Annotated in this window: 101 protein-coding genes, 1 other RNA gene and 4 pseudogenes (2 of these 106 running past the window's edge); 44 read left to right on the top strand and 62 right to left on the bottom strand. The window is 64.9% G+C overall.

The features are described 5' to 3' along the window. Both ACVIN2_RS30735 and ACVIN2_RS30730 read right to left on the bottom strand, forming a co-directional pair. Positions 1-1685, bottom strand: the 5' portion of a protein-coding gene (locus ACVIN2_RS30735) for a TRAP transporter large permease (RefSeq protein WP_456768459.1). Its footprint begins 193 nt before the window's first position; 1685 of the gene's 1878 nt are visible here — the first part of the coding sequence; its start codon is at positions 1683-1685; its stop codon lies beyond the left edge, outside the window. 7 nt (positions 1686-1692) lie between these two features. After that, positions 1693-2724 carry a TRAP transporter substrate-binding protein gene (locus tag ACVIN2_RS30730; protein ID WP_456768458.1) on the bottom strand — a complete coding sequence of 344 codons (1032 nt, stop codon included), beginning with the start codon at positions 2722-2724 and terminating at the stop codon, positions 1693-1695. 430 nt (positions 2725-3154) lie between these two features. Between ACVIN2_RS30730 and ACVIN2_RS30725 the strand changes: the two genes are divergently transcribed. Further along, complete coding sequence (locus ACVIN2_RS30725; protein WP_456768457.1) at positions 3155-4642, top strand: caspase family protein; 1488 nt, start codon at positions 3155-3157, stop codon at positions 4640-4642. 139 nt (positions 4643-4781) lie between these two features. After that, complete coding sequence (locus ACVIN2_RS30720; RefSeq protein ID WP_456768456.1) at positions 4782-6449, top strand: SulP family inorganic anion transporter; 1668 nt, start codon at positions 4782-4784, stop codon at positions 6447-6449. Positions 6450-6650: 201 nt separating this feature from the next. Here ACVIN2_RS30720 and ACVIN2_RS30715 read toward each other — a convergent pair whose 3' ends face one another. Continuing rightward, positions 6651-7013 carry a hypothetical protein gene (locus ACVIN2_RS30715; protein WP_456768455.1) on the bottom strand — a complete coding sequence of 121 codons (363 nt, stop codon included), beginning with the start codon at positions 7011-7013 and terminating at the stop codon, positions 6651-6653. 50 nt (positions 7014-7063) lie between these two features. After that, positions 7064-8488 (bottom strand): FAD-binding oxidoreductase, encoded by a 1425-nt coding sequence (locus tag ACVIN2_RS30710; protein ID WP_456768454.1) that lies wholly within the window; start codon positions 8486-8488, stop codon positions 7064-7066. An 87-nt stretch (positions 8489-8575) separates the two neighbouring features. On the opposite strand from ACVIN2_RS30710, the gene ACVIN2_RS30705 reads away from it, so the two are divergent. Then, positions 8576-9082, top strand: coding sequence for a thioesterase family protein (locus ACVIN2_RS30705; protein WP_456768453.1), 507 nt, complete (start codon positions 8576-8578; stop codon positions 9080-9082). 5 nt (positions 9083-9087) lie between these two features. On the opposite strand, the gene ACVIN2_RS30700 is transcribed toward ACVIN2_RS30705, so the two are convergent. Next, the gene (locus tag ACVIN2_RS30700) at positions 9088-9261 is read right to left on the bottom strand and encodes a DUF1328 domain-containing protein (RefSeq protein ID WP_007600914.1); all 174 of its coding nucleotides are present in this window, start codon (positions 9259-9261) and stop codon (positions 9088-9090) included. 240 nt (positions 9262-9501) lie between these two features. Here ACVIN2_RS30700 and ACVIN2_RS30695 point away from each other — a divergent pair, with 240 nt between their 5' ends. The 9 genes from ACVIN2_RS30695 to ACVIN2_RS30655 all read left to right on the top strand — a co-directional run bounded on the left by ACVIN2_RS30695 (position 9502) and on the right by ACVIN2_RS30655 (position 17860). After that, positions 9502-12096: an ATP-dependent helicase gene (locus tag ACVIN2_RS30695; RefSeq protein ID WP_456768452.1), complete on the top strand. Its 2595-nt coding sequence runs from the start codon at positions 9502-9504 to the stop codon at positions 12094-12096. Between the two features lie 7 nt (positions 12097-12103). After that, positions 12104-12394 (top strand): type II toxin-antitoxin system HicB family antitoxin, encoded by a 291-nt coding sequence (locus tag ACVIN2_RS30690; RefSeq protein ID WP_456768451.1) that lies wholly within the window; start codon positions 12104-12106, stop codon positions 12392-12394. An 88-nt stretch (positions 12395-12482) separates the two neighbouring features. Further along, positions 12483-12899, top strand: a complete 417-nt coding sequence (locus ACVIN2_RS30685; protein WP_247403018.1) for a hypothetical protein — start codon at positions 12483-12485, stop codon at positions 12897-12899. Continuing rightward, a complete protein-coding gene (locus ACVIN2_RS30680) occupies positions 12899-13570 on the top strand; it encodes an OmpA family protein (protein ID WP_456768450.1) in 672 nt (223 codons plus the stop codon). The genes ACVIN2_RS30685 and ACVIN2_RS30680 overlap by 1 nt, the downstream gene beginning before the upstream one ends. A 154-nt stretch (positions 13571-13724) precedes the next feature. Further along, positions 13725-14261: an Mpo1 family 2-hydroxy fatty acid dioxygenase gene (locus ACVIN2_RS30675; protein ID WP_456768449.1), complete on the top strand. Its 537-nt coding sequence runs from the start codon at positions 13725-13727 to the stop codon at positions 14259-14261. 29 nt (positions 14262-14290) lie between these two features. After that, positions 14291-15322 (top strand): NAD-dependent epimerase/dehydratase family protein, encoded by a 1032-nt coding sequence (locus ACVIN2_RS30670; protein ID WP_456768448.1) that lies wholly within the window; start codon positions 14291-14293, stop codon positions 15320-15322. 30 nt (positions 15323-15352) lie between these two features. Continuing rightward, positions 15353-15979: a methyltransferase family protein gene (locus tag ACVIN2_RS30665; protein ID WP_354171185.1), complete on the top strand. Its 627-nt coding sequence runs from the start codon at positions 15353-15355 to the stop codon at positions 15977-15979. A 224-nt stretch (positions 15980-16203) separates the two neighbouring features. Further along, positions 16204-16413, top strand: coding sequence for a hypothetical protein (locus tag ACVIN2_RS30660; RefSeq protein WP_007613466.1), 210 nt, complete (start codon positions 16204-16206; stop codon positions 16411-16413). Between the two features lie 142 nt (positions 16414-16555). After that, positions 16556-17860: a PQQ-dependent sugar dehydrogenase gene (locus ACVIN2_RS30655; RefSeq protein WP_456768447.1), complete on the top strand. Its 1305-nt coding sequence runs from the start codon at positions 16556-16558 to the stop codon at positions 17858-17860. A 3-nt stretch (positions 17861-17863) separates the two neighbouring features. Here the strand turns inward: ACVIN2_RS30655 and ACVIN2_RS30650 are convergent, their stop codons facing one another. Both ACVIN2_RS30650 and ACVIN2_RS30645 read right to left on the bottom strand, forming a co-directional pair. Further along, positions 17864-18688, bottom strand: coding sequence for an aspartate dehydrogenase (locus tag ACVIN2_RS30650; RefSeq protein ID WP_456768446.1), 825 nt, complete (start codon positions 18686-18688; stop codon positions 17864-17866). 37 nt (positions 18689-18725) lie between these two features. Further along, a complete protein-coding gene (locus tag ACVIN2_RS30645; RefSeq protein ID WP_456768445.1) occupies positions 18726-19643 on the bottom strand; it encodes a LysR substrate-binding domain-containing protein in 918 nt (305 codons plus the stop codon). Between the two features lie 148 nt (positions 19644-19791). On the opposite strand from ACVIN2_RS30645, the gene ACVIN2_RS30640 reads away from it, so the two are divergent. From ACVIN2_RS30640 to ACVIN2_RS30615, 6 genes are all read left to right on the top strand, one after another. Next, a complete protein-coding gene (locus ACVIN2_RS30640) occupies positions 19792-21090 on the top strand; it encodes an MFS transporter (RefSeq protein ID WP_456768444.1) in 1299 nt (432 codons plus the stop codon). A gap of 19 nt (positions 21091-21109) precedes the next feature. Then, positions 21110-22183, top strand: a complete 1074-nt coding sequence (locus tag ACVIN2_RS30635; protein WP_456768443.1) for a tartrate dehydrogenase — start codon at positions 21110-21112, stop codon at positions 22181-22183. 232 nt (positions 22184-22415) lie between these two features. Further along, positions 22416-22871 (top strand): small heat shock protein HspD, encoded by a 456-nt coding sequence (gene hspD / locus ACVIN2_RS30630; protein WP_456768442.1) that lies wholly within the window; start codon positions 22416-22418, stop codon positions 22869-22871. Between the two features lie 115 nt (positions 22872-22986). Beyond that, the gene (locus ACVIN2_RS30625) at positions 22987-23304 is read left to right on the top strand and encodes a hypothetical protein (RefSeq protein ID WP_456768441.1); all 318 of its coding nucleotides are present in this window, start codon (positions 22987-22989) and stop codon (positions 23302-23304) included. A gap of 26 nt (positions 23305-23330) precedes the next feature. After that, positions 23331-23570, top strand: coding sequence for a hypothetical protein (locus ACVIN2_RS30620; RefSeq protein WP_247818426.1), 240 nt, complete (start codon positions 23331-23333; stop codon positions 23568-23570). A 5-nt stretch (positions 23571-23575) separates the two neighbouring features. Next, positions 23576-23806 carry a hypothetical protein gene (locus ACVIN2_RS30615; protein ID WP_456768440.1) on the top strand — a complete coding sequence of 77 codons (231 nt, stop codon included), beginning with the start codon at positions 23576-23578 and terminating at the stop codon, positions 23804-23806. 67 nt (positions 23807-23873) lie between these two features. On the opposite strand, the gene ACVIN2_RS30610 is transcribed toward ACVIN2_RS30615, so the two are convergent. Both ACVIN2_RS30610 and ACVIN2_RS30605 read right to left on the bottom strand, forming a co-directional pair. Continuing rightward, positions 23874-24806 carry a LysM peptidoglycan-binding domain-containing protein gene (locus ACVIN2_RS30610; protein WP_456768439.1) on the bottom strand — a complete coding sequence of 311 codons (933 nt, stop codon included), beginning with the start codon at positions 24804-24806 and terminating at the stop codon, positions 23874-23876. Positions 24807-24934: 128 nt separating this feature from the next. After that, positions 24935-25552, bottom strand: coding sequence for a CGNR zinc finger domain-containing protein (locus ACVIN2_RS30605; protein WP_456768438.1), 618 nt, complete (start codon positions 25550-25552; stop codon positions 24935-24937). A gap of 127 nt (positions 25553-25679) precedes the next feature. Here ACVIN2_RS30605 and ACVIN2_RS30600 point away from each other — a divergent pair. Continuing rightward, positions 25680-26530: pseudogene (locus ACVIN2_RS30600) on the top strand (alpha/beta fold hydrolase). A 22-nt stretch (positions 26531-26552) separates the two neighbouring features. On the opposite strand, the gene ACVIN2_RS30595 reads toward ACVIN2_RS30600, so the two are convergent. Continuing rightward, the gene (locus ACVIN2_RS30595; RefSeq protein WP_456768437.1) at positions 26553-27542 is read right to left on the bottom strand and encodes a zinc-binding metallopeptidase family protein; all 990 of its coding nucleotides are present in this window, start codon (positions 27540-27542) and stop codon (positions 26553-26555) included. Between the two features lie 402 nt (positions 27543-27944). Continuing rightward, a complete protein-coding gene (locus ACVIN2_RS30590) occupies positions 27945-28658 on the bottom strand; it encodes a hypothetical protein (RefSeq protein ID WP_456768436.1) in 714 nt (237 codons plus the stop codon). A 281-nt stretch (positions 28659-28939) separates the two neighbouring features. On the opposite strand from ACVIN2_RS30590, the gene ACVIN2_RS30585 reads away from it, so the two are divergent. Continuing rightward, positions 28940-29863, top strand: coding sequence for an ABC transporter ATP-binding protein (locus ACVIN2_RS30585; RefSeq protein WP_027570727.1), 924 nt, complete (start codon positions 28940-28942; stop codon positions 29861-29863). After that, on the top strand, positions 29860-30621 hold the full coding sequence (locus tag ACVIN2_RS30580) for an ABC transporter permease (protein ID WP_018454266.1): 762 nt from the start codon (positions 29860-29862) through the stop codon (positions 30619-30621). Before ACVIN2_RS30585 ends, ACVIN2_RS30580 begins: the two co-directional genes overlap by 4 nt. A 46-nt stretch (positions 30622-30667) precedes the next feature. Here ACVIN2_RS30580 and ACVIN2_RS30575 read toward each other — a convergent pair whose 3' ends face one another. After that, positions 30668-30991, bottom strand: a complete 324-nt coding sequence (locus tag ACVIN2_RS30575; protein ID WP_027519597.1) for a hypothetical protein — start codon at positions 30989-30991, stop codon at positions 30668-30670. Between the two features lie 331 nt (positions 30992-31322). On the opposite strand from ACVIN2_RS30575, the gene ACVIN2_RS30570 reads away from it, so the two are divergent. The 3 genes from ACVIN2_RS30570 (at position 31323) to ACVIN2_RS30560 (ending at position 34297) form a co-directional block, all read left to right on the top strand. Further along, a complete protein-coding gene (locus tag ACVIN2_RS30570) occupies positions 31323-32093 on the top strand; it encodes a L,D-transpeptidase (RefSeq protein ID WP_456768435.1) in 771 nt (256 codons plus the stop codon). A 224-nt stretch (positions 32094-32317) separates the two neighbouring features. Continuing rightward, on the top strand, positions 32318-32572 hold the full coding sequence (locus tag ACVIN2_RS30565) for an acyl carrier protein (RefSeq protein WP_456768434.1): 255 nt from the start codon (positions 32318-32320) through the stop codon (positions 32570-32572). 24 nt (positions 32573-32596) lie between these two features. Next, on the top strand, positions 32597-34297 hold the full coding sequence (locus ACVIN2_RS30560; RefSeq protein ID WP_456768433.1) for a fatty acyl-AMP ligase: 1701 nt from the start codon (positions 32597-32599) through the stop codon (positions 34295-34297). Positions 34298-34303: 6 nt separating this feature from the next. Here the strand turns inward: ACVIN2_RS30560 and ACVIN2_RS30555 are convergent, their stop codons facing one another. Genes ACVIN2_RS30555 through ACVIN2_RS30545 form a run of 3 tightly spaced genes read right to left on the bottom strand, consistent with a single transcriptional unit; the run spans position 34304 to position 37679 of the window. After that, positions 34304-35266 carry a hypothetical protein gene (locus ACVIN2_RS30555; RefSeq protein ID WP_456768432.1) on the bottom strand — a complete coding sequence of 321 codons (963 nt, stop codon included), beginning with the start codon at positions 35264-35266 and terminating at the stop codon, positions 34304-34306. A gap of 25 nt (positions 35267-35291) precedes the next feature. Beyond that, on the bottom strand, positions 35292-36674 hold the full coding sequence (locus ACVIN2_RS30550) for an MBOAT family O-acyltransferase (RefSeq protein WP_456768431.1): 1383 nt from the start codon (positions 36672-36674) through the stop codon (positions 35292-35294). Positions 36675-36719: 45 nt separating this feature from the next. Beyond that, positions 36720-37679, bottom strand: a complete 960-nt coding sequence (locus ACVIN2_RS30545) for an acyl-CoA desaturase (RefSeq protein ID WP_456768430.1) — start codon at positions 37677-37679, stop codon at positions 36720-36722. A 221-nt stretch (positions 37680-37900) separates the two neighbouring features. Here ACVIN2_RS30545 and ACVIN2_RS30540 point away from each other — a divergent pair, with 221 nt between their 5' ends. Further along, positions 37901-38848 (top strand): glycerophosphodiester phosphodiesterase, encoded by a 948-nt coding sequence (locus tag ACVIN2_RS30540; RefSeq protein ID WP_456768429.1) that lies wholly within the window; start codon positions 37901-37903, stop codon positions 38846-38848. Positions 38849-38857: 9 nt separating this feature from the next. On the opposite strand, the gene ACVIN2_RS30535 is transcribed toward ACVIN2_RS30540, so the two are convergent. Then, complete coding sequence (locus tag ACVIN2_RS30535) at positions 38858-41137, bottom strand: fused MFS/spermidine synthase (protein ID WP_456768428.1); 2280 nt, start codon at positions 41135-41137, stop codon at positions 38858-38860. A 176-nt stretch (positions 41138-41313) separates the two neighbouring features. On the opposite strand from ACVIN2_RS30535, the gene ACVIN2_RS30530 reads away from it, so the two are divergent. Beyond that, a complete protein-coding gene (locus tag ACVIN2_RS30530; protein WP_456769832.1) occupies positions 41314-42924 on the top strand; it encodes a phytoene desaturase family protein in 1611 nt (536 codons plus the stop codon). Positions 42925-43202: 278 nt separating this feature from the next. Here ACVIN2_RS30530 and ACVIN2_RS30525 read toward each other — a convergent pair whose 3' ends face one another. Continuing rightward, positions 43203-43358, bottom strand: a complete 156-nt coding sequence (locus tag ACVIN2_RS30525) for a Flp family type IVb pilin (protein WP_456769831.1) — start codon at positions 43356-43358, stop codon at positions 43203-43205. A 163-nt stretch (positions 43359-43521) separates the two neighbouring features. Here ACVIN2_RS30525 and ACVIN2_RS30520 point away from each other — a divergent pair, with 163 nt between their 5' ends. After that, the gene (locus ACVIN2_RS30520; RefSeq protein ID WP_456768427.1) at positions 43522-44409 is read left to right on the top strand and encodes a 50S ribosomal protein L11 methyltransferase; all 888 of its coding nucleotides are present in this window, start codon (positions 43522-43524) and stop codon (positions 44407-44409) included. A 24-nt stretch (positions 44410-44433) separates the two neighbouring features. Here ACVIN2_RS30520 and ACVIN2_RS30515 read toward each other — a convergent pair whose 3' ends face one another. Beyond that, positions 44434-44613 carry a hypothetical protein gene (locus ACVIN2_RS30515; protein ID WP_027519609.1) on the bottom strand — a complete coding sequence of 60 codons (180 nt, stop codon included), beginning with the start codon at positions 44611-44613 and terminating at the stop codon, positions 44434-44436. Between the two features lie 188 nt (positions 44614-44801). Here ACVIN2_RS30515 and ACVIN2_RS30510 point away from each other — a divergent pair, with 188 nt between their 5' ends. After that, on the top strand, positions 44802-46631 hold the full coding sequence (locus tag ACVIN2_RS30510; RefSeq protein WP_456768426.1) for an aminopeptidase P family protein: 1830 nt from the start codon (positions 44802-44804) through the stop codon (positions 46629-46631). 324 nt (positions 46632-46955) lie between these two features. After that, positions 46956-48231: pseudogene (locus ACVIN2_RS30505) on the top strand (multidrug effflux MFS transporter). 175 nt (positions 48232-48406) lie between these two features. On the opposite strand, the gene ligA reads toward ACVIN2_RS30505, so the two are convergent. Next, complete coding sequence (gene ligA / locus ACVIN2_RS30500) at positions 48407-50560, bottom strand: NAD-dependent DNA ligase LigA (RefSeq protein ID WP_456768425.1); 2154 nt, start codon at positions 50558-50560, stop codon at positions 48407-48409. Between the two features lie 120 nt (positions 50561-50680). On the opposite strand from ligA, the gene ACVIN2_RS30495 reads away from it, so the two are divergent. Beyond that, entirely contained in the window at positions 50681-50968 is a 288-nt protein-coding gene (locus ACVIN2_RS30495) for a GIY-YIG nuclease family protein (protein ID WP_007613521.1), read from the top strand. Positions 50969-51058: 90 nt separating this feature from the next. Here the strand turns inward: ACVIN2_RS30495 and recN are convergent, their stop codons facing one another. From recN to rsmH, 19 genes and pseudogenes are all read right to left on the bottom strand, one after another. Beyond that, complete coding sequence (gene recN, locus ACVIN2_RS30490; protein ID WP_456768424.1) at positions 51059-52732, bottom strand: DNA repair protein RecN; 1674 nt, start codon at positions 52730-52732, stop codon at positions 51059-51061. 13 nt (positions 52733-52745) lie between these two features. Beyond that, positions 52746-53636 (bottom strand): outer membrane protein assembly factor BamD, encoded by an 891-nt coding sequence (locus ACVIN2_RS30485; RefSeq protein WP_456768423.1) that lies wholly within the window; start codon positions 53634-53636, stop codon positions 52746-52748. Positions 53637-53929: 293 nt separating this feature from the next. Continuing rightward, positions 53930-54892 (bottom strand): UDP-3-O-acyl-N-acetylglucosamine deacetylase, encoded by a 963-nt coding sequence (lpxC, locus tag ACVIN2_RS30480; protein ID WP_456768422.1) that lies wholly within the window; start codon positions 54890-54892, stop codon positions 53930-53932. A gap of 361 nt (positions 54893-55253) precedes the next feature. After that, a pseudogene (ftsZ, locus tag ACVIN2_RS30475) lies at positions 55254-57051 on the bottom strand (cell division protein FtsZ). Positions 57052-57138: 87 nt separating this feature from the next. After that, positions 57139-58461 carry a cell division protein FtsA gene (gene ftsA / locus ACVIN2_RS30470; RefSeq protein ID WP_007613530.1) on the bottom strand — a complete coding sequence of 441 codons (1323 nt, stop codon included), beginning with the start codon at positions 58459-58461 and terminating at the stop codon, positions 57139-57141. Further along, positions 58458-59486 (bottom strand): cell division protein FtsQ/DivIB, encoded by a 1029-nt coding sequence (locus ACVIN2_RS30465; RefSeq protein WP_456768421.1) that lies wholly within the window; start codon positions 59484-59486, stop codon positions 58458-58460. Before ACVIN2_RS30465 ends, ftsA begins: the two co-directional genes overlap by 4 nt. A gap of 350 nt (positions 59487-59836) precedes the next feature. Next, positions 59837-60823, bottom strand: coding sequence for a D-alanine--D-alanine ligase family protein (locus ACVIN2_RS30460; RefSeq protein ID WP_456768420.1), 987 nt, complete (start codon positions 60821-60823; stop codon positions 59837-59839). A gap of 22 nt (positions 60824-60845) precedes the next feature. Next, positions 60846-61766, bottom strand: coding sequence for a UDP-N-acetylmuramate dehydrogenase (gene murB, locus ACVIN2_RS30455; RefSeq protein WP_456768419.1), 921 nt, complete (start codon positions 61764-61766; stop codon positions 60846-60848). A 4-nt stretch (positions 61767-61770) separates the two neighbouring features. Then, positions 61771-63174: a UDP-N-acetylmuramate--L-alanine ligase gene (gene murC, locus ACVIN2_RS30450; protein WP_456768418.1), complete on the bottom strand. Its 1404-nt coding sequence runs from the start codon at positions 63172-63174 to the stop codon at positions 61771-61773. A 137-nt stretch (positions 63175-63311) separates the two neighbouring features. After that, positions 63312-64412 (bottom strand): undecaprenyldiphospho-muramoylpentapeptide beta-N-acetylglucosaminyltransferase, encoded by a 1101-nt coding sequence (murG, locus tag ACVIN2_RS30445; protein WP_456768417.1) that lies wholly within the window; start codon positions 64410-64412, stop codon positions 63312-63314. 165 nt (positions 64413-64577) lie between these two features. Then, entirely contained in the window at positions 64578-65729 is a 1152-nt protein-coding gene (gene ftsW / locus ACVIN2_RS30440) for a putative lipid II flippase FtsW (protein WP_456768416.1), read from the bottom strand. 58 nt (positions 65730-65787) lie between these two features. Beyond that, a complete protein-coding gene (locus tag ACVIN2_RS30435; protein WP_456768415.1) occupies positions 65788-66339 on the bottom strand; it encodes a hypothetical protein in 552 nt (183 codons plus the stop codon). 126 nt (positions 66340-66465) lie between these two features. Next, positions 66466-67866 carry a UDP-N-acetylmuramoyl-L-alanine--D-glutamate ligase gene (gene murD, locus ACVIN2_RS30430; RefSeq protein ID WP_456768414.1) on the bottom strand — a complete coding sequence of 467 codons (1401 nt, stop codon included), beginning with the start codon at positions 67864-67866 and terminating at the stop codon, positions 66466-66468. A gap of 7 nt (positions 67867-67873) precedes the next feature. Continuing rightward, on the bottom strand, positions 67874-68977 hold the full coding sequence (mraY, locus tag ACVIN2_RS30425; protein WP_007600847.1) for a phospho-N-acetylmuramoyl-pentapeptide-transferase: 1104 nt from the start codon (positions 68975-68977) through the stop codon (positions 67874-67876). A gap of 164 nt (positions 68978-69141) precedes the next feature. Next, positions 69142-70521 carry a UDP-N-acetylmuramoyl-tripeptide--D-alanyl-D-alanine ligase gene (locus ACVIN2_RS30420; protein WP_456768413.1) on the bottom strand — a complete coding sequence of 460 codons (1380 nt, stop codon included), beginning with the start codon at positions 70519-70521 and terminating at the stop codon, positions 69142-69144. Then, entirely contained in the window at positions 70518-71990 is a 1473-nt protein-coding gene (locus tag ACVIN2_RS30415; RefSeq protein WP_456768412.1) for a UDP-N-acetylmuramoyl-L-alanyl-D-glutamate--2,6-diaminopimelate ligase, read from the bottom strand. The genes ACVIN2_RS30420 and ACVIN2_RS30415 overlap by 4 nt, the downstream gene beginning before the upstream one ends. Positions 71991-72074: 84 nt before the next feature. Then, positions 72075-73829, bottom strand: coding sequence for a peptidoglycan D,D-transpeptidase FtsI family protein (locus ACVIN2_RS30410; protein WP_456768411.1), 1755 nt, complete (start codon positions 73827-73829; stop codon positions 72075-72077). Continuing rightward, entirely contained in the window at positions 73826-74218 is a 393-nt protein-coding gene (gene ftsL / locus ACVIN2_RS30405) for a cell division protein FtsL (RefSeq protein ID WP_007600843.1), read from the bottom strand. Before ftsL ends, ACVIN2_RS30410 begins: the two co-directional genes overlap by 4 nt. Before the next feature lie 3 nt (positions 74219-74221). Then, complete coding sequence (rsmH, locus tag ACVIN2_RS30400; protein WP_456768410.1) at positions 74222-75211, bottom strand: 16S rRNA (cytosine(1402)-N(4))-methyltransferase RsmH; 990 nt, start codon at positions 75209-75211, stop codon at positions 74222-74224. A 523-nt stretch (positions 75212-75734) separates the two neighbouring features. On the opposite strand from rsmH, the gene ACVIN2_RS30395 reads away from it, so the two are divergent. Then, entirely contained in the window at positions 75735-76517 is a 783-nt protein-coding gene (locus ACVIN2_RS30395) for an N-acetylmuramoyl-L-alanine amidase (protein ID WP_456768409.1), read from the top strand. 121 nt (positions 76518-76638) lie between these two features. Here the strand turns inward: ACVIN2_RS30395 and ACVIN2_RS30390 are convergent, their stop codons facing one another. Together ACVIN2_RS30390 and ACVIN2_RS30385 are read right to left on the bottom strand one after the other, a co-directional pair. Continuing rightward, positions 76639-77871, bottom strand: coding sequence for an RNA polymerase sigma factor (locus tag ACVIN2_RS30390; protein ID WP_456768408.1), 1233 nt, complete (start codon positions 77869-77871; stop codon positions 76639-76641). Between the two features lie 22 nt (positions 77872-77893). Next, on the bottom strand, positions 77894-78247 hold the full coding sequence (locus ACVIN2_RS30385) for a YciI family protein (RefSeq protein ID WP_456768407.1): 354 nt from the start codon (positions 78245-78247) through the stop codon (positions 77894-77896). A gap of 149 nt (positions 78248-78396) precedes the next feature. Between ACVIN2_RS30385 and rnpB the strand changes: the two genes are divergently transcribed. Continuing rightward, positions 78397-78877, top strand: an RNA gene (gene rnpB, locus ACVIN2_RS30380) — RNase P RNA component class A. A gap of 114 nt (positions 78878-78991) precedes the next feature. On the opposite strand, the gene ACVIN2_RS30375 is transcribed toward rnpB, so the two are convergent. Next, a complete protein-coding gene (locus ACVIN2_RS30375; protein WP_456768406.1) occupies positions 78992-79705 on the bottom strand; it encodes an alpha/beta fold hydrolase in 714 nt (237 codons plus the stop codon). 72 nt (positions 79706-79777) lie between these two features. After that, the gene (locus ACVIN2_RS30370; protein ID WP_256464269.1) at positions 79778-80242 is read right to left on the bottom strand and encodes a DUF983 domain-containing protein; all 465 of its coding nucleotides are present in this window, start codon (positions 80240-80242) and stop codon (positions 79778-79780) included. A gap of 49 nt (positions 80243-80291) precedes the next feature. Here ACVIN2_RS30370 and ACVIN2_RS30365 point away from each other — a divergent pair, with 49 nt between their 5' ends. Further along, positions 80292-81662: an aminotransferase-like domain-containing protein gene (locus ACVIN2_RS30365; protein WP_456768405.1), complete on the top strand. Its 1371-nt coding sequence runs from the start codon at positions 80292-80294 to the stop codon at positions 81660-81662. Positions 81663-81669: 7 nt separating this feature from the next. Here the strand turns inward: ACVIN2_RS30365 and ACVIN2_RS30360 are convergent, their stop codons facing one another. Continuing rightward, the gene (locus tag ACVIN2_RS30360; RefSeq protein ID WP_456768404.1) at positions 81670-81930 is read right to left on the bottom strand and encodes a hypothetical protein; all 261 of its coding nucleotides are present in this window, start codon (positions 81928-81930) and stop codon (positions 81670-81672) included. Between the two features lie 230 nt (positions 81931-82160). Here ACVIN2_RS30360 and ACVIN2_RS30355 point away from each other — a divergent pair, with 230 nt between their 5' ends. Continuing rightward, positions 82161-82904 carry a sulfite exporter TauE/SafE family protein gene (locus ACVIN2_RS30355; RefSeq protein WP_456768403.1) on the top strand — a complete coding sequence of 248 codons (744 nt, stop codon included), beginning with the start codon at positions 82161-82163 and terminating at the stop codon, positions 82902-82904. Between the two features lie 72 nt (positions 82905-82976). Here the strand turns inward: ACVIN2_RS30355 and ACVIN2_RS30350 are convergent, their stop codons facing one another. From ACVIN2_RS30350 to ACVIN2_RS30335, 4 genes and pseudogenes are all read right to left on the bottom strand, one after another. Further along, complete coding sequence (locus ACVIN2_RS30350) at positions 82977-84383, bottom strand: MATE family efflux transporter (RefSeq protein WP_456768402.1); 1407 nt, start codon at positions 84381-84383, stop codon at positions 82977-82979. Positions 84384-84440: 57 nt separating this feature from the next. After that, a complete protein-coding gene (locus ACVIN2_RS30345) occupies positions 84441-86240 on the bottom strand; it encodes an ABC transporter ATP-binding protein (protein ID WP_456768401.1) in 1800 nt (599 codons plus the stop codon). Positions 86241-86727: 487 nt separating this feature from the next. After that, positions 86728-88314 carry a DHA2 family efflux MFS transporter permease subunit gene (locus ACVIN2_RS30340; protein WP_456768400.1) on the bottom strand — a complete coding sequence of 529 codons (1587 nt, stop codon included), beginning with the start codon at positions 88312-88314 and terminating at the stop codon, positions 86728-86730. A gap of 25 nt (positions 88315-88339) precedes the next feature. Beyond that, a pseudogene (locus tag ACVIN2_RS30335) lies at positions 88340-89660 on the bottom strand (efflux RND transporter periplasmic adaptor subunit). A gap of 195 nt (positions 89661-89855) precedes the next feature. Here ACVIN2_RS30335 and ACVIN2_RS30330 point away from each other — a divergent pair. Further along, positions 89856-90491, top strand: a complete 636-nt coding sequence (locus ACVIN2_RS30330; protein ID WP_456768399.1) for a TetR/AcrR family transcriptional regulator — start codon at positions 89856-89858, stop codon at positions 90489-90491. Between the two features lie 151 nt (positions 90492-90642). After that, on the top strand, positions 90643-90978 hold the full coding sequence (locus tag ACVIN2_RS30325; RefSeq protein WP_456768398.1) for a DUF6665 family protein: 336 nt from the start codon (positions 90643-90645) through the stop codon (positions 90976-90978). Between the two features lie 706 nt (positions 90979-91684). On the opposite strand, the gene ACVIN2_RS30320 is transcribed toward ACVIN2_RS30325, so the two are convergent. The 7 genes from ACVIN2_RS30320 to ACVIN2_RS30290 form a co-directional block, all read right to left on the bottom strand. After that, positions 91685-92212 carry a hypothetical protein gene (locus ACVIN2_RS30320; protein ID WP_456768397.1) on the bottom strand — a complete coding sequence of 176 codons (528 nt, stop codon included), beginning with the start codon at positions 92210-92212 and terminating at the stop codon, positions 91685-91687. 366 nt (positions 92213-92578) lie between these two features. Beyond that, positions 92579-93307 (bottom strand): Crp/Fnr family transcriptional regulator, encoded by a 729-nt coding sequence (locus ACVIN2_RS30315; protein ID WP_456768396.1) that lies wholly within the window; start codon positions 93305-93307, stop codon positions 92579-92581. Positions 93308-93354: 47 nt separating this feature from the next. Next, positions 93355-94734, bottom strand: coding sequence for an amidase family protein (locus tag ACVIN2_RS30310; RefSeq protein WP_456768395.1), 1380 nt, complete (start codon positions 94732-94734; stop codon positions 93355-93357). Positions 94735-94796: 62 nt separating this feature from the next. After that, positions 94797-95807, bottom strand: coding sequence for a taurine ABC transporter substrate-binding protein (locus ACVIN2_RS30305; RefSeq protein ID WP_456768394.1), 1011 nt, complete (start codon positions 95805-95807; stop codon positions 94797-94799). 29 nt (positions 95808-95836) lie between these two features. Next, positions 95837-96676 carry an ABC transporter permease gene (locus ACVIN2_RS30300; RefSeq protein ID WP_456768393.1) on the bottom strand — a complete coding sequence of 280 codons (840 nt, stop codon included), beginning with the start codon at positions 96674-96676 and terminating at the stop codon, positions 95837-95839. After that, positions 96673-97971, bottom strand: a complete 1299-nt coding sequence (locus tag ACVIN2_RS30295; RefSeq protein WP_456768392.1) for a M20 family metallopeptidase — start codon at positions 97969-97971, stop codon at positions 96673-96675. Before ACVIN2_RS30295 ends, ACVIN2_RS30300 begins: the two co-directional genes overlap by 4 nt. Before the next feature lie 316 nt (positions 97972-98287). After that, entirely contained in the window at positions 98288-99478 is a 1191-nt protein-coding gene (locus ACVIN2_RS30290) for an extensin-like domain-containing protein (RefSeq protein WP_247358615.1), read from the bottom strand. Positions 99479-99517: 39 nt separating this feature from the next. Between ACVIN2_RS30290 and ACVIN2_RS30285 the strand changes: the two genes are divergently transcribed. Further along, positions 99518-99754 (top strand): hypothetical protein, encoded by a 237-nt coding sequence (locus ACVIN2_RS30285; protein WP_456768391.1) that lies wholly within the window; start codon positions 99518-99520, stop codon positions 99752-99754. 31 nt (positions 99755-99785) lie between these two features. Here the strand turns inward: ACVIN2_RS30285 and ACVIN2_RS30280 are convergent, their stop codons facing one another. Then, positions 99786-100628: a DUF2147 domain-containing protein gene (locus ACVIN2_RS30280; RefSeq protein WP_456768390.1), complete on the bottom strand. Its 843-nt coding sequence runs from the start codon at positions 100626-100628 to the stop codon at positions 99786-99788. Between the two features lie 195 nt (positions 100629-100823). Here ACVIN2_RS30280 and ACVIN2_RS30275 point away from each other — a divergent pair, with 195 nt between their 5' ends. Both ACVIN2_RS30275 and ACVIN2_RS30270 read left to right on the top strand, forming a co-directional pair. Continuing rightward, positions 100824-101600 carry a DUF2147 domain-containing protein gene (locus ACVIN2_RS30275; protein WP_456768389.1) on the top strand — a complete coding sequence of 259 codons (777 nt, stop codon included), beginning with the start codon at positions 100824-100826 and terminating at the stop codon, positions 101598-101600. Between the two features lie 272 nt (positions 101601-101872). Further along, positions 101873-103324, top strand: a complete 1452-nt coding sequence (locus ACVIN2_RS30270) for a FecR domain-containing protein (RefSeq protein WP_456769830.1) — start codon at positions 101873-101875, stop codon at positions 103322-103324. Positions 103325-103516: 192 nt separating this feature from the next. Here ACVIN2_RS30270 and ACVIN2_RS30265 read toward each other — a convergent pair whose 3' ends face one another. Continuing rightward, entirely contained in the window at positions 103517-104080 is a 564-nt protein-coding gene (locus ACVIN2_RS30265; protein WP_456768388.1) for an NUDIX hydrolase, read from the bottom strand. 67 nt (positions 104081-104147) lie between these two features. After that, positions 104148-105011: an archaetidylserine decarboxylase gene (asd, locus tag ACVIN2_RS30260; RefSeq protein WP_456768387.1), complete on the bottom strand. Its 864-nt coding sequence runs from the start codon at positions 105009-105011 to the stop codon at positions 104148-104150. Between the two features lie 35 nt (positions 105012-105046). Here asd and ACVIN2_RS30255 point away from each other — a divergent pair, with 35 nt between their 5' ends. Further along, positions 105047-106711 (top strand): aminotransferase class III-fold pyridoxal phosphate-dependent enzyme, encoded by a 1665-nt coding sequence (locus ACVIN2_RS30255; RefSeq protein ID WP_456768386.1) that lies wholly within the window; start codon positions 105047-105049, stop codon positions 106709-106711. 293 nt (positions 106712-107004) lie between these two features. Here ACVIN2_RS30255 and ACVIN2_RS30250 read toward each other — a convergent pair whose 3' ends face one another. The 3 genes from ACVIN2_RS30250 to ACVIN2_RS30240 all read right to left on the bottom strand — a co-directional run bounded on the left by ACVIN2_RS30250 (position 107005) and on the right by ACVIN2_RS30240 (position 109561). Further along, a complete protein-coding gene (locus ACVIN2_RS30250; RefSeq protein ID WP_456768385.1) occupies positions 107005-107664 on the bottom strand; it encodes a hypothetical protein in 660 nt (219 codons plus the stop codon). Positions 107665-107788: 124 nt separating this feature from the next. Further along, the gene (locus ACVIN2_RS30245) at positions 107789-108478 is read right to left on the bottom strand and encodes a methyltransferase domain-containing protein (RefSeq protein WP_456768384.1); all 690 of its coding nucleotides are present in this window, start codon (positions 108476-108478) and stop codon (positions 107789-107791) included. A gap of 30 nt (positions 108479-108508) precedes the next feature. Further along, positions 108509-109561, bottom strand: coding sequence for a glycosyltransferase family 4 protein (locus ACVIN2_RS30240; protein ID WP_456768383.1), 1053 nt, complete (start codon positions 109559-109561; stop codon positions 108509-108511). 274 nt (positions 109562-109835) lie between these two features. On the opposite strand from ACVIN2_RS30240, the gene ACVIN2_RS30235 reads away from it, so the two are divergent. The 3 genes from ACVIN2_RS30235 to ACVIN2_RS30225 all read left to right on the top strand — a co-directional run bounded on the left by ACVIN2_RS30235 (position 109836) and on the right by ACVIN2_RS30225 (position 111619). Next, positions 109836-110540 (top strand): L,D-transpeptidase, encoded by a 705-nt coding sequence (locus ACVIN2_RS30235; RefSeq protein ID WP_456768382.1) that lies wholly within the window; start codon positions 109836-109838, stop codon positions 110538-110540. A 113-nt stretch (positions 110541-110653) separates the two neighbouring features. After that, a complete protein-coding gene (locus ACVIN2_RS30230; RefSeq protein WP_456768381.1) occupies positions 110654-111070 on the top strand; it encodes a c-type cytochrome in 417 nt (138 codons plus the stop codon). Positions 111071-111274: 204 nt separating this feature from the next. Next, the gene (locus ACVIN2_RS30225; RefSeq protein WP_456768380.1) at positions 111275-111619 is read left to right on the top strand and encodes a GIY-YIG nuclease family protein; all 345 of its coding nucleotides are present in this window, start codon (positions 111275-111277) and stop codon (positions 111617-111619) included. 129 nt (positions 111620-111748) lie between these two features. Here the strand turns inward: ACVIN2_RS30225 and ACVIN2_RS30220 are convergent, their stop codons facing one another. Further along, on the bottom strand, positions 111749-112021 hold the full coding sequence (locus ACVIN2_RS30220; protein ID WP_456768379.1) for a hypothetical protein: 273 nt from the start codon (positions 112019-112021) through the stop codon (positions 111749-111751). Next, positions 112014-112808: a DUF899 domain-containing protein gene (locus ACVIN2_RS30215; protein WP_456768378.1), complete on the bottom strand. Its 795-nt coding sequence runs from the start codon at positions 112806-112808 to the stop codon at positions 112014-112016. Before ACVIN2_RS30215 ends, ACVIN2_RS30220 begins: the two co-directional genes overlap by 8 nt. 147 nt (positions 112809-112955) lie before the next feature. Here ACVIN2_RS30215 and ACVIN2_RS30210 point away from each other — a divergent pair, with 147 nt between their 5' ends. Next, positions 112956-113484: the 5' portion of a helix-turn-helix domain-containing protein gene (locus ACVIN2_RS30210; RefSeq protein WP_456768377.1), read on the top strand. The gene runs 692 nt beyond the window's last position; the window shows 529 of its 1221 coding nt (coding positions 1-529); the start codon lies at positions 112956-112958; the stop codon falls past the right edge of the window.

Below are 113484 nucleotides of genomic sequence, written 5' to 3'. Positions count from 1 at the left end.
ATCACGAGCACCACGCCGAAATGCAGGGGATCGATGCCGAGCTGCACGGCCACCGGCAGCAGCAACGGACCGAAGATGATCAGCGCGGCCGCGCCCTCCAGCACCGAGCCCATCACGATCAGCACGGCGATCGCGAGCAGGATAAACAGCCAGGTACCGCTGGTCTTGGACAATCCCAGCATGAAATCGCCGACCGCATGCGGCACCTGCTGCAAGGTCAGCGTGAACGCCAGCGATTGCGCCGCCGCGACGATGAACAGCACGAGCCCCGCGCGCGTCGCGCCCTGCACGAAACTGTGCGCGGCCGATGTGAAGCTGAGCTCGCGGAACACCACGCTGCCGACGACGAGTGCATAAGCCACGGCAAAGGCCGAGATCTCCGTGGCGGTGGCAAAGCCGCTCTTGAAGCCGAAGAAGATCATGAAGATCAGGCCGAACGAGGCGATCGCGCCGCTCCACAGACCCGACACCGGCATCTGCGGCGCGATGTCCTCGGCATCAGATGGAGTCTCAGCTGGGGACTCAGTTGGAGTCTTGCCGAAGATGATGGAGACGGCGATCAAGGCCAGCGCCATCAGCGCTGCCGGCAACAGCCCTGCGACGAACAGGCCGCCGATCGACAAATTCGCGACGAAACCCAGGATGATCAAATTGATGCAGGGCGGAATGGTCTCCGCCATCACTGCAGAGGCCGCGAGCAGCGCCACCGCGCCGCCCGGATTCTGCTTCGAGCGGCGCGCGGCCGGAATCAGCACGGAGCCGACAGCGGCGACGTCAGCCATCTTCGAGCCCGAGATGCCGGAGAACAGCACCATCGAGGCCACCATCACGACGTTGAGGCCGCCGCGCATGCGGCCGACCCCGCGCTGCAACAGCTCGATCAGCCGCACCGACATGCCGTTGGCTTCCATGAGGTAGCCGACGAGAATGAAGAACGGAATCGCGAGCAGCACGAAATTGTCGATGCCGCGCGCCATCTGCTGCGCGAAGATCACGCCGGGCAGCGCGCCCTCGACCCAGATGAAGATCAGCGCGGCCAGCGCCAGCGCGAAGCCGATCGGCAAGCCGCCGACTAACGTCGCGAAGAAACCGATCAGCATCAGCGTGCCCGCCGACGGCACCGTGGCGGGCGACAGATAATCCCAGGCGAGATAGAGGCCGGTCACGACGGCAATCGCGACGAGGCCTCTGACGATATCGGGGAGCGGCCTGGCGCAGAGCTGGTCGATCGCAAACACCGTCATGAACAGCGCGCCGGCGCCCATCGGGTAGAAGGTCAGCTCCAGCGGCAAGCCGGATCCGGTGGTCTGGCCCGCCGTCAACGAGCCCAGCTTGATGGCGTTGTAGGCGACATAGGCCGAGATCAGCACCACCAGCAGCGCACTCGCGGCATCGACCAGCGCGCGCAGCCGTACCGGCGCCAGGTCGCGGAAGAAGGAGACGCCGACATTCTCGCCGCGCGCGAGCGCACTCGCCGCGCCGAAGAAGGCCGACCCGACCATCAGGCCGCGCGCGACGTCGTCGGACCATTCGACCGGCGCGTTGAAGCAGAAGCGCAGCAGCACGGAACCGCAGACGACGACGAGATCCGCGGCCAGCAGAATGGCCGCGATCGCGTCGCTGACGCGAAGCAGCAGGGCGATGCTCCCGTGGCGGCCGCCCGAGAGAGGTACGGCAGCTGTCATTGCCACGTCAGGCCTGCGTGGCGCGGATGATGTCGATGACGGCCTTGGAGTCCGGCCGCGCCTTGATGAAGTTCTCGATCTGCGGCGCGACGCGCTTTTTGAACGCCTCGCGGTCGCATTCGGCCACCGTCACGCTCTTTTCGGTCAAGGCCGACAGCGCCTCCTTCTCGACCGCGAGCCCGTGGGTCCGCGTGTCGGCCGCGGCCTTCTTCGCGGCATCGAGGAAACCGTCGCGCAGCTTCGGATCCATGCGATTGTAGGTCGCGTCGCTGAAATAAATCGCGAGCGGCGAGAAATTGTGCTGCGTCAGTGAATAGAATTTCGCCGTTTCGAAGAACTTGCTCGCCAGGATGGTCGGCGGATCATGCTCGAGCCCGTCCAGCACGCCGGCCTGCAATGCCGTGTAGATTTCGCCGAACGCCAGCGGCGTCGCCGCGGCGCCCATCAGGCGCAGGCATTCCGTAATGACGGGGTTCGGCAGGGTGCGGATCTTCAGGCCGGCGAGATCTTCCGGCGTCTTCACCGGCTTCCGCGCCAGTACGCTGCGTGAGCCGAAATTATACGCCCAGGCGATGATGCGGATGTTGCTGCCCTTGAGCAGCGCGTCCTCGATCGGCTTGGCGGCGCCCGAATCGAACGCTTTGGTCTGCTGCGGAAAGCTCGAGAACAGGAAGCCGAGATCGAAGGTCCCGACCAGCGGCACCAGATTGGCCGAGATCGACGAGCCCGAGACCATGAGATCGATGACGCCGAGCTTCACCGAGTTGATGACGTCGATTTCCTGACCCAATTGGTTGTCGGGAAAGAACGCGACCTCGACCTGCTCACCGAGGCCGTTCGCCTTCAGGTTCTTCACGAGATTGTCGTAATAGACGCGGCCGTTGGCGAATTTGGGATCGTTTGGCAGCGAGGAGGAGCATTTCAGCTTCAAGGTCGCGGCTTCGGCGCGGCCGATGAGTGCGGGGGAGAACACGAGGCCGGCGGCAAGTCCCGTCGACGACTTGATGAACGCGCGACGGTTCACGGGCACGATGGACATAATGCGGTTTCTCCCCAATTATTGTTTTTTTCGAGCTACGGTCGTTGCCGCAGCCCGTTGCGCGGACTGTATGGCCAAAGCGACGGCGCAGGCAAGGCTTGCAGCCGGCCGTTGCAAAGCGGCGCGTCGCGAGGATCGACGGCATCAGCGCGTGGCGAAACAGCCGTGTTTTTTGCGGGATTCTCGCTTAGACCGGCATCGGGCCCATTGTGCGAGAGGATGCTTTCGCGCGGCATCGGCAATCAATCTAATTGGCGCATGGATCAATGCGCAATTCACATGGATGGCGCCAGAACGATGCCGCACTGGCTCTGGCAGACCTCCTGCCCCATTTTGCCGCAGCTCAACGTGATCCAGTGCACAGACAGACGCATGGCGGCCACCTAGAAAAGGTGACATCATCGTGCGCATTGCCGATGGAGGTGACACCATGCGCCGTCCAGTTCTTAGCAATTTGTTTCTTGCATCCGGTCTTCTCGCGCTCACGCAATTGACGACGCCCACGGACGCGGCGGCCGAAGCGCGGCTCGCACTCGTGATCGGTCAATCGGCCTATCGTACCGTGCCGGAACTGCCCAACGCAGCCAACGACGCCAAGGGCATGACGGAGCTGCTCGGCAATGCCGGCTTCACGGTCACCACGGCATCCAATCTGGCGCAGAACGACATGCGTCAGGCGATCTCGGATTTCGCCGGCAAGGTCAGCGCCAGCGGCGCCGACACCGTCGCGCTGGTGTTCTATGCCGGCCACGGCCTCCAGATCGACGGCGAGAACTATCTCGTTCCCGTCGATCTCGACCCCAAGCGCGAGGCCGACATTCCGCTGCAAGGCGTACGACTGAACGATTTGCTCAACACGCTCGGCGCGGTGCCGACACGAGCCCGCATCTTCATGCTCGATGCCTGCCGCAACAACCCGTTCCCGGCGCTCAGCGGCGCCGGACACGGGCTCGCGATCGTCGACACCAAGGCCGGCGCGCCGGGCTCCTTCATTTCCTATTCAACCTCACCGGGCTCCGAAGCCGAGGATGGCTCCGGCATCGACAGCCCCTACACCACCGCGGCGCTGACCGTCGCCAAGCAGCCCAATCTGCCGATTGAGGAAGTGTTCAAGCGCATTCGCGTCGCCGTGGCGCAATCGACCGACGGACGCCAGATCCCCTGGGAGAGCTCGTCGCTGACGACCGACTTCAAGTTCTTCGGCGGCGACGGCAGCGGCGCTCAGCCTGCGCTTCCCGGCGCATCCTCCATGGCGCTTGCAAGCGGCACGCGCAGCCTCGAGGACTGGCGCAAGGATTTGCAGGGCAAGCCGGCCATGGTCGCCTATGAGATGGTGATCACCGACGACACCGTGCCGGCGTATCAGGCCTATATCGAGTTGTATGGTCAGGATACCCGTACCCCGCGCCTGCGCACGATTGTGGAGCGCCGGCGCCAGATGCTAGCGTGGGAGCGCGCCACCGCGATCAACACCCGCGCCTCGTTCGAGGCTTATCTGGCGAACTGGGACAACAGCGATCTGGCTGCGACCGCACGCAGGCTGCTGCTCCGCGTGCAGAACCGCAACTACGTCTTGCCTGCCGTGGTCGCGGCCGCTCCTGCCCCGGTCGCTGTCGCGATGGCGCCGACCTGCCCGTGCTCGACGCCCTCGGCACCGGCAACGCCGGTCAACCCGACGATTGCGCCCGTGATCAAGAAGCGCGTCGACAACACGCCGCCGAAGCGCAAGGTGGTCGACACGCCGCCCAGGCCGCGCCGGCCGCCGCCCGATGAAGTGATCTACGAGCGCGCACCGCCGCCGGATCGCGGCCCGCCGCCCGGCGCCATCATGCAAGGCATTGGCATCGGTGTCGGGATCGGCATGGGTATGGGCGGCGGACGCGGCGGCGACTATCACAACGACCGCGGCCGTTACTGAGACCGCTCGCGAGATACGGAGGACAGATCTGTCCTCCGTCATTGCCATCGGATGGAGATAAACTGCGTCTGCCGCTTCCCGATACGGAAATGCTGTAGTCTAACCGACTGACGCCAGGCTTTCCGGGGACTCCACATCGATGCCGCACGACGCTCACGCCAAGCCAGCTTGGCCGCTGTTTCGCTCACTCGCGTCCTATTCTCTCCCGGGCGACCTGATGGCGGGGCTGACGCTGGCCGCGATCGCAATTCCCGAGCAGATGGCCACGGCGCGGCTCGGCGGCTTCGCGCCGCAGATCGGCTTCTTCGCCTTCATGGCGGGCTCGCTCGGCTTTGCGATGCTCGGCGGCAACCGCTTCCTGTCCTGCGGCGCCGATTCCACGATCACGCCGATCTTCGCCGGCGGACTGGCGGCGCTGGCCGCCGCCGGCTCGCCTGAGTATCAGGGACTCGCGATCGCGCTGGCACTGATGGTCGGCGCGATGATGCTGGCCGGCGGTGCCTTCCGCCTCGGCGGCATCGCCAATCTCTTGTCCGTGCCCGTCATGGTCGGCTTCCTCGCCGGCATTTCCGTCCACATCATCGTGTCGCAATTGCCGGGCGTGCTGGGGCTGGACTCGCCGGGCGGGCCGACGCTCGATCGCATCGGTGTGCTCGCAAGCGAGCTCGGCCGCAGCAATCCCTTCACGTTGTGCATCGGCTTCGGTGTGCTGGCCGTGGTCTTCGTCGCCGAGAAGGTCAGCGCAAAAATTCCGGGCGCGCTGATCGGGCTCGTCGCCGCGACCCTGGCCACGATCGCGCTCGGCCTCGAGAGCAAGGGCGTCAATGTCGTAGGCCTCGTGCCGGGCACGCTGCCGCGGCCGACCTTTCCCGAGCTTGCACCGGAGCAATGGGTCCGCCTCGTGCCGCTCGCCTTTGTCATCACAGTCGTGGTGATGGTGCAGACTGCGGCAACGACACGCTCGTTCCCGTCCGATCCCGACAAGCCGGCCGATGTCGATCGCGATTTTCTGGGCGCGGGTGCCGGCAGCGTGCTGTCGGGGCTGTTCGGCGCGTTTCCGGTCAATGCCAGCCCGCCGCGGACGGGCATTGTCGCCGAGACCGGCGGACAATCGCAGCTCGCGGGTCTCGCCGCCGCTGCGATCGTGCTGGCGCTGCTCGCGTTTGGAACGGGATTGCTGCAGCACGTCCCGGACGCAGCCCTCGGCGGCATCCTGCTGTTCGTCGCGCTGCGCATCATCCGCGTCAAGCAGATCGCCACGATCTATCGCCAATCCCCGAGCGAATTCCTGCTGATCGCCGCCACCGCCGCACTCATCATCGTGCTGCCGATCCAGCAGGGTGCGTTCCTCGGCATCGTGCTGTCGCTGCTGCACGGCATCTGGAGTACGACGCGCGCGCGGCTCGTCGAGTTCGAGCGCGTTCCGGGCACCACGATCTGGTGGCCGGCGCATCCGCACATCGCCGGCGAGCGCATCGCCGGCGTCGCCGTGATCGGGCTGCAGGCGCCGCTGTCGTTCCTCAACGCGCCCGGCTTTCGCAGCGACGTGTCCAAGGTGCTCGGCGCGACGCCCCCGCAGCTGCTGGTGCTGGAGGCGAGCGGCATGGTCGAGATCGACTTCACCGCCGCACAGATCCTGCTCGATGTGTTCAGGGCGTGCAGCGAACAGGGTGTCACGGTCGCGCTGGCGCGGCTGGAATCGGTGCGTGCGCAGGACGCGTTCGAGCGATTCAAACTGTTCGAGGCCCTGCCCCGCGAGAACGTCTTCCACAGCGTCGACGAGGCCGTGCGGAAGTTGGCGAAATAGGAACAGCCTTGGTTCGCGCAGGTCGAGCCGCGAACTCGCTGTAACCTCTCCCGCCTGCGGGAGAGGTCGGCGCGTCCCCGGGCGATGCGAAGCATCGTCCCGCGCGCCGGGTGAGGGTTCTTTCCTCTTGGGGATTGTCCCGTTGCGGAGACACCCTCTCCCCGACCCTCCCCCGCAAGCGGGGGAGGGAGCGCACCGCTTTCACTGCGCCAATGTCGGATGATCCCGCTGCACCGTTTCGCGGATCCAGCTGGCATGGATCGCCCGAAACAGGATTTGCGCCGTCTTGAGGTCGTTTGCCTTCATGCAGAGATCGACGATGCGACGGACTGCGTCGTCGCGCATCAGTCCGTCCGCGATCTTCATCGCGATTTCCATAGCGACTTTCGCCGCGCGCTCGTAGCGCTCACTCTCGCGCTTGTCGTTGCGCGCGGACCCTGCCGCGCTGGCGGCAGCGGCGTCACAGATCGCACGGATGCGCTCGGCGGCCTCGATGTCGCCGAGCGGCCGTTCGATCGCTTCGTCCCAGATGTCCCGGCGCGTCTTGCGGGCGAACCACTGCATTGCCTGCTCCGTGGTGAGGGAGCGAGCATAAACGGCGGCCACGCCGGGCGCTACGCCTCCGGTACGATCTTGCCGGGATTGAAGATGTTCTGCGGATCGAGCGCCTTTTTCAGTGCCCGCATTGCATCGATCGCCTCGGGGCCCAGTTCTGCCGCAAGATATTTCTGCTTGCCCTGGCCGATGCCGTGCTCGCCGGTGCAGGTGCCGTCCATGGCCTGCGCGCGCTCGACCAGCCGATGCATGAACTCCTCGCCGCGCGCCATTTCGTCGGCATCTTTGGTGTCGCAGACCAGCGAGCAGTGGAAATTGCCATCGCCGACATGGCCGACGATCGGCGACAACAGGTTGAGCCGCTTGAGATCTTCCTCGGTCTCGCCGACGCATTCCGCAAGCCGCGAGATCGGCACGCAGACGTCGGTCGCGACCACACCGATGCTGTCACCGGGCCGCAGCGCCTTCACCGACCAATAGGCGTCGTGCCGCGCCTGCCACAGTTTTGTGCGATCCTCCGGCTTGGTGGTCCAGGAGAAATCGCCGCCGCCACAATCCTTTGCGATCTCGCCGAAGGCCTTCGACTGTTCGCCGACCTCGATCTCGCTGCCGTGGAATTCCATCAGCAGCAGCGGCGTTTCCGGCAGGGTCAACTTCGAATAGGCGTTGCAGGCCCGCACCTGCGCGGCGTTGAGCAGCTCGATGCGCGCCACGGGAATGCCGGTCTGGATCGCCAGGATCACGGCCTGACACGCCCCGTCCACGGTCTCGAACGACACCGCGCCGGCCGCGATCGTATCGGGGATGCCGCGCAGCCGGATGGTCAATTCGGAGATGATGCCGAGCGTGCCCTCGGCGCCGACGAACAGATGCGTCAGGTCGTAGCCGGCGGATGATTTCTTCGCGCGCGTGCCGGTCGTGATGATCTCGCCGTCGCCGCGGACCACTTTCAGCGCCAGCACACTGTCGCGCATGGTGCCGTAGCGCACCGCGTTGGTGCCGGAGGCGCGGGTCGAGGCCATGCCGCCCAGAGAGGCGTCCGCGCCGGGGTCGATCGGGAAGAACAGGCCCTGGTCGCGCAGATGCTCGTTGAGCGCCTTGCGGGTGACCCCGGGCTGGATCACGCAGTCGAGGTCCTCGGCATGCACCGCGAGCACCTTGTTCATGTCGCGCAGGTCGATGCAGATGCCGCCGGCGGGTGCGTTGACCTGGCCCTCGAGCGAGGTGCCGGTGCCGAAGGCGATGACGGGCACGCCGTTTTTCGCGCAGATCCGCACCACGTCCTGGATGTCGGCGGTCTCCTGCGCCATCACCACGCCGTCCGGCGGCTGGTTCACGATCCATGTGGTGGTATGGCCGTGCTGCTCGCGGACGGCCTGCGAAGTGATGAGGCGGTTGCCGAACCGCGCGGCAAGCTGCTCCAGCGCGCTCGCGAGGGCTTTCGGCGCCGGCCGCGGCGGATTATTGGTGATGGTCGTACCCACGGACGTTCCTCCCGACGAGACGAACCGTGGCAAAGGACATCTCACCGGTCAAGTCAAGCGACCGGACGCATAGCTGGGGAAGGACACATGCCGGAGACTGCTGCCACGACGATCGAGGGCGCACCGTTCCGCGCGTCGACCATGCAGATCGAGCCGCAATGGATCGACTACAACGGCCACCTCAACATGGCCTATTACAACGTGATGTTCGACCGCGCGATCGACCAGATGTGGCTGACGCTCGGGATCGGGCCGGGCTACATGAAGGAGCGCGGCGGCTCGACCTTCACTGCCGAATGCCACGTGCGGTATTTGCGCGAAATCCACCTCGGCGATCCCGTGCAGGTCTCGGTCTGGCTGCTCGAAGCCGACGACAAGCGGCTGCACACATTCCAGGAGCTGCGACACGCGACCGAAGGCTGGTTGTCGGCTACTTCGGAGAACATGTCGCTCCACATCGACATGGGCTCACGAAAGGTGGCGGCTTTTCCACCAGACATCCGTGAGCGCATTGCGGCGGTGGTCAAGGCCCACAGCGCCGTGCCGCGGCCTGAGGGCATCGGCCGCAACGTGGCGATGCCCTCGAAGCGGTAAGCGCGCTAGACCCTGTTACGGCCGCGGGCCAGTCCAACAACGGCCGAGACCAGGAACAACACGACCGCGATGAAGAAGATGATCTTGGCGATTTCGATCGACGCGCCGGCGAGGCCGCCAAAGCCCAGGATACCGGCGATCAGGGCGATAACCAGAAACGTCACAACCCAGCTAAGCATGATCCGAACCTCTGTTTCGATGTCTGTCTGCGATCGGCGCGGCTGACGCGCCTCACTTACAGAACCAATCGCCAACGCGGAACAATGGTTCCGGGCCGTTAGGGCCGGAAATTCGCCTGATCCGCAGGAACAAATTGGCTTTCCGCGCACGTGGAAAACCCCGCCCGCGGCCCCATATAGGGACCAATCCCTGTTAAGAAGGCTCCCCTTTCACCACCCCGCGGTGCCAACGTGGGGCAAATGATTCGCATGACCGAGCCGAGCAAGATCACGTCCCAGAGCGTCCCCGACCACCAGCCCGCAGCCGGCGGCATCGCCGCGCGCGCGCGCGCCTCGGTGGGCCCGCAATACCTGTCCGGGCTCAATCCGGAGCAGCGCGAGGCCGTGGAAACGCTGGACGGCCCGGTTCTGGTGCTGGCCGGCGCCGGCACCGGCAAGACCCGCGTGCTGACCACGCGCATCGCCCATATCCTGAGCCAGGGCCGCGCCCGCCCCTCCGAAATCCTGTCGGTGACCTTCACCAACAAGGCCGCGCGCGAGATGAAACACCGGCTCGGTCAGATGCTCGGTCATGCCGTCGAAGGCATGCCGTGGCTCGGCACCTTCCACTCCATCGGCGGGCGCATCCTGCGGACCCACGCCGAGCTGGCGCAGCTCAAGTCGAACTTCACCGTGCTCGACGTCGACGATCAGGTGCGGCTGTTGAAGCAGCTGCTGCAAGCCGACAACATCGACGACAAGCGCTGGCCCGCGCGCATGCTCGCCGGGCTCATCGACGGCTGGAAGAACCGCGGCCTGACGCCGTCGCAGGTGCCGTCGGGCGAAGCCGCCGTGTTCGCCAACGGCAAGGGCGGCAAGCTCTATGCGAGCTACCAGGAGCGGCTGAAGATTTTGAACGCCGCCGATTTCGGCGATCTGCTGCTCGAGGACATCCGCATCTTCCGCGAGCACCCGGATATCCTGCGGCAGTACCAGCAGCGCTTCAAATTCATCCTGGTCGACGAGTATCAAGACACCAACGTTGCGCAATATCTGTGGCTGCGATTGTTGTCACAGGCGCCCTCCTCTTTCACCTCTCCCCGCGTGCGGGGAGAGGTCGCATCGCAAAGCGATGCGGGTGAGGGGGACTCTCCAAGCACCGCGCCCGTGGAGACTCCCCCTCATCCCGACCTTCTCCCCGCAAGCGGGGAGAAGGAGCAGAAGACCCACGTCAAGAACATCTGCTGCGTCGGCGACGACGACCAGTCGATCTATGGCTGGCGCGGCGCGGAGGTCGACAACATCCTGCGCTTCGACCATGATTTCCCCGGCGCCAAGGTCATCCGCCTCGAGCGCAACTACCGCTCGACCGGCCACATCCTCGCCGCCGCCTCGCATTTGATCGCCCACAACGAGGGCCGGCTCGGCAAGACGCTGCGCACCGAGGACCACGACGGCGAGAAGGTCACGGTGACAGGCTCGTGGGATTCGGAAGAGGAAGCCCGCGGCATCGGCGAGGAGATCGAGCAGATCCAGCGCCAGGGCGACAAGCTCAACGAGATCGCGATTCTGGTGCGCGCCTCCTACCAGATGCGCGAGTTCGAAGACCGCTTCGTCACGCTCGGCCTGCCCTATCGCGTCATCGGCGGCCCGCGCTTCTACGAGCGCGCCGAAATCCGCGACGCGCTGGCCTATCTGCGCGTCATCAATTCGCCGGCCGACGATCTCGCCTTCGAGCGCATCGTCAACACGCCCAAGCGCGGGCTTGGCGACGCCACCGTGCAGATGCTGCACGATCACGCCCGCAAGCGCCGCATTCCGCTGTTCGAGGCGGCGCGCGCGGTGGTCGACACCGACGAGCTGAAGCCAAAGGCGCGCGGATCCTTGCGCGACGTCGTCGCCCAGTTCGACCGCTGGCGCGCCCAGCGCGAGGTCACCTCGCACACTGAGCTCGCCGAGATCGTGCTCGACGAGAGCGGCTACACCGAGATGTGGCAGAAAGACCGTTCGGCGGACGCCGCGGGCCGGCTCGAAAACCTCAAGGAGCTGGTGCGCTCGATGGAGGAGTTCGAGAATCTGCAAGGCTTCCTCGAGCACATCTCGCTGGTGATGGACCGCGACAGCGGCGCCGATGAGGACGCGGTGTCGCTGATGACGTTGCATTCGGCCAAGGGGCTGGAATTCGACAACGTGTTCCTGCCCGGCTGGGAGGAAGGCCTGTTTCCGAGCCAGCGGACGCTCGACGAACAGGGCCGCGCCGGCCTCGAGGAAGAGCGCCGGCTCGGTCATGTCGGCCTGACCCGGGCTCGCCGCCGCGCCAAAATCTATTTTGCCACCAACCGCCGGATCCATGGCACCTGGTCGACCACGATCCCGTCGCGCTTCCTCGACGAATTGCCGGCGGCCAATGTCGAGATCACGGAATCCAAGGGCGGCTCCGCCTGGGGCGGCACCGGCGGCTACGGCGCCTCCCGCTTCGACGACATGGAAGCGTTCGGCTCCACCTATTCGACCCCCGGCTGGCAGCGTGCCCAGGCCAATCGCAATCGTGGCGGCGGCGGGGGCGGCAATGGCGGCCGCGGCAGCTTCGAGGAACAGGCCTCGTCGTTTTCGTCCCAGTCGTCCTCGCCCGATTTCGGCAGCTTCTCCTCGCGCCGCCGCGGGCCCCTGACGATCGAGGGCGAGCTGGTGGCCAAATCCACCGGCACGACCTCGGAATTCTCCCTCTCCGACCGCGTCTTCCACCAGAAATTCGGCTATGGCCGCGTCACCAGGATCGACGGCAACAAGCTCACCATCGCCTTCGACAAGGCGGGGGAGAAGAAGGTCGTGGATAGTTTTGTGCAGCGGGCGTGAGGCCTGCATGCCGCACTACATCGCCATCATCGAGGACGCCGGCCCGGACGAAGCCGTCGGCCTGTGGTTTCCCGACCTGCCCGGCTGCATTTCCGGCGGCGACGACGTCGATGAGGCCCTGGAGAATGCGCCCGAGGCACTCGCCTTCTATGCACAGGAACTGATCGCGGACGGCCGCCAACTTCCCCCGCCACGGACATTGGACGAGCTCAAGGCCGACCCTGACGTGGCCGACGAGCTCAGGAAACACACGGTCGCCCTGATCGAATGGCCACCCCTTACTGAGGCCACGGAGTGAGGACTGTTCGCCGCACTGGTCGGACTCTCGACAGTTCAGGTCCGAACAGCCCTTGACCACCGCGAACTTCCCCGTATCAGATGCGGCCATGGTCCGGGGCTCCATCACACTGATCTTGCTGGCATTGGGTATGCCGTCGCTTGCGGCGGCGGAGACCATGAGCTTTGGCGATGCGATCGGGATGCTGGCGAAAAGTTGCGGCGCGGAAATCGTCGCCAATTGCCGTGGCGTCAACCCGGATTCGACCCGCCTGAAGGAGTGCCTCTCGCGCAACCGCGACGTGCTCTCCCAGCAGTGCCAAAGCGACTATCTCGGCGCCTTCGACGCGATCCAGAAGCGCGTCGCCGCCCGCGTCACGGTGGCGAACGTCTGCCAGCGCGAGATCGTCAAGGTCTGCGGCGGCTCGACCAAGGAGACCAGCAAGGCGGTCCCCTGCCTGGTCTCGACGCCCAAGGGCATCAGCAACAACTGCCTGAAGGCCGTCGACGACGCGGGGTATCGGTGATGCCAGCGATCAGGCTTGCCACCGCCGGAATATGCATCGCGCTCGGCCTCGCTTTGCTCGCGGGCACAGCGGAAGCGCAGACGGCGCCGCCGACCCGCGACGACATCGTCGGCAAGCTCAACCATTTTGAACAGCCCGCGGAGATCGATATCCCCGCGCTGAAGCTGCAGGTGATGGAGCGGGCCAAGGCCAGGATCAAGAACGATCCGGGTCCGGTGAACCGGCCGCTGATCGCGCCTGATCTGGCCAATTTGCCGACCTTCACCGCGCAGATCCAGTTCGACGCCGACACGCCGATCATCCAGCCGGCGTCCTACCAGACCGTCGGGCGCCTCGCCGACGCGCTGGTCCATGCCTCGCTGCTGCCCTACACGTTCCTGATCGTCGGCCATGTCGAATCCAACGCGAAGACGCGCGAGGCCAACGCGATCCTGAGCCAGCGCCGGGCGGACGCGATTCGCGACGTGCTGGTGAACACGTTCAAGATCTCGACCAAGCGGCTGCATCCGATCGGCCTCGGCGAGGAGCAGTTTCTCGACCGGGCCAAGCCGACCTCCGCCGCCAACGCCCAGTTGCAAATCCTGACCTACGCCAAGGTACCGGAGGAAGCGCCTGCGCATCCGGCCGCGACACCTGCGCCTGCGGCGAAAAAGCCCGCCAAGAAGCGCTGAGCGCACGCGCCACGGCGGCTGACGGAACCCTTTGAAGTCACGTTTCTTTTGTGACCTGTCTCACAGCGCAACAGCGCGGTTTCGCGCGACAATTACGCCGGTTTGTGCACCGCCCTATCAGGTGCTATAGGCTTTTTTCGCCCTGCCCGACCCCATGCTGCACGAGACCGAGATGGCCAGTTATTTTCAACGTCAGCTGGCCGACTACGTCGAATATCATCGCGATCCCTGGAACTGCGCGATGCACGTGGTCGGCATCCTCCTGCTCTTCACCGGCGCCGTGCTGCCGCTGACGCTGGTGCATTTCCCGCTGTTCGGGATCGAGGTCAGCCTGGCCGTGGTTCTTGCCCTGCCGGTGCTGGCCTACTGGCTGATGCTGGACGTCGGGATCGGGCTCGGCATCCTCGCCGCGATGATCGTGCTGCTTTCGGTCGCAACCGCGATTGGCAATCAGGTCTCGATCGTCATGATGTGGTCGATTTTTGCGGTGCTGATCGGGCTCGGCGTCGCGTCGCAAATCGTCGGCCACAAGGTTTTCGAGGAGCGACAGCCGTCGATGGTCGACCACCCCACGCATTTTCTGCTTGGACCGATGTTTGTCATGGCAAAATTATTCATCGCATTGGGCTTCCGTCGCGACCTTGCCGCGATTCTGGCGCCTGCTCCGACCAATTCCCTTTCAACCCGATAGTTCTAGACGCGAAACAGCAAACCTTCTGCATGGCTCTCGTACTGGTTACCGGTGGCAGCGGCTTCATCGGACATCATCTTGTAGAAGCGCTCCGCGCCCGTGGGCAGCGGGTGCGTGTGCTCGATGTCCGCGCGCCGGCCACGCCGTATGCCGACGTTGAATATGCCCAAGGCTCGGTGCTCGACGGCGCCGCGGTCGATGCCGCGATTGCTGGGGTCGATCAGGTCTATCACCTCGCGGGCCTGCCCGGCATGTGGGTCGCCAACAAGCAGGCCTTTCACGACGTCAATTGCCGCGGCACCGAAATCGTGCTCGCGGCCGCGATGAAGCGCGGGGTCTCGCGCTTCCTGCACTGCTCGACGGAATCGATCCTGTTCCCCTATTCAGACCTCAACGGTGTTCCCGCCGAAGAGGCGCTGCAGCCGGCCGAGGCGATGCCGGGCGCCTACACGCGGTCGAAATCGCTGGCCGAGCATTGCGCCGCGAAGGCCGCAGCTGAAGGTTTTCCGCTGGTGATCGGCACCCCGACCATGCCGATCGGTGCTGCCGACCATAATCTGACGCCGCCGACCGCGATGCTGTGGTACTTCCTGCAGAAGAAAGTGCAGCCGCATCTCGACTTCCCGGTCAATCTCGTCGACGTCCGCGACGTTGCCATGGGCCTCGTGCTGACCATGGAACGCGGGCGCAACGGCCAGCGCTACATCCTCGGCGGCGACTGCGTCAGGCTCGGCCAGATCCTGAGGATGATGTCCGCCATGAGCGGCCGCCGGCAATTCCCGGTCGTCGTTCCCGGCAAGATGGCCGAGCTATCGGGCATCATGCTCGAATATCTCTCCGATCGTATCACGCGCCGGCCGCCCAACGGCACCGCCGAGGGCGTGCGCATCGCACTCGCCGCGAGCGACCTCTCGATCGGCAAGGCGCGCACCGAGCTCGGCTACGCGCCGCGCCCGATCGAGCCGGTCCTGCGCGAAACCATCACCCATCTTCTCGCCCGCGGCGGCGCGCTTGCCTCCGGCGCCATCGAGCATCACGCGCTCTCCTCGCGCGCCAGCTGAGCTGCCGCCCAACCCAAAGAACCTTTCCGCATGTCCTTCGATTTCAGCAAGCTTCTCTCTGTCGCCTGGGGTGGTTGGACCACGACCTGGCCGACGCAACTGCTCGCCCTGATCTGGCTCGCCTGGCTCGCAAGCTGGGTCGGCGCCTCGTTCTGGCAGGGCCGCACCCAGAAGCAGGTGATGACGCTGGAGTCCGGCCGCTATCGCATTCCGATCCTGGTCGGCGGCATCCTGTTCACCCCGTGGACCGCGGAAGTGCTTGGCGAGAAGCCGCTCTGGGTTTTCAGCAATAGCGCCGTCTACGTCGTGGCGCTGATCGTGCTGGCCGGCATCTCCTTCACCTGGTGGGGACGGCTGCATCTCGGACAGTTCTGGTCCAACACCATCACCCACAAGCAAGACCACCGCGTCATCGATACCGGCCCGTACGGCATCGTGCGCCATCCGATCTACACCGGGCTGATCCTCGGCATGCTGGTGACCGGCATCGCGGTCGGCACGGTCACTGCGATGCTCGGCGCGATCCTGATCTCGCTCGGCATGTGGCAGAAGGGGCGGATGGAAGAGGTGTTCCTGTCCAAGGAGCTCGGCGAAGACGCCTACGGCGCCTATTGCCGCCGCGTGCCGATGATCATCCCGTTCCTGTCGCCGCGGTAGAGCGGGGACGCGCCCCATATTCGATGTCGTCCCGGCGAAGGCCGGGACCCATAACCACAGGCCGTGGTTTGGCGAAGACTCGTCGCTCGGTACTTCTATTATCTGCAAACGATGGATTCCGCGGTATGGGTCCCGGCCTTCGCCGGGACGACATCGAGAGGAACTGCCCTCCCTCCAGCCCGTTAGCCCCTCGATACCTGCCACGCACCGCAGAGCATCGAGCCATGTCCGACGCCTACGATTATTTTCGCGAGCACGCGATCGCCGCCGTCCGCAAGGCGCGGGCGCTGCCGCCCGGGCGGCCGAAGCAGAAGCAGCGCACGGTGGCGCGCGTCTACCATCTCCTGTCCAGGGAGGCGGCGCTCGCGCCGAACATCCATCATCTGGATGATTTTCGCGCGGCGCGCCGGGCGGAGCGGCAGATCGGCCGCTGATCTCCGGGTCCAGCCTGTCGGCATTCGTCCCATGCAAATTCGAACGGCTGCCATTCCACGGGAATAGAGCCCCGCGCCCCGTCGCACAGGTTGACGTCTGCCCCGCCAGCCCGTTGGATGCGCGCGCAAACAGGGGCCTCTCATGACTTTTTCCAGCATCTTTGCGCAGTTCGTTGCGCTTCTCGGTGGCATCGCGCTGCAATGGCGAAAGCTGTCGGGCACCGTGCCTGCGCCGGCCTGGGGCCAGTCGCCCGCCATTCCCGAAGCAAAGCCGCAAGGCGCCATCCCGACACTGAAGATGCCGACGGCGCGGGGCTGGAGCGAGGGACAGAAGCCGACGGTCGCCCCCGGGCTCAAGGTCAATGCGTTCGCGACCGGTCTCGACCATCCGCGCTGGATCGAGGTGCTGCCCAATGGCGACGTGCTGATCGCGGAGGCAACGCAGATCGCGGGGGCCCCTAGGTCCGTGTTTCACTACGCGATGCAGGCGACGATGCGGCGCGCCGCCGCGCTCGGCGTCAGCGCCAACCGCATCACGCTGCTGCGCGACAAGGATGGCGACGGCGTCGCGGAGTATCGCGGCGCGTTCATGGAAAATCTCAGCCAGCCATTCGGCATGGCGCTGGTCGGCGACACCTTCTATGTCGGCAACACCGACGGCGTGATGGCCTTCCCGTACGTGGCGAATGCCGATTGCATCACCGCGCCGGGCAAGCGCCTCACCACTTTCAAGCCAAGCGGCCACTGGACCCGCAGCCTGCTCGCAAGCCCCGACGGCAAAAAACTCTATGCCGGCGTCGGCTCGCTCAGCAACATCGCCGAGATGGGCATGGAGGTCGAGGAAGGCCGCGCCGCCGTCTACGAGCTCGACCTCGTCGCCGGCACGCACCGCATCTTCGGCGCCGGCCTGCGCAACCCGGTTGGCCTCGCCTGGGAGCCAACGACCGGTGTGCTCTGGACCGTCGTCAACGAGCGCGACGGCCTCGGCGACGAAACGCCGCCGGATTATCTGACCTCGGTGCGCGACGGCGGCTTCTACGGCTGGCCCTATTGCTACTGGGGCAAGACCGTGGACGATCGCGTGCCGCAGGATCCGGCGATGGTCGCCAAGGCGCTCACGCCGGACTACGCGCTCGGCGGCCACACCGCATCGCTCGGCCTGTGTTGGATGCCCGCAGGGACCCTGCCGGGCTTCCCGGACGGCATGGCGATCGGCCAGCACGGCTCGTGGAATCGCAGCACGCTGTCCGGCTACAAACTGGTGTTCATCCCGTTCGAGAACGGCAAGCCTTCGGGTCCCGCACGCGACATCCTGTCCGGCTTCCTCGCGCCCGACGAGAAAGAATCCTACGGCCGCCCGGTCGGCGTCGTGATCGGTCCCGACAAAAAGTCGCTGCTGATGGCCGACGACGTCGGCAACGTGATCTGGCGTGTGACGGGGGCTTGAAGGTTACGTTCCAACACTGAGCGTGGCGCGCTGCTTGCGGAGCAGCGCGATCACCGACAGTGCCGTGATCAACCCGGTCTTGGGATTCTCGGACGGGATGTTCTCGATTGACATCGAGAAGCGCGCCGAATCCGCCTCGACCTCGATGCGATGAACATTGCGCGTCACGGTCGGGTCGGCCCAGATCTGCACCTGGGTGCGATCCGGCCCGACGCCCGCGAGCGACAGCGCGACTGCGACGTTGAGATTGGCCGGAAAGCCTTTTGCGGCCTCGCGCGCCGTGCCCTCGAACAGCTTCAGCGGCTCGCGCAGATGGTCGATATCGATGTTGTTCCGGACGATGAACGGCGCGCCCTTCAACCCGTCAATCGGCTTGCGCGTCACCATCTTCACCGAATGGATGGTGCCGATCGCGGCGGCGTTGACGGCGTCGAGCCCGATCAGCGCGCCGGTCGGCACCAGGATGCGGCCGCCATTGGCGCGGGCGAGATCGACAAGATCGAAATTGTCGAGCAGCCCGCCGACGCTGACAACGACCGCGGCCTTGCCGCGTTTCACCGCGGGCTCGACGATCGCGCGGAGTTGGCTGCTCGGCGCGCACTCCACTACGATATCGGCGGCGTCACCCAGTTGGTCGAGCGGCAGGACGGATGGCGGACGACGCAGGCCGGAGAGGAACGTCTGATGCTTTGCGGGGTCGCGCACCGCCACGGCAGAGAGCGTCAATCCCTCGATGCCCTGATCGAGCGCGGTCGCGATCTTTGTGCCGATCGAGCCGAGCCCCGCGATGGCAACCCGCAATTGGTTCGAAGCTCTCCGTTCCGTCATCGCATCATCCCTCTCGCCAAGCCGATGTCATAGCGCCTCAGGCATCGCGCGCATAGCTGCGCAGGCGCGTCTCGAGCACGGACAGCATCGCGTCGCGGGCCGGGTCACGCGAGCCGCGCAGCCATGCGGCAGCGAGCGGCAGCCGGCCGACGGGTCCGATCTGCTTTGGCCGCAGCGGCACGAAGCGCACGCCTGATACTGCCATCCGCGTGCTCCAGCGCGGCACGATCGCGACCCCGAGCCTGGTTGCGACGAGATTGATGATGGTCTGCTTCTCGTCGGCGACCTGCACGATGCGTGGCGTGAGGCCTGCCTGCTCGAACAGTCTTATCGTGAGGTCGTGGCTGTGCGGCCGCGAGCGGCGGTCCGGCACCAGCATCGCCTCCTCGGCGATCTCCGCCAGCGTGATCGACTTGCGTTTGGCCAGCGCGTGGCGCTGCGGGAAGGCCACGATGGCTGTCTCCTGCAGCAGATCGCGGAATTCGAGCCGTTTGTCCCGCTGAGCCGGCGGACGCACGAAGGCGAGATCGAGCGCGCCGGTCAGGATCTTCGGCAGCAGCCGGACGGTCTTCTCCTCCAGAAGCTGCACCCCGACCTCCGGGTGCTTTGCGCGAAAATCGCGCAGCAACGCCGGCAACAGTCCTGCCGCGGCACTGTCGATCGCGCCGACCCGGAGTTTTCGAGCAGCCCCCGCGCGCGAGCGATTGCGCAGATTGCTCTCGACCGCCTCGACGCGGGCGAGAATGGCACGGGCATCGCGCAGCAGCGTCGCGCCATCTTCCGTCAGCGACACCGCACGCGTCGTCCGCGCGAACAGCCGCGTGTCCAGATCCTGCTCCAGCAGCTTGATCTGGCGGCCGAGTGCGGAGGGCAGCATCTGCAGATGCTGCGCCGCGCGGCCGAAATGCAACTGCTCGGCCGCCGCCACGAAGCATCGCAACTGATGCAATTCCATTCGCAGTCCTCTTGGCCTTCCCGCCGAGGATTATATCATTTTTTTGTATAAACCAGCGCCAATTGAGTCCCCCAGCCGCTCCCGCCTAGCTTGGCTTCCGAAGTGGACCTTCAGGGTCCGCCGTCACAACGGAATCAGGGAGGCTGGGATGGCGACCGAGATTCAGACGCGCGTGCTGCGCAAGATCACATGGCGCATCGTTCCCTTCATCATGCTGCTCTACTTCGTGGCCTTCATCGACCGCGTCAATATCGGCTTCGCCTCGCTGACGATGAACAAGGACATCGGCCTGTCGCCGACCGTCTACGGCTTTGGCGCCGGCATCTTCTTCTGGGGCTACTTCCTGTTCGAGGTACCCTCCAACATCATCCTGCACAAGGTCGGCGCGCGGATCTGGATCGCGCGGGTGATGATCACCTGGGGCATTGTGTCGGCCGCGATGGCCTTCGTGCAGGGCCCGACCAGCTTCTACGCGCTGCGCTTCCTGCTCGGTGTCGCCGAGGCCGGGTTCTTTCCCGGTATCATCCTCTACCTCTCCTACTGGTTCCCGGCACGCCAGCGTGCGGCCGTGACTGCGCTGTTCATGGCGGCGGCGCCGCTCTCGACCGTGCTGGGATCGCCCGTTTCGGGCGCGCTGCTGGAGATGGACGGAATGCTCGGCTTCAAGGGCTGGCAATGGCTGTTCGTGCTGGAGGCGCTGCCGGCGGTGCTGCTGGGGTTCGTGGTGCTGGCATTCCTCACAGACCGCCCGGAGAAAGCAAAATGGCTCGCGGATGACGAGCGGCGCTGGCTGGTCGAGACCATGAACGTAGAGACCACCAGCAAAGCTGCGACCGCGAAGCACAGCATCTGGCGAGGGCTCGCCGATCCGCGGGTGCTGGCGCTGGCGCTGATCTATTTCGGCACCTCGGCCGGCCTCTACACGCTCGGCGTCTGGGCGCCGCAGATCATCAAGCAGTTCGGCTTGTCCTCGCTCCAGGTCGGATTCCTCAACGCGCTGCCGGCGAGCGCCGCCGTCATCGCCATGGTGCTGTGGGCGCGCCATTCGGATCGTACCGGCGAGCGCACCTGGCATGTCGTTCTGGCCTGCCTGCTCGCGGCGGCGGGGCTCGCCTTTGCCGGACTTGCGACCGGCGTCGTGGCCGTGCTGATCGCGCTGGCGCTTGTCAACATCGGCATCTCCTCGGCGAAGCCACCGCTGTGGAGCATGCCGACGTTATTCCTCTCCGGCCCCGCGGCCGCGGCGGGCATCGCCACCATCAACTCGATCGGCAACCTCGGCGGCTTCGTGGGGCCCGCCATGATCGGCTGGATCAAGGACCAGACCGGCAGCTTTGTCGGCGGGCTCTACTGCGTTGCAGGCCTGCTGGTTCTCTCCGCGGTCCTGACCCTGCTATTGTCGCGGGCGCAGACCGCCCGCATCGAACCCGTCATGCAATCCCACTGACACCCAACGGAGCATCCTCATGCGTACCCATTCGATTGCAGCGATCCCCGCCGACGGCATCGGCCCCGAGGTCATCTCCGCCGGCGTTCGCGTGCTGGAGGCGCTGGCCAAACGCAGCGGCGACCTCGCCTTCAACATCAAGACGTTCGACTGGGGTTCGGACTATTACAAGAAGCACGGCGTGATGATGCCGGCCGACGGCCTTGCGGAGCTGAAGAAGTTCGACGCGATCTATTTCGGCGCGGTCGGTGCGCCCGACGTGCCCGATCACATCACGCTGTGGGGGCTGCGGCTGCCGATCTGCCAGGGCTTTGACCAATACGCCAATGTGCGGCCGACCAAGATCTTGCCGGGCGTCGCCTCGCCGCTGCGCAATGTCGGCGTCGGCGACCTCGACTGGGTGATCGTGCGCGAGAATTCGGAGGGCGAGTATGCCGGCATGGGCGGCCGGGCCCACAGGGGTCTCCCGGAAGAGATCGGCACCGAGGTCGCGGTGTTCACCCGCGTCGGCGTGACGCGGATCATGCGCTATGCGTTCGAGCTCGCGCGGTCGCGCCCGCGCAAGTTCCTGACCGTCGTGACCAAGTCGAACGCGCAACGCCATGGCATGGTGATGTGGGACGAGATCGCCGCCGAGGTCGCGGGAGAATTCCCTGACGTGACCTGGGACAAGATGCTGGTCGACGCCATGACGGTCCGCATGACGCTGCACCCGAAGAGCCTCGACACCATCGTCGCGACCAACCTCCACGCCGACATCCTCTCCGACCTCGCCGGCGCGCTGGCGGGCAGCCTCGGCGTGGCGCCGACCGGCAATATCGATCCGCAGCGCCGCTTCCCCTCGATGTTCGAGCCGATCCACGGCTCGGCCTTCGACATCACCGGCAAGGGCATTGCCAACCCGGTCGCGACGTTCTGGACCGGCGCGCAGATGCTCGAGCATCTCGGCGAGAAGGACGCGGCGGTGCGGTTGATGGCGGCCGTGGAGAAGGTATGCGCCGCCGGCGTGCTGACACCCGATGTCGGTGGCACGGCGACGACGAAGGACGTGACGGATGCCGTGATCGAGGCGATCCAGGGATCGAACGTGTAGTCCGAACTACGTCTCTCCCTCCCCCGTTCTTGCGGGAGAGGGTAGGAGCGGGAGCCGCCAAGGATTTCCAAAAAATTTTGGACCCCCTCTTGAAACCAAAACGGGCTTTTTTTATTTTTCCGCTGCCGCCGAGAGGTGGCGTTCCCGACGCCTGGTGGGTCGGGAAACTGAGACGGGCACCGGTCGTGTCCGGTGTCGTTCGTATCCATTTTGCTCCTTGGAGGATCTGGCTATGCGCACTTACGACTTCTCTCCCTTGTGGCGTTCGACCGTTGGCTTCGACCGCCTTTTCGACCTCGTTGAAACGGCACAGCGTGCCGGCGAGGACAACTATCCCCCCTACAACATCGAACGCCTCGGCGAGGATCGCTACCAGATTTCGCTTGCGATTGCGGGCTTCTCACCCAACGAGGTCACGGTGACGGCCGAGCAGAATGCGGTGACCGTCGAGGGAAACAAGCCGGACAAAACCGAACGCGAATATCTCTACCGGGGCATTTCCGCGCGGCCGTTCAAGCGGCAGTTTAACCTGGCCGATTATGTTCAGGTGCACAGCGCCTCGTTCGAGAACGGCCTGCTGAAGATCGAACTGGTCCGGGAAATCCCTGAAGCCATGAGGCCGCGGCGAATTGCCATCAATGCCGCGCCGTCCAGCAACGTGCATCAACTCGAAGGCAAAGCCGCCTGAATTCGGTCTGTCGAAGACCCGGTGATCCCGCCCGATCTTCGGGCGGGATCACCACGGCCTTCGATCCGCGTACCGAATGCAAGTCAGAGGTTTAGAGAAAGGAGGAGGACCTCTCATGCTCGATCATGTCGACAACATCATCGATCTGAACGCGATATTGCACCCTGGCTCGGTCTATGATCATCCCCGCGACGTCATAGCCGACCCAACGCTGTCGATCGGCGAGAAGCGCGCGATCCTTGCGTCCTGGGCTTCGGACGCAGCCAGTGTCGCCTCGAGTCCGACATTGCGGGAGCTGCCCGGCTCGGGCAAAGCCGTCACGATCGACGAAATTCTGGAAGCGCTCGCGAGCCTCGACCACCATCCGAAGGGGCCTCCGGGCGGCAAGCCGGTCCGCACGCGATCCGCCGAACGAACCGGCCTCGCAGCCTAGGCAACGACAGCTCAACGGGGATTGCGATGATGGTCGATGAAGAGCTGGCCTTGTTGCGCGGCCACCGCAGCAACATCAGCCGCTATCAGCGGTTGCTCAAGACCGAGCTGACCGAGTTCGAACGGCGGTTCATCGAGAGACGTGTGTCCGAGGAGCGCTCGGCGATCGAGAAGCTCGCCGTCTCCGCCTTTCCGCTCACCTTTCAGGCTCCGAACCGGGCGATGGGGAATGCAGCCACGCGCCTGACGGCGAGCAGCCACGGGTAATCGACATGCCCGAACAGCTCCCGACATTCGAGGTGTTCCTGAAGAAATGCGGTCGAAGGACATGGCGGTGGCGTGTCTGCACCACGGAAGGACGCCTGGTCATGCACGGCTGCGAAAACGGCCGCCCCGCCGCCAAATATGCGGCTGAAAGGGCGTTGTTTCTGATGCTTCTCGCCGCGCCCTATCGTCCGGCGGGCCGGGCTTCCACCACGGCTCGCTCCCCAATGCGTGAATGACAGGTGCCGCGGGGATGGTGCCTGGCGGCAGCCAAGCTCCATCCCGGCGATCTCCGTTGCTGACCGCTTACCGCCGTCCGGGCGGTGGGGTCGCCATGGCGGCTGTCGGCTCCGGTGGCGTCAGGTGGCGCGGGACGATGATGGACTGGCCGGGGGTGAGCGTTGCGTTCTCCGGCAGCGAGTTGCTCTGCGCCAGCGACCACAACGGCACGCGATTGGCTGCCGCGATGCTCTCCATGGTGTCGCCCCGGCGCACCGGTAGCCGCACGCCACTGTCCCACAATTCGACCAGCGTATTCGCCGGCACGAGATAGCGCAGCGGCACGGCATCGACCTGCGTCTGGGGCGGAATGCGCGGCAACTGCGTGACCATGTCGACGATCTGACGGTGGATGTCGTCGGACTTCTCGATGTTGATGTGGCTGACCCGCGCGTTCTCCTTCAGGTCATAGCTCGCATAGTGACCGCGATAGCCCGGCACCGCGACCACGTTGCCGCCGCCAAGCACGCTGTCGGAGAGATAGATGTTGATGAAGCGCTCGACATTGAGCGGCACGTCGCCGGTCGCATGCGCGGGATCGATGGTGATGACGAGGCTGATCGGGATGTTCTCCTTGGCCGCCATCTCTGAGATGACGATCGAGCAAAGCCCGCCCATCGAATGCCCGATCAGCACGATCGGCGCCGGCGTTTCCTTGTAGCTGGAGATGGCACGATCGCCGATCCACCGGCAGATGGTGAATTCATAGACGTTGGCGGAAAAGCCGGCCTGCGTCAGCTTCTCTTCGAGCCGGTCCATGCCGGTGGAAAAGAACGGCCCCATGGCGCCACGGAACAGGTAGATCTTCGGCGGCGGCAACGGCTCGAACGGTGGGGGCGGCGGCGCCGCGGGTGCGGCCGCGGCGGGCTTCGTCTTGGCAGGTGAGGCAACGGCCGTCCCGGTGCTGAAAGCGAGCAGCGCAACGGCTGCCAGCGCGAGGAGTCGCCTCAAATCGATCATCAGTCCAGCAGTCCCACTCCGGGAGGCTGCAGCCTCCCCCAATGGCGCTTAGTGACGGTCGATTGGGTGGAATTTGGGGCACGGAACCGGGGCTCGATCGACGCTGATTTGAGCATCTTGACGCCCAATCACTGCATGATCTTGAGCCTGCTGCGGTGGGCGGCCTGTTTCGCGCGGTTGCCGCAGACCGCCATGATGCACCATCGCCGCGCGCGCCTACGCGTGTGGTCGGCGAACAGCATGGTGCAGTTGTGCCCCTCGCACGCCTTGACGTTGGAAAAGTCCTCGTCGCAGACGAATTTCGCCATGGCTTCGCCAACCGGCAGCAATAGCGCTTCCGGCGAGCGCCAGCGCCGTTTCATTCGCAATGCGAGAGCGCCGCCATCGTGAGGCCCGGGCTCGATCCGGCTGAAGGCTTCGTCGCGCTCCAGCAGGCTGTTCAATGGACCGAGCTCGCGCAAGGCATCTGTCGTGATCGGCCGGCCCGCATGCTTGCGCACGAAGCCCCTGAACCATTCGCGCAAGGCGCGCGCCTGATCCGCGACCTTGTCCAGCTCGTCCGGCGTAGCGCGCGCCGTCAGCGCGTGCAGATCATCCGCCGGTACCAGCCTCGCTTGCGCCAGCCAGTCGATCAGGCCATCGCCGTCGTCGATCCAGTCCACGGGCGTATCGACCGGCGTCGCCACCGAGTTGAGGAAGTCGAGGCCGAGCGAGTCGGCGATGAAAATGGCGGGCGGGCGGTCCATGAGCGGTCCTTGGCCGGTCGGGAGAACATGAACCTAGATAACCAGTTAAGACGCCATTGACAAGTTACGACGGTTGTAAGTAACCTCTTAACTAGCTTTTATACGGTTACCTCCAATGGAGAATGTCATGGCCTCGATCACGTACCGCAGCGCGGATGTCGACGGGTTCAAGGTGTTCTATCGCGAGGCCGGCACTGTCGGCGCGCCAAAACTCCTGCTGCTTCACGGCTTCCCCAGCGCAGGCCATATGTTTCGCGACCTCATCTCGCTGCTTGCGGACAGGTTTCATATCGTGGCGCCCGACCTTCCCGGCTTCGGCCAATCCGACATGCCTTCGCGCGAAAGCTTCCGTTACACGTTCGATAGCGTCGCACGCGTGATCGAACGCTTCACCGAAGTGATCGGCTTCGACCGGTTCGCGGTCTACGTCTTCGACTACGGCGCGCCGACTGGCTTCCGGCTTGCGCTCAGTCACCCCGAGCGGATCACGGCGATCATCTCGCAGAACGGCAATGCCTATGAGGATGGCCTCAGCGACAACTGGACTCCGCTCAAGGCCTATTGGCAGGATCCCTCGCCGGCCAATCGCGATGCGCTCCGCGCGCTCCTCACGCCGGAAGCGACGCGCTGGCAGTACACGCATGGTGTACCCGATCCGATGATCGTGTCACCGGACGGTCAGAACCTCGACAATTTCTACCTCGCGCGTCCAGGCTCGGACGACGTGCAGCTCGACCTGTTCGGCGACTACAAGAGCAACTCGCGCTCTATCCCGCCTTCCAGGACTATTTCCGCAAGCACAAGCCGCCGTTCCTGGCGGTCTGGGGCAAGAACGATCCATTCTTCATCCCGCCCGGCGCCGAGGCATTCAAGCGCGACAATCCGAACGCCGTGGTGCAGTTCTTTGACACCGGCCATTTCGCGCTGGAGACGCATGCGAAGGAGATCGCGGACAGCATTCGCGCCTTCCTGACGTAACGGGGGCTGTCCGCTGCGACGTTTACGCCGCCAGGCTCCGCTGATCGCGGAATGCGCTGATCGCCATGTGGACGAGATGCAGCTTGCCTTTCACCGCCGGCGATATGTCGAACGGATATGCGTCGCTCATCCCGAGCGAGCGGTTGAGTTCGTTGATGCTGCGAGCAAGCGGCATCCACAATGCCAGGAGGGCCTCGAAGTCGCTCTCGAGATAGGGATCCGTCAGGGTCTGGCGGGCGCGCTCGTCCAGCGACAACGGCAAACCTGCCAGCGAGTCGAGCGTCGACACGATGTGCAGGAAATGCGCGAACGTTTCCGCCCAATCCTCCCAGGGGTGGGACGTAGCGTACTCGCTGATGAAGCCGCTTCGGTCGTATGAACGATCGGCGCGGCTGTAATAGGTGTTGATCGCGGCCTGATAGTCCTGCGCCTGGTCACCGAAGATCAGCTTGAACGGCGCCTGGAATGTCGTGCCGTCAACGAGCAGGTCCCAATAGAAGTGACCGATCTCGTGCCGGAAATGCCCGAGCAGCGTGCGATACGGCTCCCGGAACGCCACGCGGCGAGCTTCTCGCTCGACATCGTCGGCCTCCGCAAGGTTGAGCGTGATCAGGCCCGAGAGATGCCCGGTCAGGATCGGACTGACCTCATCCGAAAGAATGTCGAACGCCAATGGTGCGCCGCTGCGCGATGCAAGCGGAAGCCTGAGGCGACCGAGATCATAGAGAAGACGGCGCTTGGCTTCCTCCATGCGGCGCCAGAGCATGACGTTTCTGGTGCTGCCGAGGTTTGGAATCGTACGCGTGAGGCGGCACGAGGCGCAATACCAGTCCGCGCCCTCGACACCCCAGTTGCAACCGATGATCTCGCGATTACGGCAAGCTTGATGGGATGCAAGTTTCGTCATCTCGATGCGCGAGGAATCGAACGCCAGCTCGGTGCTACAATTCGCGCAGGCGACGTGCTCGAACGAGACAGGATGGCGGCATGATGGGCACTGAAAAAACTTCACGTGGACTGGCCCCAGACAGACGGCACGCCGGAACACCGGCCTGTCAATTCGAGGAACTCTTAACTCTTGCGACCGTCGCGGTTGCCGGCGAGCAGCTCCCGCTGCGTTCGGAGCGCGTGCTGCCTCAACAGGCCGGCTCGCGTCGCGCTCAACTGGCGCGATTGCGGCTGCGGCTTTTTCTCAAGGACATTTTCGGAAACAGGTCGACCGGCCCACGCTCGCTCGGGCTGAACCGCCATGGGGCCGACGTTTCGTTTCCTTGTCATGGTGTGACAACACCAGATCGTGTGCCGAGTTCCCTCCTTCGACCGGCAGGTGATCGAGTTTGGCTTGTGCAGATACGACAATGCCGCCGTCGGCATGACGGCGGCATTGTCAATTCAGGGGTTTGCGGCGACGGGCCTAATTCCGGGGAGCCGTTGCCGCCGCCGAGCGCGCCGGCCTAGGCGTGCCGGGTTCGGCAACCGGAGCAGGTGCGCGCGAGCGCATGATTGCGGCGTCGATCTCGGCAATCACGCGGCGCTGGATCGCCTCGTTCTTGTCGATCGAGATATGGCCGACGCCGGACCCGCGGACGTCGACATTGTCGAGCTTGCCGCGAAAACCGTCGGCGCGCTTCACCGGCTCGCCGGGGCCGTCGCCGATATAGATGTTGATGTAGCGCTCCGCGCCGGTCGACAGCTTGGTCTTGAACACGGAGTCGAGCCCGATCGCGAGCTTCACGGGCACGCCAAGACGGTTGAGCTTGGCGATCATGTCCGGCAGCGCGGTCGCGCCGGAGGAGTGCCCGACCAGCACGATGGTCTTGAGCCGGCCCGCCTTGTAGGCGGTGGCGGCCTCATCGGCGAGCGAGGACCAGGACACGAAATTCGAGACGGTCACCGGGATGCCCTGCGCCTGGAGCCGGGCGCCGATCGTGTCGAGCCCGAGCGAGAAGATGTTGAGCACGCCGCGGAGCAGGTAGACATGCGTGGTCGCGACCGCAGCCTGGCTCGGCGCCGCCCTGGCGGTGGTCGGGCTGATGGCAACAGCTGACAGCAGGAGCAGGCCCATCGCCCAGGCACGGAGGGCGGACAACTGGCTGGCGCCAGCGGTGTGACGGCCGTTCGGTCTCATCGATCTTTTCCCTGGGAAGATGCTTCGGCCGGAATCGTAGCCATGGCCTGCTCGCAGACGCAACAAAGAGCCGCGTGAACGACGATCTTAGCAGCAAGCCGTGACCATCGCGCAACACTTGCCCGAAACCTGCCACGGAAGGGCCTGTTTTGAGGCCATTCTTCTCCGGCTAATTGCAGCCGCGCAAGGGCCTTCCTATCTCAGGGCTCCGCTGACCCGCCCCTCCCGGCAGGTTCCAGCCTCCCCTCCCCAGCCTTCGCCCCCTCAGACTTGCGGCCATCATGTCCTCCATCATTTCCGTCGCCAATTTGTCGAAGACCTATGGGTCCGGCTTCAAGGCGCTCAAGAACGTCAATCTCGACATCAAGCGCGGCGAGATCTTCGCGTTGCTCGGCCCCAACGGGGCCGGCAAGACCACGCTGATCTCGATCATCTGCGGCATCGCCAATCCGAGCGAAGGCAAGGTCCTCGTCGGCGGCGAGAACATCCAGACCTCCTATCGCAAGGCGCGCTCGCTGATCGGACTGGTGCCGCAGGAATTGCACACCGATGCCTTCGAGAGCGTGTGGGCGACCGTGAGCTTCTCCCGCGGGCTGTTCGGCAAGCCGAAGAACCCCGATCATATCGAGAAGGTGCTGAAGGACCTCTCGCTGTGGGACAAGAAGGACAGCAAGATCATCACGCTCTCCGGCGGCATGAAGCGCCGCGTGATGATCGCCAAAGCGCTGTCGCACGAGCCGCAGATCCTGTTCCTGGACGAGCCGACCGCTGGCGTCGACGTCGAGCTGCGTAAGGGCATGTGGGAGGTGGTGCGCACGCTCCAGCAATCCGGCGTCACCATCATCCTGACCACGCATTACATCGAGGAAGCCGAGGAGATGGCCGACCGCATCGGCGTCATCAACAAGGGCGAGATCGTGCTGGTCGAGGACAAGGCCACGTTGATGCAGAAGCTCGGCAAGAAGCGGCTGACGCTACATCTGCAAGGCAAGCTCGATGCGCTGCCGGAGAGCCTCAGGCATTACGAGCTCGACCTCTGCGACGGTGGCGCGACTCTGGTCTACGACTACGACACCAAGGGCGAGCGCACCGGCATCACCAGCCTGCTCGGCGACCTCCGCACCGCCGGCATCCGTTTCAACGATCTCGACACGACGCAATCGTCGCTCGAGGACATCTTCGTCGATCTCGTGAGGGCGTCATGAACTACCGCGCTGTCCGCGCCATCTATCTGTTCGAAATGGCGCGCACCTGGCGCACGCTGCTGCAAAGCATCGTCTCGCCGGTGGTCTCGACCTCGCTGTATTTCGTGGTATTCGGCGCCGCGATCGGCTCGCGCATCAGCCAGGTCGAGGGCGTCAGCTACGGCACCTTCATCGTGCCGGGCCTGATCATGCTCTCGGTGCTGACGCAGAGCATCGCCAACGCCTCGTTCGGCATCTACTTCCCGAAATTCACCGGCACGATCTACGAGATCCTGTCGGCGCCGATCTCCTATTTCGAGATCGTGCTCGGCTATGTCGGCGCGGCCGCGACCAAATCGATCATCCTCGGCCTGATCATCCTCGCCACGGCCGGACTGTTCGTGCCGCTGCACATCCACCATCCGGTCTGGATGTTGGCCTTCCTGGTACTGACGGCGGTGACGTTCAGCCTGTTCGGCTTCATCATCGGCATCTGGGCCGACGGGTTCGAAAAGCTGCAGATGATCCCGATGCTGGTGGTGACGCCGCTGACCTTCCTCGGCGGCAGCTTCTATTCGATCGACATGCTGCCGCCCGCCTGGCGCACGGTGGCGCTGCTCAATCCGGTCGTCTATCTGATCTCCGGCTTCCGCTGGAGCTTCTACGAGATCGCGGACGTCAGCATGGCCGTCAGCATCGGCATGACGACAGCCTTCCTGGTGATCTGCCTGGTCGTGATCTGGTGGATTTTCCGCACGGGATATCGGTTGAAGAACTGACCCCGGCCGTCATTCCGGGGCACGTGCGCCCCGGAATCGCCAGCGGTCACCGATAGCAGTGGAAGCGGTTGTATCCGTCGTAATAGCCGCGGCAGCGACGGTGGCCGCGATGGGGAATGCCGAACACCCCCTCGACCGCGCCGACGGCACCGCCGACACCGGCGCCGACCGCGCCACCCACCACGCCGCCGACGGGGCCGGCGATCCGGTTGCCTTCATAAGAACCTTCCTGGGCGCCCCGAACGATGCCTTGGGCATGGCCAGGCTGTGGGATGCAGGACAGCGCGGCCAGAACGGCGGCGCCAGCGAAGAGCAGACGGAAAGGCAGACCGGCCGGCCGAGAAGCGGCGGCGACGCAAACTTTGTTCATCTTCATTCCCAAGGTAAAACCGGCCGCGGAAGCGGCCGGTCGAGGCAGCGATCATCAACGCCGATGCGGCCAAATGGTTGCGCCCCGGATGGTTGCGCCATTCTGATGAATTGTCGGCATTATGAACGCATCTCCCGCTCGCGAAAATGTCAGCACCGCCGCTGGCTTTGCGGCACAAAGCGGCCTTGCTTACGCCGGGCGTCCCGTTAACGATGGCAATAAGGTTAGCTTTGCAGGCCGCTGGAACGAAAGCCGGATTGCAGGCATAGTGCACGCCGGGGGACGGAGAGCCGCGGCGCCTCGTGTGAACAGGCCGGAGGCCACAAGTCAGATGCGTTCGTTTTTTATTGCTTTCACCTCCCTGATGCTTTTGAGCGCGGGCACCGCGCAGGCCAAGGTCGAGATCACCGTCGACAAGGACAATCAGCAGATGACCGTCGCTGTCGACGGCGTCGCGCGCTACCACTGGCCGGTGTCGACAGGCATCCCCTCGCGAGAGACGCCGAGCGGCGCGTTCCGCACCTTCCGCATGGAAGAGGATCACTACTCCAAGGAATTCGACGACGCGCCGATGCCGCACGCGATCTTCTTCACCAAGGTCGGGCACGCCATCCACGGCACCGACTCGGTCGGCCGGCTCGGCACGCCCGCCTCGCATGGCTGCGTGCGGCTATCGCGCCAGAATGCCACGACACTCTACGCGCTGGTGCAGCAGCAGGGCGTGCTCAATACCACGGTGACGCTGACCGGCTCGGCGCAGGTGGCGTTGGCGCGCAATCCGCGTGGCCGCAACCCCACGGCAGTGGCCCGCACGCCGCAGCCCGCCGAAGAGCAGTACGCCACATCAGGCGATCCCGTGAACCTGACGCCTCAGGCTGCACCTGCCCGCCGCTACATGCCGCAGGATGACAACTACATCTATCCGGCCGACGGCAGCGACACCGGCGCGCGCTACCCGGCGCCGCGCGGCAGCCGTCCGCTCTATGACGCGCAGGTCTATCAGCAGCAGCCGCAGCAGTATTACAATCAGGGCAACGGCACCTATTATCAGCCGCAGCCCCGGCAGGTTTACCAACCGCGTGGCTATTACTACCAGAATTGACCCTATCTGACCGCGGCGTTGCCGCGCCAGCGAATCAGAAAGCCGCTGCCGCGACGGGCGCTGGCGCCAGTCGACCGCAGGAATAGCGCCAGCCTGTGCACGGATTGGGCACCGGCCGACGCAAGGAAGCAACAGTCCACAACCTTCAACGCAGCGGCGTTCCGACCAAATTGACAACCAGGGGGTCACCCTTATTGTCGTTCCCATTGTTTCTGGGACATGACATGACTCGCGAGCAGATTTCGGATTTCTGCGTTACCGCCCTGGCAAATATCCTGCGAATTTCGAAGGACCGCGTCGACATCGGCACGAAGTTCAGCCGCCTGGGGCTCGATTCGGCGATGCTGGTCTACCTGATGATGGAACTCGAGGAGAAGCTCGACCTCGAACTGTCGACGGACGACTTCTACGACCATCCGACCGTTGAGGCGCTGTCGCGATTTCTCGCCGACAGGCGCGCACTCCGCCCCGCCGCCTGAGGGCGGCTGAAGCCGGCGCAACCCATGGAAACCTTCCGCTCGCTCGTGGCACTGCTGGCCCGGCGTGCGGCGGACCAGGCCGACGACCGCGCCTATGTTTTCGTCTCCGATCGCGGGACGGAGGAAGCTGTCCTCACCTTTCGACAGCTGCACGATGCCGCGGGCGCGCTCGCGTCGCGACTGACCGCAGCCGCGCGTCCCGGCGACCGCGCCATCCTGGTGTTTCCGCCCGGCATCGAATTCATGGTGGCGTTCTTCGGCTGTCTGATGGCCGGCATCATCGCCGTGCCGATGATGATGCCACGGCGAAGCAGCGCGCGCGATGCCAGCGCCGCGATCCTCGGCAATTGCACGCCAACGGTGGCGCTGACAAATTCGGCCGCCGGGCTCCGTGGTGATCTGCGGGCACGCTTCGCGCATGAGAACATTCGCTGGATCGAGGTCGATCTCGCCGCGGCCGGCGGTGAAACAATCGAGCTACCCGAGCCGGCGCCGGACGACATCGCCTTCCTGCAATACACCTCCGGCTCGACGTCCGCGCCGAAAGGCGTGATGGTAAGCCACGCCAATCTGCTCGCCAATCTCGAGATGATCCGGCTCGCGCTCGGCAACACCCGACAATCGACTTACGTCAATTGGGTGCCGCTCTATCACGACATGGGGCTGATCCTGAACGCACTGCAGGCACTCTATGTCGGGGCGACCTGCGTGCTGATGGCGCCGAACGCGTTCATGCAGCGGCCGCTCGGCTGGCTGCGCGCGATCTCGCATTATCGCGCGGAAGTGGCGTGCAGCCCGAATTTCGGCTTCGACCTCTGCGTCAGCCGCTATCGCGCCGACCAGATGGAGGGCGTCGACTTGTCCTCGGTCAGGATCGCGCTGAACGGCGCAGAGCCGGTGCATGCGGAAACCATCCAGCGGTTCATTCAGACATTTGCGCCGCACGGCTTCGACCCGCGCGCGATGTATCCCGCCTACGGAATGGCGGAAGCGACGCTCCTGATTTCCGGCGGACGCCGCGGCGGCGGTCATGTCACACGCAGCCTGAGCCGAACGGCGCTGCAGGCGCATGCGGCGGAAGCGCCTTCCAGCGCCGAAGATACGCGGGTCGCCGTCGGCTGCGGCCGCGCGCTCACCGGCGAACGGATCGCCATCGTTGACGCGGACAACCACACACGCCTGCCGGAAGACCGCGTCGGTGAGATATGGGTAACTGGCGCCAATATTGCCCGCGTTTATTGGCACAACGACGAGGCGACGCGCGAGGGGCTCAATGCGCAGATTGCCGGCGAAAACGGGGCGTGGCTGCGCACCGGCGACCTCGGCTTCCTCGACGTGACAGGCGAATTGTTCGTCACGGGCCGGATCAAGGACCTCATCATCGTCCGCGGCATCAACCATTATCCCCAGGACGTCGAGCGCACCGTGCAATCGCTCGATGGAGCTTTGCGCGAAAACTGCGGCGCGGCGTTCTCGGTGCCGGACGAGACCGGCGAAGAGGCACTCGTCATCGTACAGGAAATCGAGCGCACCGCGCGTCACTCAATCGACACCGAAGCGATCAGGGGCCTAATTCGCGAGGCCGTCGCCGACAACCACGAACTCTCCGCGCGCCACATCGCGCTGATCCGGCCCGGCACCCTGCCGAAGACAACCAGCGGCAAGATTCAGCGCAAGCTGGCACGCAAGCTCTGGCTCGATGGCGGTTTTGAGCAGCTCGGCTGAGACGATTCAGAAATCAATCTTCGCGCTCTCCCCCTCGCGCAGGCTCGCGGCGATCCCCTGCTCGATCTTGCGCGCGAGAATTGGGCGATAATGGATGAAATCGGCAAAGTTGGCGCGGGCGCGCGTGAGAGCGTTGTCGACGCGGTAGCTGATGAAATTGCTGCGCGGTCGGCCAGCGACCACTTTTTTCAGCGCGGCGTCGCAGGCGCTGCGCTCCAGGGCGGCTTCCGTGCCTGATATCGGCACAGTGGTCGCGAAGGTCGGCGGCACGATGATGACGACGGGCACATCGGCCGGCAATGTCCTGACGATATCTGCCAGCGCAGCGATCTCGGGAAATGTCGCCCGCATCTCGGCAGACAAGGACGGCACCGGATCCCTGGGCCAGCCGACTTCCTTGAATTGACCCGGCGGCCAGATGTCCTCGTAGCTGACAAAGCCGTCGGGGTTCATCCGCGGTCGCCGGCCGAGCCCGATGCTGATCCGTTGAAAAGCGTGCTCGATCGCCTGCCAGGAGATCAGGCGTGCAGCGTAGGTGACGACGCTTCTGTCATAGAGCCAGTCAGGGAACGGGACGCCGCCCTTCTCCTTCGCCCGCGCATGCGTGCACCAGCCGGGGTCGGTCACGATCACCAGTGCGCCGACCTCCCGGTGATTTCGGAGGAAGAAGTCCAGCACCGCGAGCTCCTGGCGGGGGAACGCACCAGTCATGTAGAGCTGCACGAACCGCAGGCCGGTCGCGCGCGACAATTCCGCCGGCTCGATCATCTGCGCCGTCGAATTGCCCAGGATCGCGGCATTGAAATCCGGATTCCGCGCGCGGCTCGCGGCCGTGATCTGGGTCAGACGATTGTCGACGCCGTCGATGCCAAGCAGGCCGAGCTTGCCGCTGTCATAGGGATCGACGACCACCATCAGTGCGAGCACCAGCAGCGCAGCCCCGATCAGCGTGCCCAGACACGCGAGCAAGCTCCGGCCCCAGCCGGGGTCGGTCTCAGAACTTGAAGTAGACGAAGTCATGCAGATCCCGACCACCCATGTGGAGCAGCAATGCGAACAGCCCAAGACCGAGCAGACCCGCGAGCCACGGATTGGGGCGACGCGTGAGCACCGTCACGATGTCCTGGCTCGCCGGCAACAGGAAGGCGAACAGCGGCGCTGCGATCAGCGGCCACAAATGCTTTCCGCGCTCAAGCGGCAGCGGCGAAACCAGTCCGGCGAAGACATGCCATGCCGCCTCCACCGATCCCGCGCGAAAAATCACGCCGGTCGCGAGCACAAACAACACGGTGAGCGTCCAGCCGAGCCATGACGGGAACTCCGGGCCATAGCGACGCCACAGCGTGCAGGCGACCAGCGCAAGCCCGTGCAGCACGCCCCACAACACGAAGGTCCAGCTCGCGCCGTGCCACAGGCCACACAACGCCATCGTGATCATCATGGCGGCGAAAAACTGTACGGGAAGCCAGCGCCGCGGCAACAAGCGCAGATTGACCAGCGGATAAAACACGTAGTCGCGCAGGAACAGCATCAGGGTGATGTGCCAGCGCTGCCAGAAATCCTGGATATTGGTCGAGCGCAGCGGCGCATTGAAATTGTACGGCAGCTGCACGCCGAACAGCAGGCCGAGGCCGATCGCGATGTCGGAATAGCCGGAGAAATCGAACAGGATCTGGAAGGAGAAGCAGAAGGCGAGCCATGCATCGCCGCTCGGAAGTGGCCCGTTCGCTGCCTGCGCGTAGATCGGATCGAGCAGATGCGCGAGGCCGTCGGCGATCACGATTTTTTCGAACAGGCCGATCGCGATGAAGCAGGTCGCCACACAGAACTGGCGCTGCCAGCCCGGAACATAGACCTGCCTGCCGAACTGATGCATCACCTCCGACCAGCGCGCCAGGGGGCCGGCGATCGCCTGCGGGAAGAAGGTGATGTAGAGCGCGTAGCGGTCGAGCGCATAGAGCGGCGCCCTGCCGCGCTTCAGATCGACCAGATACATGATGTGGTGGAAGGTGAAGAAGGAGATGCCGAGCGGCAGCCCGACGTCGAGCACTGGCAACGTCGTACCCAGGACGAAGCCGAGATTGGCGAGTAGGAAGTTGGCGTATTTGAACAACGCCAGCACCGCGAGATCGAGCCCGATCACCAGCGTCAGCACCGCCGGCCATTTCACGCGCCCATAGGCGACCGAAGCGAGCCAGTTGATCGCGATCGAACCGATCAGGAGCAGGACGAAGGACGGGCTGCCCCAGGCATAGAAGGCGAGCGACAGCGCGACCTGCACGCCGATACGCAAGCCCGGATAGGGATCGGCCAAGCGATAGATCAGCAGCGCCGCGGGCAGGAAGACCAGGAGAAAGGGATAGTCGTTGAACAGCATCGGTTCAAAGCCGCGCCATCGCCGGCGTGAGCCGGCGGATGATGCTCAGCCCGTTTCGAGGTCGGGCGCAACGTCACCCGGCTGCCGCAGCATGCGTCGCGCAATCTTGTCCTCGCTCGGCACCTTGACGTCCCAGGCCAGTCCCAGCGCCTCCAGCGCCCTGATGAAGATGAAGCCCGGATCGAACTCGAACCAGCGCAGGCCGAACGCCGCCGAATAGGGAAAGGCGTGGTGGTTGTTGTGCCAGCCCTCGCCCCAGGCAAGCCAGGCCATCACGCCGAGATTGCGGCTGTTGTCGTCGCGGGTGACGAAGGGCTGCGCGCCAAAACTATGCATCACGGAATTGATGGCGGACATGGTCTGCTCGACCACGAACATGCGCACCACGCCGCCCCAGAGCAAGCCGGTGAGTGCGCCCCACAGGCTCATCGTGGCGAGGCCGCCGATCGCGGCCGGCAGCACCAGGCCGAGACCGACCCACGTGTAATAGTAGCTGTTGACGGCAACCAGCCTGCGATCCGCCATCAGATCCGGGACATAGTGCGCAACGTTGGGATAATCGTGCTCGATCATCCAGGTCAAATGCGCGTGCAGGAAGCCGCGCAGGCGGCCGAATGCGCCTTCGCCGTGCAGCCGCGGCGAATGCAGATCGCCGTCGTGATCGGACAATTCGTGGTGCCGGCGGTGCATTGCCGCCCAGGACAGCATGGGACCGCGGCCGGCCATCGATCCCATCACGACCAGGATCACACTCATCACTGTGGAGGTCGCGAAGGCGCGGTGGGTGAAGAGCCGGTGATAGCCGACGGTAAGGCCGAGCCCGGTGACCAGCCAGAAGCCGACGAACAGGCCAAGCTCCATCGCGCCGATCGGGCGGTAGAACAGAAGGACCAGCGCCAGCAGCGTGCCGACGAAGGGCAAAACGTCGAAGATGATGAAATGCCGGCGCTGCATCCGGCGAAAATGCCGGCTGCGGATAATTCGATGATCGCGTTGCTGCTGCACGGGCGGGATTCCAGGGCACCGACTATGAGTACATACCCCCGCGCCGGCCGCAACCCAAGCCACCGCCCAAGGTTTCAACAGCCACGAAAGCCGATACAATCGGCCGGACGCGCCAAAACGCGTTGAAATATCGCCCCTTTCCCCTTGCCCCATGAGCCGCCATGCCATCACGTGCTGCGACGATCTTGACCGTACTGTCACTTCTCATTGCGGGACCGGCCATGGGATTCGATTCGGCATTTGATTCGGCTTTCGACCTCGAGGCCCATCGCGGCGGGCGGGCGCTGTTGCCGGAAAACTCGCTTCCGGCCTTCGCCAATGCGCTGTCGATGGGCGTGGACACGCTGGAGCTCGACGTCGGCATCACCGCCGACGGAGAAGTCGTCGTGTCGCATGAGCGCGGGCTCAATCCTGATATCACGCGGGATGCGAGCGGCGCCTACATCGCGCCTCCCGGCACGCCGTTCACGAAGCTGCGGCTCGCCGATGTCAGGACCTACGACGTAGGCCAGATCCGGCCGGACAGCCCTTACGCAAAGCAATTCCCCGACCAGCGCGCCATGCCCGGGACCCGCATTCCGACCCTGAGCGAGCTGTTCGCGCTGGTGCGCAGATCCGGCAATACGCGCGTGCGCTTCAACATCGAGACCAAGATCGATCCGAACCATCCGGACGAGACGCTCGATCCGCAAGCTTTCGTCACCAGGCTGCTCGCCCTGATCGAAGCCGAAAAGTTCTCCGACCGCGTCATGATCCAGTCGTTCGACTGGCGGACTCTGTTGCTCGTCCAGCAGCAGGCACCGAAGATGCCGACGGTGTACCTGACGCTCCAGCGCGGCTCGGGCCAGACGGTGGCGCTGGACAAGGCGACCAGCTGGACGGCGGGTTTCAGCCCGGCCGATCACGGCGGGTCGCTGCCCCGAACCATCAAGGCTGCGGGCGGCGCGGTCTGGTCGCCCTATTTCGGCGATGTGACCGCGGCGCTAATCGTCGAGGCCCATGCGCTCGGGCTGCGGGTTGTGGTCTGGACGGTCAACAAGCCTGAGGACATGGCGCGCATGATCGAGATCGGCGTCGACGGGATCATCTCCGACAGGCCCGATTTGTTGCGGCAAGTCGCGGGCGAGAAGGCAATTGCGTTGCCCGCGGGGACGCCGGTGGAGCCGTAGAAGCGGGCCTTACTCCCCGTCCCGCAAGCGCCGGTACAGCGCGCCCAAAATGTTGGAGTAATCGTCGGTCCAGACCCGCACCCTGTCGTCGGCTTCGGTCTGCTCCCATGATTTCGACGATGCGAGCCTGCCGACGTCGGCATCCTCGCGGGCGGATATCACGACGTCGGTCGAGAAGATGTAGTCACCATCGCGACCCGAATCCTCGTTGTAGACCCAGCTCTTGAGATCGTTGGCATCGGCGATGCCGACCACGACGGTCTCGAGATCGAGGTGGCGGTTGGAGACGTGCATCACCACGGCGCCGTGCGGAGCGAGCTTGTCCTTGTAGATCTTCATCGCCTCTTCGGTCGCAAGATGGATCGGGATCGCATCCGACGAATAGGCGTCGACGATGATGAGATCATAGGCGCCGTCCGGCTCCTTCGCGAAGGTGAGGCGGGCATCGCCGATCACGGGCTTCAGGCCCGGCATGCAGCTCGAGATGTAGCGGAAATTCTTCGGATCGCTTGCCGCGTCGACCATGGACTGATCGATCTCGAAGAATGTCCAGCTTTCACCGGGCTCGGCGGCACAGGCGAGCGTGCCCGATCCGACGCCGATCGCCGCGACCTTCAACGGAGCGCCCTTGCGTTCCCGGATCGCGCTGACGGCCTGACCGATGCCGCCATCCTTGTGATAGTAGGTGATCGGCTCGGGCCGGCCGGTGACCGGCGTGCCGTCATTGTTGAGGAAGCGCTCGGCGCCGTGGATCGTGGTGCCGTGCATCAGCACATGGAAATAGCCGCCGGGCGTCACCACGATCTTGTGCACGCCGAAGAAGCTGCGCACCGTGGTGACGCGGCCTTCGTCCGCCGGATAAACCCGGATCAGCGCCAGCGCCAGCGCGACGGTGGCGAATATCTTCCAGCGGCCGGCGTTGACCGCCAGCGCCAGCAGCGCGGCGAGCACGCCGACGCCGCTGGCCAGCCAGACGCGGTGATCCTCGAACCAGCTCGACAGGGCGCCCGTCGTGGCAAAGGGCGTAACGAGCACGACGACCAGCGCGGCAAGCGCCAGCCAGTACCATTTGACCATGCCCGCCAGCCGCTCGTTCGCCGGCGGCCGGCACAGCGCGGCAAGCGCAACCAGGATCGGATATTCGGCGATCCAGGAGAATGTGAACGGCGCGACGAGCCCTGCGAACAGGCCGCCGACCATGCCGCCGAATGACAGCGCGACATAGAATCCGGTGAGATATCTGGCGCCTGGCCGGGTCCGCGCCAATTCGCCGTGGCAGGCCATCGCGATGACGAAGAAGCACAATTGATGGCCGCCGAGCGTCAGCAGCAGGTTCTGTTCGCCGCCGAAGGCCAGCAGGAAGACGACGCCCGCGATCGCGACCGGCTGCAGCATCAGCATCCATTTGTGCGGCAGCAGCGGCCGCGACTGGAACACCACCACCCAGGTCAAGAGGTATAGCGACAGCGGCAGCACCCACAGCAGCGGCGCTGCCGCAACGTCGGTCGAGATGTGCGCGGTGACGGCGATGAGCAAGCCGGACGGCACTCCGGCGAGAAATATCCAGCGCAGCCGCGTCATGAAACCGGGCGCCGGCGCATTCAAATCTTCGGTTCGTGCATCGACCATGGCCAGCTTCGGCGAGCGCAACAGCAGCACGCCACATGCGGCGATCAGGAGGATCAGAATGCCGTAACCGCCGGTCCAGAGCCGGTTCTGCGTGTGCAGCGTGAACATCGGCTCCAGCAGGAACGGATAGGACAGCAGGGCGAGGAAGCTGCCGATGTTGGAGGACGCATAGAGGAAATAGGGATCATGTCCGGCAGGATGCCCGGTGCGGACAAACCAGGCCTGCAGCAACGGATTGTTGGCGGCGAGCGCGAAGAACGGCAGCCCGATCGAGATCACGAACAGGCCGAGCAGCCAGATCGCGTAGCCCGAAGCGGGCGGATCGCCATAGGCCGAGGCGATGCCGAGCGGCAGCGTGGCGAAGGCCGCGATCAGCAGCACCAGATGCACCACCACTGGAACGATGCGGTTCCTCACCTGCATCAACACATGCGCATAAGCGTAACCCCCCAGCAGCAGCGACTGGAAGAACACCATCGCCACCGACCACACCGCCGGCGAGCCGCCGAGCCGCGGCAGGACCATCTTCGTGAACAGCGGCTGCACCGAGAACAGCAACAGCGCGCTGACGAAGATCGCCGCGGTGTAGACCGTCAGCAGCAGCCGGTTGCGTGACGAGGACGGCTGCTCCGTGGCGGCGGGTTGCACGATCGAATCCATGGAAGCTCCAGCATATCCCGGCGGGCGCCGGGCGCGCGCAATGGAGCACAAGGCGCCTAAACGAGCAATAAAGGGTCTCGTGATGTTGCAGCGGGGAATGCTTCATATACAGATGTCATTCCGAACCGGGTCGCTCAGACCGTCCCGGAATGACCGTGGAACAGCTTGCACCCTTCATGATCGAAACCGACGTCATCATCATCGGCGCTGGCCATAACGGCCTCACCTGCGCGGCCTATCTCGCGATGGCCGGCTTGCGCGTGCGCGTGGTCGAGCGCCGCATGGTGGTCGGCGGGGCCGCGGTCACGGAGGAGTTTCATCCGGGCTTCCGCAATTCGGTCGCGGCCTACACCGTGAGCCTGCTCAATCCGCAAGTGGTCCGCGACTTGAAGCTGGCCGAACAGGGCCTGCGGATCGTCGAACGGCGCGCGCAGAATTTTCTGCCCGCTCCCGACGGCAGCTATCTCCTCACCGGCGAGGGGCGGACGCAGGCATCCGTCGCACGGCTGAGCGCGCATGACGCAAACGCGCTCGACGGGTTTTCGCGCGAGCTGGAAGATATCGCCGACGTGCTCCGGCAATTCGTGCTGCGCGCGCCGCCAAACCTGCTCGATGGTTTCGGCACGGCCTCGATCCGCGAGGCCGTGAACGCATTCCAGAGCGCCAATATCCTGCGCGGGCTGTCGCTGGAGCAGAGCCGCAGCCTGCTCGATCTCTTCACCCGCTCGGCCGGCGAGATGCTGGACGAACGTTTCGAGCATGATCTGGTCAAGGCGCTGTTCGGCTTCGATGCCATCGTCGGCAATTATGCCAGCCCCTACGCCGCGGGCTCGGCCTATGTGATGCTGCATCACGCCTTCGGCGAGGTGAACGGCAAGAAGGGCGTCTGGGGTCACGCCATCGGCGGCATGGGCGCGATCACCCAGGCCATGGCGCGCGCCGCACGCGACCGCGGCGTTGTGATCGACACCGATGCGGGCGTGCGCGAGGTCATCGTCGAGCGCGACCGCGCGGTCGGCGTGGCGCTGGAGAACGGCACGACCATCCGCGCGAAATATGTAGCGGCCAACGTCAATCCGAAGCTGCTCTATACGCGGCTGGTCGCCGCCGATGCGCTTCCCCAAGCCTTCCTCGATCGCATCCGGCACTGGAAAAACGGCTCCGGCACCTTCCGCATGAACGTGGCGCTGGATCGCCTGCCCTCCTTCACGGCGCTGCCAGGCGACGGCGATCATCTCACCTCCGGCATTATCCTGGCCCCTGATCTCGGCTACATGGACCGCGCCTTCCTCGATGCCCGGGCGCACGGCTGGAGCCGAGAGCCTGTCGTGGAAATGCTGATCCCATCGACGCTCGACGACACGCTCGCGCCCGCAGGACACCATGTCGCGAGCCTGTTCTGCCAGCACGTCGCGCCGGAGCTTCCCGATGGAAAGTCGTGGGACGACCACCGCGACGAGGTCGCCGATCTCATGATCGCGACGGTGGACAAATACGCGCCGGGTTTTGCGACCAGCGTGCTCGGCCGCCAGATCCTGTCACCGCTCGATCTCGAACGGCAATTCGGCCTGCTCGGCGGCGACATCTTCCACGGCGCGCTAACGCTGAACCAGCTGTTCTCGGCCCGGCCGATGCTGGGCCACGCCGATTATCGCGGGCCCGTGAAGGGCCTCTATCATTGCGGCTCCGGCGCCCATCCCGGCGGCGGCGTCACGGGCGCGCCCGGCCACAACGCCGCGCAGGCGATTTTGAGGGATCACCGCAGCCTGTTCGGAAGCCGTGGATAAGCCCGTGGATGGGCTGTGGACAAGGCTGTTGGCAGAGCTGTGAAAGAGCGGTGGGTAACGCCCCTTCAAGCCTGGTACGAGTCGGCGGAAAATCCGGGGATGTGCGGCGGAATAATCCGTGGACAAAGTCCGGAAAAACCACCGGAAAGCCTGTGGGCATTCTGTGAAAGCCAATCCCAAAACGACTTCCGCCCGCCGGGGGGCAATTCCCCCCGACGGGCGCGGCTCGAAAGCAGTCGTATGGAGAAATGGCCCCGCCGGGAGATGGAAGGCGGAAATTACTTCAAGGAGGTGCTAATCGAGGTGAACTTCTCGTTCATCGTGGTACCGAGGCCGTTCACCACGGTGATGATCGCCAGCGCGATGCCGGCTGCGATCAGACCGTATTCGATTGCGGTTGCACCTGAATCGTCGGTCCAGAACTTCAAAATCATGCGCTTCAAGTTTCGCCTCCTATTCTATTTCAAGCTGTGTGGGTTGCCCAACACCCGGAAATGTACGGGGTACAACCTGCGGTCGGGTTAATCTCTTAGATGCAAGTTATGAGAAAAATCGGGAACAAAAGTTCCAAAAATTGAACCGGACGGAACCCTAAGAATGCAGCCTTCCCCCACCCATCGCGCCAGTTTTTCGATCGGCAGCGAGATCGCCGCCAGGCGCATTGTCGACATCCTCACCGAAATGTTCTTCGAGGAGGATGCGGCCGTCGTCGCCTTCGAGCAACCGAACGGACAGTGGGACGTCGCGCTGCATTTCGCGAAGGCGCCGGACCGGGAATGGCTGCGCGAACTCGTTGCAACATCAGCAGGAAATGAGATCGCGGACACGCTCGCCTTCGACACCGTCGAAGCCAGGGACTGGGTCAAGTCGAGCCTGGAAGATCTCGTCCCGGTGCCGGCCGGGCGCTTCGTCGTCCACGGCAGCCATGACCGCGACCGCGTGGCGCCAAACAAGCTCGCCATCGAGATCGAGGCGGCTCTCGCCTTCGGCACCGGCCATCACGGCACCACGCGCGGCTGTTTACTCCTGCTTGACCATGTCCTGAAAAGCACCCGGCCCGGCCGCGTGCTCGACCTCGGCACCGGGACCGGCGTGCTGGGGATAGCGGCGGCAAAGGCGCTGCATCGCGCGGTGCTGGCCTCCGACATCGACCCGGCCTCGGTCAAGGTGGCAGCCGAGAACGCCTTGTTGAACGAGGTCGGTCACCATGTGCGAGTGATCCGCGCCACCGGATTCGCGGCGGCTGATTTTGGCAGAAGCGGCCCGTTCGACCTGGTGCTGGCCAACATCCTGGCCAATCCGTTACGGCAATTGGCGGGCCCGTTGACGCGGCACCTCGCGACCGGAGGGCGCGTCATCCTCTCCGGCCTGTTGACGCCCCAGGTCCCCGCCGTGATCGCCGCATACCGCGCGCGCGGACTCGTGCCTCTGAAGCACTTGCGGATCGAGGGGTGGAGCAGCCTGTTGCTGCGGAAGATGGGGTGAGTACGGGTGCTGCCGTAGATGCCGCTACTTTGCGGCCTTCTCGTCCGGGCGCATCGCGCGCTCGGCCTGCGAGGCGCGCCTCGCGCGGCGTTCGGCGAAACGGTCGATCATCTGGTTGATGAGGCCGCGCGGTTTCTTCGGTGTTGCCGCAGCCGGGGCGCGGCGCACCGGCGGCGTAATCTTCTCAAACGTGAACGCTGGCATCGAGTGTCCCCTCGTCGTTGAGATGAACAACTTGCTCGAATTTCCCTGTTATCTGGACGAAGCGCAACTGCCGCATCCTGTACTCCACTCAATTCGAATGGAACTTGTTCAAGCACAGTCCATGCCAGATACGACCTCAAATGCGTCTACATTGCGGACTGATCCGCATGATCCTAAAGTGATCCACCATGTTCGAAGCGCACTTCCAGACATTCGAGGAGCCCGAGGCTGGCGTCGCATTGACGGCGCGGCTGGCCGCGCTCCGTGAAGAACTCGCCCGTCGCAAGCTGACCGGTTTCGTGATTCCACGCGCCGATCAGCAGCAGAATGAGTATGTGCCGCCCTCGGAAGAGCGTCTGGCCTGGCTGACCGGTTTTACCGGCTCGGCGGGACTGGCGGTGGTGCTGACGCACGAGGCCGCGGTCTTCGTCGATGGCCGCTACACGATCCAGGCGGCCAAGCAGGTCGATGCAAGGGCCTGGGCCGTGGAATCTCTGATCGATCCCCCGCCGGAAAGCTGGATATCGGCACACCTGAAGGCCGGCGACCGCCTAGGATTTGATCCGTGGCTGCACACTTTTGCGGCAGCCGAGCGTTTGTCCGCCGCCTGCACCAAGGCCGGTGCCGAGCTGGTCGCCGTCGACAGCAATCCGGTCGATGCGATCTGGCAAGACCGGCCACAGCCGCCGATTGCACCGGTCACGGTGCACGGGATGCAACATGCCGGCGTAACTGAAGCCGAGAAGCTGACGCAGATCAGGAGCGAGATCGGCAAGCTCGGCGTCGATGCGTTGGTGCTGTCCGACAGTCATGCCGTGGCCTGGACCTTCAACATCCGCGGCGCCGACGTCGCGCATACGCCGCTGCCGCTGTCCTATGCGCTGGTGCCGAAGGACGGTCGTCCCACCATCTTCATCGACCACCGCAAGCTCTCCAATCTGACCCGCGACCATCTCGAGCAGTCCGCCGACGTGCGCGAGCCCGATGCGATGGCGCCGACGCTGATGGCGCTCGCCAAGAGCGGTGGATCGATCGCGCTCGACAATGCGACCGCGGCCGACGCCCTCAGCCGGCTGATCACGGGCGCCGGCGGCAAGCCGGTGCGCGGCAGCGATCCGATCGCGCTGCTCAAGGCGGTCAAGAACACGACCGAGATCAAGGGCACGCAAACGGCGCACCGGCGCGACGCGGTGGCGCTGGCGCGCTTCCTCGCCTTCATCGATCGCGAGGCGGCAAGCGGCAAGCTCACCGAGATCGACGCGGTCGAGGCGCTGGAGACGTTCCGCCGCGACACCGGCGCACTCAAGGACGTGTCGTTCCCGACCATCTCGGGCACCGGCCCGAATGGCGCCATCGTGCACTACCGCGTCACCCGCAAGAGCAACCGGCGGATCGTGCCTGGCGATCTGCTGTTGATCGATTCAGGTGCACAATACGAAGACGGCACCACCGACGTCACCCGCACCATGGCCGTGGGCGAGCCGACCGACGAGATGCGCGACCGCTTCACGCGTGTGCTGCGCGGCCACATCGCGATCGCGCGGGCGATCTTTCCCGACGGCGCCACCGGCGCGCAACTCGACACACTGGCACGGCAATATCTCTGGGCCGCCGGCGTCGATTTCGAGCATGGCACCGGCCACGGCGTCGGCAGCTATCTCTCGGTGCACGAAGGACCGGCGCGGATTTCGAAGCTCGGCACCACGCCGCTGAAGCGCGGCATGATCCTGTCCAACGAGCCCGGCTACTACAAGACCGACGGTTTCGGCATCCGCATCGAGAACCTCGAACTGGTGGTCGCTGCCGACATTAAGGGCGCGGAAAAATCGATGAACGCGTTCGAGACGCTGACGCTGGCACCGATCGACCGCCGGCTGATCGATCTCGGCATGCTCAGCAAGGACGAACTCGACTGGCTCAACGCCTACCACGCGCGCGTCAGGGCCGAGGTGCGGCCGGCCCTGGACGAGACGACGAAGGCCTGGCTGGACCAGGCCACGGCGGAGTTGAAGGCGTAAGTTCGCCATTTCAAGGGCTCGACGCATAGCGCCACGCGATTTGCGCAAGGCTCATTTCCACCCCCCGCTGTCATTCCCCGCGAAGGCGGGGAATCCAGTATTCCAGAGACAGCAAACGTATGCGGAGATGCCGCGGCGTACTGGATCGCCCGGTCAAGCCGGGCGATGACACCGAGTTTTTGACGCGAGCAACGCGGCCAATCGGCGCCATGGCGCCCTCATCATAACCGTCCCGGAATCCGTATAGCCGCATTCCGAAACGCCGATATGCGTCTTGCGCGGGCGCGCTACAGTCAGATTCGAATTTCTGCGAGACGGACACGCATGCACGGCATGATCAGCAAACCGTCGGACACGGCGAAGAACATCGCGACCTCGCGCGTGGTGTTGCTGCTGCTCGTCGTCATGACCGGCATCGCGCCGATTTCGCTCTACATGCTGGTTCCGGCGCTGCCGGTGCTGGCGACGACATTTGGCAGCGACATCTCGGTCGCGCAGATGACGGTGTCGCTCTACATGGTCGGCATCGCGCTGTCACAACTCATCATGGGCCCGCTCTCGGACCGTTTCGGGCGGCGCCCGGTGCTGCTTGGAGGCCTGGCGCTGATGGTGGTCGCCAGCGTCGCGTGCATCTTCGCGGAAACCCTGCCGCAGCTGATCGCCGCGCGCTTCTTCCAGGCGCTGGGCGGCGCCGCCGGCATGGTGGTGAGCCGCGCCATCATTCGCGACATCTACCAGCGGGATCGCGTCGCCTCGATGATCAGCCTCGTCGTCGCGGCGCTGATGATCGGGCAGATGGTCTCCCCACTCACCGGCGGCCTGATCGAGACTGCATTCGGCTGGCGCGCGATCTTCTACGCCATCACCGTCGCCGCGATCATCGTCGCCGTCGGCATCGCATTCGCGCTGCCCGAGACGCGCCGAGACCGCGCCGCCGGCAGCGGTTTTCGCGGCGATGTCGGCATCCTGATCCGCGACCGCGCCTTCGTCGGCTATGTGATGTGCCAGGTGCTGGCGTCGCAGATCATCTTCACCTTCGCCGGCGGCGGCCCCTATATCGTGGTGACGCAGATGGGCAGGACCAGCGCCGAATACGGCGCGTGGTTCGCGACGACGGGTTTTGCCTATCTCGTCGGCAATCTGCTCTGCGTGCGCTTCGCGCCCAGGCACTCGTTGGAGAAGTTGATCTGGTTCGGCCTCGCGCTCCAGCTTTGCGGCAGCCTGTTGAACCTGCTGTGGAGTTTCACCGGCTGGAACGAGGCACCCGCCTGGCTGTTCGGCACGCAGATGATCGTGATGGTCGGCAATGCCCTTCGTGATGGCGAACTCCGCCGCTGGCGCCATCAGCATCCGTCCCGAGGCCGCCGGCACCGCGTCAGGTGCGATGGGCTTCCTCCAGCAGGGCATCGGCGCGCTGATGTCGCAATTCGGCGCCTATCTCGGCGGCCATTCCGCGACCACGCTGCCGCTCACCGCCGCAGTGCTGGCGATCTCGCTGCTGTGCGCCTGCACGATGATCTTCGTCGTCCCGCGCCGCGAGGTCATGGTGAGCGAGACGCTGATCGGGCAGGCGGAAGAGGAAGAGAGCGGGATGATGTGAGGCTTGCCCGGTGAGGCCTTCTTCCTTCTCCCCTTGTGGGAGAAGGTGGCGCGCGTAGCGCGCCGGATGAGGGGTCTCTCTCCGCACGGGTCCCCTCTCAAAGCTTGAACTCGAGGATAGAACCCCTCATCCGGCGCTACGCGCCACCTTCTCCCACAAGGGGAGAAGGGAAGAGTCACTCCCCGATCAGCGCCAACCACTCGTCCTCCGTCAGCACCGTGACGCCATGCTTAGTGGCTTCCGCGAGCTTCGAGCCCGCGCCGGGGCCGGCGACGACGAAATCGGTTTTCTTGGACACCGATCCGGACACTTTTGCGCCTAGCCGCTCAGCGGTGGCCTTGGCCTCGTCGCGCGTCATCTTCTCCAGCGAGCCCGTGAACACCACGGTCTTGCCGGCGACGGCGGAGTTGCTCTTCGGCTTCTCGGCGTCGATGATCTCGACCTCCCTGGTCAGCCGCTCGACGATGCCGCGATTGTGGCTCTCGCCGAAATAATCGGCGATGCTCTTGATCACGGTCTCGCCGATCTGGTCGAGCGCATCCATCTCGGCCATCGCCTCCTCGTCGCCCTTGGCGACCTTGAGGCTGGCATCATGAAAGGCCTCCCAGGAGCCGTAGCCGCGGGCCAGCGCCAGCGCCGTGGTCTCGCCGATATGGCGCATGCCGAGCGCATAGATAAAGCGCTCCAGTGTAATCTTCCGACGGCTCTCGATCGCGCCGAACAAATTGCGCACCGAGGTTGCGCCGTAACCCTCGATGTCCTCGAGCTTGAGTTTCGAATTGCGCTTTTCCAGCGTGAAGATATCGGCTGGCTCCTTCACAAAGCCCTCGTCGAAGAAATACTGGAGCTGCTTCTCGCCGAGGCCGTCGATGTCGAACGCACGGCGCGACACGAACAGCTTCAGATGCTCGATCTTCTGATAGGGGCAGGCGAACTCGCCGGTACAACGGGCGCGTGCTTCCTCTTCGCCAGCGGCCGTCTCTCCTCGCACGACGTCAGTATGCAGGGGGCACGGGCACTTCTTCGGAAATTCGAACTCCTTGGCAGCCTTCGGCCGCATGTCGAGGACGACGTCGACCACCTGCGGGATGACGTCGCCGGCGCGCTGGATCACGACGGTGTCGCCGATCCTGATGTCGCGGCCCTCGCGCAGTACCTCGCCCTTGTTGCCGATGCCCTTGATGTAGTCCTCGTTGTGCAGCGTGACGTTCTGCACGATCACGCCGCCGACGCCGACCGGTTCGAGCTTGCCCACCGGCGTGAACGAGCCGGTACGGCCGACCTGGATCTCGATATCGCGCAACACTGTCGTGGCGCGCTCGGCGGGAAATTTGTGGGCAATGCCCCAGCGCGGCGTGCGCGAGACGAAGCCGAGCCGTTCCTGCCAGTCGATGCGGTCGACCTTGTAGACGACGCCGTCGATGTCGTAGTCGAGCTTTGCACGCTGTTCCTCGATCGCACGATGAAACGCCAGCAGTTCCTCGACAGAGTGACAGAGCTTGGTCAGCGGGTTGGTCTTGAAGCCGCAGCGCTCGAACCAATGGATCATGCCGCTCTGCGTGCCCTCCGGCATCGCGCTCATCTCGCCCCAGGCATAGGCGAAGAAGCCGAGGGGTCGCGAGGCGGTGATGGTCGGATCCTTCTGCCGGAGCGAACCCGCGGCCGAGTTGCGCGGATTGGCGAAGATGGTGCTGCCTTCGGCCTTCTGCCGCTCGTTGAGCGCCAGGAACGCCTTCTTGGTCATGTAGACCTCGCCGCGCACCTCGCAGATGTCTGGGACGTTGCGGCCCTTCAGCTTTTGCGGCACGTCTTCGAGCGTGCGGATATTGGCGGTGACGTCCTCGCCGACCGCGCCGTCACCGCGCGTCGCGGCCGTGACGAGCTCACCGCCCTCATAGCGCAGCGACATCGAGAGGCCGTCGATCTTCGGCTCGGCCGAGAAATCGATTCTGTCGTCGTCGAGCTTCAGGAAGCGCACGATGCGGCCGACGAAGTCGCGCAGATTCTCTTCCGCAAAGGCGTTGTCGAGCGACAGCATGGGGACGGCATGCCGCACCTTCTTGAAGCGGCCTGATGGCGCAGCACCGACTTTCTGCGACGGCGAGTCCGCGCTGACGAATTCCGGAAAGCGCTTCTCGATCGCGTTGAAGCGCTGGCGCAGCGCGTCATACGCGGCATCGGTGACGGTGGGCGCGTCGTCCTGGTAGTAGCGCTCGTTGTGCCCCTCGATCTCGAGCGCGAGCCGCATGTGCTCGACCTTGGCCTGCGCCTTGGTGAGGTCGGCGACGTCGCGAAGCGGTGCTGATTTGGATTTTGCTGCTCTGGCCATTATACTTATGGTTGTGCTTCGTCGTTCCGGGATGGTCCGAAGGACCAGACCCGGAACCTCAAGATTCCAGGCTCGCTCTTCGTACACTCCGGAATGACAGTTGAGAAAGGCTCGGGAGTCATGGCGTATTACGTCTATATCCTAGCAAGCCGGCGCGACGGAGCAATCTATGTGGGCGTCACCAACGACCTCATACGGCGCGTCTATGAGCATCAAATCAAAGCCGTTCCGGGCTTCACGGCGAAATACAACATCACGCGGCTGGTTTGGTTCGAGACTTATGATGACCCAGTCTCGGCGATAACGCGCGAAAAAGAGCTGAAGAAGTGGAAGCGCGCATGGAAGATTCAACTGATCGAGAAAGACAATCCGAATTGGGATGATCGTTACGAGTCGATCTGCAATTGAAAGAGTCATTCCGGGATGGTCCGAAGGACCAGACCCGGAATCTCGAGATTCCGGGTTCGCACTTCGTGCGCCCCGGAATGACGGTGGAAATCAAGCCGTCGCCGCCTTGAGCAGACGGTCCGCGGCAGCCCTCGCCTCGGCCGTGATCTCGGCGCCGGCGAGCATCCGCGCGATCTCCTCGCGGCGGTGGTCGGCGGCGAGCGCATTGACTCGGGTGGCGACGCGCTTGCCCTTGTCCAGCGCGTCCTTGGAGATCAGCAGATGCTGGTCGGCACGGGCGGCGACCTGCGGGGCGTGGGTGACGGCCATCACCTGGACCTTGCCGGCGAGCCGCGCCAGCCGTCCGCCGATCGCGTCCGCGACCGCGCCGCCGACGCCGGTGTCGATCTCGTCGAACACCAGGGTCGGCGCCGAGCCGCGGTCGGACAGCACGACCTTCAGCGCCAGCAGGAAACGCGACAGCTCGCCACCGGAGGCGACCTTCATCATCGGCCCCGGCTTGGTGCCCGGGTTGGTCTGCACCCAGAACTCGACGCGGTCGAAGCCTTGCGGGCCTGGAGCTGCCTCGTCGGTCTGGACCTGGGTCATGAACTTGGCGCGTTCGAGCTTGAGCGGCGCGAGCTCGGCATTGACCGCCTTGTTGAGCTTCTCCGCCGATTTCTGCCGCGCCATCGACAGCTTCTTGGCGGCCGCCGCATAGCGCGCATCGGCCTCGATCGCGGCCTGCTCCAGCTTCGTCAGCCGGGAGGCGCCGGCATCGATCAGGACGACGTCGGCAGCATATCTGGCAGCAAGTGCGGCGAGCCCGTCGACCGGCGTCGAATATTTGCGCGAGGCTGCACGAAGTGCGAACAGCCGCTCCTCGATGCGTTCGAGCTCCGAGGGATCGAAATCGGTCGCGGCAAGCGCCGCCTGCAGATGCTGGTCGGCTTCCTCCAGCGCGTTGATCGCGATGTCGATCGCCCTCACCGCGGGCTCGACCAGCGCCGGCGCGTTGACGCCGCGACGCTCCAGCCGCCGCACGGCCGCCGACAGCGAGGCGACCGGCGAATGGTGGCCGCCGACCGCCTCCTGCGCCTCGCGCAGGTCGGAGGCGATCTTCTCGCCCTGCATCATGGTCGTGCGCCTCGAAGCCAGCGAGGTCTCCTCGCCGTCTTTAGGCGCGAGCTGCTTCAATTCGTCGGAGGCGTGGCGAAGGTAATCGGCTTCGCGCGCGGCGCGCTCCATGCCGGCGCGATGCTCCTCCAGCGCGGTGTTGGCGGTGCGGCGGGCGTCCCAGAGCGCCTCGACCACCGAGACGTCCTTTTCGAGACCGGCGAAGGCGTCGAGCAGGCGGCGGTGGGTGGCGGCATCGACCAGCGCGCGCTCGTCGTGCTGGCCGTGGATCTCGACCAGGGCAGCCCCGACCGCCTTCAGCGTCTGCACGCTGATCGCCTGGTCGTTGATGAAGGCGCGGGTGCGGCCGTCGGCGAGCTGGACCCGGCGGAGAATCATCTCGCCGGTATCCTCCAGCCCGTTCTCCGCGAGGATCTTGGCCGCGGGATGGTTTTTTGGGATATCGAATACGGCAGTAACCTGCCCCTGCTCCGCGCCATGGCGCACGAGGCCGGCATCGCCGCGGCCGCCGAGCGCCAACGCAAAGGCATCGAGCAGGATGGATTTGCCCGCACCGGTCTCGCCGGTCAAAACCGCGAGGCCCGGTGCGAATTCGATATCGAGCCGTTCGATCAGGACGATGTCACGGATCGACAGACGCGCCAGCATGGAACTCTATTTCCTAGCCGAGACCCATTTTCTTGAAGGTCTTGCTAATCCAGGACCCCTGATTCTCGCTCGGTTCGAGACCGCCCGATTTTACAAGATTATAGGCGTCCTTGTACCAGCGACTGTCAGGAAAATTATGCCCGAGCACGGCGGCGGCCGTCTGAGCCTCGCCGACGATCCCGATCGCCATATAGGCCTCGGTCAGGCGGTACAGCGCCTCTTCGACATGGCGGGTGGTCTGGTACTGCGTCACCACGGCCTTGTAGCGGTTGATCGCCGCCGTGTAGTCGCGCTTCTGCGCGTAATAGCGGCCGACGTTCATTTCCTTGCCGGCGAGCTGGTCGCGCGCACCTTCGATCTTGGCCTTGGCCGAGGTCGCATATTCGGAGGTCGGATATTTGCGCACCACCTCTTCTAGCGAGGCGATCGCCTTCTCGGTGCGGGTCTGGTCGCGGCTGATGTCGGGAATCTGGTCGTAATGCGAGGCGGCGATCAGATATTGCGCGTAGGCCGCATCCGGGCTGCCGGGATGCAGCGTGACGTAGCGGGTGGCCGCGCCGATGCAGCTGTCGTAGTCGCCGCCCTGGTAGGACGCGTAGGCCGACATCAGCAACGATTTGCGAGCCCAGTCGGAATAAGGATGCTGGCGGTCAACCTCTTCGAACTTCTTGTTCGCCGCCTTCATGTCCTTCTTCTCGTTCATGAGGTACAGGCCCTCATTGTAGATCTTGTCGGCGGGCTCCTCGACGAAGGTATCGTCCTTGGCGGTGAACTTGTCCCAAAGCGCGCCGGTGCCGCAGCCGGCCAGCGGCAGCGCGAGCGTGATGAAGGCGGCGGCGTGAAGCAGCCCACGAATCCCAGACAAGGCCGAGAAGTATCCGCGCGTCATACGCTGTGCCGACATGAATATTGCCCTGACGCCCTGTGGTGCGGTGTCCGCCAGCCCATGAACCCCGTCCTGGGCGCGAAATAGTGCCGTGGCGCCTGCCGTGCGACCACGCCGGTGTAACCGAAAAACGATCTTCAACCAACCGGATAGGCACGCATTCCGCCCGGATTAAGGCGAACGCGCCGCAATCCTAACCGATCATCGTTACCAGGAGTTTCCCGGGGAAAGCCGCCGCCAAACGCCCATGGCAACGGGTCTCTTCAGGCCCGTCTCTTCGGGAATGTCTCGCTTCAGGAAACGTCTCTCTTTTAGGAAACGTCTGGCCCGTAGACCGCGGCGATCCGGCCACCCACGATGCCGCGACCGGTTTCGGCCACCGGACGCGTGGTGCGGCGGGCTGCCTCGCCCTCGACCACCCGCCAGGCGGTGCGGTCGGCGAGCAGCGCGGTCAGGACGGCGTGGTTGAGCTTGTGGCCGCCACGTACCGAGCGGTAGGCACCGAGCAGCGGCAGACCGGCCAGCGCGAGGTCGCCAATCACGTCCAGCACCTTGTGCCGGGCGCATTCGTCGGCGTAGCGCAGGCCTTCGGTGTTGAGCAGCCGCTCCTCGTCGAACACCACGGTGTTGTCGAACGAGGCGCCGAGCGCATAGCCCGCGCTCCAGAGCCGTGCGACGTCGCACATCAGGCCGAAAGTCCGGGCCCGGCCGACTTCGCGGCGGAAACGCTCCGGGTTGAGGTCGAAGGCATAGCTCTGCTGGCCGATGACAGGATTGGTGAAATCGATCTCGACCTCGGCGCGGAACCCGTCGGCATAGGGCCTGATCTCGCCGAAGGAGTCGCCGATCTTGACCGAGATCGGCTTCAAAACCTGGATGAAGCGGCGCTGTGCCGGCTGGGTCACGATGCCGGCCTGGTCGATCGCTGCAACGAAGGCTGCCGCGCTGCCGTCCATGATCGGCACTTCCGGCCCGTCGATCTCGATGATGGCGTTGTCGACGCCCATGCCCCGCAGCGCAGCAAGCACATGCTCGGCGGTGGAAACCAGCGGGCCGTTGCGATCTCCGAGGACGGTGGCGAAATTGGTCGCGATCACCTGCTCGGCGGTGGCCTGAACTTCGCGGTCACTTCCCTCGAGCCCGGTGCGGATAAAAACAAAGCCCGCATCGACAGGCGCGGGTCCAAGCGTGAGCGTGACGGGAAGACCGGAATGAACGCCGACGCCTGCCACACTGGCTTGCGCACGAAGCGTTGTTTGCCGGCTAAATTTCATCAGGAACCGCCCCACTACGACCACCGCGACTTATACTGGACCCGACTGAGCGGCTGAGACCGCTCGCTTCCGAATCCGTATCCCCAAGTCACGGCAAACCATAGTCACTGCCTCAAACAGCGCCAACTCACGCTTTTTTACCGATTGTTACCCCAAACCCGCCGTATTCGCGCCAAGGCTTAACCAAATTGGACCGGAGTTTGGGACCGTTTTCGGTAGTTTTACTGAACCATCGAATACGTAATTAATTATTTAAAATCAGTTGCTTGGCTACGCAATCCGGATATGCACGGGGCAAAAGAAAAGGTCCCGGCAAGCTTCCCGCCGGGACCTTTTTTCGTCTGCCTTATTGTAACAATCCTCAGGTCGCCTGCCGCCGCAGGAAGGCCGGGATATCAAGATGGTCGTCTCCCTGTGGCGCCGGGGCAACAGGCGCAGGACGGCCGTGCATGTCCAGGCCCTGCGGCGCGGGACGACGAGCATACTCGGACACCGGCTCGGTGGACGCGATTTGCTGCGCCACGGTCTTCTGGGGGCGGCGATCGGGCAGCGGCGGCATCGCGGGACCGGCGGTGCGGGCCGCGATCGGCGCCTCGCTCTCCTCGTCACGACGGCCGAGGCCGACATTGGCGAGGCGCTGCAGCAGCGACAGCCGGGTCTTCTGCGGGGTCTCCTCCTCGAGCTCGCCGCGGGCCTGACGAAGCTCGGCCTGGGCGGGCATCGGAAGTTCCTCGATACGCGGCATCCGCGGTGTGCGGACCGGCGCACGCTCGGCCTGCGGCGGGATGAAGGTTTCCGGCGTCATCGGCTCATGCATGGCCATCGGCGCCTGCTCGGGCTCCGGGAACAGCGTGGGCTTCTGCGCGATCGGCCGCACGGTGACGTCGCCATAGGTCTGCATCGGCGCGGGAGCCTGCGGAACGTCCGCAACGGCGGCGGCGATGGCGGCAAGCGCAGCGCGCTCGACGTTCGGACGCGGAGCCGCGGGAGCGGCAGCAAACTGGCCCGATCCGGCGGCCGGGCTCGGTGCTTCGAACTTCTGCGCGCGCTCGGCCATGCGCTGATTGTCGGCGCGCAACCGTGCGGTCAGATCGGCAAGACGGCTCTCGGCAGCCGCGGCCGGAGCCTGCTGGGCCTGCGGTGCCGGGTTCGCAACCGGCGCACTGGTGGCCTGGGTGTTACGAGCGATCGCGGCCTGCTCGATGCCGGTGGCAACGACCGAGACGCGGATCAGGCCGTCGAGCGCCTCGTCGAAGGTGGCGCCGACGATGATGTTGGCGTCCTGGTCGACTTCCTCTCGGATGCGGGTCGCGGCTTCGTCGACTTCGAACAAAGTGAGATCCTTGCCGCCCGTGATCGAGATCAGCAGGCCCTTGGCGCCCTTCATCGAACTGTCGTCGATCAGCGGGTTGGCGATCGCGGCTTCAGCGGCGGTCAGCGCGCGCTTGTCGCCGGAGGCTTCGCCCGTGCCCATCATCGCCTTGCCCATTTCCTTCATCACCGCTCTCACGTCGGCGAAGTCGAGGTTGATCAGGCCTTCCTTGACCATCAGGTCGGTGATGCAGGCAACGCCCGAATAGAGCACCTGGTCGGCCATCGCGAAGGCGTCGGCGAAGGTGGTCTTCTCGTTGGCGACCCGGAACAGGTTCTGGTTCGGGATGATGAGTAGCGTATCGACGACCTTGTGCAGTTCGTTGATGCCGGCTTCCGCGGTGCGCATGCGGCGACCGCCCTCGAAGTGGAAGGGCTTGGTCACGACGCCGACGGTGAGGATGCCCATCTCGCGCGCGATCTTGGCGATCACGGGAGCCGCACCGGTGCCGGTGCCGCCGCCCATGCCGGCGGTGACGAACACCATGTTGGCGCCCGAGAGATGGTCGCGGAGTTCGTCCATCACTTCTTCGGCCGCGGCCGCGCCGACGACCGGCTGCGAACCTGCGCCCAACCCTTGCGTGGCGGCCGTGCCCATCTGCACGATGCGCTGCGCCTTCGACATCGTCAGCGCCTGCGCGTCGGTGTTGGCGACCACGAAATCGACGCCCTGGAGGCCCCGCCGTGATCATGTTGTTGACGGCGTTACCACCGGCGCCGCCGACGCCGAACACGGTGATGCGGGGCTTCAGTTCGTGAATATCAGGAACATTGATGCTGATGGTCATGTTTGCCTCTCGATCACGCGCGCGTGGGTTCGCCCCGGCCGGCGGCCGCGGGAGTTGGTGAAAATCGAATATTGCGGGAAGGAGTCATCAGAAGCCCTCGCGTAGCCATCGTCCGACCTTTCCGAAATACCCGCCGGTCCCCGTCCTGACCTGCTGCCGCGTATGCCGCGGTTCGACATGTTCGTGGTGAACATATTGCGGGTAGACGAGCAGTCCGGCCGGCACCGCGAAGGCGGCGTTCTTCGCCTCGTTGGGCAGCCGGCCGAAACCGAGCGGACGTCCGACCCGCACGGGCCGGCCGAGAATCTGCGTTCCGAGCTCAACGAGACCGGTGAGCTGCGAGGCCCCGCCCGAGAGCACGACACGGCCGTTGGGCTCCGAGGCGAAGGGCGAATCCTTCAGCTTGTCCCGAACCATTTCGAAGACTTCCTCGGCACGATGCTTGACGATGTTGGCGATGGTAGCGCGGGAGACGATCTGCGGCAGATCCTGCTCGTCACCGGCTGTCGGTACAGACATCAGCTCACGCGAGTCCGATCCGCCGGTGATGACGGTCCCATATAACGTCTTGATTCGCTCGGCATCGGCAATGGTCGCGGAGAGTCCGCGCGCCAGATCCATCGTGATGTGTTGCCCGCCGACCGCAAAACCCGCGGCATGTACGAAGCGGCCGCCGGAAAAGACCGCGATCGTGGTGGTGCCCGCCCCCATTTCGACCACGGCGGCGCCGAGGTCCGCCTCGTCGTCGGTCAGCACCGAAAGGCCGGCCACATAGGGGCTTGCCGCCATGGCTTCGACGTTGATGTGGCAGCGTTCGACCGCCAGCATCAGGTTCCGCGCCACGGTGGCGTCGCAGGTGACGACGTTCATGTCGATGCCGAACTGATGCGCAACCATGCCGCGCGGGTCGCGGATGCCTTTGACGCCGTCAAGCGTGTAGCCGACCGGCAGCGCGTGCAGCACGGTGCGGCCTTCGCCGGTGGCGTGGCGCATGCCGGTGGAGGTGACGCGGCTGACATCGGCCGGCGTCACCGCGCCGCCCCGGATGTCGGCGGCAGCTTCGACCAGCTGACCGGAGAGCCGGCCGCCGGAGACCGACAGCAGCACGGACTCGACCCGCACCTTGGCCATTTTCTCCGCAAGCCCGACGGCCTGTCGTACCGCCTGCTCGCATTCGCCGAGATCGATCACGGCGCCGGCCTTCATGCCGCGCGACTGGATCTGGCTGTAGCCGATCAGCTCCACCGCATGGGTCCGGTCGCGCAGGGCTTCGCTCGGCGCCGACGGCTTCAGCCGCGCGATCATGCAGGCAATCTTGCTGGTGCCGATGTCGAGGCAGGCGACGAGGCCGCCGCGCTTGTGCGGCATCGGGCGTGTCTTCGGTGTCTGGGTACGATCAAGACCGGTCATGCAGCGTCCCCGGCCTTTTTCTTCTTCTTGTCCTTGAACAAATCGTCGCGCGCCTTGGCGGCGTCCTCGGACAGCTGCACCACGAGCCGATCGGGCAGGCGCAGGTCGACCGCGACGATGTCGCGGGAGAACAGCCTGTCCTCCTTGTCCAGCCTGGACAGCATCGCAAGCGCGTTGCCGACGTCCTGCTCGGGCAGGCGGATGTCGAGGCCGTCCTTGAGCCTGAGGTTCCAGCGCCGCTCACCGACGAAGATCGCGGCCTTGGTGATGGAGTTGACCTGCGGATAGCGCGCCAGCAAAGCGAGGAAATCGCGGGCCTGCGTATCGGCGCCCTTGCCGACCACGAGCGGCAGCGACAGGAAGCGGCGCGAGACATAGGGTTCGAGCACGGCGCCGTCGTCGGCGATGACCGAGAGCCGGCCAGCCTCCTGCCACAGCGCGAACGCCTTGCGCTCGGTGAGCTCGATCATGAGCTGGCCCGGATAGAGCTTCAGCACGGTCGCATCCGCGATCCAGGGATTGGCCTTGAGCTTGTCGCGCACCGCATCGGCGTCGAGGAACAGCAACGAGGATCGGCCGCTGACGCCGCCGATCGCGAGGATCTCGTCCTGGCTGAGCTGCTTGCGGCCGTTGATCACGACGGAGGTGATGCGGAAGCCGGCCGAATTGGCCAGCGCGTTGCGGGTGTCGTTGACCGCCGTGATGAAATCCTGGAGATGGCCGCCCTTGACGATACCGAAGCCGCAGCTTCCGATCAGGAGCAGCACCGTCATGCTGATCCCGACCCGGCGCGGCAGATAGCGCTCGACCAGCGCGACCAAGCGCGGCGGCGGCTCGCGCTCGATGATGGCTTTGGCCCTGGTCTTTTCCTTGGCCGCAGCACGCGCGCCGTGAACTCGTTCCAGACGCTTGTCCTGCACCCACTCGCGCAGAAGCACGACCGCTCCGATAGCGGCCGCCTTCAGGTCAGCTTGGGGCCTCAGCGATCTGAAAAGCGACCGAGTGAGGCTTCCTGCTCCATCCATTGCACGAGCTCGTCAACAGTTTGCCCGCGACATCGCGCGGGTCCTGGCGAACATGACGTCTCGGACTTGCCGGGCCGGGTGCTGGTCTTCAGCAGAAGAAAACCTCTCCCCTTCAGAGCGTTCGCTAGGGGTGACAACACCCGCAACGGTCCACGCGCCGGCAGCCAAAGCGTCATATGCGCCGCCAGCGTTAACCTTCGGACGTCCTGGTAAACAAAAGGTAAAGTTCGTTAACGACGTGAGCGTTTTGCCCAGACCAGTGAGGCATTTATGCCGCGATATCCGGCATTTTACCGGTTTTGGGTTCCAAAACCGGCCGTTTCGCCGGTTCGGCCGTTAACCAGTCCTAATTATTTTCGCACACCGGCCACAGCGAGCTCGACCAGGCCGCGCAGGAAGTCGACGAACGCGATGCCCTCGGCCTTCAGCGCCTTGGGGTAGAGCGAGGACTTGGTCAGCCCGGGCAGCGTGTTGGTTTCGAGATAGACCAGCCCCTTGTCCGAGACGATGAAATCCGAACGGGAATAGCCGGTACAGGACATCGCCCGGTGCGCCAGCATCGCCTGCTGCTTCAGTGCGGCGGAGATCTCCGCCGTGAAGCGGCCTGGACAGATCTCCTGGGTCGACTTCAAAAGATATTTCGCCGCGTAGTCGAAACTGCCCTCGCCCGGAATGATCTCGATCGGCGGCAGCGACATGATCGTGCCGTCCGGCCGCTCCAGCACGCCGCAGGTCGCCTCGACGCCGGCGATGTAGGGCTCGATCACGTACTCTTCGTGCTTGGCGGCATTGCGGACGGCGACGAGATCCTGCTTGGCGTTGACGAAGATCAGGCCGTAGCTCGAACCATCCCTGGCGGGCTTTGCGATCAGCCGGCCGTATTCGGCGAAGGCCTCATCGATCTGGTCCAGCGCAATGTTGGCCGGCGGCGACACGCCGCCGAGCGCGGCGAAATGCTTGGCCGCGAACTTGTCGAACGCGAGATGCGAGGAGGCCGAGCCGGATCCGGTGAAAGGCACGCCGCGCGCCTCGCACATCACCTGCAATTCGCCGTTCTCGGCGCGCCCGCCGTGCAGGCCGAGCACCAGCACGCGATCCTCCGCCCTGGCCTGGTCGAGCGCCTGCTCCAGCGGAATGCCTGACGTGCCCGGCTTGAACTCGTCCTCGAACGGACGGGCATGTTCGAGCAGTTGCTTCGACTGCACGACATGCACCTTGTCCTCGACGTCCCACCACCAGAGATCGGCCTCGGGCAGCGCCTGATGCAGCGCCTGGGCTGAGGCGACCGAAACCAGACGTTCGCGGTTGGAGCCGCCGAAGAGGATGGTGATGCGCATGTTCTCTTGTCGCCTGTCCAAATTAGCCGGGAATTCCGATCCGCTTGATTTCCCAGTGTAGCTCAATTCCGGAATTTGCCTTCACCCGTTCACGCACGGTCTCGCCCAGCGTCTCGATGTCGTGCGCGGTCGCATTGCCCGTGTTGATCAGGAAATTGCAGTGCATTTCGGACACCTCGGCGTCCCCGACGCGCAGGCCGCGGCAGCCGGCGGCGTCGACCAGCTTCCAGGCGGAATAGCCGGGCGGATTCTTGAAGGTCGAGCCGCCGGTCTTTTCGCGGATCGGCTGCGCGGTTTCGCGATGGGTTTGCACTTCCGCCATGCGCGCGCGGATCGCGTCGGCATCGCTGATCTCGCCGCGGAAACGCGCGGAGGTGAAGATGATGGAGGGATCGACGCCGCTGTTGCGGTAGACGAACTTCATGTCGGCATTGGAGAAGACGTGCTTCGCGCCGTCGCGCCCGACGCCTCGCGCCTCGATCAACACGTCCCTGGTCTCGCCGCCATTGGCGCCCGCATTCATGCGCAGCGCGCCACCGATCGTGCCGGGAATGCCGAAGTAGAATTCGAGCCCGCCGATATTGGCCGACGCGGCGACTTCTGCCACGCGCTTGTCGAGCGCGGCCGCGCCCGCGGTGACGGTATCACCACTCGCGCTCGCCTCGCCGAAGGCGCGCGGCGCCAGACGAACCACCACGCCTGCCATGCCGCCGTCGCGCACGATCAGGTTGGAGCCGACGCCGACGACATAGACGGGAATGTCGCTTGCGAGATGCGCGAGGAAATAAGACAGATCGTCCTCGTCCGCCGGCGTGAACAGCACCTGTGCGGGACCCCCGACGCGAAACCAGGTGAGCTCGGCCAGCGACTGGTTCGCCAGCAGCCGGCCGCGAAGATCGGGCATCGCGGCTTTGAGCTCGGGTGTGATGTCGGGGAAGCCCACTGCCCTACCCCAGCGCCTTCAACTCGCCGGGCAAGGCATACGCCCATTGCGTGATGTTGCCGGCGCCAAGGCACACGACGAGATCGCCCGACTTCGCCACGCCCTTGACGATGCCGGCGAGATCGGACGCCGCCGGCAGCGGGATCACCTCGCGGTGGCCGTGGGCGCGCAGGCCTGCGGCGAAATGGTCGCGATCGATACCCTCGATCGGCGTCTCGCCTGCGGCATAGACCTCGGCGACGATCACCGCATCGGCGTCGTTGAAACAGGTGCAGAATTCCTCGAACAGCGACTGCAGGCGGGTATAGCGATGCGGCTGCACGACGGCGACGATCTTGCCGTTGGTGGATTCCCGCGCCGCCTTCAGCACCGCTGCGATCTCGACCGGATGATGGCCGTAATCGTCGATGACGGTGACGCCGTTCCACTCGCCGGTCTTGGTGAAGCGGCGCTTGACGCCGCCGAAGCCCGCGATCGCCTTGCGGATCGCCTCGTCCGACACGCCGAGCTCGCGCGCGACCGCAATCGCGGCCGTCGCGTTGGAGGCATTGTGGCGTCCCGGCATCGGCAGCATGAGATCGGAGATCTCGTGCACGGCGCCCGTCTTGCGATCGCGGAACGCAACCTTGAACTTCGATCCGCCGCCCATCGGCGTGAGGTCGACGAAGCGCACATCGGCCTGCGGATTCTCGCCATAGGTGATGATGCGCCGATCCTCGATCTTGCCGACGAGGGTCTGCACCACGGGATGGTCGATGCACATCACGGCGAAGCCATAGAACGGCAGGTTCTCGACGAAGTTTCGGAACGCGTCCTGCACGGCTTCGAAGGTCTTGAAGTGGTCGAGATGCTCGGGATCGACATTGGTGACGATCGCGACCTCGGTCGGCAGCTTCAGGAACGTGCCGTCGCTCTCGTCGGCTTCGACCACCATCCAGTCGCCTGCACCGAGACGCGCATTCGAGCCATAGGCGTTGATGATGCCCCCGTTGATCACGGTGGGATCGAGGCCGCCGGCATCGAGCAGCGTAGCGACCATCGTGGTCGTGGTGGTCTTGCCGTGGGTGCCGGCGATGGCGACGCAGCTCTTCAGCCGCATCAGCTCGGCCAGCATCTCGGCGCGGCGCACCACGGGGATGCGCCGTTCGCGCGCCGCCGTCAGTTCCGGATTGTCGCGCTTGATCGCGGTGGAGACCACGACGACGTCGGCGCCGTCAACGTTCTCCGCCTTGTGGCCGACCGAGACCTTCGCGCCGTTCTTGCGCAGACGGTCGAGATTGTAATTGTCGGAGGCGTCCGAGCCCTGCACGGAATAGCCGAGATTGAGCAGCACCTCGGCGATACCGCTCATGCCGATCCCGCCGATCCCGACGAAGTGGATGGGTCCGATCTCGCGCGGCAGTCTCATGGCGTATCCCGCAGTTCCCTCGTCATGCCCGGGCTTGTCCCGGGCATCCACGAATCCTTACCACTTCTTGCAAGACGTGGATGGCCGGGACAAGCCCGGCCATGACGGCAAAAGTAGGAATTCCGGCTGATTTCGCGTCAGATTCCCGCGATTTTGGCCACCAGATCGGCCAGCCGCTCCGCTGCGTCGAGCCGGCCGGCGCCACGGGCGGCCTGCGCCATGGCGGCAAGACGCGCGGGCTCGGCGGCGAAGGCGGAAATCTCAGCGGCGAGGCGATCGGAGGAAAACTCGGTTTGCGGAATGCGGATCGCACCGTCGACCTTGGCCAGCACGCCGGCATTGGCGAATTGGTCCTGGTCGATCGCACCCGGCAGCGGCACCAGGATCGAGGGCCGCCCGATCGCGGCGAGCTCGGCCACGGTGCCGGCGCCTGAGCGCGACACCACCAGATGGTTGGAGGCCAGCCGCGCCGGCAGATCGGTGAAAAATGGCGCGAGTTCGGCCTTGATCTTCAGCCTGTCGTAGACCGCACGCACGCGCGCCATGTCCTCGTCGCGCACCTGCTGGGTAAGGACGAGCCGGCTCCACAGCGCGGGCTCGAGGCGCTCGATCGCGCCCGGCACGATGTCGGCCATGATGCGCGCGCCCTGGCTGCCGCCGACGACGAGCAGGCGCAGCGGGCCGTTCACTTCAGGCGCAACATATGGCACGGCAGCTGCGGCGAGGATCGCCGGACGCATCGGCGTGCCGACCGTCGTGGTCTTGCCCGATAGCGCCGGATCGCGGTCGAGCACGCCGGGCAACGACGTCGCAATGGCGCGGACGCGGCTCGACAGGAACCTGTTGGCGCGGCCGAGCACGGCATTGGCGTCATGGATGATGCCGGGCACGCCCGCGAATTTTGCCGCGACCAGCGGCGGCAGCGTCGGATAGCCGCCGAAGCCGACGACGGCGACCGGCTTCAATCGCTTGATCAGGCTGTAGGCGGACAACGTGCCGGCCGCGAGCGTCAGGCCGGCATAGGCCAGCTGCAGCGGATTGCGTCCACGCGCAGTCTCGCTCGAGACGACGTCGATCATGTCCTTGGTGAACAGGCCGCTGTAGCGCAGCGCGCGCTCGTCCGTAACGAGGCGGACGCGGAATCCGCGCCGGATCAGCTCGACGCCGAGCGCCTCGGCCGGAAACAGATGGCCGCCGGTGCCGCCCGCGGCGAGAAGAATCAGGGGGGAGGTGTCCATGGTGAGGAGTTTTACAGGGACTTTCCCGTCATTGCGAGCCGGCCGGCCAGACGGCCTGATCCTCATCCTGAGGAGCGCATCTTCGCGCGTCTCGAAGGATGCAGGCCCGGCCGGTGGCCTCGCCCTTCGAGACGCCGCGCGTAGCGCGGCTCCTCAGGGTGAGGGTTACGCGTAGCTGCGCATCGCCTCGGCGTGGCCGCTCGCCTCGACTTCGGTGCGCGGGCGCAGCCGCGTCAGCGCCAGCATCATGCCGACACCATAGGCCAGCGACACGATCGAGGAGCCGCCATAGGAGATGAAGGGCAGCGTCATGCCCTTGGCGGGGATGAGCTGGAGATTGACCGACATGTTGATGGCGGCCTGCACGCCGAACAGGATCGCAAGACCCGAGGCCGCAAAGCGCGAAAACATGTCCTCGTTGGCATAGGCGCGCGACAGCGTGCGGATGACGACGAAAGCAAACAATGCCAGCATCGCGAGGCACAGGATGATGCCGAACTCTTCGGCGGCAACCGCGAACACGAAGTCGGTGTGGCTGTCCGGCAGGCTGCGCTTGGCGATGCCCTCGCCCGGTCCGAGCCCGAACCAGCCGCCGTTGTAGAAGGCCTCCATGGCGGTATCGACCTGGAAAGTGTCGCCCGAAGCCGGATTCATGAAGCGCTTGATGCGACCGGCGACGTGCGGAACAAAAAGGTAGGCGCTGAACAGTCCGGCGGCGCCGAGGCCGGCGAGCCCGAACACCCAGATCATCCGCATGCCCGCGATGAAGAACAGCGAGCCCCACACCATCAGGATCAGCATGGTCTGGCCGAAATCCGGCTCCATGACGAGAAGCGAGACCAGCATCAACAGCAGCGCGAGCGCCATCGAGGTCGCCGGCATCTCCGGTCGCTTGGTGGATTCGGCGAACAGCCAGGCGGCGATGACGACGAACGACGGCTTTGCGATTTCGGAGGCCTGGATGTTGACGCCGATCAGCGTGATCCAGCGCCGCGAGCCCTTCACCTCAGGACCGATCGCGAGCGTCAGCACGATCAGGACGATGCTGGCGGCGAAGATGATCAGCGCCGAGCGACGGATTGCCCGCGGCGACAGAAAGGACACCCCGAGCAGCACCAGGCCGGACGGCGCCAGGAACATCACGTGGCGGCTGAAGAAATGGAAGGGATCGAGCCCGATGCGGGTCGCAACCGGCGGGCTCGCCGCCAGCGACAAGATCACGCCGGTCAGCATCAGCGCGAGGATGGCGCCCATCAGCGGCTTGTCGACGGTCCACCACCACTCGGAAAAGGGGGTGCGTTCTTCACGGGAGAGCATGGCGGCCGCTTTCGGACAGAGGTCGGTCCATTGGTCGCCGAGGTTGGTTACCGGGAGGTTAAGGCGAGAGATAACTTTTCGGAGTTGTGGAGCGACGCCCTCTAGGCTTTCGCCAGGAAGCAATTTCCTTTTCCAAGTCGTGATCCGTGGACAATTCCTCGATCGCTTGTTTCGCCGCTGCGCTCTCGGATTTCCTCAGAGCTGTCAATAACAACAGGCGGCTCGGACCGTGTGACCTGTCTTTGGCAAGGGCGATCAGTTCATCAATTGTGCCGTCGGTTGCTGTTGCCGCCAACGCGACTGCCAAGCCGGCCTTTGCGCCGCCAGGGCGAGTGCCGTTCTCATAACTGGAAGCAGCTTTGCGGTATTCCGCAACAAGAATTAGCCAAGCGCCGCGCGCATCAGGAACGGCAAGGATTCTGGCCAATGTCTCCCGCGTTGGATCTGAGTAAGGCAACACAAGATGTTTCAGAAGTACCGGAATGGCGGCGGGATATGGGGCAGACCTCATAACGAGGTCTGAGAGAAATTTAACGCTAATGCCCGCCGCCTGAAGTTCGACAACAATTGGTGCCTGCTCTTCCTGGAACCGCGCAATCCGCTCAGCCAACGCAAGCTCCCGCTCTCTCTTCCTGGCCATGAATTCGGGATCAGATTCCAATATAGCGGCTAGTTCAGCAGCCGTGACTGGTCGGCGCCTCTTTGTCATTGAGCACTCGTTTCATGACTGACATCCCTACACCACCGGCTTCACGCCCGGCAGCGCCTGCACCAGTTCGCGGAACCTGGTGCCGCGGATCTCGAAATTGCGGTACTGGTCGAACGAGGCGCAGGCGGGTGACAGCAGGACGACCGCGTCAGCGATGCCTGACGCCTCCGCATCGCGTGCGGCTTGCTCGACCGCGACGTCGAGCGTCTGGCTGATCTCGTGCGGCACCTGCGTGCCGAGCGTGCCGGAAAACTCCTGGGCGGCTTCGCCGATCAGATAGGCTTTTCGGATGCGCGGGAAGTAGCCGGTGAGGCCCGTGATTCCGCCGGCCTTCGGCTTGCCGCCCGCGATCCAGAAGATGTCCGAAAAGGAAGACAGTGCGTGCGCGGTGGCGTCCGCATTGGTGCCCTTGGAGTCGTTGACGAACAGCACGCTGCCGCGGCGGCCAACCTGCTCCATGCGGTGCGCAAGACCGGGAAAGCTGCGCAGGCCGTTCTGAAGCACATCGAGGCTGATGCCCATCGCGAGCGCAGCGGCTGCCGCGCACGCCGCGTTCTGCGCATTGTGCAGGCCACGCAGAGAACCGATGCCGCCGAGCGCCGCGATTTCACTGCGTGCGCCGCCGGAATTGCGCACAATCGTGCCGTGCTCGACATGGATGCCGCTGGCCAGCGGATTCTTGACGGAGATGCGCACCACATTCTTGCCGGCGCGATCGAGCCGGTCGGCGATATCGCGGCAAAAACCGTCGTCGACGCCGACGATCGCCGTGCCGCCCGGCTGCACACCGGCAACGAGGCGCTCCTTCACCGCAGCGTAGTGCGCGATGGTGCCATGGCGATCGATGTGGTCCTCGCTGACATTGAGCAGAATGCCGACAGAGGGATCGAGCGAGGGCGTGAGGTCGATCTGGTAGGACGACATCTCGATGACGTGGACTCGGCCCATGCCCGGCGGCTCCAGCGACAGGATCGCGGTGCCGATATTGCCGCCCATCTGGGTGTCGTAGCCGGCGACCTTGGTGAGATGCGCGATCAAAGCCGTCGTTGTCGATTTGCCATTGGTGCCGGTGATGGCGACGAACGGCGCGTCCGGCGCGTGCCGACGCCGCTCGCGGCAGAACAGCTCGATGTCGCCGATCACCTCAATAGCGGCCTCGCGCGCCTTCAGCACGCTCCAATGCGGCACCGGGTGGGTCAGGGGAACGCCGGGCGCGAGCACCAGCGCGGCGAAATTCGCCCAGGAGACATTGCGCAAATCAGCCGTGATGAAGCCGGCTTGCGCGGCCTTGGCGACGTTGTCGGCATTGTCGTCGGCGGCGATCACCTCGGCGCCGCCCGCCTTCAGCGCGTGACAGGACGCGAGCCCCGAGCCGCCGAGACCGAACACCGCGACCGTCTTGCCGGCAAAGGACGTGACGGGGATCATCGAGCGCTCACCGCAGCTTCAGCGTCGACAGGCCGGCGAGCGCCAGCATCACCGAGATGATCCAGAAACGGATCACGATCTGGGGCTCGGTCCAGCCGAGCTGCTCGAAATGGTGATGGATCGGCGCCATCCGGAAGATGCGCTTTCCCGTCATCTTGAACGACACCACCTGCACGATGACGGAGACCGCCTCCAGCACGAAGAGGCCGCCGATCACCGCGAGCACGATCTCGTGCTTCACCGCGACCGCGATCGCACCCAGCATGCCGCCGAGCGCGAGCGAGCCGGTGTCGCCCATGAAGATCGAGGCCGGCGGCGCGTTGAACCAGAGGAAGCCGAGGCCCGCGCCCAGCAGGGCGCCGCAGAGCACGGCGAGTTCGCCGGTGCCGGCGACATATTTGATCTGGAGATAATCGGCGAACACCGCGTTGCCGGCGAGATAGGCGATCATCGCAAAGCTCGCGGTCGCGATCATCACGGGCACGATGGCAAGGCCGTCGAGACCGTCGGTGAGGTTCACCGCATTGCCGGCGCCGACGATGACGAAGGCGCCGAACACGACGAAGAACCAGCCGAAATGCAGCACGGTGTCCTTCAGGAAAGGAATCGTCAGCGCGGTCGACGCGGGATCGCGGTTCAGCCGCACCAGCGCGTAGCAGGCAACCAGCGCGATCGCTGCCTCGATCAGCAGGCGAAGCTTGCTGCCGAACCCTGTCGTGGTCTGCTTGGTCACCTTGAGATAATCGTCATAGAAGCCGACGAAGCCGAAACCGAGCGTCACCGCCAGGACGATCCAGACGTAAGGATTGAGCGGATTGGCCCACAGCACCGTGCCGACCGTGAGGCCGGACAGGATCATCAGCCCGCCCATGGTGGGCGTACCTTTCTTGGCGAGATGCGATTGCGGACCATCGGCCCGGATCGGCTGGCCCTTGCCTTGGCGGATGCGCAGATGGTCGATGATCCAGGGCCCGAACAGGAACACGAACAGCGCGCCGGTGACGACGGCGCCGCCGGTGCGGAAGGTGATGTAGCGGAAGACGTTCAGGAAGGTGCGAACGGCACCGAAGCCCGGAAATGTGTTGGAGAGCTCGATCAGCCAGTAAAACATTCAGACGGTCCTATGGCGCCTTTGCACGCGCCTTGATCTTGGCCTTGTCAACCTGTCTCACGCGCATTCGCTGGTCTTCATCCTGGGGTCGGGCGACCTCTAAAGAAAACGAACGGCTTCGCGCCGGAAAGGGTGGGATTCGGGAACAGCGCCTTCCAAGCAGTTTACGCCCTTGCCTGCAAGGCGGCCACTAGGCCCGGCACAAACTTGTTGACCCAGAACATCTTCTTGCTGCCCTTGACAACCACGACATCGCCTGCCCTGAGCAGATTTGCGACCTCGCCCGGCTTCAGCGTAACGGGGTCGTCGTGCCAGCCGAGACCCTTGCCAGCTGGAAGCACCTCGAACAGGTGACGCATCAGGGGCCCGACGCAATAGACGCCGTCGATCCCGTCGAGATGCCTGGCGAGGCCGGTGTGATAGGCCGGCGCGCCGTCACCCAGCTCCAGCATGTCGCCGAGTACCGCAATGCGGCGGCCGCCGGTCGTGTTGCGCGCCTGCAGGCTTTGCAGCGCGGCAGCCACGCTCGCCGGATTGCCGTTGAAGCTGTCGTCGATCACGGTGACGCCGCCGACCGCCTGCTCGACGCCACGGCCGGTCATGATGCCGACCCGGTCGAGCTTGATCGCAAGCGTCGCCGCATCGAGGTTGGCCGCACGGATCGATGCGAGCGCGGCGAGCGCATTCTGGACGCGGTGCGGCGCCCCCGGCGTCAGGCTGAACGCGATCTCTTTCTTGCCGAGCGCGGCTACGACCTGCCAGCTGTCGCCATGCGGCGCGTGCGCGACCTCGTGCACCTCGGCTTTGTCGCCGAAGCGTATGACCTTGCCTTTCCAGTCCGGCGCCTTGATCCCGGCGGGCAGCACCAGCACGCCTTCCGAAGGCAGGCCGAGTGCAATCGACACCTTCTCGCGGCGGATGGCTTCGAGCGAGCCGAGCTTCTCCAGATGCACCGGCTGGACGTTGACGACGAGCGCGACCGTCGGCCGGGTCAGGTCGCTGAGCCGCGCGATCTCGCCGGCCTGGTTCATGCCCATCTCGACGACCCAGAGACTGGCATCGGGCCGCGCATTGCACAGCGTCAGCGGCACGCCCCAGAAATTGTTGAAGCTCGACGGGCTGGCATAGGCATTGGGGTAGGCCGCGAGGAATTCCTTGGTGCTGGTTTTGCCCGCGCTGCCGGTGAGCCCGATCACCGGTCCTTTGAAGCGCGCGCGTGCCGCGCGCGCAAGGCCCCAGAGGCCGTCGATCAGCGTGTCCTTGACGACGATCTGGGGAATGCGGATGCCCGCGATCTCGCGCGGCACGATCATCGCGACCGCGCCTGAGGCTTCCGCCTTGTCCGCGAACTCCCAGCCGTCACGCGCGCTGGCGAAGGCTGAAATGAAGCCGCCGCTCGGCGTGCCGCTCAACGCGACGAACAGGCTGCCCGGCTTCACCAGCCGGCTGTCCTGGGTAACGAAGTCGATCGGCGTGTCCGGAAACGATCCGGCGGCGCCAAGCGCGCGCGCCACTTCGGCCACCGTCCATATGGGCGCGCTCATGCAATCCTCGACGCTAATGCGGCGGCGACCGCCTCGTGATCACTAAAGGGCAACACCTCTCCGCCGACGATCTGCCCGGTCTCGTGGCCCTTGCCGGCGATGAGCAGCGCATCGCCATCTTGCAATTCCGCGATCGCTGTGCGGATCGCCGCGGCCCGGTCGCCGATTTCGCGGGCGCCCTTGGCGGCGGCGAGGATTTCGGCGCGAATGGCCTCCGGCTTCTCGCTGCGCGGATTGTCGTCGGTGACGATGATGCCGTCGGCATTGCCGGCCGCGATCTCGCCCATGATCGGACGCTTGCCGGCATCGCGATCGCCGCCGGCACCGAACACGACGACCAACCTGCGCTTCGCGTAGGGACGCAGCGCCTGCAGCGCCTTGGCCAGCGCATCAGGCTTGTGAGCATAGTCGACGAAGATCGGCGCACCGTTGCGCTCGCCGACGCGCTCGAGCCGCCCCTTGGCACCTTCGAGACCTTCGAGGCTCGCGAACACGTTTGCGGCGTCGCTGCCGGTGCCGATGGCGAGACCGGCCGACACCAGCGCATTCTCGATCTGGAATTCGCCGACCAGCGGCAGCCGGATCGTATGCCGCTTGCCGCGATGTTCGAGCGCGAGCACTTGCGAAAACCCTTCGACCTCCGCACCGGCGAGACGAATGCCCTCGCCGGCCCCGTCGCCGTTGCGACCGACCGCCATGACGCGCAAGCCGCGCGAATTCGCAGCACTGATCGCCTCCGCCGAGCAATCATGATCGGCCGAGATCACGGCCGCGCCTCCCGGCGGAACAAGCTCGCGGAACAGCCTGAGCTTGGCCGCGAGGTAATGCGCGACGGTCGGATGGTAATCCATGTGGTCGCGGGAAAGATTGGTGAAGCCGCCGGCGGACACGCGCACGCCGTCGAGGCGATATTGGTCGAGCCCGTGCGAGGAGGCCTCGAAGGCGAGATGCGTGACGCCCTCGCGCGCGATCTCGTCGAGTTGCCGGTGCAGCGCGATCGGATCGGGCGTCGTCAGCGAGCCATAGACGGTACGCTTCGGCGAAACGAGGCCGATGGTTCCGATGCTGGCGGAGGCGTGCCCGAGCCGCTCCCAGATCTGCCGGGTGAATGCGGCGACCGAGGTCTTGCCGCTGGTACCGGTCACCGCCGCAATTGTCGCGGGTTGCGCGGGAAAAAATCTTGCCGCGGCCAGCGCCAGCGCGCGGCGCGGATTGGCAACCTCAATGAACGGCACCTTGCAGCCATCGGGCGGATGGTCGCCGGCAACCGCCACCGCGCCCGCGGCAATCGCGGCATCGATGAAGCGCGCACCGTCGGTCTTGCTGCCCGCAAGTGCGAAGAAGAGATCGCCTGGCTTGACCGCGCGGCTGTCGAGGGCAACGCCGCTCACGTCGAGCGCCGCGACCGCGGGCTCGATTGCGGCATCATTGCCCTGAACGTCCTGATCGAGGAGGTCGCGCAGCTTCATGGTCTTCCAGTCGACATGGCCGCGCCGGAAGCGGAATCTCCAGGGAAATCCCGACTCAGCAGCGGCAACGGCCCACCCGGTTGATTACTGGGTTGTCCTGGATGCTGCAAGAATAAGGCGGTCGGACGGCGGCAGGTCAAACCGCGGCTCGACACCGAGAAGCGGCGCGATCCGCTCGATCACCTTGCCACCGGTCGGCACCGCGTTCCAGCCCGAGGTGATGAAACCATGGGTTTCGGGCAGCGCCTGCGGCTCGTCCAGCATCACCAGGATCTGATACTTCGGATTGTCGGAGGGCATGATCGCGGTGAAGGAGTTGAGCACCCGCTTCTTGGCGTAGCGACCATTGATGACTTTCTCGGACGTGCCGGTCTTGCCGCCGACATAATAGCCCTTGACGTCCGCCTGCCTTGCCGACCCGACCTCAGCATTGAGCCGCATCAGATACCGCATCTTGTCGCTGGTCTCTTGCTTGATCACACGCTTGGCCATCGCCGCCGCTTCGGATTCGCTGCGCTTCATGAATGTCGGCGGAATCAGGTAGCCACCGTTCATCAGCGCGTTGATGCCCATCACCGCCTGGAGCGGCGCCACCGACAGGCCCTGGCCGAACGCGATGGTGACCGTGTTGAGTTCGCTCCAGCGGCGCGGCACCAGCGGCGCCGCGCTCTCAGGCAGCTCGGTGCGCAGCCGCGTCAACTGGCCCATTTTGGCCAGGAACGCCTTGTGCGCCTCGACGCCCTGGCCAAGCGCGATCCGCGCGGCGCCGATGTTGGAGGAGTAATAGAACACTTCCTTGGTGTTGATGAAACGTCCGAGCGCGTGGCTGTCATGGATGGTGAACTTGCCGTAGTGCAGGTTTCCCCGTGCATCCCACATCGAGTTCAAATTGATCTTGCCGGAATCGAGCGCCATCGCCAGCGTGAACGCCTTGAAGGTCGAGCCCATCTCGTAGACTCCGGTGGTCAGGCGATTGATGCGGTCGGGGTCGTGCGCTTCCTTCGGATTGTTGGGATCGAAGTCCGGAAGCGAAACCATCGCCACGATCTCGCCGGTCTTGACGTTGGAGACGATGCCGGAGGCGGCCTTGGCGTGGTATTTCTCCTTGGCCTTCAGGAGCTCGTCACGCAGGGCGTGTTCGACGCGCAGATCGACCGAGAGCTCGATCGGCTTTTGCAGCCGGTCGGTGGCAAAGCCCGCGCGGTGGAGATCGGCGAGCCCCTGATTGTCGAGCCACTTCTCCATTCCGGCGATGCCCTGGTTGTCGATGTTGACGAGACCGATGAGGTGGGCGACCTCGTTGCCGGTCGGATAGACGCGCTTGTTCTCGCGCAGGAAGCCGATGCCGGGAATGCCGAGCTTGTGGATGTCTTGCTGCTGCTTCGCCGTAATCTCGCGCTTGAGCCAGACGAAGCCCTTGCGCGTCTTCAGGCGCTCGCGCACCTCGGCCTCGTCGAGGTCGGGCACGGTGGCGGTCAGAAGTTCGATTGCCTCGTCCTTGTCGATGATGCGGCGCGGCTCGCCGAACAGGCTCGACGCCTTGACGTCCGTCGCGAGGATCGCGCCGTTGCGATCGACGATGTCGGGCCGCGCGGTCGCGACCACTTCCTGCGCCGCGGCACGGCGCGCGCCGTGGGCGTCGGCGCCGATCGCGAACATCACGAGCCGGCCGCCGATCAGGGCGTAGACCGCGCCGAAGGCGAGCATCGCCAGGCCGACGCGCGCCCGCGCCTTGGCCGCGCGATCGACGTTGCGCCCGTACAGCAGGCTGCGGATCAGCCGCTGCCGCCAAGGCTCAGTCGGCTTTTCTGCAGGTTTGGCCGGGGTCACAGCACTCATGGCTTGTCCTCGGGCTGAGGCACGGAGCCCGTCACATTATCGGGATCGCTCGCGGCTTCGATGGTATTGAGCATGGCCCCGATCGGATCCGGCTCGCCCGGCCTGAACATCCGCGGCGGACGCTCGGGCAAATTCTTCAGTGAATCATATTGCGTGCCGTTGACCGGCTTGAGCTGCAGATGCCGGTCGGACAGGCCTTGCAGGCGCAGGGGCGCATCGAGCTTGGCCCATTCGGAGCGCAGCGCCGCGATCGCATCGCGCTGCTCGCGGATCTCCGCGTGCAGCCGCAGCACCTTTTCGGTGCGCGCCGTGGAGTCCATCTTGATCCGGTAGACATAGGCCGCCGCGAAGATCAGCGCGCCGATGACGAGGAGGTGGATGAAGCGCATGCGCTAGCCACCTCTCATGACGTCGGAGAGTTTTGGCCAGGACGATTGCTCGCGATCGTCATGCGCGGGCGCCGAGGTGCGCTCGGCGGCGCGCAGTTTTGCCGACCGCGCGCGCGGGTTATGCGCGACTTCGTCCTCGCCCGCGATCACCGGCCGCCGCGTCAGCAGCTGAAAGCTCGGCACCACCTGAGACACTTCCGGCAAATGGCGTGAGCCGCCACCTGTCTTGCTGCGCTCGGCGAAGAAATTCTTGACGATGCGATCTTCCAGCGAATGGAACGAGACGACCACGAGGCGACCACCGGGCTTGAGCACACGCTCGGCAGCGATGAGCGCGTTCTGGAGTTCCTCGAGCTCTTCGTTGACGAAGATGCGCAGGGCCTGGAACGTCCGCGTCGCCGGATGAATATCGCCGGGCTTGGAACGAACCACCCTGCCGACGAGATCGGCGAGCGCGCGCGTAGTTGTGAACGGCGTCTCCTGACGGTCCGCGACGACAGCGCGGGCGATCCGGCGCGACTGCCGCTCTTCGCCGAGGAGATAAATGATGTCGGCGAGATCGCCTTCCGATGCGCGCGCCACGACATCGGCCGCAGTCGGGCCTGCCTGCCCCATCCGCATGTCGAGCGGACCATCGAGGCGGAACGAGAAGCCGCGGCCGGCCTGGTCCAGCTGCATCGAGGACACCCCGACGTCCATCACGACGCCGTCGACGCCATCGACGCCTTGAGCCGCGCAGATTTCGGCGAGGTTGGAGAAGCGATCTTCAACAAGCGTCAGCCGGCCCGCCGAGCGTTTGACCAGCTCGGCGCCGCCTGCGATCGCAGTGCGGTCGCGGTCGATCGCGATCACCCGGGTTCCCGGCACGTCAAGAATCGCACGGCTGTAGCCGCCCGCGCCAAAGGTCGCGTCGATGTAACGGCCGCCTTCGCGTGGGGCGAGGTGGTCGATGGCCTCACGGCCAAGAACGGGGATGTGCGGAGCCGAGCTCATGCGCCAGGCCTGCCAATCGCCCCGCCAGACTCCCAAGTGAGATCGGGGACGAACAAGCTCATAACGCCTCGAATGATTCCGCGTCGCGGCGGTTCCACGACCCAACCCCCGTCCAACATGGTTACCGTGCCCGGTCGTCCCGGGCCACCAACCCAGTATTCCCCTTGGAATTTGTCGGGCAGCCATGGGATTTCGAGCCAAAATACGCTTTGGCCGCCTCCGGACACGGGTCGGCTCTTCATCTCTCAGTAACGGCCCTTAGCGTTAAGAAAGCGTTGATCGGCTCGCGACAAGTGGAAAAGCTGACGCGGCGGTGATGCTTCATCCACACACATGCGCCAAAATGCATCCGTTAACCTCGTCGCGCGGTTGCGCACGGTGGAGGGTAAAGGAATAGTAAAGAGAAGGGGTTGGCCCACTCTCTGTCTGTCTCGAGCTGTTTATGTCGTCCGGTTCGTCCACGCCGTCTGGATCTGATTCGAAGCGTCAACGCGTTCTCCCGGTTCCCAAGGCCGCCGCGAGCATGCGGACGTTCGAGCCGGATTCCTCGATCGTCTCCGACATCATCCCCTCACCGAACCATGGCGACCGCAACAAGGGCCGGCAGCCCGACATGATCGTGCTGCACTACACCGGCATGCCCGACGTCGAAGGTGCGCTGGCGCGGCTCTGCTCCGCGGGCACCGAGGTGTCGGCACATTATGTCGTGCTGGAAGACGGCCGCATCGTGCAATGCGTGCCGGAGGCCAGGCGCGCCTGGCATGCTGGCGTGTCCGCCTGGGCCGGCGAGGATGACATCAACTCCTGCTCGATCGGGATCGAGATCGTCAATCGCGGCCACGATTGGGGTTATCCCGAGTTTCCACTGCGCCAGATCGCCGCCGTGATCGCGCTGTGCCGCGGCATCATGCTTCGCCGCAAGGTGCCCGCGCACCGGGTGCTCGGCCATTCCGATGTGGCGCCCGCGCGCAAGAAAGATCCCGGCGAAAAATTTCCGTGGCATTCGCTGGCCAATTCCGGCGTCGGCCACTGGGTCACGCCCGCGCCGGTGGTGCGCGGCGAGAGCCTGATGCTCGGCACCATCAGCGACGAGGTGCTGAGCCTGCAACAGGCGCTCGCCCGATACGGCTACGGCGTTCCCCTCACCGGCAAATACGACGCCGCGACCATGGAAGTCGTCACCGCGTTCCAACGCCATTTCCGCCCGGCGCGACTGGATGGAGTCGCGGATCACTCGACGCTGTTGACCTTGCAGGCGCTGTTGGGGAGTCTCCCTCAGGAGACAACGACTATCGCGACGAAGTGACGGCGATAGACACATACTCGTCATTGCGAGCGAAGCGAAGCAATCCAGACCGCCTCCGCGGAAGCAGTCTGGATTGCTTCGTCGCAAGTGCTCCTCGCAATGACGGAGTATGAGGAAGTAGCTACTCCATCTCCCTCATCCTTCGCGCGTACAGCCGTCGCAGCGGCTCCAACTGCGTCGCCTCCGTCGCCGCGCGATAGGCGTCGCGCGCCTCCTCCTTCCGGCCAAGCCGCCGCAGCAGATCCGCCCGCACCGCCGGCAACAGCTCGTAGCCATGAAGCCCGCCGCGTGCGGCGGTCGCATCCACGAGATCGAGTGCGCGCGCGGGGCCATCGACCATCGACACTGCCGCTGCATGATTGAGTTCGATCACCGGCGACGGGCTGATGCGCAGCAGCACCTCGTAGAGCCCCGCAATCTGCGGCCAGTCTGTCTGCTCATAGCTCGGCGCACGCGCATGCAGCGCAGCGATCGCGGCTTGTACTGCATAGGGCTGCGGCCGGCCGGGCACGCGCAGTGCGTCGTCCACCAGGCGCAGACCCTCCTCGATCTGTGCACGGTCCCACCGCGAACGATCCTGCTCTTCCAGCAGCACTATGTCGCCCGCTGCGGTCTGGCGCCCTGCGCGGCGCGCATCGTGCAGCAGCATCAGCGCCAGCAGGCCCTTGATCCCGGCGCGATCGGGTAACAGCCGGTCGAGCAAGCGGCCAAGCCGGATCGCCTCGGCCGCAAGATCGGGTCGCATCAAATCCGCACCTGACGTCGCCACATAGCCTTCGGTGAAGACCAGATAGATCACGGCAAGCACACCCTCGAGCCGCGGCACCAGCGTGTCGCGCTCGGGAACCTCATAGGGGATGCCGGCGAGCCTGATCTTCTGCTTGGCGCGGACGAGACGCTGCCCCATCGCCTCTTCAGTGACGAGGAAGGCGCGCGCAACCTGCGCCGTGGAGAGGCCGCAGACGGTGCGCAGCGTCAGCGCGACCTGGACTTCGGGCGCAAATGCAGGATGGCAGCAGGTGAAGATCAGCCGCAGCATGTCGTCGTCGAGCATCGCCGGCGGCTCGGCGGGCGCTTGCGCGTTCAACTCGAGCTCGTGCACGAGCGCCTGCTCCTTGCCGCGGAACACGGCCTGGCGCCTGATACGGTCGATCGCCTTGTGCCTGGCGACATTGACCAGCCAGGCACGCCCATTGTCGGGGACCTCGCACGCCGGCCAGCGCTCCAGTGCCACCGCAAAGGCGTCCTGGAGCGCGTCCTCGGCGAGATCGAAATCGCCGACGAGGCGGATCAGCGTGGCCAGCGCCCGCCCCGCCTCGTCGCGGAAGATCTTGTCGATCTCAGACAATGTCATATGTCGATGCGCGGCCGTGCTATCACTTGTCGTAGACCCAGATCGGCCGCACCTCGATCGAGCCGATGCGCGCCGACGGAATCCGCGACGCGATCTCGATCGCGGTATCGAGATCCTTGGCCTCCACGAGGTAATAGCCGCCGAGCTGCTCGCGCGTTTCGGCAAACGGGCCGTCGGTCGTCAGGGTCTTGCCATCGCGCACGCGCACGGTCGTCGCGGTCGCGGTCGGCTGCAGCCGGTCGCCGGCCTTGAAATTGCCGCTCTGGATGATGCCTTGCGTGAAGGTCTGATATTCCGCCGTCATCTGCTGGCCGGCCGCCGGACGCATATTCGCGTACTCGGCTTCGTTCTGGTAGATCATCAGCAAATACTGCATCGCTTAACTCCTGTTGAACGGCTGGATCGCCGACATCCAGTCGAACGGGACACGCACCCAACGACATCTTCAGGATAAATTATTTCGGGCGAACCGTGCATGGCGTTATCGGCTTGCGGAACCGACACAAATGCTTCATGCGTAAGCCGTCAGTCGGCCGGACGGCCGCTCCGGCAAGTGCCGAAAGGCCGCCGGGGAGGAAAGTCCGGGCTCCCTTGACATACGGTGCCGGATAACGTCCGGCGGGGGCGACCCCAGGGAAAGTGCCACAGAGAACGAACCGCCCGCCTTCGCCCCTTCGGGGCTTCGGCGAGGCAGGCCCGCAAGGCTTGCCACGTCGTAGCAGCGTCAGCTGCGTAGACGGGTAAGGGTGAAAAGGTGCGGTAAGAGCGCACCGCGGCTGCGGCAACGGAGCCGGCATGGTAAACCCCACCGGGAGCAAAACCGAATAGGGACGGCGTAGCGGGCTGTTCGCGAAAGCGATAACGCCGCGGGGCGATGTCAGGCCCGCCGTCCGGGTAGGTTGCTCGAGGCCATGTGCAAACATGGTCCCAGAGGAATGGCCGTCACGTATCGTTCGCGCAAGCGGACGGTGCCTTACAGAACCCGGCTTACAGGCCGGCTGATATTCTAAAGCGTTTTCGAGCGAAGTGGTTTTCCGGTTCGCGTGAAGAAAACGTGTCTTGCTAGGAAGTAACGAGGGGCTCGGTGTTAATGCATCGGGCCCCTCACCATTTTGGCTCTCTATCCGACGATCTTCTCCAGGACCGCCATCAACGCCTCCGGCGCCGTGACATTCGGTGCATGGCTCGCGTCGAGCTCGAAAGTGCGCCAGCCATCTTCGCTCTTGGTGCGCCTGGCGAACTGCCCGAACACGTCGCCCGGCGGAATGCGCGTGCAATAGATGTAGCTGCGCGGCATCGCCGGCTCGCCATGTTCGAGCTTCAGCCTTGTCTCGAAACATTTGATCGGCATGTTGATCCGGCGCGCGTTGAGCCAGTCGAGATCGGCCTGCGGCGTATCCGGCGGCGGCGGGTTCGGCGGGATGCGGTAGCCATCGCCTGAGCCAGCTGCCTTGCGCATCGGCTCGCGCCCACCCTCATGGAGATCGAACAGCGACTGGCCGTCTCGCGGCACGAAGGCATCGAGGTAGATCAATTGCGTCACCCGCTCACGCGCGCGGTCGGCGACGCCGGTGGCGACCATGCCGCCATAGCTGTGGCCGAGCAGCACGATGTCCTCGAGGTCCTCGAACCTGATGACGTTGAGAATGTCCTGGATATGCGTGTCGAGATCGATCGCGGGACTGGCCAGATGCGCGCGCTCGCCGAGCCCGGTATAGGTCGGCGCAATCAGGCGATGGCCGGCCTGCGCCATCAGCGGATGCATCTTCTTCCAGGCCCACCCGCCAGACCACGCGCCGTGACAGAGCAGGAAGGTTTTTGAGCGTGCGGCCATCGGCGTTTCCATCGTTCTTGTTTGTACGATGGAGTGTAGCGGGCGAGCGCGCGATGTAAACGCTATGGCTTCTTAAGCCGCGCGCGTGTTCACTTTCACGAAAACGGGTGCACCCTGACCAGCTTCGCGCCGCAGCTTGCCCGCCTCAAAACCGTGCATGCCGATCTGCCATTGCAGCCCGACGATGGCACCCTTGGTCGGCTGCAGCAGCGCAAGCGAGGCGAACAAGGTCACCGGCAGCCACACCGCCAGTTGCAGCCAGACGGCCGGCGCATAGGCGGTCTCGACCGCGAGGATTGCCGGGACCACGAGATGGCCGACGACGACCATCACAAGATAGGCCGGGAAATCGTCGGCGCGCTGGTGAAACAGCTCCTCGCCGCAATGGTCGCAGGTATCCGCCACCTTCAGGAAACGGCCGAACGCGTGCCCCTCGCCGCAATTGGGGCATTTGCCCAAGAAACCGCGCCACATCGCTTTCGTGAGAGAGACTGAACCGGTCGCCATGACCCCACCTCTTCCTTTTCTACGATCCATACAATAGTATCTTGCATCCATACATTCAAAGGATACGGGCCTCAATTGCATGGACTGGACCCCTACAATCTCGGAGCTGAGCGGCCCGCGCTATCAGCGCATCGTCGAGGCCATGGAGGCCGATATCGCGGCCGGCCGGCTGGTGCGTGGGCAGCAATTGCCGACGCAGCGGGCGCTGGCAAAGGCGCTCGGCATCGACCTCACCACGGTGACGCGCGCCTACACCGAGGCGCGGCGCCGCGGCATCATGGAGGCCCGGGTCGGCCAGGGCTCGTTCGTGTCTGAGACCAGCGCGCGCCGCGCGATCGATCTGCCGCATCCCGTCGCGATCGACCTCTCGATGAACGTGCCGCCGCAACCTCTCGAAGCGCAGCTCGACGAGCGCATCATCGCCGGGATGGAAGCCATCCGCGCGCAATCGGGCCTGACGGCGCATCTCAACTACCAGCCGCCCGGCGGCAGCGCACACGAGCGCGAGGTCGCGGCGCGATGGATGCGCGCACGCGTACCGCATGCGCATGCCGACAGGCTCGTGATCTTTCCCGGCGCGCAGACGATCCTGTTCAACCTGCTCGCCCATCTCGCACGCCCCGGCGACGTGATCCTCACGGAGGCCCTCACCTTCCCCGGCATCAAGGCCGCCGCGGCGCGGCTCGGCGTCAAGCTCGTCGGCGTCGCCATGGATGACGGCGGCATCCTGCCCGACGCGCTGGCGAAAGCTTGCCGCACGCATAGACCCAAAGCGGTCTATCTCATTCCGACGCTGCACAATCCGACCACCGCGACGCTTCTTCCGGAGCGCCGCAGCGCCATCGCGAAGATCATCAACGATGCCGATACGATTCTGATCGAGGACGACGCCTACGGGCTGCTCGATCGCTCAGCATCGCCGATCGCCAATCTCATTCCGGAACGGACATATCTCGCAACCACGCTGTCAAAATGCATCGCGCCCGCGCTGCGAGTCGCCTATCTGGTGACTCCCGACAGCAGCTCGCAGCGGGAGATGCGCAGCTATTTGCAGGCGACGGTGCAGATGCCGGCGCCGCTGATGGTCGCGCTGGTGACGCATTGGATCGAGACCGGCATCGCCGACCGCATCATCACCGCCATCAGGAGCGAGGCGATCGGCCGCCAGCAGCTCGCGCAACGCGTGCTCAAAGGATTCGAGTTCCAGGCCAAGTCCGCCGCTCACCATCTGTGGCTGCGGCTGCCGGAGGGCCGTCCGGACGTCGCGGCGCATCTGCTACGGAATGGACTTGCAGTGGTCGCCGGCGAGGCCTTCACCGTCGACGGGACCGCGCCACACGCGGCACGCGTCTCGCTTGGCGCGGCGCGCAACAGGGCGGAATTAACGGAAGCGCTGCGCATCCTCGTGAGCGCGCTGCACAGGCCCGCCGACACCCGGCAGATCGTCTAGCAAATACCTATCGATGCTGACGGCGATGCCGCGAGCGCACGACCGGCGCGACGGGGGACGGATAGGCCGCATGGGCTTCGCTCGGCGCGACGGACTCGCCGCGGGCCCCGCGCGCGGCGGGCGTGAGCTGGCCGCCATTCAGAACGTCGCGGTCCGGATGGGCAGCCTGATAGGCCGCGGGCTCGGAAAACTGAGCCTGCGCCATTGTCGGCATCAAGGCCGCCGCCGACAACAGCGCGGCCGCGACGGCAATCTTCGTGCGGGTCATCGTCCTTCTCCATATGCTCATTCGGGAGTCTGGCCGATCGAACCGCATGATGGCGTCGAGCGGGCCCCAGGTTGAAGTACGAGCATCATGTAGGCCTGTCTTTCGCGAACGCCCGCCACTGCGGATCACGCTTGCGTGCGGTTTTGAAATTGACCTGCACCGCCGCAGCTGTGCTATGCGAGCGATGGCGATCAACAGTTCGGGATCGCCCAGGCGACAGGGACAATCTGTTGGAAATACTCACCTACGCGCTGCTGCTGCTCGGCGCACTGGCCGGGGGCTTCGTCTCGGGCCTTGCCGGTTTCGGCACGGCGCTGATGGCGCTCGGCATCTGGCTCTACGTGCTGCCGCCCTCGCTCGCGGTGCCGCTGGTGCTGATCTGCTCGGTGATCGCGCAGAGCTCGACGCTGCCGTCGATGTGGAAAAGTTTTGATCTCTCGCTGGTCTGGCCGTTCCTGATCGGAGGACTGATCGGCGTGCCGCTGGGCACCATGCTGGTCGCCTCCGCCGATCCAAAAGTCTTCAAGCTGAGCGTCGGCGTGCTGCTGCTGATCTTCTCGACCGCGCTGTACCTCAACAAGAAGCCGCTCGCCGTCACCTTCGGCGGCCGCATTGCCGACGGCGCGATCGGCTTCGCCGGCGGCATTCTTGGCGGTCTCGCCGGATTGTCGGGGCCGCTGCCGATCCTGTGGGCCAACATCCGCGGCTGGAACAAGCACGAGCGGCGCGGCATCTTCCAGCTCTTCAATTTCACCGTGCTCGCCACCGCTTTGGTGTTGCAGACGGCCTCGGGCCTCGTCGCATTCAAGGTGGTCTGGCTCGCGGTGGTCGCCTTTCCGGGCACGCTGATCGGCGCATGGGCCGGCGCGCGCGTCTATCACGCACTGAGCGACAAGCATTTCGGCGATGTCGTGCTCGGTCTCTTGTTCCTGTCGGGCCTCGGCCTGGTCTGGAACAGTCTTGGCACGCACTAACTCCGTGTTTTCTTCACGGTGAGCGCCACGCCGCCGGCAATTCCGACGCCAAGCACGTAGATCCAGCGCTCGCTACGCGGGCGCGCGTACAGGAGACGCCACGGGCTCGGGGGCAGCCTGCTCGGGGGACTCCTCGTGCCGAAGCACCACAAGGCGCTTCCTGAATTCACGCCGTAGCAGCCACAAGCTCAGGGCCGCCTGCAGCGTGGTCGTCGCGATCGACAGGTACCAGACATGCTCCATCCGAAAGCCCGGCCACGTCGAGAGCCAGATCGACGGCAGGGAATAGGTGAGGACCCGCGTTGCCGAGGTCAACAACACCGGCTTGGTGTTGCCGAGCCCCTGAAACAGGCTGGAGCAGGTGAAGATCAGGCCCTGCGCCACCATGTTGAGCGAGACGATGCGCAGGAAAAGCGAGGCAACCGCCATCGTCTCCTGATCCTTCGAGAAGCCGGTAAGCAACAGACCAGGCACGAGCTGCGCCGGGATCAAGAAAACAATCATCACGGCGGTCGCGACAAGCGCCGCCTTGACAAACGTCTCCCTCACGCGCGCTCCATTGCCGGCGCCGAAGTTCTGGCCGGCGATCGGCCCTGCGGCAAGGGCGATGGCGAGTGCCGGCATCTGCATCAGGCCGAGGAGACGCGTCCCGATGCCAAATCCGGCCTGTGCCGCCGAGCCGAAAACGCTCAGCACGTAATAGCCCACGGCCATGATGATGAAGACCATCGCGAACTCGCCGCCTGCAGGCAGGCCGACATTGAGGATCCTCTTCCACTCTCGAAGCTGCGGCCGCCATTGCGCGGGATTAAAGGCGACATAGCGTTCCAGTTTCAGGAAGTACACCAGCAGCATCAGCACACCGATGAAGACGGCAATCGAGCTTGCGAGGCCCGCTCCGGCAACACCGAGCGCGTGCCCGGTGCCCCAACCCGAGATCAGGACCGGCGCCAGCGCGATGTTGATGGCCACTGCAAGCGCTTGAACCACCATGCTCGGTCGCACGATGCCCGTCGCCCGCAACGCAGACGCCATAACTTGCGACGCAAACTGCAGCGCCAAAGCCGGCATGAACCAGAGCAGATAAATCGCGCCGGCTTCGACCGTGGCCTCATCGGCCGCGACCGCGCGCATATATGGACGCGACAATACGAAGCCCGCGCCCAGGGTCAGGAGCCCGAACAGCACCGATAGGAGGACCGACTGGTTGAAGACGAGGTTGGCGTCGCCGCGATCCTTGCGCCCCACCGCGTGCGCCATCAGTGCCACCGTGCCGACGCCGAGCACCTGCATCAGCGCATTGACGAGAAAGCCGGCATTGCCGGCCGCGGCGACGCCCGCGATTGCCGCATCGCCCAGTCCCGACACGAAATACAGGTCGACGAGTTGGCAGATCATGATCGTGATCATGCCGACCACGATCGGTGGCGCCATGCTCAGGATGTGGCTCACGATGGAGCCGCGTGTCAGGTCCTTCATGTCATCCATCCTCTGGCGGCGCGACGGCGGGCTTTCGTCCCGCCGGCCGCGCGCCACTCATTCCGCTGCTGCGATCTGTCCGAGCTCCACCACCTGGCGCTCGAACAGGCCGCGATAGATGCCGCCGGGCTTGGCTGCGAGCTTGGCATGGGTGCCTTGCTCGACGATCTCGCCGCGGTCGAACACCAGGATGCGATCGAGGCTCTTCACCGTCGACAGCCGGTGCGCGATCACGATCGAGGTCCGGCCTCTCATCAGCCGCTCCATCGCCTGCTGGATCAGCGCCTCGGATTCCGAATCGAGGCTCGAGGTCGCTTCGTCCAGGATCAGCACCGGCGCATCGGCCAGGAAGGCGCGCGCCAGCGCCACCCGCTGCCGCTCGCCGCCGGAGAGCTTGACGCCCCGCTCGCCGACGAGCGTCCCGTAGCCCTTGGGCAGGCGCACGATGAAGTCGTGCGCGTTGGCCAGCCGTGCCGCCTGCTCGATCGCCTCCAGGCTGGCGCCGGGCCGGCCATAGGCGATGTTCTCGGCGAGCGACCGGTGGAACAGGATCGGGTCCTGCTGCACGATCGCGATCTGGCTGCGCAGCGAATGCTGCGTGGCCTTGGCGATGTCTTGCCCATCGATCAAAACGCGGCCGTCGGTGACGTCGTAGAGCCGCTGCACCAGCTTGACGAAGGTGGTCTTGCCGGAGCCGGAGCGACCGACGAGACCGACGCGTTCGCCGGCGCGGATCGTGACCGACAGTCCGTCATAGAGCGGCGCGTGATGGCCGCCATAATGGAACGTGACGTCGTCGAACACGAGCTCGCCGCGCTCGATCGCGATCGGCCGCGCGTCCGTCGCGTCTGCAATCCCGATCGGCTCGTCGTGGATCGCCACCAGCTCCTCCATGTCGTTGACCGAGCGCTGCAGGTTGTTGATGTGCATTCCGACGTCGCGCAAATAGGCATGGATGACGTAATAGCTCGTCAGCACATAGGTGACGTCGCCGGGCGAGGCCCGCCCCGATAGCCACAGCAGCACGGCACCGCCGATCACGGAGGCACGCAGGGCCAGCAGCACGGAGAGCTGCGCCAGATTGGTGTAGTTGTAGCGCAGCCAGGTCCGCCGCACGCGCACGCGCCAGCGGTTGACGACGCGGGCAAGCCGCGCATCCTCGCGCGCTTCCGCGCCGAAGGATTTCACCACCGCGTTGCAGGTCAGCGCATCCGCCAGCGTGCCGCCGACCTTGGTGTCCCAGGCATTGGAGATGCGCGCGGCCGGCGCGATGTAACGCGTCGAGAACAGCACCGTCATCGTGACATAGACCAGCGCGCCCAGCGCGATCACCGCGCCAAGCGAGGCCCAGTGCAGGCCGAGCAGGATCATCGACCCGATCAGCACCAGCAGCGATGGCGCCAGCGCCATCAAGATGGTGTCGTTCAACAGGTCGAGCGCCCACATGCCGCGGGTGACCTTGCGGACCGTAGATCCCGCGAAGGAGTTGGCGTGCCAGTCGGTCGAGAACCGTTGCACGCGCATGAAGGCTTCCTGCGCGACCTCGGACATGATCTTCAGCGAGAACGGCACGATGGCCTGGAGGCCGGTCAGCCGCAGCACCATGGACGCTGCGCCCAGCGCCACGATACCGCCCAATGCCAGGAGCGCCGCGTGACGCGCGGCGGGATCGGATGGGCCGCGAGTCAGGGCGTCGACCAGATGTCCGGAGAAGACCGGCATGAACAGGTCGGCGATGGTCGCACCCAACAAGCCGCCGGCCACGACGAGGGTACGCCCCGGCTGCTTCAGCCAGTGCCGGAACACGAAGGGCAGCACCACGCGTATCGCCGCGGGCCTTTTTGACAGAGCGGTCATGGCATCATCCGGCCGCTTATGCCGCGGGCCGGCTCCATTGATGGACGCAGGCCGGCCGCGAGGGCCGAGACGGCGTCACTTAAAGTTAGTTTTGGACTTGAGGAGCGGAGGCTTGGGGAGCGGAGCGATCGGGACTGGAAAACCCAATCGAAGCTGGCGGAAGAGGCCTCTAGGAGGCCGAGCAGATACCGAGCCAGAACATCATCGAGCGCGGGCGTGCGATCTGCGAATGCGACGAAATCATGCAAATCCTCCCGGTTCGATTGAATGAGGTGCGCTTTATAGATGTGTCATCGGTGATTTGCAACGGGGCTCGCGCGAGATCACGCACGAGTGTTGCAAATTGGTGCGCGTCGCCGCGCTCTCCTCCGTCATGCCCGCGTAGGCGGGCATCCAGTACGCCGCGGCGCCTCGGCTCTATTACAGGCTTTTCGGAATACTGGATCGCCCGGTCAAGCCGGGCGATGACACCGAATGAGTGGCTGGCTTAATGCGCGTCGCCGCTGGCGCCGAACGGCGAGGCCGGCTTCTTCAACAGCGTGACGAGCAGGGTGAGGCCGAGATAGAATAGCGTCAGGATGAAGAAAGCATCGCCGAAGCCCATCACCACGGCCTGGCGATGCACGAGCTGCGACAGCTGCTTCATCGCCATCAGGGTGGAATCGCCAAGCCCCTGAAATTTCTGCATGAACATGGTCAGGGTTTCGGTCGCGGTCGCGTTGCCCCAGGTCACGCGTTCCTGCAGGCGCGTGATGTGCAGGTCGGTGCGGTCGTTGAGCACGGTGTTGATCACGGCAAGACCCACGGCGCCGCCGAGATTGCGCATCAGGTTGAAGAGGCCCGAGGCGTTCTTCACCCGGTCGGGCGCCAGCGTGCCGAGCGCGATGTTGTTGGTCGGCACCATCGCGAACATCATGCCGATGCCGCGCAGTATCTGCGGAATCAGCAGCTCGTAGAAATCGTAGTCGCGCGTGATCCAGGTCATCTGGTAGGAGCCGAGCGCGAACACGACGAGCCCGAACGCGATCATGTAGCGCATGTCGTACTTCGCCATGAGACGGCCGACCACCGGCGCGACCAGGAACATGGTGATGCCCGAGACGAACATGGTCTCGCCGATCATCAGCGCGCTATAGCCGCGCACTTCGGCGAGATAGCGCGGATAGATGTAGGTGAGGCCGTAGAGGCCGATGCCGATACAGAACTGAAGGACGCAGCCGATCGCGAAATTGCGATTGGAAAAGGTGCGTAGATTGACGATCGGCTCGGCCGCGGTGAAGACGCGCCAGAAGAAGGCGATCGCCGAGATGCCGCAGATCCAGGCGCAGATCGCGACCGAGGGGTCCTGCATCCATTCATATTGCGGGCCTTCCTCCAGCACGTATTCCAGCGTGCCCAGGAAGCCGGCCATGAACAGCAGCCCCCACCAGTCGAAGCGATCGAGCAATTCGAAATGCGGCTCGTCGAAATCGACCAGTGCCAGCACGCCGATGGTGATGCCGATGCCGGGCACGATGTTGATGAAGAACAGCCAGTTCCAGGACATCAGGTCGGTGATGTAGCCGCCGACGGTCGGCCCGATGGTCGGGGCCAGCGTCGCGACGAGCCCGATGATGGGACCGACGATGTGGAATTTGGTGCGCGGGAAAACGGTGTAGGCCGAAGCGAACACCGTCGGGATCATACCGGCGCCGAGAAAACCCTGCAGCGCGCGCCAGAGGATCATCTCCTCGATGGTGGTGGCGAAGCCGCAGAGCAGGCTCGATACGGTAAAGCCGGCCGCCGAGATTGCGAACAACAGCCGCGTGCCGAAGGCGCGCGACAAGAATCCCGACAGCGGAATCGCGATCACTTCGGCGATCAGATAGGCGGTCTGGACCCAGGAGACCTCGCTGGAGCTTGCCGACAGGCCGGCCTGGATTTCACTCAGGGACGCCGAGACGATCTGGATGTCCAGGATCGACATGAACATCCCGAACACCATGATGATGAAAGCGAACAGCCGCTTCGGCGCGATGCGCTCCGAAGCGAGGTCCGCCATTATGGCAGGTGAAGCGGTCGTGGCGTTGGCCATGGTCTAACCTCGCGGCGCAGGCGCGCTACTGCGGATGGATCATGGTGGCGTCGTCGAGATCGACCTCGCTGTCGGCGTCGGCCGCGCCCTTGTTGGTGTCGACCGTCGCAGTGACCGACATGCCGGCACGGAGCAGGTTTTGCTTCGCGACCGACTTCGGCACGCGGATGCGGACCGGCACGCGCTGCACGATCTTGGTGAAGTTGCCGGTGGCGTTGTCGGGCGGCAGCAGCGTGAACACCGAGCCCGAGCCCGCCGCGATGCTGTCGACGACACCGGAGAACTTGCGCATGCCGTAGGCGTCGACCTTGATCGTCACCGGCTGACCGGGGCGGATGCGCTTGAGCTGAGTCTCCTTGAAATTGGCGTCGATATAGACGTTGTCGAGCGGCACGACGTTGCCGAGCCGCTGGCCCACCGCGACGAAGTCGCCGGCACTGACGAGGCGGTTCGAGAACGTGCCGTCGACCGGCGCGCGCACCGCGGTGAAGGCGAGATCGCGCTCGGCCTTGGCCAGCGTGGTCTTGAGCTCGGCGAGCTGCGCCTGCGCTTCGGCCTGCTGCGCCTTGGCGACGTCGACATTGCTGAGCGCGACGTCGTAGGCGGCCTGCGCAGCCTTGACCGCGGCGGGCACCCTGGTCGCGTCCGGCCTCGGAGCTCTCGAAGGTGGCGCGGGAGGCAAAACCCTTGTTGCTCAGCGCCTGCTGGCGCTCATAATCGAGGTCGGCGCGCTTGAGGCCGGCTTCGGCGGAGACGAGCTGCGCCTTGGCCTGTGCGACCTGGCTGTCGAGCGCCGCGACCTGGCGGCCGATGCGATCGATGGTGGCCTGCTGGGTCGCGATCCTGGTCGCGGCGGCGTCGACCGCGATCTTGTAGTCGCCGTCGTCGATGCGGAAGACGATGTCGCCGGCGCGCACTGTCGTGTTGTCGCCGGCGAGGATCGAGGAGACGTGGCCGGCAACGCGCGCGCCCAGCATGGTGTTGTTGGCGCGGACATAGGCGTCGTCGGTCGCGACGTAGAAGCGGCCGACCAGGGTGTAATAGCCGGCATAGCTCGCGGCCGCGAGCGCCAGCACCAGCCCTACTCCCATCATCACGAATTTGCGCTTGCCGGACTTCGGCGCGCCGGCGGCGGCGGGCGCGTCTGGGGCTGCGGCCGGCTTGTCGGTCACGGGCTGCTCCGGCGCCTCGTTGGGGCGGCGCTTGGTTTCCTCGGCCACATGAGAGCGCAACTGCTCGGCGAGAGCCACAGACGTCTCGGTGGCAGCGTCACCACCCGCGGGCGTCGGCGTCTCCACGGCGTCCGGGCGAAGGACGCGCGCAGCCTGGTCTCTCACTACGGCCATGAAGGCCTCCCCAAAAAAAGCGCGATGAGGGACGGCCGCCGTGCGGCCGGGTCCCTCTCGCCGATCCCAAATATCATTGACCGAACGGTTCGGTCAATATAGATAATATTCCCGGGCAGACCCTACTGGCCCGAATCCTTTATTTCGGTTTCATGACCCTCGACCGATGCAAAAACCTTCCGAGACCCTGAACCAATGGTTGTAGCCGACCGCGAACATCTGCACGTCATCCAGGAGGAGGACAGCTCCAAACGCCGCCAGATCCTGGACGGGGCCCGCAAGGTGTTCATGGATCTCGGGTTTGACGGCGCCAGCATGGGCGAGATCGCCCGCGCGGCGCAGGTCTCCAAAGGCACGCTTTACGTCTACTTCGCCGACAAATGCGCGCTGTTCGAAGCCATCCTCGAGCAGGAGGCGCTCCAGCACGGGCAGGTCGCGTTCAATTTCGATCCGGCACGCGATGTTGAAACCACGCTGAAGGATTTCGGCCGGGCCTATAACCGTTTGCTGTGCCGGCCCGGCGGCGGATCGGCCATCCGCACCGTGATGGCGATCGCCGAGCGCATGCCCGATCTCGGCCGCCGCTACTATGCGCGGGTGCTGGACAAGTCCATCAACCGCCTCTCCGACTATCTCAACACCCATGTCGCCTCCGGCGATCTCGCGATCGACGATTGCGATCTGGCGGCGTCGCAGTTCATGGAACTGTGCAAGGCCTCGCTGTTCCTGCCCTTCGTCTTCCAGGCCGCGCCCGCACCGTCGGAAGAGCGCATGAGCGAGGTCGTCGACAGCGCGACGCGGATGTTCCTGGCGGCGTATCGGGCGAAGTAACCGCGCAGAATAACCTCTCTGCCGTCATTGCGAGCGCAGCGAAGCAATCCAGAATCTCTCCGCGGAAACACTCTGGATTGCTTCGTCGCTTCGCTCCTCGCAACGACGGCTGAGTTGCGCCTGTAGAAGTCTCAGCATTATATTCGGGCTCATGTCCCGTGATCTCCGCCCGCCCGTCGATATCCTCCATTACGAGATTGTCCAGGAACAGGCCTCCGCGCTCGGACGGATGGGCCGCACGCTCGAACAGGCGCTGGCGCGCTTGCGCGAGTTCGACGCCGCCCATGCCCTCCCCGAGGTGTCAGCCTCGATGCAACCCGCCAGGCGGAAACTGGTGATGGAAGCCGGCCACGCACTCTGGATGTTCGTGGTGCAGCGTGAGGCATCCGGCCTGCGCGACAGCCGCCACATCATGCGGACCTACAATGTCCCGGCCGAGGTGCAGCTGTGCATGGGGCTGGTGCCGGCACCTTCAAAGTCGGCCTGAAAATGATTTCTACGGCGCGGGCGCGAAGGCGTGCACTCATTGAGCGGCGGACCGCCTGATGTGCGGTTTTCCTCGGCCAAGCCGAAGTCTCTCAATCCTCGCTAGGCGTGCACCGGATCTCGTTCGGTCGACAGCATCCCGACGGCAATTCGGTCCAAGTCGGCTTCAAGAATCTCAGGTCGTCACCAAACCCCTGCGGCTTGACCTTGTTGCCCCATGCCTCTTCCAATGAGTACCGCAGCTCATCGGCAAGGCACTCGACACTGTCTCTCAGTCGCTTGTGGTTCCACCATTCTCCACCGTGTTCATCTCTCGGATCACGTCGCGCATCGCCAGGCGACCAAGGGGTTATCCTCATCGACAAGGACGGCATTGGCGGCGGCTGGTGATCAGCTACACGGAGTGAAAGGCTTTATGGGCAACTCAACACCCGTGCCACCCGAACAGCCCTCCGGCGTAGGATGCCCCACCCTGAGGAGTTCTCGCAGATCAACCAGAAAGACATGGACAAGGATGGCAAGCTGAAGATCGCAGGCAAGGATGAAGTGCGTGAAGCAATCGGCCGCTCACCTGACACCGGAGGCACCTTCCTTATGCGGATGTACTTCGAGCTACTCAAAGACACGGTAGGTGGCACCTATGAGCAGTCGATATCGTCAATCAATCGGCGTGCTGTTCGACGGGAGATCAGCAGCATGGGTACTAGTCACCACAGCAGCTTGATGGCTCCGGCAATCCCTAAAAAGCACAGGAACCACAACACGACCTGCCCGGATACTCCTTCGAAGCTGGCCTGCCCTACAGTGAATTTTATGGGATTACCATCAGCCTGCTTCAACATAGCGACGACCAGGTAGGCGACCAAGGCAGCAATGGGAAGGCCGAAGATGACGGCCGCCTTTTCCAGCAAGAACTTGCTCTTTGGGGTGTCTGCGAAGAGCTCCCCTCCGATGAAATAGCCACCTACACCAATCAGGACGAATACCACGACCAAGATAATGAACGTGACAAACACGCCCGTCATTCTATTTTCTAACTCTTGATCTGCTTCGCTCGGCATGCCGTTCCCCTTATCCCCACGCACGCGCGCAGACTGCACAAATGCGCGGTACACTTCAAGCATGAAAGAGTTTTGTGCTGCGACAGACGACCACCTGGATGAATACGAGAACGGCACCATCACCATCTCGGAGGACATTGAGTTCTCGATGCGCCAGACGGTGCGCCAAACCATTCACTACATCCTCTCGAGGTACATGGCGGGCAGCAAGATGAGCAGGGCCGCCGCAAGCCCTTTCGCAACATCGGCAACGCTATCGTGTATATCGAGTGGCGCGCGAAGAACAGTGTCCGCAACTCGATCGAGGTGCGCAAGTCTCTGAAGCAGCCTCAAACGTTGTTGAAGGTCTTGCCATCGATGCAATCAAGGTCAAGAAGTGCCCGAACAAGTGTCGGAAGGAGCGATGGAGTGAGGCGTTCCGCCAAATACCTGCTCGACGCGCCACGCGCTCGCAGCCACCGCTGGTGAAAAGACCGCACATGCTCGAGGCGGGGGAGACTTCCGTTTTGCGTCGGTAAGCTGACCTTATTTGTACACGACCTAGTCGGTCACCTGCTTGCGGAGCGCAGCGAGATCGTTGACGACCATCTTGGTCGGGCCGGTCCAGATGATGCCGTCATCCTGGAGGCGGCTGAGGATCAGGCTGATCGACTGCCGCGTCGCGCCGATCATGCGCGCGAGATTGGCCTGCGTGATGCGGCCGAGCGAGATCGGGCCGTTCTCGTCCTGGGCCGCGTTCTCGCACAGCTTGACCAGCAGCAGCACCAACCGTTCGGCCGCCTTCTGTCCCGCCAGCGTCTGCGCCAGCATCGAATAGGTCTCGCCCTTGAAGCCGAGGCACTCGATCAGCGCGATTGCGAACGACGGCGACTGCGCGATCAACCGGCGGACCGCATCCTGGTCGAGATGCAGTGCTTCGACGCGCCCCAGCGCGCGGGCCGACCAGCTGTGGCGGTGATCGCCGAGGATATAGGGCGCGCCGACGAAGTCGCCTGCCTCCCAGGTCGATAGCATCAATTCGCGCCCCTGCGTGCCGGCATGGGTGCTTTCGACAATCCCGTTCAGGATGATGTGGACGCCGTTTGCGGGCTCGCCCTCCCGCAGCAGATATTCGCGGTTCTGGTAGGTCGCGAGCCTGCCGGTTCGCATCACCAGTTCCAGATCGGGCTTGTCCAACGCCTTCAGCACATAACGTCCGGTCCCGGGCCGTGGCAGTTCGGCGCGCGGCTCAGCTGGATCGGCCACCTCATGCGCATCGCTGCGCCCCACGATCGGTCTCCCTTCGAGTGACGGCTCGAAGGCTAGGAGGTCTCCGCTCAGATTGCAACGCGGCGCAGAAGTTCGGGCTCGGCTGAAACCTCCACGAAAGCGCAAGCCAGATCAGTGAGCAGGCGCTCCCGGCCGGCCGGCGCCAGGAACGTGACGCCATAAGGCACGCCGGCTGCGGTGACGGCGTTCGGAACGGCGATGGCGGCGAGGCCGAGCGGGTTGGCATAATTGGTATAATAGCCGTTGTTGAAGTTGGCCGTCAGCGGATCGCGCGCGACGTCGTCGATGCTCAGCACGGTGCCGACCGTGGGCACGACCAGCGCATCGTGATCTTGCCAGAAATCGCGCAGCGATCGCTGGACCTCGTTCACCTTGTAGAGCGCACGATAGGCGTCGGCCGCCGTGAACTTCCGGCTGCCGATGACGAGGTCGCGCACGATCTTCACGCCCGCCTCCGGGTTGGCGTCGAGGAATGCGCCGACCGAGACGTCCCGCTCGGCGAGGAACGGTCCGAAAAACATCAAATCGTTGACCGAAATGAACGGCGCGAAATCGACCGATGCGACCGACAGATCGAGCTGCCGCAGCTTGCGCAGCCCATCGCCGAACAGCGCCTCCGTCTCCGCATTGCCGAAGAACCTGAGCTGATCCGGACGCGGAGTTGCGATGTTGAGGGGGCGCGGTGGAGATGCCTGCTCCGTCCATCCGGCGAAATCCACCGGTGAAAAGCAGTCCTCGGCATCGCGCCGCGCCAACACGCGGTAGACGTCGTGGCCATCGCGGGGATCGCGCGTGTAGAGCGAGATGGTATCGAAACTACGGCACGCGTAGACCATGCCGCGCTGACTGAAGGCGCCGGGCGCCGGCTTGAAGCCGGTCACGCCACAATAGGACGCCGGCACCCTGCCCGATCCGCCGGTATCGGTGCCGAACGCAAAGGACGAGGTGCCTGTCGCGACCGATACCGCGGCGCCCGAGCTCGAGCCGCCGGGGATGTAGTCCGGATTGTGCGGGTTGCGGGCGATGCCATAGGGCGAGCGCACGCCGACGAGGCCGGTCGCGAACTGATCCATATTGGTCTTGCCGAGATAGATCGCGCCGGCGGCGATGGCGTCGGCGACAACCGGGCTGGTGTCTTTCGCAGTGTAGGCGAATTCCGGGCAGGCCGAGGTGGTCTGCTCGCCGGCCACGTCGATACAATCCTTGACGGAGAACACGAGGCCGTAGAGCGGCAGCTCGCCGATCTCGCCAACGCGGGCATCGAGCGCGCGGGCCTTGGCCATGACGCCTTCGGGATTTGCCGTCGAGATCCAGACGCCGCTCTGGTCGGCGTCGTCAAGGCGCGACAAAACATGCGCGGCGACATCGGACGGCTTGAGCTCACCGCTGCGATAGGCGGCGCGGAGGCGGCCAGGTGCGAGATTCATGTCGGTCACGTGCTTGCGGGAATTGGAAATGTGCCGGCGAGACAGGCCCGCCGGCACCGATCCTAGCGGCCGATCACCTTCTCCAGATAGGCGGGCTGGATGAAGGCTTCGAAGTCGGCGCGCGGCAGCAACTTCGGCAGGCGCTCCTGCTTCACCAGGAAATCGGCGGTCGAGATCAGCGTGTCGACGAACTTGCCCTTTTTCGCGGATGTGCCGAGATACTCTTCCGTGAGCTGCTTGTTGCAGGGGACCATCCCGGTGCCCTTCATCATTCGCTGCGCGTCCTCGATGGGCAGCGAAAGCTCTTCAGCGATGATTTCGGCGGTCTTTTCCGGGTTCTTCAGCCAGAAGTCGATGCCTTCGCATTCGGCCTTGATGAACTTGTCGACATAGGACGGATACTTCTCCGCGAACGCGTTCATGACGACGCCGATGTCCCAGGTCGGGTAGCCGCGCTTGGCCATCTCGCCCGAGGTGACGAGGATCTTGCCGCCGTTCTTGACGGCCTTGCCGAGATTCGGTTCCCAGAACCAGGCCGCGTCGATATCGCCGCGAAGCCAGGCCGCCGCGATATCCGATGGCGCGAGGTCCAGGATCTTCATCGAGGCGGGATCGACACCCTCATCCTTGAGCGCCTGGAGCAAGAGGTAGTGTGTCGTGGAGCCGAACGGCGCCGCCACCGTCTTGCCCTTGAGGTCCTTGAGCGAGGTGATGTTCTTGTCGGCGCGAACCACCATCGACTCGACATAGTCGAGCATGTTGATCACCAGGATGCCCTTGATCGGCAGGGCGCGCGTCGCGCCGATCGCGGTCGGCGGATTGCCGAGGCCGCCGAAATCGACGTCGTTGCCGGCGATCGCGCGCAGCATGTCGCCACCGCCGCCGATCTTGACGTATTTGATGTCGACGCCCGGCATCTCCTTGGCGAGCAGGCCAAGATGCTTGGTGACCAGTTGCGCGTTGACGAGGTTCAGATAGCCGACGGTCACCTTCGCCGGCTTGTCCTCGGCGCGGACTGCGGCCGTGAGCGCCAGCGTGGTAACCGCGAGCGTCGCAATCAGTCTCTTCATCATGGAGGTCTCCCCTAGGATCAGGATTGGATTCAGGCCCACGGCATCAACAATTTGGCGATGCCGCGCATCATGAGATCGAGCACGACGCCGGTGAGGCCGAGCACGATCAGCCCCATGATCACGATGTCGGACAGCAGGAATTTTGCAGCGTCCCAGATCATCCAGCCGATGCCGGCGGAGGCCGCAACGATTTCGGCGGCGACGAGAACGGTGTAGGTGAATCCAAGCGAGATGCGCATGCCGGCGAGAATCAGCGGTCCCGCCGCCGGCAAATAGATATGGAAGAGCAGATGGCGCCGGGTCGCGCCGAGCGACTGCGCGGCGCGCACATAGACCGGGTCCACGCTGGTGACGGCCTGGATCGTCGAGATGACGATGCCCGGCAAACCGGCAAGAAACAGCAGCGACAGCTTCGAGCTCTCACCGATGCCGAGCCACATCACCAGCAGTGTATAAAGGCCGAGCGGCGGCAGCGGTCGGTAGAACTCGATCAACGGATTGAGCAGCGCACGTGCATTGCGCGACACCCCCATGAGGACGCCGAGCGGGATGCCGATCAGGCATGCTAGGGTAAAGGCCGTGAGGATGCGATAGAGGCTTGCGCCGAGATGCTGAAGCAGGGTCGCGCCCTGATATCCCTTCGTCATCGTCTTGACGAACGCGGCCCAGACCGCCTGCGGCTTCGGCAGGAACAGCTCGTTGGCCCAGCCCATCTCCGTGACGATGGCCCAGCCGGCCAGCAGCACGGCCACGGTCAGCGTCGAGAGCAGCACCGATCGCGAGACCTTCGGAGGCCGCAGCCGCAAGCTGCCGCGTCGCGTGCGATCCGGCGAGATTGGAATCGTCATGTGGGTCGCCTCGACGCTCATGTCCGCACTCCCAGGATCTGCATGATGGTCAGCGCGTAGATCCGCGTCGCCATCACCGACTTGGTGATCGAGATGTTCTCGTTGTCGACGGCCCAGCCGTCTTCTCCGGGACCGAACGTCACCGCATTGATTCCGGCTTCGCGGAAGCGGATCGTGTCGTTGAAGGCATTCTTGCGGTTGACCCCGGGCTCGCGGCCCATCAGACGCCGGTAAACCGCGCGCAAGGAGCGGCAGGGCTCCTCCTCGACCGGCACCGGTTCGGTCGCGTTGACGAACAGCGAGCCCGGCACCTGGCGCACCTCCACCTTGACGTCGTTCACGCCGGCAAAAGTGTCCCGTCCGAGGCGCTCGATATCCGCAATCACGCTCGATAGCGTCATGCCGGGCACGATGCCGACCACGGCGAGCGTGATGGTGCAGGCATCCGGCGAGAACTGCATCTCGCCAGGCAGGCCGGACCGAATGCGCACCACAGCGCAGCAGGGCGGCGTATGCCCCATGAACTTGCTGGGGACATGTGTGAACGCCATGTCCTTCAGTTTCGGCAACAGCTTTGCCGCTTCCATGATGGCGTTGACGCTGATGTCCGGTCGCCAGATGTGCGACTTGATCCCGTGAACGGTGAGCTCGATCAGGCAGTGGCCGGAATTGGCCACCGACAGGTTCATGCCCCAGTCCTTGCTGACGTCGCCCCAGGCGGTCGGCTCGGCCGTGATCTCGTAGTCGGCGGTCAGGCCAACCTTGTTTAGCATGTAGATGGAGCCTTCGGTGCCGTTCCGCTCTTCATCGACGGTGTAGCAGCACATCAAGGTGCCATCGAACTTCACACCCGCTTCGGTCAGGGCCTGCACCGCGAGCAACGATGCAGCGAGGTTTCCGCGCGTGTCGGACGTGCCGCGCGCATAGAGCAGATCGCCGTGGCGCGTCGCCTTGAACGGATCGAAATCCGTCATATGCCATTTTTCGGGTTCGACGGCCGGATAGGTGTCGAGGTGATCGTTGAGAATGAGCGAGGGGGCGCCCTCCCGCCCTTTGAGCACGCCGAGCACGTTCGGCCGGTGCGGCTGCGCGCTGTGCTTGGTGACCGCCATGCCGAGCGCTTCGAGCTTGCCCGCGACCAGCATCGAAATCGCCTCCTCCTCGGCGGGCGGCAAATCGGGATCCAGCGGATTGCCGGAACGGGGCTGGCCGGTGCGGATCAGCTCGGACGCGAGTTCAAGCCAGCGCTCCTCCGTGATGCGCGACAGCACGCGCTGTTCGAGATCCGAATAAGGAGGGGTGACAGGCATCTGCATGACGGGATCCGCTGGCTCACGGCGCCGGCAGCGCCGCTTCGTGGCAGCCTCCTCATTGCAGCGACTGTGCCAACTGCCGAAAAAGCCCGCGGCAGAACAATTGTCTTTCTGACTTCAATGGCTTAGGCGAGATTTGCGCGTGCGCAAATTTTTGCGCCCGAGATGCGCTCTGCCGAAGACACGGTGTCAGCTGAACAGGCAAGGCTCAGCGCGAGCCCGGCCGGCGTGGGCTCGTAGCCCGCATGGAGCGAAGCGGAATGCGGGAACGCCTTCCCGGATTGCGCTGCCCGTAATCCAGGCTACGGGCCATGCGCAATCAATCGTCGGCGTACTCATCCTCTTCGTGTTTTCGCGCCATGCTCTTGCGCGTACCGAGCGAGCCGGTCACGGAGGGATCGCGCGCATTCGCATAGGGATTGCGCCCGCCCGCTCGCGCGGCGACCTCTTCGCCGGAGACGGCGGCGGGCTGGCAGATCAGGCGGCGGCTGGCGCGACGCATCAGGTCGACGTGGATGTGATCGTAATGATAGACGTTCGAGCCCGGCGCCAGCACCGTGGTGAAATGCACGCAGGCGCCCGACTGCACGTCGCGCAGGAATCCCTGCTCTTCCGGCATGCCGCGCCAGCCATCCTTCACGGTGACGCGGCGGCCGTCGGCGAGCACGAAGGCGGCGATGTCGAGCGCATTGCCGAAGGCATGCTCGGAAATATGGGCATGCGAATTGCCGTTCATGCCGCGGCAGGAATAGGCGGAGATCTGCTTGATCTCCGCGACGCGGGTGCCGAACCAGCGCATCGCCGAGGGCTGCACGGTGTCGGCGAGCCAGCGGTCGAGCTCGGATACGATGGGACAGGCCAGCGTCGCAACCGGCTTGATCGCAACGGGGCCGACGGCGGTGACGGGATCGCCCCGTGCGGGACCAAGACGCGGCGGCGGTTGCTGCGCGGGCGCCTGCGAGTACGGCGCCGGCCGCGCCGGATAGCTCGGCGCATTCATGTAGCGCGACGCGCCCGCGGCATCGGTACCCTCGGGCGGCAGGTCGATCTCGTCCTCCTGCTGAGCCACGCCGGGCGCATTCAGAGGCATTGGACCAGGCGAGGCGCCATAGCCGGAAGGCTGCCGCACCGCGCTCTCGGGATAGTTTGAGCGTTGCGGATAGTTCTGGCTCTGCGGGTAATTCGATCGTGGCTGCGTCACCGGCCAGCGCGGCTGGTTGCCGATGCTCCCGGGCGGTCGCAAATCCTCATCGGCAAAGCCGTAGCTGCTCGAGCCTTCGCCGAGGGCGGCGACCTTGAGCGGAAACTCCGCGCCGCACATGCCCGGCCCGGAGATCGGGTCGATGCGAACGAGATCCGGCCCTTCTTTCACCGCGCCCGATTTCAGGCATGCGGCTTCGGCCTCGGCCCGCCACGGTTCACGTTCGGCCTGGAAGACGCCGCGTCCGCAACCCGCTAACGAAACAAGGACGATGGAGCCGACGAGATACAAACGAACTCCGCGCGTCATGGACGCACGTTCGGTGAATTTACTTAAAGACTCTTCAACGTGTTGATTTCAGTGTTCTTTAACCATGCCGGCCCACGCGGGCCTAATGCCCTGCCGGTGACGAGCGACAGCAAGGCTGACTTTTTCGAAAAGAGACTCTCTGTTAACCATGACGCTCTCGCGCAAGGCGGCGCGAGCAGCGGGAGCGACCTCATGACGTTCGCCGGGAGACTGAGCGTTATCACCGCGTACCTCGCCATGGCCTTTGTCGGTGCGATCGTGCTCGGCATGATCTAGCGGCTTCAGCCGGAGCTATCGAACGCATCCCTTACGACCGCGCGCTCCCCTGCCGCGACGTCGTGATCAGCTCCTGCGGCCGCTCTTCGGCTCGCGTCCAGTCGTTTCCGGAACACCAGAAATGGCCGACTGCGCAGGCTTCGACGTGAAGCTTGCCAGAGCTCTTCAGCGTCATCGTCGCATAATAGGTGCTGCCGCTGGAGCGGCTGTAGATGTTGCCGGTCCAGACGTCGTGCGTTTTCGGTTTCATGTTGACGAGCACGCTCTCGCCCCTGGTCGATGCTTCCGTCAGCGCGAAGCCGCACAGTGCAGGACCGCAGCGTTCGATGCGGACCGTGCCCTTGGCGCCTGCGCTTTCCCATTCGCCGAGCGGCAAATAAGCGAGTTCGTCGTCGCCGCGCTCAGGGCTGGTCACGGCCTGCTCGAGCACCGGCCTTGGCGCGACGACCGGCGCCTCCAAGCGCGGCGGATCGAGCGCGACGGTCTTCGGCGGATCCATCCGCGGTAGCTCGACCCGTGGCGGATTGGAGCTTGGCGCCGGCGGCAGAATAACAGGTTGCGACGTCGTCGAGGCAAGGACAGGAGCCATCGGCACAGGCGCAGGCGCGACCGCAATGGCTGGCGCCGGCCTGACCGGAGCCACGGGATAGAGCGGCTGCGGCGGCGGAAGCACCGGCGCCGGTGTCGTATCGACGTCCGGCCGAAAGCTGCGATGGGAGGAAACCGAGACACAGGAAGCCGATCGGCAATTCCTGGGCGACTCGACCTGGAATCGATGACCGCCGATCGAGAACGCGTAGGAGCCGGCCTCGGCTGCGGGCGCAATCGCCAGCAGCGCGATCAATGTGCCAAGCGAAGTCACAAGCCGCATCATCGGCGCCTCCCTCTGTGTGGCGACGAGGTTACGCGGATGGAATCGCGACTGAATGTGCGCTGCGTCACCCAGCGGCCGCGAGCCGTTGTGACGTCTATCACAGAACGCCCGACCAGCCCGGCGTAGGGTCGAACCACGTTTCATCCACCCGCGACTTCAGTCCCATCGGGACCCACACATTCTTCGGAGGTTGTCATGAACAAGCTCACCATCGCCGCCACCGCCCTCTTCCTCGCGTCCACCGCCGCCGCGCATGCCGGCAATGCGATCTCGTTCCAGATCGAAGGCCAGAACATCCGCATCGAGACGCCGCGCAACTGCGCCTCGCTCAATTGCGTGACCATCGTGGCGCCGGGCTTGTCGGACAAGCCGATCAAGCTGAACAACATCAACCTCAAGGGCCTTGGCTCCAAGGACAATGACGTCGACACCACGCCGGCTCCGGCCACGACCGCGCAGCCGGCGCCGGCTCCGGTGCAGCAGCAGGCCCCGGTGCAGTCGACCGCGCCCGCTGCGCCTACCATCGCGGCTCCGGCAACAACGGTTGCCGCTGCTCCGTCCGTCGGCTACGACGCCACGACGCAGACCGCGCCCGTTGCGGCTCCCGCTCCCGCTGCTGCGCCCGCGCCGGTCGCGGTTGCGCCGGCCCCCGCTCCGGCTCCCGTCGCCGCTGCGCCTGTCGCGGTTGCCAACACTCCGATCGGCGTTTGGGCGACCGAAGAGAACAAGGGCAATGTCCGCGTCGAACAGTGCGGCGTCAATCTCTGCGGCTACGCCGCGAAGACCAACGAGCGCATCCTGATCAACATGAAGCCCGACGGCGCGAAGTGGAGCGGCCGCATCCACGATCCCGACTCCGGCCGCAACTACGACTCGACGATCGCGATGAAGGGCCCGAATGCAATGCGTGTGCAGGGTTGCGCCTTCGGCGGCATGTTCTGCGGCGGCCAGACCTGGAAGCGCGTGAGCTGACCCCGCAGGCGTCGTCTCCAATACATGCACATTCTTCGTCATGCCCGGGCTTGTCCCGGGCATCCACGTTCTTAGTCCCGCGCTTCAAGGCGTGGATGGCCGGGACAAGCCCGGCCATGACGGTGGAGAGGCTTGGCCACAAGCCAGCATCGCGTGCCGTTTGAACCTTCACCGCCCCCGTGCGATAGACATTCATCCGCCATTCACCTGCATCAGGATGATATCGGTCGATCTCACCTCGCGTTTCTCACCGGGACCTCCTCGTGACTTTTATCGTGGCCTGGCGCCGCTTCTTGTTCGCGCTTGTGCTGCTGGCGTTGCCGCCGGCCGGCGCCAGCGTTGCGTTCGCATCCGATGCGATCGAGCTTGCGCAGGCGCAGCCAGAAGCGCAGCCGGCGCCCGCCCCCTCGCCGACGCCATCGGCTTCACCCGCTCCCGCGACCGAGGCGCAGCCCGCCGCCGTCGAGCCGATCGGCAACGTCGCGACGGTGACGGGCATCGCGACCGTGATCCGCGACAAAAATTCCTATCCGCTGCGGGTGCGCGACGACATCTATCTCAACGACGTCGTGCAGACTTCGTCGAACTCCTCGCTCGGCATCACCTTTGACGACGCGACCACCTTCAATCTCTCCGCCGGCACGAAGATCACCATCGATACTTACGTCTACGAGGACGGCGGCAAGCACAACGCAGGAATCTTCGACATCGGCAAGGGCACGGTCGCCTTCGTCGCGGCGGCGGTGGCAAAGACCGGCGACATGAAGATCACGACGCCGACGGCGACGCTGGGCATCCGCGGCACCACGGGCGTCGTCGACGTGCCGGAAGGCGCGGCCGCGAACAAGACCAACAACGTCAACATCAAGCTCTATCCCGACGCCGACGGCCGGGTCGGACACATCGACGTCGACGACCGCACCAGCGGGACGCGGCTCGGCGCACTGACGCAAGGCGCGAGCGGTTTTGCGATCCGGCCGGGCGCAGCCGCTGCCGGCGTCATGCGCTTTGCCGCGGTGCCGATCACGATTGCGCCACAGCAGATCGCACGCGATCGCGGCTTCGTCAGCCAGGTGCATCTGGCGCAGACCACCGGCCGGCAGATCGTCACCGAGCAGCGCGACTTCCGCCGCGCCAATCCGGCCGCGAGCCCTCGAATTCCGCGACCGTTCCAGCCGCCGCAACAGCAACAATTGCGGCCGAACACGGCGCCAGGACAACAGCCACAACAGCCGCAGCGGCCGAACGGTCAACCCGGTCAGAACAACCGTCCGGGGACGCAACAGCCAGGCACGCCAGGCCGTCAAGGCGCCCAGCCGCCGCAGCGGCCGGGCCAAGGCGGCGCCGTGCAACCGGGTACGCCGCGCGCGGGTCAGGGGCAGCAGCAGCCCGGCCAGAAGCAAGACGCGGGACGTCCGGCAGGCGCACCGCGCGCCGGTCAAGGCACGCAGCCTGACGGCACCCCGCAAACCCGGCCGCGACGCGGTGGACAGATTCCGACGCAGCCCGGCGGAGTCGTACCGCCGCAGCCGAGCGGAACGCAACCGCAGCCCGGTGCGCAGCCGCAACTGCCGCGTAGCGGCATGCAGCCGGGCCAGCCGCCCGCTGCTCAACAGCCAGGCATGCAGCGCCCGGGCGGCTTCCAGCAGCGCCTCCCCGCAGCACAACGCCCCGCAGCGCCGCGAAGGCCAGCGCCAGTTCCGAAGGAGAAGGAGCGGCGGTGACTTCTTCCTTCTCCCCTTGTGGGAGAAGGTGGCGCGAAGCGCCGGATGAGGGGTCGCTTCAGCGAACTCAACTGCAACAGATTCGCGCGCCGATAGAACCCCTCACCCGTCTCGCCGCTTCGCGGCGAGCCACCCTCTCCCACAAGGGGAGAGGGGAACTGTCAGCGCGGCTCGACGGCGATGTTGCTAAACTCACGCCTCGCCGCGCAGCCAGGCTTTCATCTTCTGCAACAGACCGTGCCGCAGCTCGCCCACCGAGGCCGCTTCAGCTGGTCTCAGTGTCTGCAAAGCTGCATCGACATCGTCGGTTGCCAGCGTCGGCTCGGGCGCAGGCGAGGATGCAAGCCCGGCCGCGGCAAGCGCGATCGGGCCAACCTGGGTCAGGAACGCGCGCTCGTCTTCGCGCGACAGGCGCGCGAGCGCTTTTTCCAGCGTCAGCCAGTCGACGGCCTTGATGTCGTTCATCAGCTTGCGGACCGGACCGTCCCCGGCCTCCATCCGCCAGAAATGCACGACCTTGGAACGTCCGCCGGACTGATAGACGAGCGTGCCCAGAAATTCGTGGATGGCGACGTCGTGGCCGGTCTCTTCCAGCACTTCGCGATGCGCGGCTTGCTTCGGCGTTTCGCCGTCGTCGAGCTTGCCCTTGGGCAAGACCCATTCGTTGCGCTTGCGCTGGCGCACGACGGCAATCAGCGGCGGCGCACCTCGCCGCAGCACAATACCACCCGCCGCCATGACCGGCGCCCGTGCCATCACCCAATCCGTCGTCGTCGAAACGTCCCCACGAACGATATAGGCGGCCGAGGCGCCGGATTGAAGGCTAGTTTTTTCTCAGCAGCGCTTGACCCGCCCGGATGCGCGTGCCTTCGGCGATGCCGTCGCAGAAGGTGAAATCGCCGGGAGCGAGGATGATGATGGTCGAGCCATGCTCGAACCAGCCAAGCTCCTCGCCCTTGCTCACGTTGACGTCGCAGGGAAAATTGACCGGCCCCCTGGTCTGCGCGTTCAGCACCATGTCGAGGAAATGCAGACGGATGCTTGCGACCAGGATCGCGGCGACCGGTACCAGCGTCACGGCTTCGCCGGTCGGCAAACGCGTGCGGATCACCGCGCGCTCGTTCTTGCAAAACAGACGCTCGACCCGCTTCAGCGCGATCGGGTTGACGTTCCAGACATCGCCATGGATCAGCGTGACGCGTTCGATATGCGCGTCAAAGGGCGCGTGGAAGCGGTGATACATGCTCGAGGTCAGCCGCAGCGTGACGAAGGAGCCGTTGCGGTGCTGGTCGACCAGCACGGAGTCTCCGAGCAAATCGAGCAGCGAGTACGGCGCGCCCTTGACCTGGAACAGCTCGGTGTCGGCGATCCGGCCGTGGGCGCCGACGATGCCGTCGGACGGGCTGGCGACGATGGAGGGGTCCGGATCAAAGGGTCGCAGGCCGGGCTTGAGCTCCCGGGTGAAGCAGTCGTGCAGACTCCTGAAATGGGTCTTGCGCGCCTCCGTGAGATCGAGGTCGGAGAACAGCTTCCACAGCGCGATGGAGCCGTCCCGCACCAGCGGGTTCTCGATCTTGGAGAACCAGCCCATGAAGCGGGTCAGCGCGGCGCGGGGGATGCGGTTGGTCAACAGGAAGTTGAGGTCTTCCTGCTGGGTGAAAGAGGCGATGAGGGCTTTGACTGTCATGAATCTGTCAGCTCGCAGTATTAGCGCTTGTTGTCATGGAAACGACACTCCCGATTCTTTCTTTGTCCGTGGCCGCCGCAGCGTCCGCTGCCGCCGCCTTCCCGAAAATCAAGGCGCGGATCGAATTGTCCCGCGCCAAGCACCGCTCGCTCGCCGGACATTCCAAGATGTCCCGCCGCGTGGCCAAGCTGCTTCCGTTCTACGAATTCGAAGGCGATGCGTACTTCGCCTGCGACGGCGCGCCGGCGAATGTCGCAACCCAGCGCAAGGACGCCTTCTTCCGTCTCGCAAGCCTCTATGCCGAGCGCTACCCCAAGGGCCGCGCGATGACGAAGGAAGCGGCGGAGAAGATTTCCGACCTGCATTTCACCGAGACCTACCGCGTGCCGTTCCAGTTCTCGCGTCTCGTTCGCGAGCATTTGGGCACCTCGACCTTCGTGGAGTCCTCGCGCGGCGTCACCGTCACGGATGTCGACGGCAACATCTCCTTCGATCTCACCGGGTCCTACGGCGTCAACATCTTCGGCAACGACTTCTACAAGGAGTGCATCGAAGGCTCCGAGAAGCGCGCGCACGCGCTTGGACCGGTGCTCGGCCCCTACCATCCCGTCATCCTCGAGAACGTGGCGCGGCTGTGCCAGATCTCGGGCCTCGACGAAGTATCCTTCCACATGTCCGGCACCGAAGCCGTGATGCAGGCGGTGCGGCTTGCGCGCTATCACACCAAGCGCTCGCATCTGGTCCGTTTCGCCGGCGCCTATCACGGCTGGTGGGGCGACGTGCAGCCCGGCGTCGGCAATCCGATTCCCGCGCACGAGACCTACACCCTCGCCGAGATGTCGGAGAAGACGCTGCACGTGCTGCGGACGCGCAAGGACATCGCCTGCGTGCTGGTCAACCCGCTGCAGGGACTGCATCCGAACGGCAATGCGCCCGGCGATTCCTCGCTGGTCGATTCCTCCCGCGGCGGCAATTTCAACCGCGCCGCCTACACCGAATGGCTGAAGAAGCTGCGCGACGTCTGCACGGAGCGCGGCATCGTGCTGATCTTCGACGAGGTCTTCGTCGGCTTCCGTCTCGCTGCCGGCGGCGCCCAGGAATACTTTGGCATCAAGGCCGACATGGTGACCTACGGCAAGAGTCTGGCCGGCGGCCTGCCGGTCGGCGTCGTCTGCGGCAAGAAGGAGCTGATGCGCCGCTTCAACGACGACCGCCCCGCCGACATCTGCTTTGCCCGCGGCACCTTCAACTCGCATCCCTATGTCATGACGGCGATGGACGAGTTCTTGAGTCGCATGGCCAGCCCGAACTTCCGCGCCATCTATGATGGATTGGACGAGACCTGGAACGACCGCGCGCAGAAGCTCAACCAGATGATGGAGGGCGCGGACCTGCCGGTGCGGTTCGCCAACTTCTCCTCGATCTGGACGGTGAAATACATCACCCCGTCCCGCTACAACTGGATGCTGCAGTATTATCTGCGCGCCGAGGGCCTGGCGCTGAGCTGGGTCGGCACCGGACGGCTGATCTTCAGCCTCAACTACACCGACGCCGACTTCACCGAAGTCGCCGAGCGCTTCGTCCGCGCCGCCGAGAAGATGAAGGCCGACGGCTTCTGGTGGCACGACGGCGTGCTCACCAACAAGAATATCAAGCGGCAGATCCTGAAAGAGATGCTCGCCAAGCGCCTCGGGCGCTGAGGTTCTTCCTTCCACCACGGTCAGTCCGGGGCACAGCCTCTCCTCTCCCTCTCCCCGCTCTTCGCGGGGAGAGGGTTGGGGTGAGGGGCTGCTTCCGCAATCACGGTGAGAGCCGGACTCGCGGAGAGCCCCCCTCACCCGGATTTGCGTGACACGCAAATCCGACCTCTCCCCGCACGCGGGGAGAGGTGAAGGAAGCACCGCGTTCGCGGCTCCCAAGACGTGGATGCCCGGGACGAGCCCGGGCATGACGTAGCCAATCGACATCGGAGTAGCTTGTGAGAAAAGCGCGCTCAGGCGTGCTGCTCTTCGAGCGTGGGCTCGCCGATCAGGCCCAACGTATGTTCGGGCTTGAGGTGCAGGCCGGGGTCCATCAACTCGCCGCGCATCAGCGCCAGCGGCGCGTTGCGGTAGAGCATCAAATCGTGGAAGGGGTCGGTCAGGATCTTCGTCATCCAGACGAGGCCGGTCTCGACGTCGCGGATGAAGAACAGGTGCACCGTCCGGAACATCAGACCGCCGCCGCCAACCACGAGCCAGATCTTGGCGACCTGCCGCATGAAGTCGGTCGCGCCCACCCAGGGCGTGAACAGTCCGAACAGTGTGGGATCGACCAACAGCACCACCGGGGACAGCGCCCAGATCGACATCAGCACCACCTTGCGCTGAAGGTTGTAGCCGACCTTGATCTCTTCCTTGTGCTCGTGCGTCGCCTGGTTGATCTGGTCGTAGCCGTGCGGCTCGAAGAAGAAGTGACCGGCCTGGCGCGAGGTCATCGAGACCAGCCAGCCGACCAGCGCCGAGACCATGGGATCGACGAACAGCCAGACATAGGCGAACAGGAAGCTCAGCGCGCTGACGAAGTGCAGGCTCTGATTGATGCGGCTGTGGTGATAGTAGCGATGGTCGTCCCAGCGCTGGATCCGCAGCTGCTCGAGATAGTTCTTGATCATGCTCTCCCCCAAATGCTTTCGGGTTCAGGATTTACAGAGATTCGATGTAGGCCGTGTGACATCATCATTTTGTCATGTGACGATGTGCAGCGACGCGGTGACGCACGGGTTACGTGAGCTTGGATCAAGCCGCCTTGGCGACGTCGAGCTTGCGGAAGCGCACCAGCGAGAAATGACCGAGCGGCGGGATCAGGCGGCGCTCGGCGAGCTCGATGCCGTTGGCACCGGCCAGCCATTTGGCGTAACGCGACCAGGCGAACTCGGCGGTGCGGAAGCCGAGCGGACGCACCACCGGCTGCAGCTTCTGCTCGATGAAGCGGCGCATGCCGGTATCGGCGCTGACGCGGGTGAGGATGATGAGCTCGCCGCCCGGACGCAGCACGCGGGCAAATTCGTCCAGCGCGACTTCCGGGTTCGGCACGGCCGTGACGACGTATTGCGCCATCACGACGTCGAAGGAGTTGTCGGGGAATTCGAGCTTCTCGGCATCCATCACCGCCAGTCCCTCGACGTTCTTCAGCTTGCCCTCGGCGACGCGCTGGCGCGCCTTGTCCAGCATCGCCTCCGAGATGTCGGTGCCGAAGATGCGCAGATGCGGTGCGTAGAGCGGCAGCGAGATGCCGGTGCCGACGCCGACCTCGAGCACCCGGCCGCCGATCTTGTTGGTGGCCGCGATCGCGGCCTGCCGGCCCTTGGCGAACACGCCGCCGAACACGAGATCGTAGACCGGCGCCCAGCGGTCATAGGCCTGCTCGACCGTGCCACGGGTGAGGTCGAGCTGCTGGGTGCCGTCAAGGTTCATGATCTTAGCCATCGATGAGGTTCTCGCTGTGGTCGAACGGGATCAGCCGCGCACCGGCCGCCGCGCCATGATCGGCGAGGCGCGCAAGGCACGGCTGGGCTGGAGTGAAGTGAGGTTGCCGACGAACTGGCGCGCGCTGTTTTCCCAGGAGCGCTCCAGCGCGAAGTTGCGGCAGGTCTGGCGCGACATGGTGAGCGCGCGCAGGCACGCGGCGCGCAGATCGTGGTCGATCGCGCCGATCGGGTGATCGGCAATGACGTCCTTCGGACCCGTCACCGGAAACGCCGCAACCGGCGTGCCGCAGGCGAGCGCTTCGAGCTGCACCACGCCGAACGTGTCGGTCAGGCTCGGAAACACGAACACGTCGGCGGCGGCGAGATGCGCGGTGAGATCGGCGCCCTTTTTCTCGCCGAGGAATACCGCGTCGGGATATTTCTTTTCGAGCGCGGCCTTCTGCGGGCCGTCGCCGACGACGACCTTGGTGCCGGGCAGGTCGAGCGAGAGGAACGCTTCCAGGTTCTTCTCCACCGCCACGCGGCCCATCGTCATGAAGATCGCCCCTGGCAGATCGAGCCTGGCCGGAGAGTCGGGATGGAACAGCTCTGTATTGACGCCGCGCGTCCAGAAGCCGAGCCGCTTGAAGCCGCGCTCGGAGAGCTCCTGCCGCAGCGAGGGCGTTGCGACCATCGTCATTGCAGCCGCGTCGTGGAAGTGGCGCAGCACGGCATAGCCGACGCTCGCGGGGATGCCGGTCCGCACCGAGACGTATTCGGGAAAGCGCGTGGTGTAGGAGGTGGTGAAGGCGAGCCGGTTGCCACGGCAATAAGCCCGCGCCGCCCAGCCGATCGGCCCTTCGGTCGCGATGTGCAGCGCTTCCGGCGCCGCCTTCTCGATCCGCCGCGCAATCTCCTTTCCGCTCGGCAGCGCAATGCGCAGCCCCGGATAGGTCGGCAACGGCCAGGACCGAAAGCCGTCCGGCGTGAGGAAGTCGATCTCGACATCCAATGCCTTGGCCGCGCCAGCCAGCGAGGTCAGCGTCCGCACCACACCGTTGACCTGCGGATGCCAGGCGTCAGTCGCGATTAATACCCGCATGGGAAATTCCCGAGATTTTTATGATTCTCGGCTTACGACCATCAACCACGGATATTTCAGGCGTGTGACGTCATGGAAGTGTCGGCCCGCTGTTTTGTTCGTTAACGAGACCGGGCAGCCACGAAACCGTCATGAAACAATCCTTGCGGCCATGAAGCCGTTTTCGGTTTTCCGCGCAAACGTCCCGAAACTTCTTGTCGTTAGTGATCTAGGCAACAGAGCACCGAAACGGTGCCGGGGCGGCCAAGAAACACCGCGCAAACAGGGGCGACCAATGATCAATCTGGAGACGTTGAAGACCTATTCGCGCGCCGTTGCGTTTGGCGCAATAGCTGTGACCGCGATCGCGTTCGCCGGCCCGGCCAAGGCCGCGCCCGTGCAGCTCTTCCCCTTCTTCCAGCCGCTGCCGCCGATCGCAGCGCAGCCGTACCAGCCTTATCAAGCCGCGCCCTATCAGGCCGCGCCGTCCGAAGATCAGGACGCCGTCGAAACGCCGGCCCGCTTCCGCCGCCAGACCGTCTCCTATGCGACGCGTGAGGCGCCCGGCACCATCATCATCGATACACCCAACACCTATCTCTATCTCGTGCTCGGCAACGGCCAGGCGATGCGCTACGGCATCGGCGTCGGCCGCGACGGCTTCACGTGGTCCGGCACCCAGTCGGTGACCAAGAAGGCCGAGTGGCCGGATTGGACCCCGCCGCCGGAAATGATCGCCCGCCAGCCCTATCTGCCGCGCCACATGGCCGGCGGCCCCGGCAATCCGCTCGGCGCCCGCGCCATGTATCTCGGCGGCACCATCTACCGCATCCACGGCACCAACGCGCCCGACACCATCGGCAAGCACGTCTCCTCCGGCTGCATCCGCCTGACCAATGACGACGTCGCGGACCTCTACTCCCGCGTCAATGTCGGCACCAAGGTCATCGTGCTGCCGATGACGGAACGCCGCGCGGATCTCGGCGCCGCGACGCGGTAAGCAACAGGACATTGTGACGCAAACGGCCCCGGAACCCACCGGGGCCGTTTTCGTTTGCCCTCGGCATCCCCAAGCGTGCGCGTGCTGCGGCGCGATCCCCGATGGAGGCGCAAATGCAATCACGTCCGCATACGACGCAAGGCACATGGCTGCGCATGCTCGCCGGCGCATTGACGCTGCTGCTGTTCGCGCCCGCCTCGCTCGCACAGCAGCCGGCGAGCGACGACGCGGGCCAGCAAGCCTTCAACAATTCCTGCCGCACCTGCCACTCGGTGAAAGAGGGCGACAATCGTCTGGGGCCCAACCTCAATAAAATCGTCGGACGCAAGGCCGGCTCGCTGCCGAACTACAATTATTCCTCGTCGATGAAAGAGGCCGGCTTCGTCTGGGACCAGGACAAACTCACCCGCTTCATGGTCAAGCCGGACGAAATCGTATCCGGCAACAAGATGCAGCCCTATGGCGGCGTTTCGGCGGAGGAGGCGGCGAAGGTGATTGCTTATTTGCAGGCGGCATCAAGCTCGCAATGACGGCGCTGGCGCTGCGTGTTCAGGTTCGCATCAGAAATCGCGGCGCATCCTTCGAGACGCCCGCCTCTGGCGGGCTCCTCAGGATGAGGGCGGAGTGCGTGGCCGTTAATCCGTCCGAAGCGCTTGCACCAAACCGCCGATGCCAGTTAGCCTCATCCTGAGGAGCGCGCCCTTGCGCGCGTCTCGAAGGACGAGGCGTTCGCGATGACAGACGGCGCTTACCTCTACATTCTCAGATGCGCCGATGGCAGCTACTACATCGGAACGACGCGCACGGAGCTTGAGATCAGAATCGCGCAGCACAACGCCGGCACATTCGGCGGCTATACCAAATCACGCAGACCGGTGACGCTGGCTTTCTCCCAATGGTTCGACAGGATCACCGATGCGATCGAATGTGAGAGGAAGCTCAAGAAATGGAGCCGCGCCAAGAAAGAAGCCTTCATGCGCGGCAATTTTGCCGAGCTGCATGAATTGGCCAGGCGCGGATCTCATCATCCTTCGAGACGCCCGCCTGCGGCGGGCCCTCAGGATGAGGGCGGAGTGTAAGGCTCCGAGTTGCAAGCGAGACCTCGGCAAATGCCTACCGCGACCCGCAGGATGCCCGTTGAGCCTCATCCTGAGGAGCCCGCGTGAGCGGGCGTCTCGAAGGACGAGGCGGGCACCACGCGGGACTACTTACGCCGCCCGGCCCCACCGCTCTGCAATCAGCCTCAGCCATGCCGCCGAATGAAACGCGCTCATCAAGAGATACATCGACACCATCCCGCCGAGCATCGCCCCATGTCCGGAGCCACACAGCATGTCGGCCGGGCCGTCGAGCACGGCCGTCAGCACGGCCATGATCGCAAAGGTCGGCGTGGCCGCCAGCCCCAGCCATCTGGCGAGGTGGCGCGCGGCCACCACGCCGTTGCGGCTCGGGCCGGCAGTTGCGCTGGCGGGACTAGTCACGTCCTTCCGCGGCCTCCTCGCGAAAAGCCTTCTCGCCGGCGGTCGAGATCTCGACCCATTTCTTGTCGGGTGCCGCACCTTCGGTGTAGCTGTCGTGCCAGTTCCACCATTTGTAGGTCGGCGTCTGCGGATAGCCCTTCGGTGAATCCTCCCAGACCTCCTGCCGTCCCAGCGGCGTGATGTCGAGGTAATTCCAGGTGCCGCCCATCTGCTCGTCGCCCCGGCTCTTGACGAAGTAGGTGCGGAAGATCCGGTCGCCATCGCGGAAGAACACATTGGTCCCGTGCCATTCGTCGACGCCGAAATCCGCATCGAAACTGTCGGTGACGGTGGCCCATGGCATGGTCCAGCCCATCCGCTGCTTCAGCCTGCTGATATCGGCCTGGGGCGCGCGCGAAGCGAACACCAGCGTGGTGTCGCGGGCATTCAGGTGCGCGACATGGGCAACCTGGTCGGCCACCATGGAGCAGCCGCGGCAGGCATGATCGGGCCAGCCGAACACGCCCGGCTCGAAGAAGGCGCGGTAGACGATCAGTTGTCGCCGGCCCTGGAACAGGTCGTGCAGACTGACCTTGCCGCCGGGCCCCTCGAACGCATAGGTTTTGGTGACTTCCATCCACGGCATGCGCCGGCGCTCGGCGGCCAGGGCGTCGCGGGCACGGGTATGCGCCTTTTCCTTCACGAGCAGTTGCTGACGGGCGGCCTCCCAGTCCTGCGGCGACACCACCGGCGGTGTTTGCATGGCGGCCTGTCCGTTATTTCCTGCGTTGTCAGCTGATGTCATCATGGCTCTCCAACTTTTCCCGGGCGGCCGTTCCGGATCTCGCGATGCAAGATGCGGAACCGCTCGTCCCTCGCCGCACATTGTCGGCCGTCAACGATCTCTCGCACCGGACGGTTGCGTGGTGGGAGTAACAAGTGTGGCGGGATTTGAATGGAGTCGCTGATCACGGCCGCGGCCCGCGCGCTCCAAGCCGGCGATCCGCTCGGCGCGCTGAACCGCGTCGCGCTGCGCAACGATGCACCTTCGCTGGCGCTGCGCGGCATCGCGATGGCGCAGCTCGGCGATCTCACAAAGGCGAAGACACTGCTGCGCAGCGCCGCACGTGCCTTCGGTCCGAGAGAGGCGGTCGCGCGCGCCAGATGCGTGGTGGCGGAGGCCGAGATCGCGCTCGTCTCGCGCGACCTGAACTGGCCGGCAAGCACGCTCGCGGCCGCGCGGGCGACGCTTGCAAGCCACGGCGACCTCGCCAACGCCGCCCATGCGGGTCACATCGAGGCGCGCCGACTTCTCCTTCTCGGGCGCCTCGACGAGGCCGAGCGCACGCTGGCGGAGATCAACACCACGCCGGTGCCCCCGGCTGCGCAGGTCGCCCGCGAGCTCGTGATCGCCGGCATTGCCATCAGGCGGCTCCGAACCAAAGACGCGCGCGCGGCGCTCGGGCGCGCGGCGAGCGCAGCAC

It is taken from the genome of Bradyrhizobium sp. USDA 3650, from assembly GCF_054057395.1.
This window is presented reverse-complemented; position numbering and strand designations above follow the sequence as displayed.

What these genes read in the sequence shown, in the direction of transcription:
- ACVIN2_RS30215 (WP_456768378.1), bottom strand. Translation starts at nt 112,808, where the DNA reads ATGATGACATCAGCTGACAACGCAGGAAATAACGGACAGGCCGCCATG.
- ACVIN2_RS30645 (WP_456768445.1), bottom strand. Translation starts at nt 19,643, where the DNA reads ATGGAATTGCATCAGTTGCGATGCTTCGTGGCGGCGGCCGAGCAGTTG.
- ACVIN2_RS30365 (WP_456768405.1), top strand. Translation starts at nt 80,292, where the DNA reads ATGGACTGGACCCCTACAATCTCGGAGCTGAGCGGCCCGCGCTATCAG.
- ACVIN2_RS30535 (WP_456768428.1), bottom strand. Translation starts at nt 41,137, where the DNA reads ATGGATTCGATCGTGCAACCCGCCGCCACGGAGCAGCCGTCCTCGTCA.
- ACVIN2_RS30325 (WP_456768398.1), top strand. Translation starts at nt 90,643, where the DNA reads ATGTCCCGTGATCTCCGCCCGCCCGTCGATATCCTCCATTACGAGATT.
- ACVIN2_RS30230 (WP_456768381.1), top strand. Translation starts at nt 110,654, where the DNA reads ATGCAATCACGTCCGCATACGACGCAAGGCACATGGCTGCGCATGCTC.
- ligA (WP_456768425.1), bottom strand. Translation starts at nt 50,560, where the DNA reads ATGGCCAGAGCAGCAAAATCCAAATCAGCACCGCTTCGCGACGTCGCC.
- ACVIN2_RS30370 (WP_256464269.1), bottom strand. Translation starts at nt 80,242, where the DNA reads ATGGATCGTAGAAAAGGAAGAGGTGGGGTCATGGCGACCGGTTCAGTC.
- ACVIN2_RS30615 (WP_456768440.1), top strand. Translation starts at nt 23,576, where the DNA reads ATGCCCGAACAGCTCCCGACATTCGAGGTGTTCCTGAAGAAATGCGGT.
- ACVIN2_RS30465 (WP_456768421.1), bottom strand. Translation starts at nt 59,486, where the DNA reads ATGGATGGAGCAGGAAGCCTCACTCGGTCGCTTTTCAGATCGCTGAGG.
- ACVIN2_RS30255 (WP_456768386.1), top strand. Translation starts at nt 105,047, where the DNA reads ATGGAAACGACACTCCCGATTCTTTCTTTGTCCGTGGCCGCCGCAGCG.
- ACVIN2_RS30660 (WP_007613466.1), top strand. Translation starts at nt 16,204, where the DNA reads ATGTCCGACGCCTACGATTATTTTCGCGAGCACGCGATCGCCGCCGTC.
- ACVIN2_RS30290 (WP_247358615.1), bottom strand. Translation starts at nt 99,478, where the DNA reads ATGACGCGCGGAGTTCGTTTGTATCTCGTCGGCTCCATCGTCCTTGTT.
- ACVIN2_RS30700 (WP_007600914.1), bottom strand. Translation starts at nt 9,261, where the DNA reads ATGCTTAGCTGGGTTGTGACGTTTCTGGTTATCGCCCTGATCGCCGGT.
- ACVIN2_RS30625 (WP_456768441.1), top strand. Translation starts at nt 22,987, where the DNA reads ATGCTCGATCATGTCGACAACATCATCGATCTGAACGCGATATTGCAC.
- ACVIN2_RS30485 (WP_456768423.1), bottom strand. Translation starts at nt 53,636, where the DNA reads ATGTCGGCACAGCGTATGACGCGCGGATACTTCTCGGCCTTGTCTGGG.
- ACVIN2_RS30300 (WP_456768393.1), bottom strand. Translation starts at nt 96,676, where the DNA reads ATGAGCGTCGAGGCGACCCACATGACGATTCCAATCTCGCCGGATCGC.
- ftsL (WP_007600843.1), bottom strand. Translation starts at nt 74,218, where the DNA reads ATGCGCTTCATCCACCTCCTCGTCATCGGCGCGCTGATCTTCGCGGCG.
- ACVIN2_RS30310 (WP_456768395.1), bottom strand. Translation starts at nt 94,734, where the DNA reads ATGAATCTCGCACCTGGCCGCCTCCGCGCCGCCTATCGCAGCGGTGAG.
- ACVIN2_RS30395 (WP_456768409.1), top strand. Translation starts at nt 75,735, where the DNA reads ATGCGGACGTTCGAGCCGGATTCCTCGATCGTCTCCGACATCATCCCC.
- ACVIN2_RS30725 (WP_456768457.1), top strand. Translation starts at nt 3,155, where the DNA reads ATGCGCCGTCCAGTTCTTAGCAATTTGTTTCTTGCATCCGGTCTTCTC.
- ACVIN2_RS30350 (WP_456768402.1), bottom strand. Translation starts at nt 84,383, where the DNA reads ATGAAGGACCTGACACGCGGCTCCATCGTGAGCCACATCCTGAGCATG.
- ACVIN2_RS30240 (WP_456768383.1), bottom strand. Translation starts at nt 109,561, where the DNA reads ATGCGGGTATTAATCGCGACTGACGCCTGGCATCCGCAGGTCAACGGT.
- ACVIN2_RS30375 (WP_456768406.1), bottom strand. Translation starts at nt 79,705, where the DNA reads ATGGCCGCACGCTCAAAAACCTTCCTGCTCTGTCACGGCGCGTGGTCT.
- ACVIN2_RS30720 (WP_456768456.1), top strand. Translation starts at nt 4,782, where the DNA reads ATGCCGCACGACGCTCACGCCAAGCCAGCTTGGCCGCTGTTTCGCTCA.
- ACVIN2_RS30690 (WP_456768451.1), top strand. Translation starts at nt 12,104, where the DNA reads ATGCCGCACTACATCGCCATCATCGAGGACGCCGGCCCGGACGAAGCC.
- ACVIN2_RS30280 (WP_456768390.1), bottom strand. Translation starts at nt 100,628, where the DNA reads ATGATGCGGCTTGTGACTTCGCTTGGCACATTGATCGCGCTGCTGGCG.
- murD (WP_456768414.1), bottom strand. Translation starts at nt 67,866, where the DNA reads ATGATCCCCGTCACGTCCTTTGCCGGCAAGACGGTCGCGGTGTTCGGT.
- ACVIN2_RS30235 (WP_456768382.1), top strand. Translation starts at nt 109,836, where the DNA reads ATGATCAATCTGGAGACGTTGAAGACCTATTCGCGCGCCGTTGCGTTT.
- ACVIN2_RS30340 (WP_456768400.1), bottom strand. Translation starts at nt 88,314, where the DNA reads ATGGCCAACGCCACGACCGCTTCACCTGCCATAATGGCGGACCTCGCT.
- ACVIN2_RS30605 (WP_456768438.1), bottom strand. Translation starts at nt 25,552, where the DNA reads ATGGACCGCCCGCCCGCCATTTTCATCGCCGACTCGCTCGGCCTCGAC.
- murG (WP_456768417.1), bottom strand. Translation starts at nt 64,412, where the DNA reads ATGGACACCTCCCCCCTGATTCTTCTCGCCGCGGGCGGCACCGGCGGC.
- ACVIN2_RS30635 (WP_456768443.1), top strand. Translation starts at nt 21,110, where the DNA reads ATGCGTACCCATTCGATTGCAGCGATCCCCGCCGACGGCATCGGCCCC.
- ACVIN2_RS30385 (WP_456768407.1), bottom strand. Translation starts at nt 78,247, where the DNA reads ATGCAGTATTTGCTGATGATCTACCAGAACGAAGCCGAGTACGCGAAT.
- recN (WP_456768424.1), bottom strand. Translation starts at nt 52,732, where the DNA reads ATGCTGGCGCGTCTGTCGATCCGTGACATCGTCCTGATCGAACGGCTC.
- mraY (WP_007600847.1), bottom strand. Translation starts at nt 68,977, where the DNA reads ATGTTTTACTGGCTGATCGAGCTCTCCAACACATTTCCGGGCTTCGGT.
- ACVIN2_RS30525 (WP_456769831.1), bottom strand. Translation starts at nt 43,358, where the DNA reads ATGATTTTGAAGTTCTGGACCGACGATTCAGGTGCAACCGCAATCGAA.
- ACVIN2_RS30610 (WP_456768439.1), bottom strand. Translation starts at nt 24,806, where the DNA reads ATGATCGATTTGAGGCGACTCCTCGCGCTGGCAGCCGTTGCGCTGCTC.
- ACVIN2_RS30275 (WP_456768389.1), top strand. Translation starts at nt 100,824, where the DNA reads ATGAACAAGCTCACCATCGCCGCCACCGCCCTCTTCCTCGCGTCCACC.
- ACVIN2_RS30675 (WP_456768449.1), top strand. Translation starts at nt 13,725, where the DNA reads ATGCTGCACGAGACCGAGATGGCCAGTTATTTTCAACGTCAGCTGGCC.
- ACVIN2_RS30570 (WP_456768435.1), top strand. Translation starts at nt 31,323, where the DNA reads ATGCGTTCGTTTTTTATTGCTTTCACCTCCCTGATGCTTTTGAGCGCG.
- ACVIN2_RS30680 (WP_456768450.1), top strand. Translation starts at nt 12,899, where the DNA reads ATGCCAGCGATCAGGCTTGCCACCGCCGGAATATGCATCGCGCTCGGC.
- ACVIN2_RS30565 (WP_456768434.1), top strand. Translation starts at nt 32,318, where the DNA reads ATGACTCGCGAGCAGATTTCGGATTTCTGCGTTACCGCCCTGGCAAAT.
- murC (WP_456768418.1), bottom strand. Translation starts at nt 63,174, where the DNA reads ATGAGACTGCCGCGCGAGATCGGACCCATCCACTTCGTCGGGATCGGC.
- ACVIN2_RS30510 (WP_456768426.1), top strand. Translation starts at nt 44,802, where the DNA reads ATGTTCGAAGCGCACTTCCAGACATTCGAGGAGCCCGAGGCTGGCGTC.
- ACVIN2_RS30575 (WP_027519597.1), bottom strand. Translation starts at nt 30,991, where the DNA reads ATGAACAAAGTTTGCGTCGCCGCCGCTTCTCGGCCGGCCGGTCTGCCT.
- ACVIN2_RS30515 (WP_027519609.1), bottom strand. Translation starts at nt 44,613, where the DNA reads ATGCCAGCGTTCACGTTTGAGAAGATTACGCCGCCGGTGCGCCGCGCC.
- ACVIN2_RS30225 (WP_456768380.1), top strand. Translation starts at nt 111,275, where the DNA reads ATGACAGACGGCGCTTACCTCTACATTCTCAGATGCGCCGATGGCAGC.
- ACVIN2_RS30540 (WP_456768429.1), top strand. Translation starts at nt 37,901, where the DNA reads ATGGGATTCGATTCGGCATTTGATTCGGCTTTCGACCTCGAGGCCCAT.
- ACVIN2_RS30520 (WP_456768427.1), top strand. Translation starts at nt 43,522, where the DNA reads ATGCAGCCTTCCCCCACCCATCGCGCCAGTTTTTCGATCGGCAGCGAG.
- asd (WP_456768387.1), bottom strand. Translation starts at nt 105,011, where the DNA reads ATGACAGTCAAAGCCCTCATCGCCTCTTTCACCCAGCAGGAAGACCTC.
- ACVIN2_RS30320 (WP_456768397.1), bottom strand. Translation starts at nt 92,212, where the DNA reads ATGGTTTGGCGCACCGTCTGGCGCATCGAGAACTCAATGTCCTCCGAG.
- ACVIN2_RS30695 (WP_456768452.1), top strand. Translation starts at nt 9,502, where the DNA reads ATGATTCGCATGACCGAGCCGAGCAAGATCACGTCCCAGAGCGTCCCC.
- ACVIN2_RS30530 (WP_456769832.1), top strand. Translation starts at nt 41,314, where the DNA reads ATGATCGAAACCGACGTCATCATCATCGGCGCTGGCCATAACGGCCTC.
- ACVIN2_RS30410 (WP_456768411.1), bottom strand. Translation starts at nt 73,829, where the DNA reads ATGAGTGCTGTGACCCCGGCCAAACCTGCAGAAAAGCCGACTGAGCCT.
- ACVIN2_RS30715 (WP_456768455.1), bottom strand. Translation starts at nt 7,013, where the DNA reads ATGCAGTGGTTCGCCCGCAAGACGCGCCGGGACATCTGGGACGAAGCG.
- ACVIN2_RS30460 (WP_456768420.1), bottom strand. Translation starts at nt 60,823, where the DNA reads ATGCGCATCACCATCCTCTTCGGCGGCTCCAACCGCGAACGTCTGGTT.
- ACVIN2_RS30685 (WP_247403018.1), top strand. Translation starts at nt 12,483, where the DNA reads ATGGTCCGGGGCTCCATCACACTGATCTTGCTGGCATTGGGTATGCCG.
- ftsW (WP_456768416.1), bottom strand. Translation starts at nt 65,729, where the DNA reads ATGCTCTCCCGTGAAGAACGCACCCCCTTTTCCGAGTGGTGGTGGACC.
- ACVIN2_RS30550 (WP_456768431.1), bottom strand. Translation starts at nt 36,674, where the DNA reads ATGCTGTTCAACGACTATCCCTTTCTCCTGGTCTTCCTGCCCGCGGCG.
- ACVIN2_RS30390 (WP_456768408.1), bottom strand. Translation starts at nt 77,871, where the DNA reads ATGACATTGTCTGAGATCGACAAGATCTTCCGCGACGAGGCGGGGCGG.
- ACVIN2_RS30670 (WP_456768448.1), top strand. Translation starts at nt 14,291, where the DNA reads ATGGCTCTCGTACTGGTTACCGGTGGCAGCGGCTTCATCGGACATCAT.
- ACVIN2_RS30305 (WP_456768394.1), bottom strand. Translation starts at nt 95,807, where the DNA reads ATGATGAAGAGACTGATTGCGACGCTCGCGGTTACCACGCTGGCGCTC.
- ACVIN2_RS30330 (WP_456768399.1), top strand. Translation starts at nt 89,856, where the DNA reads ATGGTTGTAGCCGACCGCGAACATCTGCACGTCATCCAGGAGGAGGAC.
- ACVIN2_RS30730 (WP_456768458.1), bottom strand. Translation starts at nt 2,724, where the DNA reads ATGTCCATCGTGCCCGTGAACCGTCGCGCGTTCATCAAGTCGTCGACG.
- hspD (WP_456768442.1), top strand. Translation starts at nt 22,416, where the DNA reads ATGCGCACTTACGACTTCTCTCCCTTGTGGCGTTCGACCGTTGGCTTC.
- ACVIN2_RS30245 (WP_456768384.1), bottom strand. Translation starts at nt 108,478, where the DNA reads ATGGCTAAGATCATGAACCTTGACGGCACCCAGCAGCTCGACCTCACC.
- ACVIN2_RS30250 (WP_456768385.1), bottom strand. Translation starts at nt 107,664, where the DNA reads ATGATCAAGAACTATCTCGAGCAGCTGCGGATCCAGCGCTGGGACGAC.
- ACVIN2_RS30265 (WP_456768388.1), bottom strand. Translation starts at nt 104,080, where the DNA reads ATGGCACGGGCGCCGGTCATGGCGGCGGGTGGTATTGTGCTGCGGCGA.
- ACVIN2_RS30420 (WP_456768413.1), bottom strand. Translation starts at nt 70,521, where the DNA reads ATGAGCGCGCCCATATGGACGGTGGCCGAAGTGGCGCGCGCGCTTGGC.
- ACVIN2_RS30665 (WP_354171185.1), top strand. Translation starts at nt 15,353, where the DNA reads ATGTCCTTCGATTTCAGCAAGCTTCTCTCTGTCGCCTGGGGTGGTTGG.
- ACVIN2_RS30360 (WP_456768404.1), bottom strand. Translation starts at nt 81,930, where the DNA reads ATGACCCGCACGAAGATTGCCGTCGCGGCCGCGCTGTTGTCGGCGGCG.
- ACVIN2_RS30620 (WP_247818426.1), top strand. Translation starts at nt 23,331, where the DNA reads ATGATGGTCGATGAAGAGCTGGCCTTGTTGCGCGGCCACCGCAGCAAC.
- ACVIN2_RS30650 (WP_456768446.1), bottom strand. Translation starts at nt 18,688, where the DNA reads ATGACGGAACGGAGAGCTTCGAACCAATTGCGGGTTGCCATCGCGGGG.
- ACVIN2_RS30495 (WP_007613521.1), top strand. Translation starts at nt 50,681, where the DNA reads ATGGCGTATTACGTCTATATCCTAGCAAGCCGGCGCGACGGAGCAATC.
- ACVIN2_RS30705 (WP_456768453.1), top strand. Translation starts at nt 8,576, where the DNA reads ATGCCGGAGACTGCTGCCACGACGATCGAGGGCGCACCGTTCCGCGCG.
- ACVIN2_RS30655 (WP_456768447.1), top strand. Translation starts at nt 16,556, where the DNA reads ATGACTTTTTCCAGCATCTTTGCGCAGTTCGTTGCGCTTCTCGGTGGC.
- ftsA (WP_007613530.1), bottom strand. Translation starts at nt 58,461, where the DNA reads ATGACCGGTCTTGATCGTACCCAGACACCGAAGACACGCCCGATGCCG.
- rsmH (WP_456768410.1), bottom strand. Translation starts at nt 75,211, where the DNA reads ATGAGCTCGGCTCCGCACATCCCCGTTCTTGGCCGTGAGGCCATCGAC.
- ACVIN2_RS30590 (WP_456768436.1), bottom strand. Translation starts at nt 28,658, where the DNA reads ATGAGACCGAACGGCCGTCACACCGCTGGCGCCAGCCAGTTGTCCGCC.
- ACVIN2_RS30415 (WP_456768412.1), bottom strand. Translation starts at nt 71,990, where the DNA reads ATGAAGCTGCGCGACCTCCTCGATCAGGACGTTCAGGGCAATGATGCC.
- ACVIN2_RS30640 (WP_456768444.1), top strand. Translation starts at nt 19,792, where the DNA reads ATGGCGACCGAGATTCAGACGCGCGTGCTGCGCAAGATCACATGGCGC.
- lpxC (WP_456768422.1), bottom strand. Translation starts at nt 54,892, where the DNA reads ATGAAATTTAGCCGGCAAACAACGCTTCGTGCGCAAGCCAGTGTGGCA.
- ACVIN2_RS30585 (WP_027570727.1), top strand. Translation starts at nt 28,940, where the DNA reads ATGTCCTCCATCATTTCCGTCGCCAATTTGTCGAAGACCTATGGGTCC.
- ACVIN2_RS30560 (WP_456768433.1), top strand. Translation starts at nt 32,597, where the DNA reads ATGGAAACCTTCCGCTCGCTCGTGGCACTGCTGGCCCGGCGTGCGGCG.
- ACVIN2_RS30345 (WP_456768401.1), bottom strand. Translation starts at nt 86,240, where the DNA reads ATGACCGCTCTGTCAAAAAGGCCCGCGGCGATACGCGTGGTGCTGCCC.
- ACVIN2_RS30295 (WP_456768392.1), bottom strand. Translation starts at nt 97,971, where the DNA reads ATGCAGATGCCTGTCACCCCTCCTTATTCGGATCTCGAACAGCGCGTG.
- ACVIN2_RS30580 (WP_018454266.1), top strand. Translation starts at nt 29,860, where the DNA reads ATGAACTACCGCGCTGTCCGCGCCATCTATCTGTTCGAAATGGCGCGC.